General features: G+C 64.3%; 72 protein-coding genes and 12 pseudogenes (1 of these 84 cut by a window edge). 26 read left to right on the forward strand and 58 right to left on the reverse strand.

Translation table 11 applies throughout. The annotated features are described in order from the left end of the window. Positions 1–290: 290 nt before the first annotated feature. From AC0KTA_RS41345 to AC0KTA_RS41355, 3 genes and pseudogenes are all read right to left on the reverse strand, one after another. Positions 291–610 (reverse strand): annotated as a pseudogene (locus AC0KTA_RS41345) (ISAzo13-like element transposase-related protein); the annotation flags it as partial. A 640-nt stretch (positions 611–1,250) separates the two neighbouring features. Then, positions 1,251–1,637, reverse strand: a complete 387-nt coding sequence (locus AC0KTA_RS41350) for an SSI family serine proteinase inhibitor (protein ID WP_481057091.1) — start codon at positions 1,635–1,637, stop codon at positions 1,251–1,253. Between the two features lie 245 nt (positions 1,638–1,882). Beyond that, a complete protein-coding gene (locus AC0KTA_RS41355) occupies positions 1,883–3,121 on the reverse strand; it encodes an IS110 family RNA-guided transposase (RefSeq protein ID WP_481057092.1) in 1,239 nt (412 codons plus the stop codon). 741 nt (positions 3,122–3,862) lie between these two features. On the opposite strand from AC0KTA_RS41355, the pseudogene AC0KTA_RS41360 reads away from it, so the two are divergent. Together AC0KTA_RS41360 and AC0KTA_RS41365 are read left to right on the forward strand one after the other, a co-directional pair. Continuing rightward, positions 3,863–4,550, forward strand: a pseudogene (locus AC0KTA_RS41360) (transposase); the annotation flags it as partial. Between the two features lie 1,125 nt (positions 4,551–5,675). Then, positions 5,676–5,999, forward strand: a complete 324-nt coding sequence (locus AC0KTA_RS41365; RefSeq protein ID WP_481057093.1) for an STAS domain-containing protein — start codon at positions 5,676–5,678, stop codon at positions 5,997–5,999. A 130-nt stretch (positions 6,000–6,129) separates the two neighbouring features. On the opposite strand, the gene AC0KTA_RS41370 is transcribed toward AC0KTA_RS41365, so the two are convergent. The 5 genes from AC0KTA_RS41370 to melC1 all read right to left on the reverse strand — a co-directional run bounded on the left by AC0KTA_RS41370 (position 6,130) and on the right by melC1 (position 12,630). Then, positions 6,130–6,687 carry a hypothetical protein gene (locus AC0KTA_RS41370; RefSeq protein ID WP_481057094.1) on the reverse strand — a complete coding sequence of 186 codons (558 nt, stop codon included), beginning with the start codon at positions 6,685–6,687 and terminating at the stop codon, positions 6,130–6,132. Positions 6,688–8,064: 1,377 nt separating this feature from the next. Next, on the reverse strand, positions 8,065–8,970 hold the full coding sequence (locus AC0KTA_RS41375) for a ParA family protein (protein ID WP_481057095.1): 906 nt from the start codon (positions 8,968–8,970) through the stop codon (positions 8,065–8,067). Beyond that, a complete protein-coding gene (locus tag AC0KTA_RS41380; RefSeq protein WP_481057211.1) occupies positions 8,967–10,265 on the reverse strand; it encodes a ParB/RepB/Spo0J family partition protein in 1,299 nt (432 codons plus the stop codon). The genes AC0KTA_RS41375 and AC0KTA_RS41380 overlap by 4 nt, the downstream gene beginning before the upstream one ends. A 1,085-nt stretch (positions 10,266–11,350) precedes the next feature. Then, the gene (gene melC2 / locus AC0KTA_RS41385; RefSeq protein ID WP_481057096.1) at positions 11,351–12,178 is read right to left on the reverse strand and encodes a tyrosinase MelC2; all 828 of its coding nucleotides are present in this window, start codon (positions 12,176–12,178) and stop codon (positions 11,351–11,353) included. A gap of 17 nt (positions 12,179–12,195) precedes the next feature. Next, complete coding sequence (gene melC1 / locus AC0KTA_RS41390) at positions 12,196–12,630, reverse strand: apotyrosinase chaperone MelC1 (RefSeq protein ID WP_481057097.1); 435 nt, start codon at positions 12,628–12,630, stop codon at positions 12,196–12,198. A 412-nt stretch (positions 12,631–13,042) separates the two neighbouring features. Here melC1 and AC0KTA_RS41395 point away from each other — a divergent pair, with 412 nt between their 5' ends. Next, a complete protein-coding gene (locus AC0KTA_RS41395; RefSeq protein ID WP_481057098.1) occupies positions 13,043–13,171 on the forward strand; it encodes a hypothetical protein in 129 nt (42 codons plus the stop codon). A 416-nt stretch (positions 13,172–13,587) separates the two neighbouring features. Here AC0KTA_RS41395 and AC0KTA_RS41400 read toward each other — a convergent pair. From AC0KTA_RS41400 to AC0KTA_RS41420, 5 genes and pseudogenes are all read right to left on the reverse strand, one after another. Further along, positions 13,588–13,829 (reverse strand): annotated as a pseudogene (locus tag AC0KTA_RS41400) (fic family toxin-antitoxin system, toxin component); the annotation flags it as partial. Between the two features lie 902 nt (positions 13,830–14,731). Further along, positions 14,732–15,166, reverse strand: coding sequence for a hypothetical protein (locus AC0KTA_RS41405; protein ID WP_481057099.1), 435 nt, complete (start codon positions 15,164–15,166; stop codon positions 14,732–14,734). 3,143 nt (positions 15,167–18,309) lie between these two features. Beyond that, positions 18,310–20,892: a KH domain-containing protein gene (locus AC0KTA_RS41410; RefSeq protein WP_481057100.1), complete on the reverse strand. Its 2,583-nt coding sequence runs from the start codon at positions 20,890–20,892 to the stop codon at positions 18,310–18,312. A 562-nt stretch (positions 20,893–21,454) separates the two neighbouring features. Next, entirely contained in the window at positions 21,455–21,619 is a 165-nt protein-coding gene (locus tag AC0KTA_RS41415) for a hypothetical protein (protein ID WP_481057101.1), read from the reverse strand. A gap of 1,827 nt (positions 21,620–23,446) precedes the next feature. Beyond that, the gene (locus tag AC0KTA_RS41420; protein WP_481057221.1) at positions 23,447–23,578 is read right to left on the reverse strand and encodes a hypothetical protein; all 132 of its coding nucleotides are present in this window, start codon (positions 23,576–23,578) and stop codon (positions 23,447–23,449) included. A gap of 858 nt (positions 23,579–24,436) precedes the next feature. On the opposite strand from AC0KTA_RS41420, the gene AC0KTA_RS41425 reads away from it, so the two are divergent. The 4 genes and pseudogenes from AC0KTA_RS41425 to AC0KTA_RS41440 form a co-directional block, all read left to right on the forward strand. Then, positions 24,437–25,309 (forward strand): helix-turn-helix domain-containing protein, encoded by an 873-nt coding sequence (locus AC0KTA_RS41425; protein ID WP_481057102.1) that lies wholly within the window; start codon positions 24,437–24,439, stop codon positions 25,307–25,309. Further along, positions 25,306–25,557: a DUF397 domain-containing protein gene (locus tag AC0KTA_RS41430; RefSeq protein WP_481057103.1), complete on the forward strand. Its 252-nt coding sequence runs from the start codon at positions 25,306–25,308 to the stop codon at positions 25,555–25,557. Before AC0KTA_RS41425 ends, AC0KTA_RS41430 begins: the two co-directional genes overlap by 4 nt. A gap of 82 nt (positions 25,558–25,639) precedes the next feature. Then, the gene (locus AC0KTA_RS41435; protein WP_481057104.1) at positions 25,640–26,470 is read left to right on the forward strand and encodes an SAM-dependent methyltransferase; all 831 of its coding nucleotides are present in this window, start codon (positions 25,640–25,642) and stop codon (positions 26,468–26,470) included. 463 nt (positions 26,471–26,933) lie between these two features. After that, positions 26,934–27,059, forward strand: a pseudogene (locus tag AC0KTA_RS41440) (IS110 family transposase); the annotation flags it as partial. Between the two features lie 337 nt (positions 27,060–27,396). On the opposite strand, the gene AC0KTA_RS41445 reads toward AC0KTA_RS41440, so the two are convergent. The 3 genes from AC0KTA_RS41445 to AC0KTA_RS41455 form a co-directional block, all read right to left on the reverse strand. Then, the gene (locus AC0KTA_RS41445; RefSeq protein ID WP_481057105.1) at positions 27,397–27,597 is read right to left on the reverse strand and encodes a hypothetical protein; all 201 of its coding nucleotides are present in this window, start codon (positions 27,595–27,597) and stop codon (positions 27,397–27,399) included. A gap of 352 nt (positions 27,598–27,949) precedes the next feature. Then, entirely contained in the window at positions 27,950–28,714 is a 765-nt protein-coding gene (locus tag AC0KTA_RS41450) for a polysaccharide deacetylase family protein (protein WP_481057106.1), read from the reverse strand. Between the two features lie 246 nt (positions 28,715–28,960). After that, positions 28,961–29,794: a GNAT family N-acetyltransferase gene (locus AC0KTA_RS41455; RefSeq protein ID WP_481057107.1), complete on the reverse strand. Its 834-nt coding sequence runs from the start codon at positions 29,792–29,794 to the stop codon at positions 28,961–28,963. A gap of 1,786 nt (positions 29,795–31,580) precedes the next feature. Here AC0KTA_RS41455 and AC0KTA_RS41460 point away from each other — a divergent pair. Beyond that, positions 31,581–32,231, forward strand: coding sequence for a hypothetical protein (locus AC0KTA_RS41460; RefSeq protein WP_481057108.1), 651 nt, complete (start codon positions 31,581–31,583; stop codon positions 32,229–32,231). Positions 32,232–34,240: 2,009 nt separating this feature from the next. After that, positions 34,241–34,843, forward strand: coding sequence for a DivIVA domain-containing protein (locus tag AC0KTA_RS41465; protein ID WP_481057109.1), 603 nt, complete (start codon positions 34,241–34,243; stop codon positions 34,841–34,843). Positions 34,844–35,518: 675 nt separating this feature from the next. Here AC0KTA_RS41465 and AC0KTA_RS41470 read toward each other — a convergent pair. Both AC0KTA_RS41470 and AC0KTA_RS41475 read right to left on the reverse strand, forming a co-directional pair. Beyond that, on the reverse strand, positions 35,519–35,959 hold the full coding sequence (locus AC0KTA_RS41470) for a hypothetical protein (protein ID WP_481057110.1): 441 nt from the start codon (positions 35,957–35,959) through the stop codon (positions 35,519–35,521). 957 nt (positions 35,960–36,916) lie between these two features. After that, positions 36,917–37,537, reverse strand: a complete 621-nt coding sequence (locus tag AC0KTA_RS41475; protein WP_481057111.1) for a DUF2637 domain-containing protein — start codon at positions 37,535–37,537, stop codon at positions 36,917–36,919. A gap of 4,016 nt (positions 37,538–41,553) precedes the next feature. Here AC0KTA_RS41475 and AC0KTA_RS41480 point away from each other — a divergent pair. Beyond that, positions 41,554–41,958 (forward strand): hypothetical protein, encoded by a 405-nt coding sequence (locus AC0KTA_RS41480; RefSeq protein WP_481057112.1) that lies wholly within the window; start codon positions 41,554–41,556, stop codon positions 41,956–41,958. Between the two features lie 638 nt (positions 41,959–42,596). Here AC0KTA_RS41480 and AC0KTA_RS41485 read toward each other — a convergent pair. Further along, the gene (locus tag AC0KTA_RS41485) at positions 42,597–43,529 is read right to left on the reverse strand and encodes an ATP-binding protein (protein ID WP_481057113.1); all 933 of its coding nucleotides are present in this window, start codon (positions 43,527–43,529) and stop codon (positions 42,597–42,599) included. A 213-nt stretch (positions 43,530–43,742) separates the two neighbouring features. Further along, a pseudogene (locus AC0KTA_RS41490) lies at positions 43,743–44,468 on the reverse strand (transposase); the annotation flags it as partial. Positions 44,469–45,948: 1,480 nt separating this feature from the next. Between AC0KTA_RS41490 and AC0KTA_RS41495 the strand changes: the two are divergent. Then, positions 45,949–47,322, forward strand: coding sequence for an NsdA family TPR-like regulatory protein (locus tag AC0KTA_RS41495; RefSeq protein ID WP_481057114.1), 1,374 nt, complete (start codon positions 45,949–45,951; stop codon positions 47,320–47,322). A 2,240-nt stretch (positions 47,323–49,562) separates the two neighbouring features. On the opposite strand, the gene AC0KTA_RS41500 is transcribed toward AC0KTA_RS41495, so the two are convergent. The 9 genes and pseudogenes from AC0KTA_RS41500 to AC0KTA_RS41540 form a co-directional block, all read right to left on the reverse strand. Beyond that, positions 49,563–50,735, reverse strand: a complete 1,173-nt coding sequence (locus AC0KTA_RS41500; RefSeq protein WP_481057115.1) for an RCC1-like domain-containing protein — start codon at positions 50,733–50,735, stop codon at positions 49,563–49,565. A gap of 321 nt (positions 50,736–51,056) precedes the next feature. After that, entirely contained in the window at positions 51,057–52,226 is a 1,170-nt protein-coding gene (locus AC0KTA_RS41505) for an RCC1 domain-containing protein (RefSeq protein ID WP_481057116.1), read from the reverse strand. Positions 52,227–52,952: 726 nt separating this feature from the next. Continuing rightward, a complete protein-coding gene (locus AC0KTA_RS41510) occupies positions 52,953–54,953 on the reverse strand; it encodes an RNA-guided endonuclease TnpB family protein (protein ID WP_481057117.1) in 2,001 nt (666 codons plus the stop codon). Between the two features lie 164 nt (positions 54,954–55,117). Beyond that, positions 55,118–55,375: a hypothetical protein gene (locus AC0KTA_RS41515; RefSeq protein ID WP_481057118.1), complete on the reverse strand. Its 258-nt coding sequence runs from the start codon at positions 55,373–55,375 to the stop codon at positions 55,118–55,120. A 246-nt stretch (positions 55,376–55,621) separates the two neighbouring features. Beyond that, positions 55,622–56,424 (reverse strand): annotated as a pseudogene (locus tag AC0KTA_RS41520) (YcaO-like family protein); the annotation flags it as partial. A gap of 381 nt (positions 56,425–56,805) precedes the next feature. Beyond that, a complete protein-coding gene (locus AC0KTA_RS41525) occupies positions 56,806–57,366 on the reverse strand; it encodes a hypothetical protein (protein ID WP_481057119.1) in 561 nt (186 codons plus the stop codon). 585 nt (positions 57,367–57,951) lie between these two features. Next, positions 57,952–58,581, reverse strand: coding sequence for a transposase (locus AC0KTA_RS41530; RefSeq protein ID WP_481057120.1), 630 nt, complete (start codon positions 58,579–58,581; stop codon positions 57,952–57,954). Between the two features lie 234 nt (positions 58,582–58,815). Next, on the reverse strand, positions 58,816–59,172 hold the full coding sequence (locus AC0KTA_RS41535) for a hypothetical protein (protein ID WP_481057121.1): 357 nt from the start codon (positions 59,170–59,172) through the stop codon (positions 58,816–58,818). A gap of 69 nt (positions 59,173–59,241) precedes the next feature. Beyond that, the gene (locus tag AC0KTA_RS41540) at positions 59,242–59,514 is read right to left on the reverse strand and encodes a hypothetical protein (protein WP_481057122.1); all 273 of its coding nucleotides are present in this window, start codon (positions 59,512–59,514) and stop codon (positions 59,242–59,244) included. Positions 59,515–60,836: 1,322 nt separating this feature from the next. Here AC0KTA_RS41540 and AC0KTA_RS41545 point away from each other — a divergent pair. After that, positions 60,837–61,817, forward strand: a complete 981-nt coding sequence (locus tag AC0KTA_RS41545) for an urease accessory protein UreD (RefSeq protein WP_481057123.1) — start codon at positions 60,837–60,839, stop codon at positions 61,815–61,817. A gap of 311 nt (positions 61,818–62,128) precedes the next feature. Here AC0KTA_RS41545 and AC0KTA_RS41550 read toward each other — a convergent pair whose 3' ends face one another. Next, positions 62,129–62,509 carry a cytidine/deoxycytidylate deaminase family protein gene (locus tag AC0KTA_RS41550; protein WP_481057124.1) on the reverse strand — a complete coding sequence of 127 codons (381 nt, stop codon included), beginning with the start codon at positions 62,507–62,509 and terminating at the stop codon, positions 62,129–62,131. Between the two features lie 1,266 nt (positions 62,510–63,775). On the opposite strand from AC0KTA_RS41550, the gene AC0KTA_RS41555 reads away from it, so the two are divergent. Next, on the forward strand, positions 63,776–64,150 hold the full coding sequence (locus AC0KTA_RS41555) for a hypothetical protein (RefSeq protein WP_481057222.1): 375 nt from the start codon (positions 63,776–63,778) through the stop codon (positions 64,148–64,150). Between the two features lie 11 nt (positions 64,151–64,161). Here the strand turns inward: AC0KTA_RS41555 and AC0KTA_RS41560 are convergent. After that, positions 64,162–64,560, reverse strand: a pseudogene (locus AC0KTA_RS41560) (hypothetical protein); the annotation flags it as partial. A gap of 2,045 nt (positions 64,561–66,605) precedes the next feature. Between AC0KTA_RS41560 and ureA the strand changes: the two are divergent. Together ureA and AC0KTA_RS41570 are read left to right on the forward strand one after the other, a co-directional pair. Further along, positions 66,606–66,911, forward strand: a complete 306-nt coding sequence (ureA, locus tag AC0KTA_RS41565; RefSeq protein WP_481057125.1) for an urease subunit gamma — start codon at positions 66,606–66,608, stop codon at positions 66,909–66,911. 490 nt (positions 66,912–67,401) lie between these two features. Next, positions 67,402–68,085: an IS701 family transposase gene (locus AC0KTA_RS41570; protein ID WP_481057126.1), complete on the forward strand. Its 684-nt coding sequence runs from the start codon at positions 67,402–67,404 to the stop codon at positions 68,083–68,085. Positions 68,086–68,304: 219 nt separating this feature from the next. Here AC0KTA_RS41570 and AC0KTA_RS41575 read toward each other — a convergent pair whose 3' ends face one another. After that, complete coding sequence (locus AC0KTA_RS41575) at positions 68,305–68,724, reverse strand: hypothetical protein (protein WP_481057127.1); 420 nt, start codon at positions 68,722–68,724, stop codon at positions 68,305–68,307. A 1,596-nt stretch (positions 68,725–70,320) separates the two neighbouring features. On the opposite strand from AC0KTA_RS41575, the pseudogene AC0KTA_RS41580 reads away from it, so the two are divergent. Beyond that, positions 70,321–70,549: pseudogene (locus tag AC0KTA_RS41580) on the forward strand (ISKra4 family transposase); the annotation flags it as partial. Between the two features lie 22 nt (positions 70,550–70,571). Here AC0KTA_RS41580 and AC0KTA_RS41585 read toward each other — a convergent pair. The 7 genes from AC0KTA_RS41585 to AC0KTA_RS41615 form a co-directional block, all read right to left on the reverse strand. Next, complete coding sequence (locus AC0KTA_RS41585; RefSeq protein ID WP_481057128.1) at positions 70,572–71,636, reverse strand: glycosyltransferase family protein; 1,065 nt, start codon at positions 71,634–71,636, stop codon at positions 70,572–70,574. Next, positions 71,629–72,801 (reverse strand): glycosyltransferase family 4 protein, encoded by a 1,173-nt coding sequence (locus AC0KTA_RS41590; RefSeq protein ID WP_481057129.1) that lies wholly within the window; start codon positions 72,799–72,801, stop codon positions 71,629–71,631. The genes AC0KTA_RS41585 and AC0KTA_RS41590 overlap by 8 nt, the downstream gene beginning before the upstream one ends. Continuing rightward, positions 72,774–74,288 (reverse strand): oligosaccharide flippase family protein, encoded by a 1,515-nt coding sequence (locus tag AC0KTA_RS41595; protein WP_481057130.1) that lies wholly within the window; start codon positions 74,286–74,288, stop codon positions 72,774–72,776. Before AC0KTA_RS41595 ends, AC0KTA_RS41590 begins: the two co-directional genes overlap by 28 nt. Next, a complete protein-coding gene (locus AC0KTA_RS41600; protein WP_481057131.1) occupies positions 74,234–75,076 on the reverse strand; it encodes a glycosyltransferase family protein in 843 nt (280 codons plus the stop codon). The genes AC0KTA_RS41595 and AC0KTA_RS41600 overlap by 55 nt, the downstream gene beginning before the upstream one ends. Positions 75,077–75,321: 245 nt before the next feature. Beyond that, complete coding sequence (gmd, locus tag AC0KTA_RS41605) at positions 75,322–76,314, reverse strand: GDP-mannose 4,6-dehydratase (protein WP_481057132.1); 993 nt, start codon at positions 76,312–76,314, stop codon at positions 75,322–75,324. Between the two features lie 24 nt (positions 76,315–76,338). Beyond that, the gene (locus tag AC0KTA_RS41610; RefSeq protein WP_481057133.1) at positions 76,339–77,508 is read right to left on the reverse strand and encodes an O-antigen ligase family protein; all 1,170 of its coding nucleotides are present in this window, start codon (positions 77,506–77,508) and stop codon (positions 76,339–76,341) included. A gap of 161 nt (positions 77,509–77,669) precedes the next feature. After that, a complete protein-coding gene (locus AC0KTA_RS41615; RefSeq protein ID WP_481057134.1) occupies positions 77,670–78,512 on the reverse strand; it encodes a glycosyltransferase family 2 protein in 843 nt (280 codons plus the stop codon). Positions 78,513–78,607: 95 nt separating this feature from the next. On the opposite strand from AC0KTA_RS41615, the gene AC0KTA_RS41620 reads away from it, so the two are divergent. The 3 genes and pseudogenes from AC0KTA_RS41620 to AC0KTA_RS41630 all read left to right on the forward strand — a co-directional run. Further along, complete coding sequence (locus AC0KTA_RS41620) at positions 78,608–79,558, forward strand: GDP-L-fucose synthase family protein (protein WP_481057212.1); 951 nt, start codon at positions 78,608–78,610, stop codon at positions 79,556–79,558. 59 nt (positions 79,559–79,617) lie between these two features. Then, positions 79,618–81,132: a tyrosine-protein kinase domain-containing protein gene (locus tag AC0KTA_RS41625; protein ID WP_481057135.1), complete on the forward strand. Its 1,515-nt coding sequence runs from the start codon at positions 79,618–79,620 to the stop codon at positions 81,130–81,132. A 24-nt stretch (positions 81,133–81,156) separates the two neighbouring features. Further along, positions 81,157–81,404: pseudogene (locus tag AC0KTA_RS41630) on the forward strand (hypothetical protein); the annotation flags it as partial. Between the two features lie 909 nt (positions 81,405–82,313). Here AC0KTA_RS41630 and AC0KTA_RS41635 read toward each other — a convergent pair. The 5 genes and pseudogenes from AC0KTA_RS41635 to AC0KTA_RS41655 all read right to left on the reverse strand — a co-directional run bounded on the left by AC0KTA_RS41635 (position 82,314) and on the right by AC0KTA_RS41655 (position 89,703). Then, entirely contained in the window at positions 82,314–83,528 is a 1,215-nt protein-coding gene (locus AC0KTA_RS41635; protein ID WP_481057213.1) for a metallophosphoesterase family protein, read from the reverse strand. Between the two features lie 391 nt (positions 83,529–83,919). After that, positions 83,920–84,396: pseudogene (locus AC0KTA_RS41640) on the reverse strand (transposase); the annotation flags it as partial. A gap of 102 nt (positions 84,397–84,498) precedes the next feature. Then, on the reverse strand, positions 84,499–86,274 hold the full coding sequence (locus tag AC0KTA_RS41645; protein ID WP_481057136.1) for a YncE family protein: 1,776 nt from the start codon (positions 86,272–86,274) through the stop codon (positions 84,499–84,501). Between the two features lie 330 nt (positions 86,275–86,604). Then, a complete protein-coding gene (locus tag AC0KTA_RS41650; RefSeq protein ID WP_481057137.1) occupies positions 86,605–87,516 on the reverse strand; it encodes a YncE family protein in 912 nt (303 codons plus the stop codon). A 912-nt stretch (positions 87,517–88,428) separates the two neighbouring features. Then, entirely contained in the window at positions 88,429–89,703 is a 1,275-nt protein-coding gene (locus AC0KTA_RS41655; protein WP_481057138.1) for a nucleotide sugar dehydrogenase, read from the reverse strand. 138 nt (positions 89,704–89,841) lie between these two features. On the opposite strand from AC0KTA_RS41655, the gene AC0KTA_RS41660 reads away from it, so the two are divergent. The 6 genes from AC0KTA_RS41660 (at position 89,842) to AC0KTA_RS41685 (ending at position 100,087) form a co-directional block, all read left to right on the forward strand. After that, positions 89,842–90,921: an NAD-dependent epimerase/dehydratase family protein gene (locus tag AC0KTA_RS41660; RefSeq protein WP_481057139.1), complete on the forward strand. Its 1,080-nt coding sequence runs from the start codon at positions 89,842–89,844 to the stop codon at positions 90,919–90,921. A gap of 192 nt (positions 90,922–91,113) precedes the next feature. Continuing rightward, positions 91,114–93,018: a WecB/TagA/CpsF family glycosyltransferase gene (locus AC0KTA_RS41665; protein ID WP_481057214.1), complete on the forward strand. Its 1,905-nt coding sequence runs from the start codon at positions 91,114–91,116 to the stop codon at positions 93,016–93,018. Then, positions 93,015–93,773, forward strand: coding sequence for an FkbM family methyltransferase (locus tag AC0KTA_RS41670; protein ID WP_481057140.1), 759 nt, complete (start codon positions 93,015–93,017; stop codon positions 93,771–93,773). Before AC0KTA_RS41665 ends, AC0KTA_RS41670 begins: the two co-directional genes overlap by 4 nt. 713 nt (positions 93,774–94,486) lie before the next feature. Next, entirely contained in the window at positions 94,487–95,635 is a 1,149-nt protein-coding gene (locus tag AC0KTA_RS41675) for a glycosyltransferase (RefSeq protein ID WP_481057141.1), read from the forward strand. Next, complete coding sequence (locus AC0KTA_RS41680) at positions 95,622–96,689, forward strand: LCP family protein (RefSeq protein ID WP_481057142.1); 1,068 nt, start codon at positions 95,622–95,624, stop codon at positions 96,687–96,689. Before AC0KTA_RS41675 ends, AC0KTA_RS41680 begins: the two co-directional genes overlap by 14 nt. A gap of 2,864 nt (positions 96,690–99,553) precedes the next feature. Further along, positions 99,554–100,087, forward strand: a complete 534-nt coding sequence (locus AC0KTA_RS41685) for an ATP-binding protein (RefSeq protein WP_481057143.1) — start codon at positions 99,554–99,556, stop codon at positions 100,085–100,087. A gap of 1,602 nt (positions 100,088–101,689) precedes the next feature. Here the strand turns inward: AC0KTA_RS41685 and AC0KTA_RS41690 are convergent. From AC0KTA_RS41690 to AC0KTA_RS41750, 13 genes and pseudogenes are all read right to left on the reverse strand, one after another. Then, a complete protein-coding gene (locus AC0KTA_RS41690; protein WP_481057215.1) occupies positions 101,690–102,532 on the reverse strand; it encodes a DUF4389 domain-containing protein in 843 nt (280 codons plus the stop codon). Positions 102,533–103,027: 495 nt separating this feature from the next. Beyond that, a complete protein-coding gene (gene mpaP, locus AC0KTA_RS41695) occupies positions 103,028–104,668 on the reverse strand; it encodes a daptide biosynthesis intramembrane metalloprotease (RefSeq protein ID WP_481057216.1) in 1,641 nt (546 codons plus the stop codon). Continuing rightward, the gene (locus tag AC0KTA_RS41700) at positions 104,665–104,826 is read right to left on the reverse strand and encodes a hypothetical protein (protein ID WP_481057223.1); all 162 of its coding nucleotides are present in this window, start codon (positions 104,824–104,826) and stop codon (positions 104,665–104,667) included. The genes mpaP and AC0KTA_RS41700 overlap by 4 nt, the downstream gene beginning before the upstream one ends. A 181-nt stretch (positions 104,827–105,007) precedes the next feature. Next, a pseudogene (locus AC0KTA_RS41705) lies at positions 105,008–105,073 on the reverse strand (hypothetical protein); the annotation flags it as partial. Positions 105,074–106,289: 1,216 nt separating this feature from the next. Next, entirely contained in the window at positions 106,290–106,427 is a 138-nt protein-coding gene (locus AC0KTA_RS41710; RefSeq protein ID WP_481057144.1) for a daptide-type RiPP, read from the reverse strand. 764 nt (positions 106,428–107,191) lie between these two features. Then, on the reverse strand, positions 107,192–107,353 hold the full coding sequence (locus AC0KTA_RS41715; protein ID WP_481057145.1) for a hypothetical protein: 162 nt from the start codon (positions 107,351–107,353) through the stop codon (positions 107,192–107,194). Positions 107,354–107,437: 84 nt separating this feature from the next. Beyond that, entirely contained in the window at positions 107,438–107,593 is a 156-nt protein-coding gene (locus AC0KTA_RS41720) for a hypothetical protein (RefSeq protein WP_481057146.1), read from the reverse strand. A gap of 15 nt (positions 107,594–107,608) precedes the next feature. After that, the gene (gene mpaC, locus AC0KTA_RS41725) at positions 107,609–108,901 is read right to left on the reverse strand and encodes a daptide-type RiPP biosynthesis dehydogenase (protein ID WP_481057147.1); all 1,293 of its coding nucleotides are present in this window, start codon (positions 108,899–108,901) and stop codon (positions 107,609–107,611) included. After that, complete coding sequence (gene mpaD / locus AC0KTA_RS41730; RefSeq protein ID WP_481057148.1) at positions 108,898–110,184, reverse strand: daptide-type RiPP biosynthesis aminotransferase; 1,287 nt, start codon at positions 110,182–110,184, stop codon at positions 108,898–108,900. Before mpaD ends, mpaC begins: the two co-directional genes overlap by 4 nt. After that, the gene (mpaM, locus tag AC0KTA_RS41735; RefSeq protein WP_481057149.1) at positions 110,181–110,984 is read right to left on the reverse strand and encodes a daptide-type RiPP biosynthesis methyltransferase; all 804 of its coding nucleotides are present in this window, start codon (positions 110,982–110,984) and stop codon (positions 110,181–110,183) included. The genes mpaD and mpaM overlap by 4 nt, the downstream gene beginning before the upstream one ends. Positions 110,985–110,994: 10 nt before the next feature. Continuing rightward, positions 110,995–112,047, reverse strand: coding sequence for a daptide biosynthesis RiPP recognition protein (mpaB, locus tag AC0KTA_RS41740; protein WP_481057150.1), 1,053 nt, complete (start codon positions 112,045–112,047; stop codon positions 110,995–110,997). A gap of 369 nt (positions 112,048–112,416) precedes the next feature. Next, positions 112,417–112,680: a hypothetical protein gene (locus AC0KTA_RS41745; protein WP_481057151.1), complete on the reverse strand. Its 264-nt coding sequence runs from the start codon at positions 112,678–112,680 to the stop codon at positions 112,417–112,419. A gap of 9 nt (positions 112,681–112,689) precedes the next feature. Then, entirely contained in the window at positions 112,690–112,926 is a 237-nt protein-coding gene (locus AC0KTA_RS41750; protein WP_481057152.1) for a YcaO-like family protein, read from the reverse strand. Between the two features lie 1,074 nt (positions 112,927–114,000). Between AC0KTA_RS41750 and AC0KTA_RS41755 the strand changes: the two genes are divergently transcribed. Then, on the forward strand, positions 114,001–114,579 hold the full coding sequence (locus tag AC0KTA_RS41755; protein WP_481057153.1) for a transposase: 579 nt from the start codon (positions 114,001–114,003) through the stop codon (positions 114,577–114,579). A 208-nt stretch (positions 114,580–114,787) separates the two neighbouring features. Here AC0KTA_RS41755 and AC0KTA_RS41760 read toward each other — a convergent pair. After that, positions 114,788–115,343: pseudogene (locus AC0KTA_RS41760) on the reverse strand (IS110 family RNA-guided transposase); it runs 671 nt beyond the window's last position.

The following is a 115,343-nucleotide window of genomic DNA, read 5'->3' on the forward strand; positions in this document are numbered from 1 at the left end:
CCCCGGGATTGCAAGGGGAAAATGTGAAGGTAGAGTACCCTCCGGGCTCAATCACGCTGAAAAGCAAAGATGGAAAGTACACGGTTTCGGGAGAGGGGTCCATTAAGGAAGGCTCCCCCCTAGAGGGAATGACGGTCCGATCCACGGTTGATGGTCTTATCTCTGGCTGTGAGAGCCCCTTTAATCATGGCGCCGTTCTTGACTACACGGTAACAGAGGAATTCTCTAACCCGCCTAAGTGAGATTTGATTTTGTGGTCAGCGGGGGTAGCCGGACGGGCTGAACCTCTGTTGGCCGTCGTCAAGGAAGGCTGCGGCGGTGGCATTGTGGGTGAACCGGGCATCCCGCCCGGACACCCGATGTCTTCCACGGCCTTGGCGGTTCCCTGCCTGCAGGCCGTATCCCAGGGCGTGCAGCAGGCGTCCGACAGTCGCGGCGCTGACCGGGTGACGTTGAGCGGTCAGCGCCGAACGCAGAGACAGAGCCTGGCCCAGCGTAACGGCGAGACAGGATCACCCAGGGTGTGTGGCTTGATCAGCGCCTCCAGCGCGGGCAGCAGACCGGGGCGGTGACCGTCAGCGGCTCGCGGCCGGCCCTTAGCAGTACCCCGTTAGGTCTTCTCGTTCGGCCTGTTCAGAGGCATGTTGGATGTGCGGATGCGAAGCAACTCGGGGGCCTGCAGGCCGGCTTGGCGGAGCTCGGGCACCGGGAGAAGTGGCTGCTCGCCTTGGACATCCTCGACTCGCAGAGCGTCAAAGGAGCCGAGACCGTGGGCAGGGCGACCCGCGGCTACGATCCAGGGAAGAAGCTCGACGAGCGCAAGCGCCACCTGCCGTGGACACTCGCAGCTTGCCGTCGGCCGTCATGTTCACCCCCGCCTCGCCCCACGACAGCGTCCCAGCCCGTGACCTGCTCTTCCGCCTCTGCCTGGCCCACCCCGAAATCACCCTGGCCTGGGGCGACTCACACGACGGACCGCTCATCGACTTTGCCCACTCCCTCGACGTCACGGTGAAGACCGTGCACCACTCCAAAGATCAAATCGGGTCGTCCTGTTGCCCAAGACGTGTGGTGGAAGGGGCGATTAACTGGTTCATGAGGGCCAGAAGAAACGTACGGAACTACGACTCCCGGAGCACAGCGAGGCTCACCTCAACTGGACCATCATCACCCGCATGACCAGACGGCTGACCAAACCGGTGAAGCAACGGCCTCCGGCCCCAGCGCGGCCGCCTGCCGACCCGGCGCCTCTAAGCGTCGGCGCTGCACTTGTTGTCGTAGGTGCGGGCGAAACCGACGGGCTTGCCCTTCCAGGTGCCGTGCGCGACGACGGTGACCGGGCTGGACTCCGACGTACAGCTACGTGAGGACGGCTTCAGCTTGGAGAGGTCACCGTCTGCGTGGAACAACTCGCGGCACGCCGCGTACGGGTGGGGGTGGGTACTGCCGTGCATAGGGAAGCAGCGGAGCTGGGAGGTGGAAGCCACCTCACCGGTGGAGTTCATGCCCTCGTGGACGGTGATGGTCAGCTTGCCCGTGGGCTGAGGTGGACCAGCAGCGGCCGTCACGGTACCACACGGCAGGAGAGCGACAACAGCGGCGGCGACCAAGGCGGTCCGCAGGGCACAGGTGGACATCAGCAGCTCCTTGAGCCTGGTGAAGAGAGCAAAGCCAGGGCCCAGGAGTAGTGGACACAGCGTGCCATGTTTCTGATTGTCGCTCACCGGCGGCGTGTCGCGGAGTGGAGTGGACGGCCAAGGCCTGGTGACCACGCTTCTGCCAGCTCTTCCCAGAGAATCCGCTCAAGCCTGCCGGGCGATCAATCCCGGGTTCTCGCACAGCTGATACGAAAATTCTTCGTTGGCAAACATCGCCTGGCAGCTCAGGCCGCTTCGACGGGTTGGAGGCTGACCTGGTAGCCGAGCTGGTTGAGCTGGCTGACCAGCCGTCGGGTGGCGCGGGTCTTGCCGGTGCGTTCCAGGAAGTAGTCGCCGCCGAGGTCGGCGAGGGGGACGTCGTGGGTGAGCATGTGCCAGATGGCGATGAGGATCGAGTGCTCCAGGGCGACGACCGCGCGGTGTTTGCCGCGGCGGGCGACCAGGCGTCGGTAGCGGGCCGCGAGGTAGGTGTTCTTGGTGCGGGCAGCGGCCATGGCGCCTTGGCCGACGGCGGCCTTCAGCCAGGGATCGCCGTGCTGGGTCCGTCCGGTGGGCTGGCGGCCGGCGGACTCGTGGTTGCCCGGACAGCCCCCGGCCCAGGAGACAAGGTGTTCCGCTGAGGGGAAGCGGGAGATGTCCGCACCGATCTCGGCCAGGACCACCTCGGCGAGACGGGTGCTGACGCCGGGAATGGTGACCCGGAGCTCGACGCTGCGTCGCACCGGCTTGATCGCGACCCCGATACGCGCACTCAGCCGGATCTCCATGGCCGTGGCGGCGTCGATCCGGTCCAGCATGGCCCGGGCGAGGAAGGCGTGGTGGTCCCCGAAACAGCCGGTCAGGGCCTCGAACAGCACGGGGATCTTCAACCGCAGGCGGCGTTTGGCCAGTTCGGCGAGCACACGCGGATCACGTTCTCCGCCGATCATCGCCTCCAGCATGGCCCGGCCGGAGACGCCCAGGATGTCGGTGACCACGCTGGACAGCTTGATCCCGGCGTCTTCGAGGAGCTTCTCCAGCCGCTGGGCCTCGCGGGTGCGCTCGCGGATCACCTCGGTGCGATACCGGGTCAGGTCGCGTAGCTGCCGAATCGGCTCCGGCGGCACGAAGGAGGGGCGGACCAGCCCGTGCTCGACGAGCTTGGCGATCCACTCGGAGCCCCTCACGTCCGTCTTGCGGCCCGGGACCGCCTTCATGTGGCGGGCGTTGAGCAGCCAGCACTCCATGTCGTTCTCGAGCAGGTCGAAGATGGGCTTCCAGTAGATGCCTGTCGCCTCCATCCCCACCAGGGTGACGCCCTCGACGAGCAGCCAGTCCCGCATGGCCAGCAGGCCGGAGGTCATCGAGGTGAAGGTGCGCACCTCGGTGCGGCGCCGCTTGCCGGAACCGGGCACGCGGATACAGACCTTGACATCGACCTTGCTGATGTCGATCCCCGCGCACCGCTCGTAGACCACATCCACTCTTCCGGCACCTCCTCCGGCCGTTCGCCCCGAGCACGGCTGCCCGGGGGAGATCCGGAAGGCGAAAGATCCTGATACTCGTGCTCGAAGCAACACTTCCGGGTGCCTGTCGAGTGATCTCCAGTGTCTTGCTGATCCACGGGCTCGGACACGCCAAGGCTGAACGACGTCAACCAGACGGCCGCAGGCCCATTTTCGCGCCCTCTGGACGGCACGAGACCCGCTCTACCGATCAGGGCTCAGGGCCGCTGGTATCTGTGTGGGGCTTGATTCGTACCGTCCCTTCAATGCCCATTAGGGCAGCCGGGCGAGTGACGCCTCAACGTAGATCGATGCGTGGTCCAGTGCCTGAGGTGGTGGCGGTCTCGTGGGCGCCGGGCGGATGCCTAATTCACAGTCGGCAGAACGATGCCCTTCAGAAGATCGGCGGCGTTCGGCGCCCTCGTGGACGCCACCGGCTGGAGCCAGGAACAACTCGCCGAGGGCACACTCCTCATCACAGAGACGGGCAGCACGAGCCAGGCAGGCGCACCGAGTTCGGGCCGCACGAGGGCTCGCCGGAACTATGGGACTGGCGCGGCGACTTGCCCGGAGGAGCCCTGCTCTTCGCGAATCTTCTTCAGGTTCACCCTCAGGAGTCCTGGTTCAGCCGCCAGCGGCAACGTCGCGGGTGGCCTTCCAGTCAGGAGGGGGACAGGGAGTGCACCAGCTCGATCCACAGCAGTTGCCCAGGTGAGGTGCCTGCTGGACGCGGTCCGCCTCGGCCCCGACGACGATGTTGCCGAGGTCACCGCCCGGCAGGTCCGCCGCGTCGTGAACAACTTGATCTGCCAAGGCCAGTGGGAGGACGGCGACCTGGACATCCTGGTCGTCTTCGACGCTGGCTACGACGCCCCACGCATGACTTACCTCCTCGACGGCCTCCCGGTGGAGCTGCTGGGACGGATGCGTTCGTGCCGGGTGATGCGCAAGCCTGTCCCAAGTGCTGTGGACCTCGCCGCCCGAGGGCGGCCGACCCCCCGAAGCACAGCAAGGAGTTCCGCTTCGCCAGGACCGACACCTGGGGCGAGCCGGACGCCGAGATGGTGCAGGTCACCGACCGCTACGGCGCCGCGACCGCGATGGCCTGGGACCGTATCTACCCCCGGCTCACCTCCCGCAGTACGTGGATAGACCACGACGGCGAACTCCCCGTCATCGAGGGCACCCTGATCCGTCTCCAGGTCGACCACCTGCTTAGCGGCCAGGACCCGCTGCCCATCTGGCTGTGGTCCTCCAGGACTGGCATGACCGGCCAGGACGTCGACCTGCGCTGGCAGGCGTTCTTGAGGCGCTTCGACCTGGAACACACAAGACCACCCTCGGGTGGAACCGCCTCAAGGTGCGCAGTCCCGAGGCCGCGGACCGCTGGACGTGGCTGGTGATCGCCCAATGCCGCGAAGTCAAGGGCCCGGAGGCGGTGTCAAGAGGAGCGTGAACTGCTGCGGGCCTCTGCTATCCAGGGAGCGACCAAGATCTTCCCGAAAGCAGAGGCCCTATGGTCCAGTCTGTCATGGGCGACACCAGCGATGTATTCGCTCCCGGTCATCTCGGTGAGCTAGCGCAGCGCGCCTACCTGGCACTGCGTCAAACACTCCTCAAGGGCCGCGTCCTGCGCCCGAAGGATCCGGCCGGACTCACCCAGGAAGTATGGGTACTGCTCACCCTCTACCAGGCATTGCGGTCCGTCATGGTCACCGCCGTGGAGACCGGGCCTGACACCGACCCGGACCGCGCTGCCTTCATCATCGCCCTGGAGGCCGCCCGCGACACCGTCGCCCTCACCGCCCACCCGACAGCCCCCCGGACACGACGCCCAGGCGGACCTGGTCGGTCGCATCGGCACCCGTCTCCCGCCCGCCTTGCTCCCCAAACGCCGCCCGCGGACCTCCGCACCCATCGCGAAGCGCGGAATCTCGCGCTACCACACCTGGAACCGCGATCAACGCCTCCGCGGCAGCACTCCTACCGCTGCCATCGACATCACAGTCCAGGCACCCGCTCTCCCGACCGCACAGCATCCGGCGCGGAAGGCATCCAGCCCCTGGGACCGGCTCTGCCAGATCCTTGCCGCGCACGCCAACCAACCCATGCACACCCACGACCTCGCGACCACATGGGCTTACGGCATCCCAATCCCGCAAGAACCTCCTTCTCAACTCTGCCTCTGGACCCGCCACAGCCTGCTAACCCACACCGCGCCGAATACGTACAAGATCACCCTGCCCGACACATTCACACCGCCTCCGGGCCCTTAACTTCGCGGCATTGAGCGATCGCCGCCCACACCCAGCTCCGCCTCACCCCGCGAGGCCGCAGCCGATCTCCGCCACCCTTGGGAGAAGCCAGCCACACCCACCCGGCTCACCCCGGCTCGGGCCCGACGGGGACGTTGACGGAGAAGGTCGAGGCCATCCGCACAGTCCATCCGCCTCGCTCCCGCTGTCCTGCGCTGACCCCATAGAGGCCGTCACCACAACTGTCAGACCGCCTGCGCGCAGAGCACCATACGCACATGGAATTCTTGACGATTCGCCAGGCCTCTCCCCAGGGCGCCGGGTTCCTCACCTTCGTACTCGCCGGCGAGCTGGAAATCGTCAACATCGACAAGCTCAGCGACGCCGCTGTCCACGCCTTCGCACGTCGTCAGCGCCACCTATTGCTCGATCTCACCGATATCACCCGATGCGACAACGGCAGCCTCTACACCATCCTCGGTATCCGGCATGCCGCCAACCACATCGGCGGCAGCCTCGCCATCACCGCAGTGAGCCCACCCGTCCGCATCGCCCTCCACCGGACCGGGCTGCACGAACTCCTGCCCGTCACACCACGCTGATACCTCCCCCGACACACCGTGTCTCATGGAGCGTCACCAATCACCGGACATGACACAGCTAGCCGCCCGCGACCACGCCGTGTTGTGGCTTCGCACCACGGCCAGGACCCGGACGGGACGTCCTTTGAGGCTACGAGGCGATGTCGACCAGCACCCATACCTGCCGCCCGCTGTCTGTCATTTCGGTGCCGCAGCTTGAGGCACCGAGGTCGCGGAGCGTGGGCAGCACATCAGTGTCCAGCTCGCCGGGCGGGGCAGGCTGGTGGCTGAACGCCAGGATGAGGGCTTGGGCGTCGTGTTCGGCCAGGTGCACGCTGACGCGGTGGCGGCCGTCGTTGATGACCGTCCTCACCAGAAGGGACACCATCTCCTCGAGCGCTTTGGGCGCCGTGAAGCCCCACGTCCTGAGCCGCCCGGCGACGTGCCCGGCTGCTCTCCTCGGCATCGAGGCTTCGGCCTCCAGCATCCAGGCGGCGCCGCGCCGGTTCTTCATGACCGGGATGCCGGCGCGACCGACGCGCTGTGTCGCCGGCAGGCCGCGCAGGAGCTCGTGGGCGGGCGCGTCCGGCGGAGGAGGAGGGCTGGGCAGCCGCTTCGACGGCGGCGGACTCTTGGGCGGGTAGTTCGGCCTCGGCTTGATCGCCTCGGGTTTGGTGTTCGGCTTCTCCATGGCACCCTTCTTGGTCAATCACCCATCGTAGGGGTTCCTTCACCTGGGGTGAGCCCTTCGGCGGAGTGCTGAGAGTCGTCGCTCTGCGCTGCTTGTCAACGCTGGGCGCTCGGTGCGTTCTGGAGCGCAGGGCTGTGCACCTCGTTGCTGGGGGCTGCGCGGTGTGGTGGCCGCGCGCCGGCATCTGCGCCGGTCGGGGCACCGACGGCGACACTTGATTTTGGGTATGGCCCGGGCGAATCGGACCCACTCTTCTTCCGTGGTGCGATTCACGATCACCGCGCCGCCCCGCGAACGCGGCCTACCTGGCTGATGCAGGCGGGCCAGCACGTTGTACACGGCCGCGTCCATCGCCACAGACTTCCCCACCCCCAGCTCACCGATCTGAGCCATGCAGGCGGACGCGTTTTCACGCCGACTGCGGGCGGGGTCGAACGAACAGGACCGGACGGGCACACCGCCGGACGCCAGCTGCAACCCGAACAGCCCGCCGGGCCGCGCTCACCCCCAACGCGCTACCGCACCAGGGCATCGACATCGCCAAGTCCCGCGACAGCAGGTACCGCACGTAGCCGACCAAGACGCGAGGGCTGCGACAGCCGGGCAGCGCGGCGCTCAGCCGGGTCACCACGCGCATCGTCGGCGCTGCCAGGCACCGGCTGTGGTGCCTGCTCGGGCTGCGGCTTCGGAGCCGGAGATCGCTGAGGTGTGGTGCCAGGCGATGGCACGGCCTCGGTCACGAGAGGGCGTCGGCATCGATCGCACCCAGGACCAGCTCGAGCAACTCCAGGCCTGCACTACGCACTTCGGCCTCACCGATAAGACCGGCGTAGGTCAACGCGGCCGCCGTGGCGGCGGCACGGACCTCTCCTGCCTCGGCACCCGGGTGGTGGGCCTGGAGGGCGGTCTGTCAGGCCCTCGGAGGCGGCCAGATCTTCGGTGCGCTCTTCGTGATTCGCGGCCAGTTCGACGCAGACGTAACGCAGCATGTCCAGGGCCGGTTGGCGGTGGGCCGGCAGGGCCGGGTGTGGACGTGGCCGGAGGCCACTTCGAAGAGGCCGGCCACCGTCAGGGAGGCAACGTTGGTGAAGGAGCGGCCCCCGTACGGGCGGACCTGGCCGCGGACCATCCGCACGGCGGCGGGGGCGCAGGGCCCATGGCGAATGCAGTGCGCATGCTGGCGAGGACGTCTGGGGGGCGGCTGTAGAGCGTTCCGGAGGAACCCCGATGCTCGCCGCCCTTCCCGTAGGTGTCGTGTTTCCTAGATCGCCAGCGCTCTTCGACCGAGTTCGTTTGAGACGACGGCTCGGCTCGTTCGGACAGACAGGCTTGCAGAACGGATGGAGCCCGAACCCGTGAATCCGGGCCCCACCGTTTCCAATGAAAACGCCGTTGCTACGACGGCTGACGTTCCGTGAAGCCCAGCGCTGTCACGACCTTGCGATAGTCCACGGCCGGATATGAGTTCGGCAGAAGAATCGGCAGCGGGCAGGTGTCCTCGTACATCTTCTTCGCATCGGCGGAGTAGCGGACGAGCGGCAGGAGGATCTCACCGTGGTGCGCGTGAGCGGCCTGGGTGGCGCGCCTGGCCGGCGCTTCTCTATAGCTGGGCGTCGGCGTGCCTGTGAGGAGCAGGTGGTTCATGGACGGGCGCCCAGGTACAGATCGCTTGTTCCGGTTCTTGTCACGGATGCCCGCGAGCTCCATATCCAGCGCGGGGATGAGGTTTACGTCCTTGGGGTCGGCGCGCACAGAGGGGATGACGAAGTCATCTTCGTCAAGCATGCGCGCAACGGAATACACCATCTTCCCGTAGGCGGCTGGGAAGTCGAGGTGCCAGACCTCGTCGTCGCCAGTGTAGGAGTGAAGCATCTCCATGAACCAGTCGTTCCTGTCTGGGTCCAGTGCGATCAGAGTGTCTGTGCCGGACAGATCAGGGTGACTCGGGATGAGCCGCAGGTTGGGGATGGGTTCGTAGATGTTGTTGCCGTCATCGTCCGTGCCGACCCAGTATCGGGCGGGGAGCACGACCTCATCGAAGGTGGCCTTGCCCTCGATGAGGTCGATGACAGTCTTGTAGCCCTCCAGGTCCTCTGGGGTGTATCCGAGCACCTTGCTTCCGGACTGGTTAGCGTCCAGGTCCAGGAATGTGTTCGAGTAGCCGCGCAAGGCCATGGTCACGGCCAGCGAGGTGCTGGACGTCGTCTTCGTGGAGCCGCCGCAGGCGATCAGGTAGGCGAACAGCAGGGGCCAGTTCCGCCCGCGGGGACGGAAGCGTGTGTCGGTTGTCTTGGCGCTCATCGTCCGCCTCCACCGGTCAGTAGACCCATTTCCTTTTGCTCCCACTCGGTCTCGGAGACGTATTTGGCGTACTCCTGCAGAAACCGCACGTGGCCGATCTCTCGAGCGCTCCAGGACTGACGGCGGGCGGCAGTGCGGAGCTCACACGTAGCAAGGGCGCAGGCGAAGGCAGCGAGCCGACGGAGCTCTTCGTCATCTGACTCGGTGACAGCGTTGAAGTAGCCGCCAGCGCTCGATTCCTCCAGCTTCTGTCGGTTGACACGGCGGAGCCAGACGAGAGCACGCTGCTGAGCCGGACCTTGCTGGGGCGGAGTAAGCGTGGCGGCTGTATGCACCCGGATCAGCATCTCCGTGGAGGCGGGGTCTGAAAGGTCGACGTGCTCAACGAGGTACTGGCAGGCCACCTCGCGGTCGGCCGCTGCGGTTGCCCGGTCCTTCTCGAACTGGTCCGGTTCGGGCTTGGAGTCTTCCTTCTGCCGCTGCCGCGGCGGCGCTGCTCCGCCGTTTTCATTGGAAACGGTGGGCCTCGGGGGAGCCGTGGATGAGGAGCTGCTCTTGGCGTCGTCGCTCACTCGTTGCCGGGCGAGGACTTGCGATTGAGCTGCCGCAGCCAGCATCCCGTCCTTGATCAGGGCCACCGCGTCCCGCTGGTCCTGCGGGTCAGAGAACGTAAGCAGCTTCTCCGCCGCGCTGACCCCCAGCTTGCCCTCGTGCAGCTCCCGCAGAATGTCGGCGTCAAGCTGTAGAAGACGGACCCGCTTCCACACTGTCCCTTTGGAGATCGAGCCCTCGACGGTCTCCCCGACCTTCTCGGCGATCCGCTCGTAGGAGAGTCCGTCGGCCCGCAGCGCCTGATAATGCTCGGCCTCTTCGAGGACGCTGAGCTGTGCTCGGCGCAGGTTTTCGATCAGGGTGATGAGCCGCGCTTCCTCGACCTTGTCATCGCGTAGGACACTCGGGATCGTTGGCAACTCGAGCAACTTATACGCCCGCCAGCGATGCTCTCCGAAGAGGATCACGTTCTCGGTCGTGATCTTGTTTCGGGTTTCCGGGTAATGCTTGAGCCACACATCAGCCCGGATGTGGGCGATGCTCTGGAGCAGACCCACTTCCTTGATCGTGCCAGCGAGCTCAGCGACGCCCTTCATCTTCCGCTTGTTGTACGGGTTGGGGCACAGACTCTCCAGGGGGAGCTGGAACTCATCACCACTGCGCACCTTGTCCCCATACAGAGCGGACCGGGCACTGGGCTTCGTCTCGACAGGCTTCGTGCTGTTTCGCGCGGGCCTCTTCATGTTCACCGCTCCAGGGGACGTGGATTCTTACGCCTCGAGAGACTAGCGTTTCCATCCGTAACTGGACTTTCGTCCCTACGGATTCGCAGGCATTACGCCGCGGTAGGGCGGTGAGTCGGCCGTGTCGCGCGGCGGCGATGCGCCGGTGCAGCGTGACGGCGGGGATGATGGTTCAGCCCGTCAACGGCGCGGCGGCAGCGGTCAACAGCAGACGCGCTGCCTGAACCGAGCCTATACGTGCAGGGTAAGGCCCATACTGGGAGTGCCCTCCCGTCTGGAACGGGATGGGTTGCCCCGGGACGGCCGACAGAAACGGGCAGATGACGGCCGTCCCGGGGCGTAGCTATAGCTCGATGTCATCCTCATGACGTCGATCGTCTCCATACAGGTGCCGATCGCGTCTTCGTCGAGCTGCGACCGGCAAGGGAAGCAACTACGCTCGCCGCCGAGCTGGGGCCGAACGGCCAGAACCAGCAGGACGGCGGCGTCCAGGGCGAGAGCGGCCATCGAGCCGCACGCCTCGGCCGCGAGTGGCTAGGTTCGGGTCGGCGACGGACGCTCGACCATCCACCGTTTCGGAAGGGGGTAAATCCCCTGGTCTGGGGGTGCGTTGGACGGTTTCCATGTCGATGCCGAGGGCGGCGGCGTGTTCGACGAGCACTCCTTGGCCTCCTACTGGATCCGGCGAGCCGGCCTCCGCACGATCGTCTCCAGCCGGGTGCGGGGCTGCGTCGTCATGACGTCCACATCCCCTCCCAGGGCAGACAACCGCAGCGGCCGCCGAGACCGGTCCGTACACCCAGCCGCTGCAGACGGCCGCGGAATCCCTGGGACGGGACCGGCCCAGCTGTGTAGGCGATCCGGCGCTCTACCCCAACACGGCCGCGCCAACCAGCAAAGGGCGGCACATTCCTGGCCGCCGCCCCGACTTCCCGTCCCAGACCGCGTTGAGCGGCGGCTGGCTCGCCGCCTGAGGCGAGGCCAGAAGCCGTTGCCTCCGAGGCCGGAGGGGCCCTGGCTCGCGTTCGCGTCGGTTGTGGCGCGGTACGGTCAGCGGGGCCAGCCCACTTGGCGGGCACAAAGGCTCAGGCGGCCGTGTCGTAGGTGTAGTACCGGGTGTGGTCGAGCATGGCCGCGGGGGTGACGTTGTTCCAGGGGCGCATCGTGTCGTGGAGGTCGACGACGTTGGGGGTGCGGGAGGCGGGCAGGTAGGGCGAGTTGGGGTGGCGGGACTGCCACTGGGTCCACAGTTTGTCTATGTAGGCGTGGTGGAGCCAGAAGACGGGGTCGTTGGGCGAGGCGCCGGTGGCCATGTGTCCGCCGACCCAGACGTGGACGCGGTTGTGGAGGTTGACGCCGCGCCAGCCTTCGAGGTGGTTGCGGAAGCTGTCGGAGGCGCTGTTCCAGGGCGGTGCGTCGTAGGTGGGCATGGCGAGGACGGAGGCGACCTCGGCCTTGGTGGGCAGTTGGTACCCGTTCGTGCCCAGGCTGCGGCGCAGGAAGTCGCGGCCGTCGACACGTATGTTGATGCGCCAGCCGTTGGTGGCGGCGGCGAAGGCGCCGTCGGTGACCTGGCCGTCGCGGCTGCGTCCGGTGCCGCCGAGGAAGTCGGGGGCCCACAGGGAGGAGGCGGGAGTGCGGTCGGTGGTCCAGTCCCAGTAGGGGAGCGTGACGGACCGGTCGACGGACTGCAGCGCCTGCTCGAACTGTATGAGGAAGCGGCGGTGCCAGGGCAGGAAGGACGGCGAGCGGTGACCGACGCGGTCGCCGTTGTCGGTGTCGCTCATGATGAAGTCGTTGTGCGTGCTGACGAAGGAGTCGTAGCGGCCGTCGCGCTTGAGGGCGAGCAGTGCGTTGACGAAGCGCCGCTTTTCGCCGGCGGTGAGCTGGGCTTGGTTCTTGCGTACGGCCATGGCGGTGGTGCTCCGGATCAGACGGCGGACGGGGACGGGGCGAGCGGGACGAGGAGGGCACCCTGGAGGGCGGTGACGGCGGCGCGGGCGAGGGCGCGCGGGGAGGTCCGGGGCTCGTAGTGGTTGATGACGCTGATCCAGGTGCCGTCGGCATTGCGCATGATGTGCAGCTCGTCGCCGTCGATGCGGACGGAGTAGCCGCCGCCGTGGCCCCCGTGGTGTCCTCCGTGGCCCGAGACAGGTCCACCCTGGATGCGGCGGCCGAGGTACACCTCGTCGAAGGAGCCGGGCACGCTGCCTGGCCGGTTCTGGGTCTGCGGCGCGGCGACCGCGGCGGATTTGTGGCCCGCACCGTCGACGGTGAGACCGGTGGCGGCGCTCGCGGCGGCGGCGCTCGCGGCGGCGGCGCTCGCCGCGGCGCCGATGGCCCGGCGCCGAGTGAGTCCGGACATGTGTGAACCCCCAAGTGAACGTGGTGGAGAGGCAGTTCCGGTGGTCGGCCGGACTGCTGAGGCCATACGTACAGGAGGCAGGCGTGAGGTCGTAATCAGCAGGAGGGGTTGCCCAGAATTACGGACAACTATGTATAAATAGTGCAGACTTTAACGAATCTGATCTTGCTGTGGTGCGCGTACTGGCGGCTCGGCAGCAACAGATTCTGCGCCGCCAGTGAGGGTGGCGTGAAGGATCTTCACATTTAGTGAATGGATTGTGCCCCGGCTCACAGCAGGAAGCCGTCCGAAAACACACACCATGCCGCCGTGCTGCTGGATATCCCGGAGCAGGGCAGAGGCGTTGGTACAGCTGTCCAGCCCCCGGTGGTGCAGGTAGCGACGGTTGTCAGCGAGAACGCTCGGCCGGCGGATGGCTCGTGCTGAGGAGGTCCTCGACGTCGGCGGCCTTGGCGAAGCGGACTACGGTTTCGCGGCTGAGCTGGAGTTCGCGGGCGACGACGCACAGGCTGTCGCCGCGTCTGATCCGTTTGTGGACTAGCTGGCACTGCTCACGGGTCCGGACGATGAGCAACTCGGGTCGGCATTGAGCATCGAGCTCGCCTGCTCCGCATTGGTAGGGGGATCTGCCAGAGGCACACGCAGGTCGGCGCCGGGGCGGCTGACGATGTGTTCCACGGCTTCGGCGTGGTCGGTGAAGGCGGTGCGAATGAATTGCCAGGTGCGGCCGTTGGACGGGCTAGTGGGCGCACGGATCTCGGCCAGCTAGCTGCGGGGGAGAATCTAGACCTGGCAGGTGTCGTGGGGATTCTGGTGAACCTCCCCGGTGCCGCCGCGGGCAGGGCTGCCTGCGGTAGGGACCGAGGAGTCCAGGCGCAGAAGACCAAGGACCCCGGTGATCGGCTGACGTACGTCTTCGCGGTGCTGCGCTGTCCGTCGTGTACGCCGTCCTGGCGGTCAGGGGATGGTCCAGTCGGACAGTTGGCGGGCGATGCTCCCAGGGCGGCGTCGCGCACGAGCGCGAGGGCCGCCTTTGGCGGGTAGTCGAACTGCCGCCCGTTGAGGGCCAGGTAGGTCCCGGTGGCGTGCCACGCAAAGGCCTCGTTCGAGCGCTCCAGGCACGGCAACTGCGCCAGGGTCTGCAGCAGCGCGGCAGCCCTGAGAGTCAGGGAGCCATAGACATCGACCTCCATCGCCCGCCCCGCCCCGTGTTCTTCGGCAAGTACGGCTCAAGTCGGGCCCACTCCCGACCCGACAGATCACCTCGCCCCACGCTGGCCGGAACGACACCAGCGCGGCTCGGTTACTCGACCCGTCGGACACTCCTTAGCGGCTGGGCTACCGCTTGCGGCCCCGGCCGGTCGGGTTGGGGGGGCGAGCGTGGTGGGGTAGAGCCGTTCGGCGCCAGGCGGCCCGGCCAGTTCGGCGACGCCGCGTGCGATGGTTGCGGTGCTGACACCGGAGGCCGCCACCATGGCGATGCCACCATGGCCGATCGCGTTGACAGCCGACGACGGCGCTCATCAAGGTGCGGCAGGAACTGATCGAACTCTGGTGGCAGATTCGTGTCGGCTGTCCGCCACGGACCCGCGCCTGGACCGTGTGGCGCCCCGCCTGGGCGGCGCGGAGCGCCATCCTCCGGAGGGAAGCCTTCCGGCAACCTGGACCCAGCCGGTCACGGACACCGCACTAGAGACGCCGCAGTTTGTGCCCGGAAGCGCATCGTGTGCCGGCCTCCAATCTGTGAGTTCACACGAAATGCGCGACTTCGTGTCGCACCGATCAACGCCCACTGCGCGTCCGACAAGTCGCTCGGATACGGCTCTTGTTCCATGACTGCATCTCAGCATGTGCATGATCATCAGCGAACCTGTGCGGCGATCAGTACTTCGAACGAGCGATCGCGAACCAAGAGAGAAGGGACTTAACGTCCTCTGATACCTCACGGTTGGCACGTTGAGGTTGAGCGTTTGGGCGACCGGTCCGATCGCGGGGCTCCCGCTTCCCTGTTGTGCGTCGAACCGGCCGCCTGAGTGCCTGGCTCGGCCGTGGGCGAGTATGGTCACCTACGGCTCCGAGCCACGTACGGCCTCTCTGCTGATCAGACGGTCTGGAACCGCCAGTTCACCCAGTCAGCACGTGGGTCGGGGGACTTGAACTTGAAGGTGGTGGGCGAGCCGTAGCAGGAGCGGGCCTTCTTTGCGCCGACCCAGGTGCCCTGCTTGTACCAGTCGAAGCGTATTTCTACGCACCTGTTGTAGTAGCGCTCGTGGTACGTGTCGGCGATCCAGCCCTCGACGTGGGCGGGCTGCCAGCAATAGCTCCCCGACGTGGATCCCCAATAGGGCCTGTGGTCCCAGGTTCCGTTGCAGTAGGACGGCGAGCTGTTCTGCGGTGCCTGCGCGGAACCCGCATAGCTCGGCTCCGCCTGCGCGGAACCCGTGGTGTCCGACGCCGCCTGCGCGGTAACCGACGCCGCGCCTGTGGCCATCAGGGTGGCCGCACACACTGTTGCGAGTCTGAGTCTGTGTCTCATCAAACTGACCTCCATTGCTCGGAGTTGGGCCATGGATGTTCGTTTGGTGCGCGAGACATCACAGCACGTGATTTCGAATCCGCCCCAGCCCTCTATCCAGTCAACCGTGATCAGCTGTTGACGACGGCTCAATGCCAGCCTGATCGAACCGTGCCGACACACCAGGGGTGCACCCCAGCTCAGACGTGGGCACCGACAGCTATGTTCGGGTTCTGAGAACGGTGTGTAATCACCCCGTTGTGCTCACATGCTTCACCAACACCCCGGCCAGGTGCGGTAACACCACCTGCGACAACTCCTCACCCGGCGGCGGGCGCACGCGCCACCGTAACGGTGCGCAACCGGCAGGCTGGTCTCATGCACATGCTGGCCGCGCCACGGCTCAAGCGACGCCGATTGGCCTGGTCCTGGCCGAGATGGCCGTCTTATGGCGCTTCCCGCGGCCTGAGCTGCACGACTTTCGTGGCTTGTAACAGCGTTGAGCGAGCGTAGTGGGATGAAAATACTCCGATCTCTTGGCTCTCAAGGGTCAATTTTTTCTGTCAACTATCCTGATTACAGGAAGGTTGTGCGTTAAAGATGGCAGGCGCAGGATGGCGCCACGCTCCGCCGCGTTAGCGATCGTCGCGGCTGTGGCGTTGTCCGCAGTGGCAGCCATGCCGTCAGCCAGCGCACAAGAACCGGCCAAACACGCTGAGCGAGAGCGCCGTAGCTGCGGCTGGCGCTGACGCCCACACACAGAGGACAGACACCTGGCACCACCAAGCACTGGGCCACCGTGATTACCGGCGGGTCGCGGTGGACGGCAAGGGCCACCCGATCTCCGCACAGCAGGGAAAGGGCCGCGGACAGATCCCCATTGCGATCAGCCGGAGTGCGGGCCACACCCATGCGATACCGCTTATGCGCAACGGCTGGTCTGCTAGGGCAAGGTCGACCGGAGCTTGTTCGACCTCACGCTTCTCAGCCGCGCCGAGAACGGCAAGGCCAATGCCACCAGGCTGCAGTTGATCGTCGACTACAAGAGCGGCAGCAAGGACGCTTAACCGGCACCCGCCCGCACGCTCTAATCAGAGGCTTCACCAGCCCAGCTCGAAGAAGGTGTAACGGACCTCACGGCTCGGCAACCTCACCCGGGGACACCGGAGTGCTTAAGGAATTAGGAAGACGTGGATGCTCATGCTCTGCGTCGGCAGGGATGGACGATCTCGTCGATCGCCCGGCAATCTGGGCCGTGACCGCCAGACGATCCGGCACTACCTGAACAGCAAGCGTGTGCCGGGTGAGAGGCGGCAGGCTCCGGACGTGTTTGTGCCGTTCCTGGAGTACTGCCTGCAGCGACTCGCTGATGATCCGCACTTGTAGGCGACGACGCTGTTCGACGAGGTCTGCGAACTCGACTATGAGGGCGGGTACTCGACGTTCACCCGGGCTCTGCGCCCGTATTGAGTGCGACCGCACTGCGAACCATGCCGGGGATCGCGAGAGCGCGGTGATCGCCCACCCGCCGGGCCAGGAGATCCAGTCCGACTGGCTGGAGCTGCCAACACCGCCTGAGGAGTGGGTGTTGGCGAGCATGCCCATCTGCTACTCGGGGCCCTGACGCATTCCGGCCGGTGACGGGCTCAGCTTGCGGAGAGCGGAAAGTAGCAGGGCAGACGAGGGGCCCATCAGACGCACCCAGTACACATTCCGCTTGCGTGTGTCGTCCTCTGTGACCTCGGCTCCGACTACTACGACACCCGCATCGACCCGAACGCCGCAAACGCAAACAACATCCGTCAACTCGAAGCCCTCGGCTTCACCCACCCGTCGGCGCCTCGCCCACGGCCTGATGACGCGTGCCTTTCGGCCCTTCCAATCTCGGATGAGACGACCGTAGCGCGGTCAAATGCGGGAGCAGATAGGGCAGTTCGACAACACACAAGGGGAGGACAACCGGACCAGGTGCTCGCCCTCCGTCCCCGCGCCGACAACCAACACCGGGCTTACTATCTTTGCTGTCGAGGATACTTCCCCACGTTGTCCAGTTGAGGGGCATCCTCTTCGGGCGGCGTGATCCTCGTCTGGGGATCGCTGGAGAGACCGGTCGTGCACCTGCCTCATATGGCGATTGCCATTTTCTGCGGAAAGTCATCTCCGTGCGAGCTGCAGCACGGAAATCTCACCGCTCGTAGCCTGTCGCCTTCGAGGCAGGGCTATGAATTGTCATGCAAATTCGTCTGAGTCGTGAAGCAGGTCGCACTCAGCCTCGGCCGGATCAGCTACTTTGGCAGGTTACTGCCTATAACTCCTCGGAAAGCTCTTCGCACAGCGTTCAGGCCTATGCTGTCTGTCTGCCCCGCAGCTGAGCAAACACACAGAGAGCGGGGCGGGATCTACCGGCTCACTCAGGACCGATGGTCGTTCTCATAGTCGTCATCGTGGAGCGGGTCCGGCGCTTCAGTAGGAGTTCTCGCCCTGCGCCGCGTCTTCGATGGCAGCATTGACGTCACGCGTCAATGCGGGCTGCTCGCGTGATGGTCTGCTCCTGCCATGAAGCCAGTGCATGGAAACCGGCTGGTGACTGATGGCGTGTCAGTTACTAGCAGTCACCATGCGGGAATGCGACCGACAAGCTGTACGGTGAACTGCCCCGGGCTCGTTGGAGATGGCGGGGCGGTTCATCGGTGGTCACCCTCATGCCTGACGATGAGCTTTGTGGCTCCTCCACGAGCGCGCGAGAGTAGGAAGTTCATGAAGAACCTCGTGCAGGCTCGGCGAGGGTCTCGACTGCCTCGGTCAGGTGCCAGCCGGCAGTCGCGGTGGAGACGCCGAACCGTGCGGCGGCCCGAGGAGTGTCTCGTTCTTGCGTAGGTGGACCAGACGAGCAGGGGGCCTGCCGGACAGCCCAGCGTGCGCCAGCGGGAGTTCAACTCACGCCTTCGGGTATAGACCAGCCAGGAAACGTGCTCAACGACCTCGTGGAGGACATCGAGCATGGCAGGATACGGGACCAGCAGGGTTCCTGTGTCGAGACGTTGGCGAGCGAGGTCACCGGCGCAACGACCAGGAGCCCTGCCGCGTTACAGACCGGCAACCGCCCCCGCCATTACCCACGGACCCCAGAATGAGCAGCGTTCGCTCTACCTCAGCTCACGTACTCACGGTTCCCAAACGATATTGGACTTGATGAGGAGGAGCCGATAGTTGTCGGAGCCAATACGTACCCGGTGAGAGGCGACGCGGTCCTTTTGTGTGTTGTTGCGGTAGATTACTCCAGCCTGTAGAAGGGCTTCCGGAAGAGCACGGTCGGAGTAGTGATTGACCCGGGAGTCTCCACTCTCCTTGAAGAGCATGTTGAGATTACTTGTGGTGATTCCGATAGCAGGACCGCGATCGGGTAGCCAGTACAGCGCCGGTCCGTTGCCCTCCCATCCCGCCTTGCTGCGCTTCTGTGTGACTCCTTGGCCCTGTTCGTCAAAGCCAGGAACGAAGGGACCGGTAGTTCCTTTGTTGTCACGGATATGAGCGCGTCGGCGGGCCAACGCCTTGCGAAGTACCTCTCCCACCGCGACTGCTACACCATCTTGAGCCGTGTTCTGTTCGTCCATCCGCGTTGCCTGCCTGGCGATTGAGGCAGCTAGCGGTGTGGCGACCACATCGATCAGGTTGGCCATCTTGGTACCGGTGACAGCCGCCACTAGTCCGAGGCCCGAAAGCATCGCTGAAGCTGCGGTGACGACACCGTCCACTGTGCCGCTGCATTGGGCAAGTCGGGCTTCCGCATGCGGAGCAAACTGTTTGAGGGCCTGTGCTTCCAGGCCTTCAAGGTAGCTGTCGGGGTCTTCTTGAGCGTGCAGCAGGGCGATGATGCGGTCACCGATGGTGCGCAATGGGGCAGCGAGTTTCTGACCGCCAACTTCTTTGTACCAGCGCCAGTCGACGTCTTCGCCGTCGCGGGAGAGGTAGGCCACGACTGAGCGCCGGTAGAGGGACTCCTGCAGAGTGGGGGGCAGCATCTGAGCGGCAATTACTGGGATTGCGCGGATTCGATTGCTGGGTTTGGCTGTCAGGTCACGGTTGCGGCGTCCTTTGATCTCCGTGGCATTGCCAGCGGCACGGATGATGAGTTCCAGCTTCTTTTCCATCTCCCGTACTTCGACGCCAGATGATGCACGGGTCAGGGGGATGTCATCCAGAAGGAGGGGAGTATCACCTTCGAAGTCAATGGCGCATTCGATGTCGGTGATGGTGCTGTTCATGCCCTTGGTAGGCACTGGAGGCCAGGCGTGTGGCCGGGGCGTGAACAAAAGGCTGCGGCCATTATTGGCTGCTGAGGTCTTGCCTGAGTTGGGAGCGGCGTCCAGGATGAACGTCGCTGGTACGGGGCGCAGTGAATAACCGAGTGAGCGGGCTCCGACTGCCAGGCACATTAGTGCTGCCCAACCATGAGTGGCCACGTCGGTGACAGCTTGACGGCAGGCCTCGAGGGAAGAGGATTCGGGCGGAGGTTCAGCCGCTTTTCTCAGGGGTTCAGGGACATTGATAATGCGTACCCGTCGACCTTCGGGATAGGTTCGGCCGTCGGCGTAGACGTATGTCAGCCCGTTGTCGGGCAGTTGGTGCCAACCGGTGTGAGTGACTACAGGAGTGCGTGGCAGGCGCTTCCCCTGGTCGGTGATGGTGTTGATGAGGACTTCGCGGATACCTCGGGAAGCCCCGCCGGTGTCATCGCTGAAATCGTTCCATCCGTCCGCTGTACGAAGGTCAGCCAGGCTCTTGGTGAGGGTGTCGGAGCCGATAGTGATGGTGTAGTAGCGGCCCGCAGACTTTCCGTCGTCCCCCAGGAGAATGAGGCGCTCCGAGACATAGGGGGCCCAGTCCAAGACGACGTCCCACCCTTTGTCTTTGCCCCGTCGGGCCTTCCAAAGGGTGCCGGAGTCCGCAGTAGCTTCGTAGCGCCAGTCGGGAGATCCGATGACGGCAAGGCCTGGCGCCTCCTGTGAGTTGGAGTCTTGGCAAGACGTGGGCTGGTCGTAGCCAGGCACGGTGATTGGTAGGGCCGGAGGCTGGGAAACGATGGCACTGGCGATGCCAACGCCAGCCAACTGGCTGGGCGGAATGTCAGTGAGGTCGCTGATGATATCGCTGGAGGGACTCTCAGCCACGGGAAAGGTGTTGGGTGCAGAGCGGTAAGCCATCCGGACCGACGTCGCAGTGCCATACAGCAAGTTGGCGATGTCCCCCGCCTGCTGCATACCAGCGACGTCATGCGTGGTAATGACCACTGCCTGGGCCCCCCGCAACTGTTGAATATGGATGGGACGCCAGGAGCGATACGAGCCGCCGTTAGAGTCGTGTGGGGCACAGACCGCTGTGAAACCAGCGTCCTGGAGCTGGTCAACATCCCTTTCGTCCCCGCACACGTAGACGGTGCGTCCCGCGTCGATGGCGGAGGCCAGCCCCGGTGTTCCATAGAGCATCAGGTCTCTGGGGGGCTTGCCATTCGGGTATGCGGTGCGGAAGATCTCTTCCTCGCACCCGATCACGGTGCAGTAGCTGCGGCTCACCTCAGCAAGGATCAGATTGTCTTCATCTGTGTAGAGGTAGGTGGCCTCGTGGCGGAAGACATGCTGCTGGTTCCAGGCAGAGCAGCTGGCTGATTGTGGCGTAGGCGACTGCTGCTCCCCGATGGCAGTTGTGTCCAAATCAGGGGCACGAGTGGGAGCGAGGAACATTGTCATCGCACATCCTCCCGGAAGTAGATCCGGGACGGATTCTCTGCCTGACTTTGAACAATGCTGGTGAGGACAAAGCGGTGAAACAGGCAGTGCCACAGGCAGATGCCAGAGAACTGATCCCATCCCCTGCCCTGCGCAAGGTGCGTTTCAGCAAGTGCCGTTAGCCGGCGCCGGACCCGAACGGTGAAGTATGAGCTGAGGGAGTCACCACTTGAGTCGTGCGCTACAAGTAGAGCGAGGACCTCTGGGCACCAGGAACGAGTCTGCCTCAGGCGGCCCGCCGGCAGCTTCTGCCACACGCCCCCGGATCCCGCGCGTGAAGGGGAGCACATATCGGTAACACTCTGGACAACTACGCGGTGATGCGGGGAAAAAGCCACGCTCACTAGGTACTCTCTCCTTCAATCAGGTGGTGTCTTCCTCATAGATCCGGTGAAGAACGGCAGCCTTCATTGACCGCCGCAGCGGGCGGGCACGAAGGGGCCAGCTCCGGATGTTGAAGAGATCAACTGTGGGGTGGGCTCGGGGACTTCTTGGCGGAGTGGCCGAGCCCACCGTTATGAAATCAAGCCGCTATTACTCCATCAGCGCCTCCTTCGTATTTCGATTGCATGATCTCCCACACCAACGCTTGGAGCTCCTGCGCGGCCCGGATCACTTCTTGCGGATCAGCAGCAATGGCCCGAGCTGTACGATCCGTGAGCAATCCGACCGACATGGCTGCTGCCATGCGGGCACCGTTCTCTTGCGAGATACCTCTGCGTACCCGATGCCCAGGGACACCCGCAGTTGCCGCGACTGAGGCCACGGTGGGTCGAGTGACTCTGCCTGAGAGCTCGGCAATTTCCGCTGGTGTCATCCCCGGACGCCGATCCTGTCCTCTATATGTTGGGGTGCTCAATCCCTCCCCCTCGATCAGCAACGAGATTTGGTCAACTCTCAAGGTAGCGCTTTGGAGAGAACGGACCGACGACGGCCCTCCTGCAGCAAGGAAAACGACACCTTCGAGTGAAGGGCGATCCAAGCGTCGCATTTCACCCGATCGAGGGTGGCGAGCCCAGCTGAGCTGGTTATGTCACGCTGGGCGGCAGGGGCGACTTGACTTTACCTACTTCTAAGCTTGTCTTGTCATCGCCTTCGAACGCATCGCACACATGAGTGGAAGTTGCTCAGCGGTAAGATGTGGAAACGCGTTCCGCCGCTGCTCTGCCCGGCCAGAGACAAGTAGGACTGCGACCATGCTCCGTGTGTTCGGGGCCGTCTGTGATCGGCTGTGCTGGGCCTGGGGATTCCTCGGGCGGGAGGTAGTCGAGAGTGGAGTGCGGGCGCTTGGTGTTGTACCAGCCGACTCACTGGACGACGGTGGTGTTTGACCTGGTCAGCGTCATGCCAGGGGCCTTGATGTTGGATCAGCTCGGCCTTGAAGGAACCGTTGAGGGCCTGGGCATCGCGTTGTCACAGCTGTCGGTGATGGACCGACGGATGTGGTCGCGCCGGCCTCAATCAGCCGCTCACCGTAGCGAATTGACACGTATTTGCGAACCGAGGTCGCTGTGAGGAATCGGGTCGGACCCATCCCTTCTTGATGCCCCGCCGCTATAGGGCCATCTCCAGGGCGTTCGGTGGAAGATCGGTCCGCATGTGGGTGGCGAGCTGTCATCCGACGATCATTCTCGAGTGCACGTCCAGGACGAAGGCGACGTACACCCAGCCCGACCAGGTGCGGGCATACGTGAGGTCGGCGACCCATAGCCGGTTCGGCAGGCTCGCGATGAAGCGCCGGTTGACCAGATCAGGTGGCCTGAGTGCGGACGGTTCGGGATCGTGGTGTGGCGTCGCTGTCTGCGGATCACGCCTCGCCGGCTGTCGTCTTGTATGGGGCGTTCGATGGTGCGGCGGGCTGTGGTGATGCCCTCGCGTCGGCAGCCGGTGGGTGCGCCGGGCTCCATGGGTCTGGCCGGACGTGTCATGGATCCGGCAGGAATGCTCGATGAGCTTTTAGTCGTGCTGTCGCCGGGTGGACTTCGGACGTCGGTGGCGGGGCGTTGAATGCCGAGATCGACAGGCTGAGTTCCCGGCATGCGGGCTCGGCCCGGAAGTCGTCGCGGAGGTGGTGGATCGCCGCGTCAGCCTCGTGCGGGTTCCGGCCGAGCTCCTTCGCTAAGAACACCAGGGCGGCTCTGAGGATTTCGTTCGCCCGACGCAACCCGGCCTGTTCCTTGCGGAGTTGGGCAGCTCGGTCCGCTCGGCGGTGGTAAGCAGATCAGGCCGATTGCCCTTGTCCTGCCTCTGCCTGGCGAACCCATCCGCGCAGAGCTCCTGATGGATGCCCAGGCGCTTTTGCGACATGAGCGACCAGGCGGCCGCAGGCCTGGACTTCGAGGACGGCACGCTCACGACAGCGCCTCGGGATGCCTCCGCGGTACAGGACTCAGACCTGCGTTCTCCCACCCACCCAGGCAACCACGCCCGGCTTCAAGGCCACTACAAGAACCGGTTCAGCTCGGGTAACCCGAGGGCGCGGTGGCCGGTCGTCGACACCCCACCCACCCGAAGATCACGACGCGATCATGGCGAGTGCGACGATAGCGACCAGGAGGCCCTGCAGCGCCGGAAAGCGCGAGACGGGCAGGTCCTTGCTACGCCGCACGACCCGCTCGAAGCGCACCCAGTGCAGCCCCAGCTGCATCGCCGCGATCGTCCAAGCCGTCCTCGCCCTCCACCACGGATCAGCGTGAGGTTGGGAAAGGCTGCGTGTATTGCGCTGGGACGTCGAGGCAAGCGTCCAAATCGTGTGCCCACAGGGCGGGTAGTCAGGGTTGCCCACTCCACGTTGCCTCCGGTGAGCGTTGAGCGGTCGACTCCCCAGTTGTTTGCGATCAGCTGCACGAGGAGCGGTCCGTCGTCGCTCTCACTGTCGGGGGCCGGTACGCATATCGGCAGGTAGTGGGCAGTGTTGTCGTGGTTGTGGACCTCAAGGCGGACACGGTGGCGCGCAAGGAGCCCGACGCCGCACACGATACGGGTGCTGGGCGTGTGGAGGATGGCGTTAGTGGCCAGTTCGGAGACGAGCAGAACGGCGTCCTGGCGCAGCTCGCTGGGCAGACGCCACGCGCGGAGCCGCTCATCCATGACGGAGCGGGCGACGCTGACGCTGGATGGCTTGGCAGGGAGCTCGAGCCAGTGTGCTCGGTTCGGGATCGTGAGGTCTAGAAGTTGGAAGGAAGGATGCGTCTGAGGAGACACGGCGGTCGCCTTCCGTCAGGACGGGCACTGCAAGGCAGACAAATGAGCAAGGCCCCGTCTGGCGGGTGGGGGGGGCTAGAGCGCTGGAACGCTGTCAAAGCTCCGGCGCGCTTCAACTCCAGGGGTTGTGCGGAGGGTTGACGGTGGTGCGCCCGCGGTTGGCAGGAGCAGGCGTACAAGTAACTATGCTCGCTGGCGAGTTCGTGCTGCAACATGCTCTCTGATAATTTCAAAAGAGAGGTGAATCGAACTGGTGTAGCTCGGCATGTCCGTGTCAGAACAGTTCCAAAGGAGATAGGGCGTGAGCAAAGCTCGTTCGGGCACCGGCACGAGTGCACCCACTGTTCTCCGCATGATCCTCAGCAAACGGCTGCAGGAACGACGAGAGAGCGCGGGAGTCTCACGGGAGGACGCCGCCAGGGCCCTGCGCGTGACACCTCTGACCATCCGCCGCCTGGAGAAGGCGGAGGTCGCCCTGAAGCCCCTGTACGTGGAGAAGCTGCTGCAGACCTACGGGGCTGATCAGCGGGAGATCGACGAGTCCACCGCCCTCGCCGAGCAGGCCAACGTGCCCGGCTGGTGGCACGCATACCGCGATGTGCTGCCCAGCTGGTTCACCGGCTACGTCAGCCTGGAAACCGGCGCCAAGATCCTGCGAACCTACGAGCCTCACTACGTCACCGGACTGCTCCAGACATACGACTACGCGCGCGCTGTCCTGCGCGCAGGCTTCCCGAACGACAGCGAAGCGGACCTGGAACGGCGTGTCGATCTGCGGCTGCGCCGCCAGGGCCTGCTGGAGAAACCGGACGCGCCCACGCTGTGGGTGGTGATGGAAGAGGCCGTACTACACCGAGTGGTAGGCAGCACCACGGTGATGCGGGCGCAGATCGACCACCTCCTGGAAATGTTGGAGCTGGACCACGTCAGCCTCGACATCGTCCCATTCTCAGCAGGCGCCCACGTCGGGGCGTGCGCCCCCTTCACCTACTTCCGATTCGAGGAACCGGAACTGCCCGACATCGTCTACAGCGAGATTCTTACCGCCTCCATGTTCCTGGACCAGCGCTCGGACGTCGCCGCCCACCTCGAGGCCCACAACCGGATGGCCTTGCTGTCCTCATCCGCCGAGAGCAAAGCCCTGCTGTATCGCATGCGCAAGGAGTACTTATGACCAACGTCAGCGTTCACATCTACAACGGGATGCCCGCCGCGGACCTCGGCGGGCACGGCTGGGAGCGTCCGTGGAGCGGTCCTAACGGGGGGCAGTGTGTGGAGACCAAGCAACTCCCCGACGGCCGCGTGGCGGTGCGGCAGTCGACCGACCCCACCGGTCCCGCACTTATCTACACGCCGCAGGAAATCGCCGCCTTCGTCGCCGGGATTAAGAGGGGCCTCGCCGACCATCTGGCAGCCGGCTGAAGCAGGCCAGGAGCGGGATACCCCCGCGCGCCCTGGCGGCGACCTGCCCGGCACACCGACGCATACCGCTGAAGGGAACAACATGACCAACTCACATGCCGCGCGGGGCATCGACATCAGCAGACCACACTCCGCCCGCATGTACGATTATTACCTTGGCGGCAAAGACCACTTCGAGATCGACAAACAAGCTGCCGAGAAGGTCGTGGCGGCATATCCCGGCATCTTCGTATGCGCTCGCGAGAACCGGGCTTTCATGCACCGAGCCACCCGAGTCCTTGCGCAGGAACACGGCATCCGCCAGTGGCTGGACATCGGCACGGGTATCCCCACCGAACCGAACCTGCACCAGGTGGCCCAGTCCGTGGCTCCCGACGCCCGGGTGGTCTACGCCGATAACGACCCCCTCGTCCTCAAGTACGCCGAGCGTCTGATGCGCAGCACCCCCCAGGGCCGCACCGCGTACGTCGAGGCGGACATCAAGGACCCCCAAGCGCTCCTGGATGCCCCCGAGTTGGCTGAGGTCCTGGACCTGAACAGGCCCGTGGCACTGTCCCTGAACGCCCTCATGCACTTCGTCACCGACGCCGAGGACCCGTACGGGATCGTCGACCGGCTGCTGGGAGCCCTCCCCTCGGGTAGCGCCCTGGCCCTCAGCCACTGCACGCCCGACTTCGACCCCGTCACCTGGGAGAAGGTCACCGACATCTACACCCGCGCCGGGACACCCGTGCAGTTCCGCTCACACAAGGCTGTCGCCCGCTTCTTCGATGGGCTCGAGCTGCTGCATCCCGGCACCACGGTCGGCCATCGCTGGCGCCCCGACACCCCCAGCGGATTCGCCGCCACCACCACCGAGCCGCCTACGGATGCCAACGTCAGCCTGTGGACCGGCGTGGGTATCAAGCCCTAGCCCGCAGACCCAACGCCGTGGTCCGTCGTTGGAGAGGCATGGAGGTCCGTCCCGATGCCCCCCGGCTCCGGATCAGGAGACGAAGCATGCCGTGACGCGAGGCCGTTGAACCCAGCGCCCGCTGTACGGAGTATCAGCTAACAGGTTGACCGGTCGGCACCGGCTGGAACGCTTCATGGTGCGAGGCTTCGCCTGCACAACGTAGAACGTAGGGAGCCTTGACGAATTGCTGGTCAAGGTGACCAACCGGCAGGCGATCTTGGATGAGTACAGGCCCTACCTGCACAGGTGCTGGGGGTGAAGCTCCACGCCGAATACCCACGAACGCGGGCTTAGATCAGGAGCGGAGGTCGAAGAGCAGCCACGCGGCCGGGGCTGTGCCGAAGGACACCGTGGAACCGCCCGCCCTGTACGTCCCGTGGTTGACCGTCGCTCCGTCCATCTCGCTCAAGTCGTTCCCCGCCGGCGCCTGCCTGCCGATCCGGAGCTGGCGAAGGCCATCGCGGTCCTGGCCAGAGCCCAACAGGACACGATCTGGGATCGCACCCAGGCCCACAACAAGCTCCGCTCGCAACTACGCGAGTACTACCGCCGCCCTGGACGCCTTCCCCGCCCAGCAGTCATCGCCACCGACCGCTCTGGCAGTGCGCTCGCCTACAACCACACGATGCGCGGCACCGTGCAGTACCGCGCCGCTGCGAGGAGGCTGCGAGACCTCCGAGGTAAGCGAGATTGGCGACGTGGTGGGCTGTCACCTCGGCGATACGGCCGCATGATTCGCACCGTCCGGCGAGGAGCCTGCCCAGTTTCCTGGGCTTGAGCGTGACCGGGGCCATTCAGGCTGTGAGGAATAACGGGAACATGGCAGGTCAGGTGGCGTTTCGTGGGTCTGATTCATCGCAAGCGACCGCGGTTCGCGGTACGTGTCAATTCGCTACGGCGAGCGGCTGATTGAGGCCCGGCGTGACCACATCGGTCGGGCCATCACCGACAGCTGTGACAACGCGATGCCCGAGGCCCTCAACGGTTCCTTCAAGGCCGAGCTGATCCAACGTCAAGCCCTCTGGCATGACGCTGACCAGGTCAAACACCACCGTCGTCCAGTGAGCCGATCGGTACAACACCAAGCGCCCGCACTCCACTCTCGACTACCTCCCGCCCGAGAAATCCCCAGGCCCAGCACGACCGATCACAGACGGCCCCGAACACCACCCGAAACCACCACGGCAGCTCAGAGTGGCGTTCGACCTCTCGTGTTCCCGCTGCTCCCGTTGTTCCCGTTCCAGTATCGATGGTGGTGATCTGTGTGGATACTCGGCTCTGCGGGGCCCGGTCCGGACAGTCAGCCAGTGGCTGACAGGCAAGACACTCGGGACCCGCGCGGGCAGGGGTGTGCCCGTGTCGAGAGCGCGCCGCAGGGTGGTGAGATAGCCGGCCTACGCAGGCAGGCGTTGACGGCGGTCAGTGGCGGGCGGGGGCTCAGCGCACCGGGAAGCCGAAGGAGTAGCCCTGCTCCTTGAGCCGGGGGAGGAGTCGGCGCAGGGCCTCGAGGGTCTGGGTGCGGTCGCCGCCCGCGTCGTGGAAGAGGAGCGTCGGTCCGTTGGGTAGTTCCCGCTCGATGGTGGCGACGATGGCGTCGGTGCCCGGACGTTCGAAGTCCTTGCTGTCGACGTTCCAGCCCAGCGGGCGCATGCCCCGGGAAGCGGCGAGCTTGCGGCTGTACGGGGTGAAAGCCCCGCCGGGCGCCCGGTAGTACATCGGCCGTACGCCCCCGGACGCTTTGGTGATCATGCGTTCGGCGTCGAGTATCTGCCGCGACTGGTAGGCCTGGGAATCCTTGTCCATGGCGGTGTTGTGCGACACCGAGTGGTCGCACAGCCGGTGCCCGGCCGCGACCACCTTCTTCACGAGGTCCGGGTGGGCCTGCGCCTGCGTGCCCACCATGCAGAACGTGGCCTTCACCCCGTACTCCCGCAGCAGGTCGAGCACTTGAGGGGTCCACACGGGGTCGGGGCCGTCGTCGATGGTGATGTTGACGCCGCGCTTGCCCGCGTCCGAGGCGTGCGCGATGGTCGCCGCGACCGGCTTGACATCACTGCCCGGCGCGGTCGTCTTTGGTGAGGTGTCGCCCTCGGCACCGAGCTGCGCGGTCCACACCGAGGCGCCGGTGGCGAGCATCGTCACCCCGATCGCCGCCCCGAGCACCTTGCCGTACCAGCCCCGCCCGCCGCCATGCCGTGCCATGCCCGCCCCTTTTGCGCAGTCCTTCGCTGATCCCCGGTCACCTCGCCACCACCTGGCAGGATGAGGCCCGGCCGCGAAGGGATGCGTCTGTTACCGATCACGGACAATTCCGGGAGAGTTCGCGGACGAATCTCCGCGGAACAGCGGCCGGAACCACGCCGGTCGGCCCGATCAAGACGTCGACGCTCACGGGCGCCACGGCGCGCCAGAGCGTTCCGGGCGAAGACGACGGCTGGCGAGGACGCTTCAGGGGCGTCGGCGGTAGACACAGAGCAAGTCGACGGCCTGGAAACCGACTTTGGTGAGGAGATGAGCGGCGACCCTATGGTCCCTCGGAACCGTGGCACCAATCTGTGGGGCCCCGTGGACGGCAGCGTGGTGAGCACACTGCGCGAGTATGCGGGTAGCAATGCCCTGGCGGCGGTGCTGAGGGTGAACGGACAGACGCCGGAGGACCGCCAGGCCAGAAGTTTCAGGTGCGGGGGCGTACACCTTGGCAATGGCAAGAAGTGTGCCGCTGGCGTTAGTAAGTGACACTCGCCAATGGGGCGGATTGTCGAAAACGCTCACGTCCCCAAGCGGGTAGGCGGGAGGGACAGGCGGGCTATTGAGCGAGTGGAGGAAGTAGCGCTGTTCGACAATCGGTGTGAAACCTGCACGGATCAGGGCGCGGACGGTGGCCTGCCGGTGCTCCACCGGCAGGCCAGAGACACCTGGCGTGGCAGTCGGGGTCGTGAACGCATACAGAGTGCGTTTGCCCAGACGGTGCCTGGCCATATCGATGAGCCTGGCAACAATGTCGCAGTCCTCACGTCCGTAGAGCCACATGATCAGCCCGGCATCATCGAGAGCACGCACCGCACAGCCGACTGCCCCTACCACCTGATCGTCGCTGTCGCGGGCGACGAGGGTGTACGCCTCCAGTAGGTCCTCCCCAGTACTGAACATGATTTGTCGGGCCGGAAGCTGGCCGGGCAGCCAATCGGAGTTGATCAGGGCCTGCACCGCCGCGTGATCTCGTTCGGCCAAGGGGTGAACGGTCAGTCCACCCACTGCGTTCCGTCCGAGCAGCGCCTGCACTACTCACACTCCCTAACCACCCGAATCAGTAAGACCCTGCAGCGACGAGGCGGTGCCGCTGCAGGGTGAGGCGCATGCTACTGCGCTTGGACCTGTAGCGATTGACCGCCACGCCGCGACAGCTTGGCTAGTGGTCGAGTCACTGGCGAATATTTATTTAAGCCCGGACGGGGTCTTCTACTCAAGATGTTCGTAGATGGGCGCTGACCGCAGTGGGCGATGGGGGGGGGATTGGTTCGCCCACCTGCGCAGCTTGTTGTTGAGGTTTTGGCATTGTCGATGCTGATGGCCGTCGGAGAGCGAGTAGGATCTCTTGGCGGCGACGTGGCAGAAGTCTTCGAAATTTGTCGCTCGACCGCGAGGTGTGGGCGATTCCTCTGCCGGGCGAGTTCCAGCCAAGGCGGCCTGGGCTCGGCGCCACGATGACTTGAATTGTGGAAATGAGGGGTCGATAGGTCTTACGCCGATTTACACGCGGGCTGGCAGTTGCTTCTCACGTCGCCAACATCTGCCGCGACGCTTGTGCCGCTATGAGGTCGGCAGGGGCCAAGCTCAATCGGTGTTGGGTGCCTCGGAGTGCGCAAGGTCCTTCACGTGACTCGGCTGGGTATTAGCGGTACCAGGTTCAGCAAGCCTTCTGACTCCGCCGACGCACACTAGAAACCTATGTCCCTGGTGACCCTTGCGACGCGCCGATGACAGCCGTGCACCGTTCGCTATATCCCCATCGATAAACAGCGTAGGGAATTTCGCCACTTGGATGTCCGTGGTGACCGGAGGCTTACGCACCAACGATGGGCGCCAGTTCTAGAGTTGAACAACTTGCAAATACAGAATGGCGTCTTGGGAGAGTGCCGCTCGGGTCGACGCCCCCTCGCGTAGATTACCGTGTGCAGCTTATTGATGGGGCAGCACCCAGGAGCTGGGCCTGGAAGTTGAAAAGTTCCCAGCAGCGAGCGGCGGAATAGACTTGCACTCCTCTTGCGGGGCTAAAGTGTCCCGCCGCACAATTGTGTGCATGGCGTGCAGAGCCGCTCATACACTCCAGTGTGCTTGCTGGCGTACTACACAGTGCCGTTTGGAACTGTCCCGACTGGGTGCATACTAGGCGGGCACCAGGAATCCATACGCGGCTGATCTTGAATTCCGTACAGTCGGGACACGGCCGTGCTTGAGTGGGGCGCGGTCAGCTCTCCATTGGATTGGTAATCCGGAAATAGGAGAATACTTCATCGGTCTTGGAGTGCGGCAACCTTGCTGCCGCAGAAACAAGGTGCTGACGGATCACCGGGCATGACCGACACAAATCCGGACGACGCCAGCTGCCGGGGCAACCCTCGGTTCGCCGAGGCCCGCCACAGCAGATGCGCCCCGGTGGCGGTGAATGCCCGCCATAGAGCAACACACCGAGGAACTCGCGGTCTGCCAATACGAGCATGTCCGGGCTGGTGGGGTGGACCAGTTGGGCGGCGAGAGTACACCGTTGCGGTAGCCCTGCAGTTCCGCATCCAGCACGACACAGATGGCCGCGTTCGACCAGCGTGGCCATCCGTGTGTGGAAGGCGGCTTGGGGTCCGCACTGCGGTGGCAGCGGTCGTCGACGACGGGACGCCGTGGGGCAACAATGCCCGTTGGTGTCTGACGTACCGTCAACCACGCGGCAGGCAACCGGCGTGTCCAGCATTCACGTTCTGTCAATGCGCGGCATGCTCGGCCTGTATATGAGGCTTAATGCCTGGAATGTGGCGATTACGGCCGTGGAAGATGTTGCGAAAGGTGTGGACGAATGAAGACGACTCGCATCCGTGCATCCGTGGTGTCCGCCGCGCTGCTGGCCACCGTAGGTGGCGGCACCGCGCAGGCCCAAGTCTTAGCGGAGGCCCCTGGACAACCCGCGCTGCTGGGCGCAGCCCCCGCGCACACCGATTGTGTGGACCCCTACGGGACCAATCTCAACGAGTCTCTTTCGATCCAGGAACAGATCATCGGCCATCCCGATCCCGCATGTCCCAGGACGGTGCTCGCAGGCGAGAAGTGGGTCCTGTCCTTCCCCTCGTGGGGCACGGCGGCCATCTCCGAGGGTGCCGACTACCCGGTGCATTACAAGCCTTCACTGGCCAATCCGATGGAAGACTTCAAGCTCAAATTCCTCGGAGTCCGGATCGTCCTGGACGCTGGCACGCCCCAGGAGCAGACCTACCACTACGGCCCGGGGGCCCTGCATCTCATCCAGCCCGGTGGCGTCACCCTGAGTAGAATTCCGCGCACCGTCTTCGCCACACCCCCAATGCCTCCCCTACCCACCGGTCCGCACACCAGTAACGTCTACCTACGACTGATGTCACCGCACTGCGACGGCGTCGGGACCAACCCTGGGATGAACTGTCTCCCCGCAGGCGAGCTGCCACTCCCCACGTTCAAGTTCAACGTCATCTAGTGACCTGAGTCGGAGATTCGTCGGCGTGAGCGGCGACTCCGTCGAGGACTCGGCGGTCTTCGTGCGGAGCGGTGGACACCGCGCTTGAGCTTCTTCTGCGTTGAGTTCGGCGAACCATCGTTCCACCAGGTTCAGCCGCGGCGATCCCGTGGGTTTACCCCGACCGGCTACCAGCCCTCACACGCCCTCCTGCCGTGGTAGCGCGCATCGTCGCACTGTGGTCGGCTTGCGAACAGCTCACCAGGGAACCGCACTTGATCACAGACGTGCACGACACCCGGCTGCGCTCGGCTCGCCTAACCCCGTCAGCGATAGGGGAGCGGCCGTCGAGTGGGCGGTTCAGAGGCGCCGCTAGCGTCCCCGGTCAGATGAGCCAACGAAACCGCTCAGGTGTGCAGATAACGGCTATGAGTATGAGGGAGGCACGCCGTCCAGGACACTGATGTTCCCCGTGGATGACGCAACGGGAACAATGAGGGGAACCGAGGAGAACATCCACGGGGAGTCTATGACCAGCGTAGTTCATACTCCATGCGTCGGCCCGTGAGATGCTGAACCCGTTGTTCCCCTTGTTCCCTTTGCTCATTGAGGTTGACTGAGGGGGCGGGTTCATCTCGTCGGGAATCGGTAAGCACGAACCTTGTGCTCCGAAAGTCACTTCTTCACCGTGAGCGTCGCCGGCCCGAAGGGCTGGATCAAGGCTGTTCCGGCTACCCAGCCTCCAGGGCCTGGAGGGCCTTCCGCGCTCCGGCGTGCCACGGGTATCGCTGAGACCCTGCGTCCGCTCCTCCTGGTACGGAGGGTTGCGTGTCAGCCTCGGAGGTGGGGCAGTTGGGGAGAAAGAAGGAGCCCGCAGGGCAGATGGCGCACGGCAGACTGGCCGTCGGAGTGGCAGTGCGCGGCGAAATAGAGGGCAGCAAGGCGCACCCCTGACGGGGTCTTGCGGAGCCGGTGGTATCGCTTCACGCTGAGGGCCCAGTGGGAGTGCCGGCCTGGGGCCTCTCGCCCAGATGGAAGGACTTGGGGGTTTGGGTGAAGGCTGGCCACGCTGATGGGTGCCGGGCGCGAGATACCGGCAGCCAAGACGTCCTCAATACGCAAGACGTCCTCAATACGGGCGTGCAGCCATCCGGCGTCGATGAGTTCGGCAAGGGTGGGTGGGGCGTCCACTAGGCGTAACGCGCGCAGGTCCTCAGCGCTATAGGTGGCGGGGCTGCGCCGCGCTGCGTCAGCATCAAGGCGAGCAGTGAAGCATCTGGGGTGGAACCGCGCCGCGCACGGCTAACTGCACCGCGTGCACCGAATCCGGCATCGACGCTGCCTGCGAGGGGCGTAGTTGGCGACGGCGGCTACCGGAAACAACACCCCATGCCGAAGCCGCATGGCTGGTCAGGACCTTCTCGAAAGACGGAAAGACGATCATAACTTCTCCCATCGCCGCGTGCGATCCCGTGTCAAGCACACCGTCACACGGAGGAGGAACTGGATGCTGCGGGACTGCCTTCGCCGCTGCGGCGGCGTCTACTAGGTCGCCAGAGGCATCACCAGCATGCACAACCTCGCACTTGCCGATAACGAACCCGACGACCGAGCAGCCCGAACTCTTTCCAACAACCAGTTGCGACCGAGCCTATAGCGCCGGGCCCTCGTCATGGCCATCTCGCAACCCGCAACGAGCCTGGAAGGAGGGCAGTGACAAACCGTGACGGCAAGTTGTGTTCACTGCCTATCGTGAAGTCGCTACAGTGCACGCGGTGTCGAGTTGCAGTCGATCGAGGAAGCCCTCGGTGATCAACTTGTGCTTGTACAGGGCAAGTCGGGGTGTAGGCATTCTCTGGCTAGGCTAGCGGATCGGAAGCTCTGTATTCGGGTCAGCATGACCTTGGAGCCTCTCAGGCGCTATCCATTTAGATCTGGTGCAGGAAATATGCTGCTCCAGCCCAATGAAGGGGCAGCGGAACCTTTCGGATCGCTGAACCTAGTAAAGCAAACTATTTCGAGGGGAACTAATGTCATTGACTCCGGATGATATCCGCCAGAGGAAGTTTAAAACCGTACTGTTTCGGCAGGGGTACGACGAGAGTGAGGTGGATTCTTTTCTGGAGGAGGTCGAGTGGGAGATGACCAGGATGCTAGAGAAAGTTAAAAGGTTGGAGGATGAACTTGCGAATATGGGGAAGCGAGATCTCAGTATGGGGCAGCTGACCCTGCCTCAGGGGCATCAGATCACATCACTGGTTCCCGCTCAGTCGCCTCGTCCGGGTTCTGCGGTGCGAGATAGAGAAGCACAGGCAATGGTTGACGCCAGCAGGAGCAGTGCCAGTATTCTTCGGCTCGCTCAACAGACTGCGGACCGAGCGATCGCAGAAGCCCGCTCGGATGCTAGGAAGATCCTTGAAGACGCGCGGAAGGACGCCGATAGACTTAAGCGAGATTCGGATACCCATGCTCGCATCGCAGAGGGTAAAGTCAGCGAACTGCTCGATTTTGAGCGTGAGTGCCGAAGTCGGTTGAGAGCTTATCTGCAGAGTCAACTGCGGCAGCTGGATTATCGAGCTGAAGATATTTCCACTATCGAGTCCTATACACCTCCCCCGTTTCAGCCCACGTGAGCCTGGATCGTCTGAACGTGTACCGCGAGCTTGTTGAAGTGCGTAAGTCAGGTGCCTGGTACGAGTCGGTGTTCCTTCGATAGGTCACCCAGCAGATTCCGTTAAAGGCTCACGGGGCACCTCCCGTCGGTGAGGATGAGTGCCGTCCGGAAGCCACCCAATGCTCTGTGTCTAAGTGAACTTACATCAGGAAGGAATCTCTACCTTCGTTCATGGCAGAGTTGTAGACGGTGAATGATGTCCACCCGCGAGATGGCCTTGAAGGATGTTCGCTAGGTCGCAAACAGGCAGCACTCTTTCGTGTCGGCGGGGTCCTATCGATATGCATGGCGCAGTGGCGCTGGTTTCCTTGTGCGCTGCAGCTGATCTTCGCAGGCTAATGGAGTTCGAAGTCACAGTGAAACTGGACGGCGAAAGCGGGACGTCAGTATGGAGTCCCGAGCCGGATCGAGAGCTTCATCAGCTTGTGCATGTTCGAGTGCGAGGCGCTCGACCCCGCGATCGTGAAGGCTTGCCAGATGGAAGGTCGAGACATGGTCTGCTGTAATGCAGTCCGCGCGTGCCGTTGGGTGGTTCTTTCCAAATATTGTGGGCACCAGAAGCGGGCCCGGCAAAATGCCGGACCCGCTAACTCTGTTATGCCACCGGTCGGGGCGACACTTGAAGAGGGGTGAATTAGCTCGCGGGCGCAGTGGGCCCAGTAATCGGGGTGTTCGGCGCAGTCGGAGTCGGAGACGGGATGACCGGACCAGGTCCCGTGTGGATGGGGTGGTGGGGCTTGATGGAGCCCTGTTCGATGTGGTAGTGGTGCCGCGGCTTGCAGACGTCCTTGAGCTTGAAGGTGTTGTTTTCCTGAACCTCGGAATCGTTATGGACGTCTTCCACACCGTGCGCGGGAGGTGTCGGAATCGTCGGCCCCGGCGTCGTCGGCGCCGGCGTCGGCGTGCCGGGGGCAGTCGGGCCGTGCTGCAGGCAATATTCAAGCACGAGGGCGTTGTTTTCCTGGACGATCGACCCGGCATGAACGTCACTTACTTCGTCGGCGAGGGCGGGCGTGGCCATACCCAGAGCCAGCACGGAACCGACAGCGATGGTGGCAGCCTTCATGTAGTTCACTTCAGCATCCCTTCTACAGCAGCGTCTAATGCGTCCACGACTTTCGTGGCGCCCGAGCAGCTCGCTGCTCGCCCGGGACCCTGCTTCCGCTATTTGTAGCGTTGATCCACCCAGTCTGGAAACCCTGACCCAGGAGCAAACTCTGCAATCACCCGATCACCGTAGCCGTCTTGAAATGAGATGTATCATGCGTATGCCACACTCGACATCAACCCCGGCCGTCGGCCTTGCTCGGGTTATGACTGCTGTGATGAGGCATGCTGACGTGGCCTCTCGTCTGGCGCAAGGTTGCTCATGGGCCCCGTGCCTTGCCGTCTCTCGATAGACATCCCGAAGGTCATGTCGCCTTCATTTGCCCGGACGCACCGATTTTGGTGGGCAACACCCCGGGAAGACGCATGCAGGTCGTGTGACTAGGACGACGGGCGCGAAGGGCGAAGCGAGCCCATGGTGCGACGGGTACCGTGTCGGCGGCAGAAGTCAGCGAAGCAGCTGAGGTTGCCGGATATTCTTGGCCGTCGGAGCACTATGCCCACCCAGATCCTGTGCCGGAATGGAAGGGCAGGAGTACGGACATCGAGGGTCAGCCGATGAAACTGGCGCACTGAAGGTTGATCCGAATGGCCGCTACTCCCGGCTGACCGAGCCATGGGGGCATGTGGGAGTGGTTCGCATCGATTGGCCCGAGAGGGGTGAGGGGCGGCCCTCGTGGGCGGGCGAGAGGTAGGTGGCGTGCACGACATGCTCGGCCAGAGCCAAGTGGCTGGCAGTGAGGTCATTGTGCGTCAATGCGGTACCCGCCGATCTACAAGATGCTCGCCAGCCCTCACATGCGAAGTGGTAGGGGAGGGACAGCCGCCGACCGGATACCAGTCGGCGAATTCCTCGTCCTCGAACAGACAGCTCGTCCCCAGCGCCTCCGATTTTCTTGACTGGGACTCGGCTGCCAGTGAGATCCTATGCAGAGCGTGATCTTCGGGTTCGCAATGGCTTGGGGATGAGCTGATCCACGAACTGATGGAAACAGGCCAGTGCAGCGATGGGTGGGAGGATGGCCAGAGCGGCAGTAATCACACTTCCCAGGGTGTGCGCTGCGCACAGGGCGGCGGTGGCCAGAGAAAAGAAAGTAATAACGATCCAAGAGGACGTTCCGACCACCCGTTCACGCAGAACTGATTGCAGAATACATAGGCAGGCCATCAGCCAGGGGCCATAGATCAAGAGCGGCCACCAGCACGCAATATCTTGAGGCATCCTAGAAGCCGCAAGGTTATGCAGCGTCTGGTACGAGATTCTACCCCCCAGCGCGCTTACAGTAAGGGCCATAAGGCCCATAAGAGTCTTAGCGATAAGGCTGAAGTATTTCGGCCATCCAGTTTTTGCTCGACGGGCGCGGTGGCGCTTTCTGTGTCGGCGGTCAGAAGTAGGCCTGTTGGCCTTCGCAGATTGAATTGTGGTATCCCCCTGAGGAGAATTCATATTCCGCAGAAAGAGTTCCCAGTCTGCCCCGATGTCCCATTCTTCAGTGAGGGACTCCAGGGTTGGAGTGTCATGTACAGGTTGCCCAAATTCACGCATTAATTGCCTAGAGTAGAGAGATTGCGGTAAGGGTTATATTTCATCTAGGTCACAGCCGTTTTGCCTAGTGAGTCTGGAAGAGGCAGATCCGGTGGCGGTGAGGCGACGATGAGAGCGGAGCGGTACTGGATCTCGTGCAGGCTCTCCACACCCATAAGCTCAGTAACGAGAATCCGGCCGAGCTTGATGTCCGCCAGTCGAGTGATGTCCCGTATATCTGACCAGTGAGGCGTGAACAGCTGTCATGGTATGGCTGATGCGATTGGTCGAGCGTCGTGCTCGCCAGGGGATGTACCGCTACCTGAGGTGGGCAGACGGGTCCGTTGGGTATGCGGGAGCCGACGCGGCCACGGTTGAACCACCCGCCTACTTCTCCGGCAGCCAGCAGCCACAGTAGAAGTGCGGACGGCGGCGCCCGGCTCCTCAAGAGAGGCCGCGCGGTCGGCCGGCGGGGGATCTACCGGGTCAGGCAGGCTTCGTGAGGCCCGGCATTAACCTCGAGGATCTGGGTATGTGTCGCCTCCTTGATCCAGGCAAGTGCAGGTTGAGGCAGGGATGGGCCAGCAGTCGCCCGCGGATCGGCTCGGTCTTGTGCGTGGTGTAGCTGTCCACAATCAGGCGCACGCAGAGACCCGGGGGAGGGGGGGACTTCTCGGTCGAGCTTGGCGAGGAACTTCTTGAACTCCGTGGTCCGGTGCCGACCATGGAGAGAGCCAGTCGTTGTCCCACTCGTTGTGTCCAAACCCGCTTACTGCGCCGGGCGGCCAACGCCGCCAGCGCAATGCCCGCTTCACCGCGGAACAGTGCACCGCCTGCCCGCTCAAGGCCTAGTGCACTACCGTCGCAGAGGTCCGGAGCGTCATCCAGCAACAGGATGCAGTCCACCGCCAAGCCGCCTCTTCTCCCATCTAGCAGGTCGACTACCGACGTTGGCTTCAAGTCATCGAGCGGTTCATTGCTCCCGAGCTAATCGACATTCGGCGTAATTATTATCTCCCTGTGTGGCCATGCCAATGTCATTTGCCCGCACTCAGTGAGGGCAGGCGGCGTTGGCGACAACACGGGCTCGCATACGCGTTCGTCAACGTGGCGCCTATCGGCAGGATTCTCCAGGGATTCAGCCTCGAGCAGTTGGACTATGCCCATCGACTGCCAGAGATGTGAGCCGTTCTCCCAGCTCAGGCGGCACCTGTATCTCACAGCCGGCTCGGTTCCTGGGCTGCCTTGCAAGACTCTCGCCCACTCGGAGTTTTCAGCCTCTATCTGGCAGGCGAGCGTCGTATAGTTTGCTGCGGTTAGCGGGCGAGGGTAGTGCGCTAGTCTCCTCGCGTGACGTCGGCAATGCCGGGAGGCGTGTTGACCGGTTACTTGCTGCGCCATTAACTTCGTGCAGCTGTGCGCGCCCCGAAAGGAAGAGCGAATGCCGAAGCAAACGCCAGTGCGAAATGACGGCACTGTTTCGCAGCGATGGGTATCTATGCGGTCTGGTGTAAGCACCGGAACTCTGAGGAACCTCACACGCATCGGTCTGCTTCCGGATGCAGTGCGGCTTCGGCCAGGGGACGTAATCATCGCGAGGGTCGCGTCAGCGCTTGGAGCCACTCGATCGACAAATCGTGACGTGCGAACCGGTCAGCGGACTGAAGTCGCGCTGCAGCGTGATCGCCGAGCCATCGCACTAGTCCGCGACGTGATCAGTCGTCAGGCAATTGGGTCGCGGACGCTACTGCTTGCAGGTACAGCAACCGCCTGGATCGTGTCCGAAGACCATGAGCTGCTGCGCCTGAAAGAACAGGCACGGGAAGCCCATGCCCCACTGACCATTTTGCCGATTGGCCAGTGGGGTCTTGAGCTGAGTGAGTTCGTGAGGGAGATCACGTCTACTGAGACTGCTGAAAGTGAGGCGATAGCAGCATAAGGAAAACCGGCACTCTCAGCCCTCTGCCGCAAACAGAGGATGAAAATGCCGGATGTTTCAGCAAACTGATATTCCCTCGCGTATCGCCATTAGAGAATATCAGCTCGCCTATCCTATTTCGCGTGAAGCCTCTCACCCTGTCTCGAAACGCGAGTAAGAGGATCAAGTCATTTGCCCTCGAGGCAACGCGAGGGTACGAGAAAACGACAGAGTCAACCCTGGGTGGGTGTCCGGCCGACTCCCACCGGACCTACTGCTGTGCCTTGAGTGGCCTGAGCACCGCTCCTCTATAGGCCCCCTTCCGTTGTTGCCTCACTCCGCGACCAACTGCAGCAGACCTTCTTCAACCGCCGAGCCGCGCTAGGAGATCACTGACAGGCCTTGACCGCTCCGCCCCCGCCAGAGGAATCGAGCGGTCAAGATCCACGAACCTTTCTGCAACTAGCCAGGAGTAAACCATATTCGCTACACCGAGGGCTGGCATTTCATTGCCTCAAGCCCCTCGCCAGTCGTACGCCAGTGTAACGGCAGGAATGGATCATCAAGTTCCTGCAGCTGCGGACGCAGCACACACTTTCGATGCGAGCAACACCCAACATGTACCCCGTCTCCCCGCGGACGGAACCCATAGACCTGAGGATCTCCGAAGGCGCTACCGCGTCGATCGACACCGAACCCAGCTGCGACTTGCTCGCGTTGTCGATCCTGACGGGCCGCGGTTGGCCGCCGATCCAGGGGAATGGCGACACGCATTCGAATCTCATGGCGCATTCAGCTCGCTGCGATCGGACTGGCGATGTGTGGTGGGTGCTGTGGTGCGCGCGATTGCGACCGTGTGTCACTTCGAGGCATGCGTCGTACGGTCGAGCCGGAAGGCCATGATGACCAAGGCATCCCTTCTAGCTGACCGACCCGTTTCCATGCACCAAGTAAAGCGAGCTGTACGGGCGTTGAGGGAGGCTGATCTTCTAATCACGTTACAGGAGGGGAGGGCGCCATCTCAACCGAATTCCACCGGAACGGTGCCACTGTATGCCCTGACCGTGCCGCAGCAAGTGGACGAGGAACTACCGGTACGAACCCCTCAGGGGCGAGGCCGTTCAGCGGAGGAACGATCAGCTGCTCGAGGGCGGGCTGTACGGCTTGCTCTAGGGCTCGCGGCAGGTGAGAGCCTCGCAACGATAACTCCACAGCATGACGGGTGCTATCCGGGGGAGTTGAACAACCGAGCTGGGGACGAATCTGCACCCCAAAACCTCGGTTTTACCGAGGTGGGTGGTTGTTCCCCCCTACCCCCCGATGGCTCGAACTCACCCCCGATCTCGTCGGCATCAGCATCGGCACCGTTGCGTACTTCGAGTGACGCTCGTTGGAGGCCCGTACGCCCTCGGCGCGGAACCATCAGCACGTCCAGACAGATCCGCTTCACGGCGCAGCTATTGGTGAACGATCTTGGACATCACCTGGTCCTCTCCCGTATCGCTCCAGGACGACTGGCTAAGCTCCTGGAACCTTTTGCATCGGCCAACTGGTCCGCTGCTGACGTCAGGTGGGCCCTAGAACAGCGACCCGACGGTTCACTCCACCGCTACGGAGACCGCGTTCGCCACCCTTGGTCCTGGGCGAAATGGCGGCTCAAGTGGTGGCTGAACGAAGCGGGCACTCCTGTCGCATCACGGTGGGAGCAGTTGGCCGGGCAATCCCGGAGCGGACGCCCTGACACTCCAAGAATCCGTGCCCAGCGCGCACTTGCCGGCGATAGAGAAAGCATGCGTGTTGCCCTACGGCCGAAGGCCGAACAGCATGTGGAGAGACCAGCGAATTCTACTCCTAATAGATTCTATTGTGCCGTACGTGCCAGGCTAACGGGGCAGTCTAGAAGCACCCAGCGTCTGTGAATTCGAAATCCGTAGGAGCCGGAAATCCACTCAGCAGCTGGAGCATGGTGAGTTCGATCATCTGTGGAGCTTCCAGGTCCGGCTCCTCCCGGAATCATGTCTCATTTAGCCTCGTTAATTCTTGGTATTCGCAGGTGAGGGTGGTGCTGGGAGCCGTCCTGATTCGCCCTGGCCCTCCAGGAACGGTGCGCTGTCTGGCTGTGAGTGACGATAGAGGGAGGTCCCTGCTCGAGGCCTTTCGCCGAGATCGTGATCCGCAACTCCTCGCGGAGCTAGCCAAGCGCAGGCTTCACAACAAGATTCCCGAGCCAACCGTGGCGGTGACGGGACAGTTCCGGGAGCACTACGCGTTCCTAGGCCGGTGGGATCTGGATCAGTACGACCAACTCACCGCTATGACCAGGCAACTGAATGAGTGGATCGAGGAGGTGATGGTCCTCCTTCGCCCTGCCTTTGACCTGCTCGACACCGTCTCTGGGATCAACTGGCACATCGCGGAAATGATCGTCGCGGGAAACCGGCAGAGACATGAGCCGATGGGCCGCTTGGACGCAGGCCGCGCGGGCGACTACCTCCGCGTCGACGGCATCGCCTCGTTCAGATAGTTGACCTCGGTTATCGGCATCCCGGCTGCCCTCAGAATCCGGATAAGGCCGGCCCCGTAACAACCGGTGCCTTCCACCCGGCCCGCGTGATACGGCCCATGCCCGCAAGTCCCGGTAGCCGTTGTCGGGAACGACCAGCTGCCCAGCGTCACCCCGAGAAGGCTCAGGACGACGACTACATGGCAGTCCTGTGCGTGGCGACATCAATGGCGATCTCCGTCTGATCGGACACCGTCGAGAGAGAAATCAGGGCTTGTCTCGCCACAGTCCCAGTCGACTGCACTCCGGGCAGAAGTGAGGTCAGATCTGTGACGATGCCGGAGCGAGGATCCTATGCGGACACGGCCCCCGCCCGGAGGCAATAGCACCATCCTCTGGCACGGCCAGGGGATCATACTCAAGGCATCCTCGGACAGGCCCCTATCGGAGCACGCTCGCCGGTCCGGCGCAGCATGCATCGCTGGAGTCCACAGGCCGAAAGTTCCTGAACAAAGCAGCCTGGGCCTGTTGTCCCACAGGTATTCCCATCGACGGAGGCTGAGGCCGGGGTCGGCAGGAGGAGGCTCTGAAGGTACGGTTCTGCTGAATGACGAAGTTCTTGTATGGGTGATCGCCATATAAGTTCGGGGACAGCAGTTTCACGTGGTGGGGAAGGACACGAAGATAGTTTTCCCCTGGCCGACATCTGCGGGCTTAACGCTGACAGTGCCGGAATATCGGGTAGCTAGTTCTGTAATAACTCGAAGGCCGGACCCCATGGCGTGTAGGGAAAGACTAGGAAAGCTCGGATGGGTGTCGGTTACAGCAACTGTGAGACATTCGGCGGTGAGAGTCAGTTTGATGCCAATGGTTGGAGAGTGATCAGCGGCATGGTTCACTGCATTCGCGACGAGTTCGCTTACGCTCAATAGAGTTGCGTCCGTGATCGGACTCTCGCAAGTGACCCCGAAAGAGACCAAGGCGAGGGCTGCCGTATAACGAACCAGCCTGACGGATTCTGGTACAGCTGGCACTACTTGGCTGTGCCATTGTTGGGATGCACACACGTTCATACGAGTTCCTCCAGAAGCTGCGGTGAGAGCGAGACTCGTCGGGAGTCTTTTGGGCTGCATTGATTCATCCGTGCGTCCTGACACCTCGCGCGAGGTGGTCCAAGTGGCGGACTGACAGCACCAGTTCAGCATAATTGAATCACAATAAGATAGGGCTGGTGGCGAGGCGGATCTGCGTCGGATGTTCGAGCAAGTGCGCCTGAATCGCTCCGAGTTTCGAGAGGCCCCGGGGTGTGTCCGTGACCTGGAGATCTTCCCCGTATCTGATGATGGCTGACTTCGTATCCGATGAGCAGAGAAATGGATCTTTCCGACATGGAGTCGTTGACGGCAGAACCCGTCGACCCGCCTGGCCTTAACGAGTCCGACACAGGGAGATTGAGCATCTCGGCCCGATGGCAGAGCGACATGCTGGATCGGATTGGCCGGAGACGGGATTGCGCAAAGGCTGGCCTTCCCCAACATCGCGAGATGTGGCTGCGGCCTGGTTGGAGCCAGCGGGTGCCTGATGAGTCCCATTCAGGGCACTGATCGTCCCGCGGCACCATTACGGTCGTCGCGGACTGAAGCACACGGCCAGGGCCAGGGCCCGCGTGTCGATCAGGAGATGCCGCTTGAGGCCCAATATCCTCATGCGTCGCACTCGTGTTCAGCCACCCCGCTCGGTGGCCTTGACGCTCTCGCTGTCCAACTCCCCTGAACTCGGGGTAGACGCCTAATGGGCGGTGAAGGGGCGGCAGCGAGTGGGGAGGAGAAGGCCGTCTGCTCGTCGAACAGCTTGTGGTGCTGGAGACAGTGATAGAGCCGGCCGAGAAGCTGGTTGAAGTTGAAGAGGTTGCGGTGCGCGTCCGCGTGCCAGTCTCCGTGTGCGTCGCGGCGCCGTGGGTGGTGCGCTCTGGCGGCCGGGGAGCCGTTGAGGGCGGCGAAGCGCTCATTCATTCCCATTAGGTAGCCGGCGTGGTTGAGGCGGTCGTTCTTCACGCGACGACGGGTGATGCTGGACTTCTTGCCGGAGGCCCTGGTGATGGGCGAGGAGCTCGCATACGCCTTCAGGCCGCAGGCGTCGACGAAGCGGGTATGGTCATCTCCGATCTCGGCCAGCACCCGGGCGCCGAGCTGGACGCCGAGACCCGGGAAACTCAAGAGCACGTCAGCGTCCGGGTACTGAGGGAAAGCCTCTTCCACCTGACAAGATCGCTCGGCAGCGGTGCAGGCGGCCTCCAACCGGACGAGGAGGGCGAGCATCTGTCGGCCGAGCGCGTCCTCGACGAGGAGTGGCTGGTGTGCGTTCTGGGCGTGGAAGTCCCCGCGCAGCCGCTCGGCGTCGGCGTCGATGCCCCGCTTGCGGCCTGCCCAGTTAAGCGCCGCGCTGATCTGCGTGCGGCTGAGCCGCGCGGCCCTGGCCGGGGTTGGCGCCACGCGAAGGAGTTCGCGGGCTTCGGGGCGGCACAGGCCGTTGGAACGCCTCACTAGCCGCGTTCGTGGCACCAGTGCACCCCACGGGCCTCGATCTGTACGGGAGCTCACGCGGCTCGGGTGCATTAAGAGGTCACCGTGCGATGGGCTCGTCCCACCAACACCAACGAGGGATCAAGCCGAGGGGTGTTGACTTGGTGTCGGCCGCGAAGGCGCCGGACACTGCCCGATCTACCGCGAGGCATCAAGGTCCGGCCGACAGCAGGCATCCGCCCGGCGCCCACGCCACCGCCGGACGGTGAGAGCCTCGTCCTGACGACTCTCAATCCGCCCCTGGCGCCGGTGATGGATAGACGCTCTGAATTATGGCGGGAAGCCGTGCGGGAGCAGCAGCCGTCAGGCATGGCCCGCCCGCAGCCACTAAGCCAGCGCGTTGACGAGTTCGCACCGAGGGCCTTGGGGCTGGTGGCCACCCGGCTTCGGCGGCGGCCCCAGCGGTTCGAGCACACTCCACTCGCCATCGGAAGGATCCGTCCCATCGGAAAGATCCGTCGGATCGTTGACGAGCCATCCCGCCTGCCCGAAGTCGCAAGAACTCTCAACTCTCCTGCTGTGAACGGAGCTTCTCAGCACCCACGAGCTGCTTGGCTTGGCAGGACCAAACATGAGGCTGCGGAAATCAGAGCGTATCCGGACATTCCAACGTGACGAACTCAGGCTGGAGCTGCCGGAGTCCAAAGGTCTGTTCGTGCTCAGCACAGTAATCCAGTAATCCGTGCGTCTACGCGTGTCCCTTGCGATGATGAAGACCTTCGCTTGCGCTCGGATGGAGAGAAAATCGCTCTGGACTTCGGCGCATGGGGTTGCGTTCTAAGCCGTCCCCAGAGTCTGGGGAATTCTTGCGTGTTTCAGTAAGTTCGCGCGTGATGCCTGGGAAGGCACGGCGAAAGCTCGTGTTAGGTAGGCCAAATTTGCGGGCGAGGGCCAGTGTGCTGGGGCGTCGGCCGGCGATGTGTGCCTGGCGCTGCATTTGACGGAGCGTTTCGCGCACCTGCTGCTCGGTAGGATATTTGGATTTTCTTGCCATGATGCCTCCAGAGGATGGAGCGGTTGTGGTCGAAGCCTGGACCCTTATCAATAAGCGAGTATCGAAAGCGAATATGTGCGCGCTAGATTCGGCACTTAAGGCGAATGAGTTGCGCAAAGAAGAGCGCCGACCGTGATCGGTTCCAGCGTAAGCGGGACAGGGGGAACTCCTGAGATAGTGAATTCTTTGACTTGATGGTCTTGCTTAATATTCGACGCACGAACATTTCTTCGAATTCGGGTTTCTCGCCGCTACGCGTATGCCGAGGAGTGGGGATAAAGGTCTGAACCTGCCGGACGAGGCTTCGAGGAGGGTGGCTCGCCCCTTCTGCCTCAACTTGATCGAAGGGTGAGTGAAGCCTCGTCTGCTTGTGTAGCCTCTGGGGTCGAGCGACTCGTTTAATCCGTTTAACTGATGTGGATTTGGGGTGCGTGCATGACAAATAGTTCGCTTCGCTGCGTCATTCGTGAGGCTGGCTGTACGTATGCGGAGTTGGCGAAAGAAGTCCGAACTGTGGCAGCCGAGAACGGCGATGCTCGGCTGCGAACCAATGCCTCGGCGGTGGCGCACTGGGTGGCGGGCAAGCGCCCGGCCAGTACCACAGCACGCTGGCTAGCTGAAGCTCTCTCGCGAAAACTAGGGCGCCCAGTCTCCCCTGGACAGCTCGGGCTGATCACGCTCGAAGATGTCCCTGATCCAGAATCAGGTCTCGGTGGAGACGCCGTGGACGCCCTTGTGCAGCTGGGGCGAGCTGACAGCGAACGCCGTACGTCGGTGACTTCCGCCCCCTATTCTGTCGCTGCATCTCGCGCGATCAGCCGTGCAGGGAACGGGGCTGTTGACCTCTCTCACAGTCGTGACTTGTCCACTCCAGGAGAAGTGGGAGAGGGCGAGATCCGCGCAGTCAAGGACCTGACTGGAACGTTTATCGCCATCGGTAAACAGCACGACGGCCAGTATGGTCGCGCCGCTGTTGTGCAATATCTGGTTTCGGAAGTAGCCCCCTTGTGCCGGGCAGGAGTCCTGGGCGAGGTGCAGAAGAGAAGGATGCTGTCGACAGCGGCTTGTGTGGCATCTCTGGCCGGCTGGAAGGCGTATGACGGCCGTGAGCAGGGGCTGGCCCAGCGGTACTACATGCTTGCGCTTGAGCTCACGAAAGAAGCAGGCGATGAGAGGCACGGAGGGTTCCTTCTCTCAGTACTAGCCAACCACGGCTTGGAACTGGGCTGTCCAAAGCACACCCTGGCATTGACTGACACTTCGCTGAGCCGGATGAAGGGTGTCGATGCTGCTACCGAGTCCATGATGGTCGCCACCCGTGCTCGTGCCCTCGCTATGGCCGGAATGCGTCGAGAGGCCATCGTCGAGGCAGCGAAAGCAGCGCAGCTGGCAGAGAAGGGTGATCATGCTGACATGCCTTACTGGGCGGCGCTCTGGGGGCCGGCTGCCCCTGGTGTCAACGGTCAGATCGCCAAGACCGCCGCATACCTCGGCAATTTCAGCGTGGCCGAACATCATTTTGCGCAAGTTGTCAGGTGCTGGCAAGGGGCTGCGTACCCGGCTGCTTTGGCCAGAGTAAATCTGGGTTCCATGCAATGGCGCCAAGGCAATATCGAGCAAGCATGCGATACTTGGGGTCAAGTGTTGCACTCGGTGAGTGCTGCCCCGTCGCCTCGCCTTGTCGACTGCGTGATCGGGATACGAAGCTCGCTGGGCCCCTTGAAGCGGCGTGGATCACGTGCAGCCTTGGAGCTCGACGAGCAAGCCGCGGCATGGCTGCAACGCCGGGGAAAATTGCCACAGACATGATCCTCACCCTGCACGCGCCAGAGGTCACTTCCGTATCGATGTGGTGAGCCGCCCGGCGTGGACGTCTTTGAGCTGTCGGTGCGCCACCTGTTCTGCGACAACTCGACGTTTGCCAGGCGACGTTCGCCGAGCAGATCGAGGGCCTGACTTTCTCCGGAAGGACCGGTCGGTGCTGCTGCGGCTGGTGAGGGCATTGCCCGACCCTGCACGACAATACCCCGGTCTCTAGCGTGGGCGATTTCGCGACCCGCAAGGGCCATATCTACGGAACACCGCTGCTCGAAGCAGAGACGTACGCTGCCCCACTGTCTCCGGTGGTGGGGCCACACGACTACCTGGGTACGAAGTGGAGGGGAGACGCGCGTCTTGCAGGCTGAAGGGGATTGGTCTGGCCTGCAAGACGCACGTGGCCACTCCTGCTATCGGGTAGTGGTCCTCGCCCTTGCGGTGGCCTCACTAGTGCTAGGGCGCCCCTCGGTTGGTGCCGGACCGGTAGGAGGGAGCGATACCGGCTACGTCACCACCGTGCGGAGGTTCTCGATCACAGGCGTAGGTAACTCATCCTATGCCTTGCCAGAGAGAACAAGTGCAGCAGGAAATGAGCATGTCGGTTGTCATTCCGTAACGGCGTTGAGTATTTGCACGTAAAGACGTTCAAATACTCCCTGACGAGGAAGAGGGTAGCATCGAATTATCTCTAAAGGGTTCGGTTGATCTATCCTCACGGACTCCAGTCCGAAGCTTACGCGAGGAACTGCAGGCCGTGAACCTACTGTGCTCCCATACGTCGTGTCATAGCATCGGCCCTCATCGCATGGCGCTGACTTGCTCTTGCTGCTTTCCCTGGGATTAAACGCTGCATCCTAATCGTACGTCAAGCCCGATCGGCGACGCGCGTACCGGTTGCCGTGACGGCTCATTTCTGTCGGTGCAACAGGTGATGTTATATTTTCTATGTCGACAACTATGACTCACCGAGTGTGGCTTTGTAGTCCTTGCGGATAAGCTCAGGGTGAGTGAATGTGCGGTAATCGGCGAGATAGCGGATGGGGTATGCGTACTGAATATGAGGTGGCTGCGCATGGTCGCGGCCGGCAGTATGCTGCCGACTGTGTCACCGAAATGAGTCTTTGCTGTATATCGTCATGGATTCCCCTTCTTTGTCATTAGGTACGTGGAACCGACGGCGAACGCCACTTGCAAGACAAGGCATTGATGGCCCCTGAAGGCGGGCGTGGTCGCCTGGGTGGGTGGTAGAAATCAGGTCCGTGATGCCTGTACTACGGACACCGACGGGCTGTGCGCGTGCCTTCCGTGGAAGTCCGGGCGTGCGGCCGTCCGTCGCTCATGTCACAAAAGGGCCTGGGCATGCATAAGAGGGCGCTGCGCGGATGGGTTCGCCAGGCAGAGGCAGACAAGGGCGATCGGCCTGATCTGCTCACCACCACCGAGCAGACCGAGCTTGCCCAACTCCGCAAGAAGACAGGATGAGTTGCGTCGGGCGAACGAGATCCTCAAAGCCGCCTCAGTGTTCTTCGCGAAGGAGCCCGACCAGACCCGCACGAAGCTCAAGCGGTGTTCCACCACCTCCGCGACGGCTTCCGGGTCAAGCCCGTGTGCCGGGAACTCGGCCTGTCGATCTCGGCTTCAACGCCCGCCGCAGGCGCCCGAAGCCCACCCGGCGAACAGCACGACGAACCCCTCATCGAGCACATCCGCCGGATCCATGACACATCCGGCCAGACCCATCGAGCCCGGCGCACCCACCGCCAGCAGCCGGGCGCGAGGCCAACACCACGGCCCGCCACACCATCGAACGCCTCATATGCGAAGACGGCCGGCAAGGCGTGATCCGCGGACAACGGCGCCGCACCACGATCCCCGAGCCGCCCGCCCAGGCCACCCAATCTGGACAACCAGCACTTCACCGCAAGCCTGGAAGGCCACTGGTGAGCCCCAGAAATTAGTTCAGAGAAGGCGTGCTGTTGATCCTGTGGACGACGATCACCTTCATGGCCCGACGTCCCATTGGCGGCAGGCGCAAGCCCGGCCGCAGCGGGCGCCAGCCGTGTCGCCGAGGGAATGACGCGCCGCATGACCAGGGCGCGTACATTGCGCTGTCTCCGGGCTGCAAGGACCACGCCCCCGACCAGGGAACACATGCTCAGCGCACGAAGGCCGTGGGATATAACGGCGCTGCATCGTCGTCGGGTGCAGCGCCGTTATGTCCCGTGCGCTGGTCAGCCTGCGAGGCTGAAGTCGGCGCCGGCGGCGATGCGCGAGATGCTGCGGAGCCCCTTCACAGGGGTGGTGACCGTCGGGCGGTTGGTGGTGGTGCCATCACCGAGCTGGCCGTTGTTGTTGGAGCCGAAGGTGCAGACGCGGCCGTCGTGGCTCAGGAGCATGGAGTGGTTGGTACCGGCGCTGATAGCGCGCACATTGGATACCCCGGTCAGGGCGATGGGTGTCCCGCGGGTGGTGGCGGTGCCATCGCCAAGCTGACCGTAGGCGTTGTAGCCCCAGGTCTTGACGGTGCCGTCGGCCAGCAACGCCAGGCTGTGGTTGCGGCCTGCGGAGATGTTGTGCACGTTGGTCAGGCCGGGGACGGTGACTGGACTGGTGCGGTTGGTGGTGGTGCCGTCGCCGAGCTCGGAGTGGGCGTTGTAGCCCCAGGCCTTGACGGTGCCGTCGGACAGCACCGCCAGGCTGTGGTTGCTGCCTCCGGCGACGCCCCGGACGTTGGTCAGGCCGGGGACGGTGACCGGAGTGGTGCGGTTGGTGGTGGTGCCGTCGCCGAGCTCGGAGTGGGCGTTGTAGCCCCAGGCCTTGACGGTGCCGTCGGACAGCACCGCCAGGCTGTGGTTGCTGCCTGCTGCGATGGCCTCGACTTCGGTCAGACCGGAGACGGTGACCGGAGTGCTGCGGTTGGTGATGGTGTTGTCGCCGAGCTGGCCGTAGCTGTTGAGGCCCCAGGCCTTGACGGTGCCGTCGGACAGCAAAGCCAGGTTGTGCTCGCCGCCCACCGCGATGGCTACCACATCGCTCAGGCCGGTCACGGTGCTGGGGATGGCTGTGGAAGTGTTGGTGCCGTTACCGAGCTGACCGTTGACGTTGTAGCCAAAGCTTTCCACGGTGCCGTTGGAGAGCAGTGCCAGGCTGTGGCCGCCGGCGGAACTGGCAGCGAGGGCGGAGACGTCTGCGCCGGTCAGTCCGGGCACCGTGGCAGGTGTCAGCCTGTTGTGGTCCTCGGCGTCGCCGAGCTGCGAGTGGTAGTTGCTGCCCCATCCTTTGATGCGGCCCTCCTGGGCGGTGGCGGTGGGAGCGGAAAGCCCCCACGCCAGTAACGACAGCAATGCCAAGAGCCCGGCCAGCAGGGATACCTTCGGCCGTCGGCCCTTCGTTAACAAGTGCATGAGTTACCTCACGGTCCATGGGGCGCGAGGGCTCGAAGAGTAGGCCCAGTTCGCCCAGCGTGATCATCCTTGAACGATTAGTAACAGCACCTGTCCGGTCAGGCACGGATGACGCGCGGGGCGAGCTGGTGACCGTTGTCCTCCACACTCGAAGCCATCGACAGCCTGAGTGGGACACCACGCCGTCGTGATGCGGGGGGCGTGTTGGCGTACACCCCAACTCTGGCTGTACAGGGAACACATGCTTAGCGCACGAAGGCCATGGGACATAACGGCGCTGCATCGTCGTCGGATGCAGCGCCGTTATGTCCCGTGTGCTGGTCAGGCTGCGAGGCTGAAGTCGAAGCCGGCAGCGATGCGCGAGATGCTGCCGAGCCCCTCCACCGGGGTGGTGACCGTCGAGCGGCTAGTGGTGGTGCCATCACCGAGCTGACCGCTGCTGTTGTAGCCGACGGTACTGACGTTGCCGTCGCGGGTCAGGAACATGGAGTGGTTGCCACCACCGCTGATAGCGCGCACGTCGGACATCCCGCTGACGGTGACTGGAGTGGTGCGGGTGGTGGTGGTGCCGTCGCCGAGCTGACCGTAGGCGTTGTAGCCCCAGGTCTTGACGCCGTTGGCCAGCCGGGCCAGATTGTGGTTGCGGCCTGCGGAGATTTCACGCACGTTGGTCAGGCCGGTGACGGTGACCGGAGTGGTGCGATTGGTGGTCGTGCCGTCGCCGAGCTCGCCGTTGCCGTTGTAGCCCCAGGCCTTGACGGTGCCGTCGGACAGCCGGGCCAAGCTGTGGTTGACGCCTCCGGCGACTCCCCGGACGTTGGTCAGGCCGGTGACAGTGACCGGAGCGGTGCGGCTGGTGACGGTGTTGTCGCCGAGCTGGCCGTAGTAGTTGTAGCCCCAGGCCTTGACAGTGCCGTCGGACAGCACCGCCAGGCTGTGGTTGACGCCCGCCGCGATGGCCACGACGTCGGTCAGACCGGTGACGGTGACCGGAGTGGTGCGGGTGGTGGTGGTGCCGTCGCCGAGCTCGCCCTCGGCGTTGTGGCCCCAGGCCTTGACGGTGCCGTCAGACAGCAACGCCAGGCTGTGGGCGCCGCCCGCCGCGATGGCCCGCACACCGCGCAGGCCGGTCACGGCGCCGGGGACGGCTTGAACGGCGGTGGTGCCGTTACCGAGCTGGCCGTAGTTGTTGAAGCCCCAGCTTTCCACGGTGCCGTTGGAGAGCAGTGCCAGGCCGTGGCCGCCGTCGAGACTGGCAGCGAGGGCGGAGACCTTTGCGCCGGTGAGTCCGGCCACCGTGGCAGGTGTCAGCCTGCCGCCGCCCTGGGTGTCGCCGAGCTGCAGGTGGTAGTTGCTGCCCCATCCTTTGATGCGGCCCTCCTGGGCGGTGGCGGTGGGAGCGGAAAGCCCCCACGCCAGTAACGACAGCAATGCCAAGAGCCCGGCCAGCAGGGATACCTTGGGGCCTCGGCCGTTCGCAAGCAGGTGCATGAGTTACCTCACGGTCCATGGGGCGCGAGGGCTCGAAGAGTAGGCCCAGTTCGCCCAGCGTGATCATCCTTGAACGATTAGTAACAGCACCTGTCCGGTCAGGCACGGATGACGCGCGGGGCGAGCTGGTGACCGTTGTCCTCCACACTCGAAGCCATCGACAGCCTGAGTGGGACACCACGCCGTCGTGATGCGGGGTGCACACGGTCGCGTGTGAACCCACGTATAAAAAACCATCAATAGGGCGTCCCAGGCGTGCGGAAAACCAACACTCCGGCAGGCAGGGGGAATTCCCATGCGTCGGATCGTCCCGCGCGCGGGAGACCAACTTGCCCTGCATGGAGTTCTCGGCGCACTGCTGGGATCGTCCCGCGGGTGTGGGGAACCACCGCGGCAGGCGTGAGCTTGCCAGTGCGCTTCCAGGACCGTCCCGCGGGTGCGGGGAACGAACACCCACCACGCCTGTGCACTTGTTCTGCACCAGGATCGTCCCGCGGGTGCGGGGAACCGACTGCGGCCGGGTGCCCCCGACGGTCACTACTACATAGGGCGTCCCGCGTGCGCGGGGAACCAACGTGCCGGTGAGACCCTTGCTCCAAATGCGAATGGATCGTCCCGACGAGCGCAGGGAACTAATCCGGCGTGGAGTGGGTTCGTGCACACGCTTGTCTGTTAGCACTCTATGGAGTTAGGGGTGTAGCAGGTGGGGTGCGGGACGCCAGCGGATTACCCGCTGGAGGGCCTCCGGTCAGATTCCTGGCCGGGGTCTTCTCGCTTCAACGCCCTATGCCCGACTTCCCGTAGGCCGTCAAGACTTACAAGAGCTCCACGAGCGTTTTGAGTGTCCCCCCTACCGGAGGCCACTACCGCGATCTGCTCTTTCGCCAGCCTGCGGATCGCAGCGGCGCTGTTGTGCGCACGGTCAGCGGCATGACCACACGCGGAGCAGTTGAAACGCGCGTGAAGAGGCGCAGAGCTTGGGTTTCGCTCTCCGCACTTTCCACACGTCCGGTTCGGCGCCGATCCCTTGTCGAGAACGACGAGTTCACAGCCGTACCAGAAACTCTTATAAGTGAGCTGGCGGCGCAGTTCACCGAGTGCCGAGTCCAGCAGGTGACGGTTGAAGGCCGATTTTACCTTCACGTTCTTGCCGGGCTGTTCCAGCGTGCCCTTGGCGGACGCGGTCAGCTTGACCAGGTCCAAATCCTCGATCGCGACATGCGTGAAGCCGATCGCAAGGCGCTTGGAGACGTCGTGCAGTGCTGTCGCGCGGCGCAGCGCCACCTGGTGGTGGAGGCGGGCGACGCGGCGGGCGGCTTTCGCCCGTCGGCGGGAGGGATTCGCCTTGCGCGACAGGTTCCGTTGAGCGCGTGCGAGCTTGTCCAACGACGCGTTGAGGCTCTTGGGTGCGGCCACGGTCATGGATTGGGGGTCGGACTGGTCAAGGCGCGCAGTGAGCGTGGCCAGTTTCTTCGAGCCCAGGTCCGCACCGATGAGTCCGCCCACTCGCTGGGTGGGCGTGTGCTTCCCGATGCGCTGAACCCGGCCGCCGTGGGCCTGGGCGACTTTCCACGCCCCTGCGCGTTCGGCAGTAGTGGCGGACTTCCTGGGCGAGCACGCTCCCAGGCCCTGGGTAAGTGTGGTGACTTTCGTGACGCCCTTGTCATCGCCGCGTTTGCGCAGCTGCTCCGCCTGCCGGGACAATGTGTCTTTCGCGCAGGTGGCGGCGGCCTCGATCGCTTCGGTGTGAGTGAGGTACAGGACGCTGGTGCCATCGGGGGCGGTGTGTTCCCACGCTACGGGGACGTCTTGCTGGATACGGCACACCACGGAGGCGTACCAGCGGTCGGCGGCGCGGGTGACCGTCACCGACGAGATTACCGCGCGCTTGTTCTTGAGGAGCTTGACCAGGGGGCGGGCGTCGTTCCAGATTCGTACGCGGCCGATCCGGGGGAGCTGAAGGTAGTGATAGGCGCCGGTGCCCTTGTGCTGCTCCACACGGATCGTGGGGTTCTTCAGGTCATGGCACAGCCGGAAACTCTCAACCGACCTGCCCTTCTTCTTGAACCGAGGGAAACCAACGGCGCGCCCGGAACGCGAGCCGGACAGCGAATTGGTCCAGTTCTTCCACGCCCGTTCAGCACGCCCGAACCCGCCAGAGAAGGCGTAGCTGCTGACCTGGTCGTACCAGATACCTTCCTCGCCCCGGCAGACCTCGTCACGCTCGCTGCGCCACAACGCGTCGATATCCATGCCGGAAGGGAAAGCATCCCCGCAAGCGAACTGGCCGGCCTTCGCGGCATTGCACGTCCGGCGCGCCTCGGCAAGGAGCACCTTGTGCTCCTCACTGCCCGGCGTGATTTCGTGGCGCCGCCGTTCCAGCCGGCCAAGGGTTTGAGGGCATGCGTTCTTCGGTTCACGGACCGGCTGGGGATCCCTGCGCGTCCAGGACACGAGGACCTTGCGGTGGTACTCCCACGCTGCGGCCTCACGCCCCCTCTCAGCAGCCTCGGCCCTGATCTGCTTCGTCGCATCCGTTTTGGCAAGGCCCGCATCGACCAGGGCGTTGCGGCGCTGCGCCCACGCACGGTAGGAGTCGACCTTCTTCGCCAGCGCATAGTTATAGGCCCACCGCGCCGCCCCCGCATGACGCGCGAACTCCTCATGGAGCCGGGGACCGACATCGAGAGCGAAACGGAACCCTCTGGTCAACTCAACTACAGGCATCCCGACTTCACCCCAAACACAGTGTGCCGAACTAGCTACGCCCCGTAGCCTGCCACAATACAGTTCATGATCACGCACCGGATCATCAACCCACAAACACCAAATACGCGGCCAAACGAACACAAGCAACACCCCAAGCGAGGCGCTGATCACCTGGGCCGCGATCACCCTGATGCCCCGTTCCGCCCTCCGAGCCCCGACTTCCGCAGCCGGTCCCGTATCCACGTCATCCCGCCCTCGATCTGCGACGCGGTCAGCCCCGTCACCCGCTCCAGATCCTGCGGGCTGAGCCCGCTGGGATGCGCCCACACCGCACGGGCCAGTCTGTCCGCCCAGGATTCCTCGTCCCGGAACGGCCGTTCGCCGGAACCGCTGCTGGAGTCGTCCAGGCACTCGGCGCCGACCTTAGCCAGCGGGAACATGTGAATCCCGATCCCCGGCCGCAAGATCACACCGGCGAGTGAAGATCACCTGACTGTTCCTGGTCAGGAACGGCATCTTTGGGAAGAAGTCGCAGGTGAAGGCACCTTCTCAGAGCGCTATGTATTTTGCCCAAGAAGCGGACGAGCGTGCCGAGGCGGTAGGAAACCCTTCCGCGGATGGCGGTCCCTACCTATTCCTGGAATCAACATGCTGACATTGCAGGTGAGTTGCAGGTTGAGGGTGAGTCAGATCAGAGGGTGAGGGAAGCGATCCCATGTGGTCCCACCCGCCGGGGCCTGGGAAGCAGGCGATGTCAGGCGTGAGACAGCCCAGTTGAAGTCGTGCTCCTCGTTCATGCGCAACGCTTGGTAGCCAGGGGCGACGACTTTGGCGGCCGCCCAGCCGAGGTTCTGAATCGGGTGTGGGAGACGGGACGTGAGATCGATCGCGATCGGATTCGCACCGTGCGCGGCCAGCAGCTCGACGATGCGATCGGTGGAGAGGTCGCAAACCGGCGGCAGAGTCTGGTCCCGGCTGGTGAACGTGCTGACCCAGCAGCGGAGTTTGCGTACGGCTTCGGGAGTGGTCCATGCCTGGGCGCGGTCGAGGTCGCCGCGGACAGGGATGGGCAAGGGCACGTCGCCGTACTGTTCGCGGATGCCGATGAGCAGGGTGCGGACCTGCAGGGCCTCCTGTAGGGCGCCCAGCAAGCTGCGGCCGGGATCGGGGGCGAGGTTGCAGCCGACGGCGCCGACGCCGTGTTCGTGTCGATGACGATGCCGATGACACAGGGCATGTCCGGTACATCGGTGTCGATGGTGGCCAGCACCGGTGTCAGCCCGTGTTCGAGGGCGGTCGCGTGGAGGGAGGCGAGGTCGCGCCAGGCCAGGCCCGGGCGGCTGGCGGCGAGAAGAGCGGGAACGTCCACGCGCTGTAGCGGCTTTTGCGTGGCCCAGGCCACGCACACCGCGTCCCGTTCGATGATCTCCAGCAGTGCGTTGCGCACCGCGTGGTCGAAGCCGTGGCCGGAGGCCGCCCCAGAGGGCGAGGGGTCGAAGAGTGCAGCGGCTGCGGCGTCGGCGGCTGGGTAGTCGACGAGCGGGGGCGGGCAGAAGGACCGGGGCTCCGTTGGTCATGTAGGTCCCTTGGTGCCAGTCGAGTTCACTTTCTGCGGCGACCGGGTGCCCGAGACCGGCGGCCACGAAGTCCAGGGAAGGACGTGACGCGGAGGACAGTGTCCCTGTGCGGGCCGGGGGAAGCAGATGTTTGTTCCTGAAGAGCGCATAGCGTTCCACTGCCTCACCGGCTGCCCTGATCATCGTGTCCGAGCGCGTGATGCCGCAGGCGCCGATTGGGCTCCGGTCATCATGCGTGGGACGGGACGGTGAGTGCCTGCCGGAGCAGGTCGTGAAGGTCCTGCCGGGAGAGGCTAGCCAGTCTTGGCAGCCCGGCTCGTCGCTCTGCCGTGATCGTAATCATGCCGAATTTCTTGCGCCGCTGAGCTGCTGATCTTGTGGAAGATGATGCTCGTCTCCGTCCCGCCGGCCGTGGTGAGGGTCTCCTCAATCTGGTTGGGCTCGGTCAGGTGGTACCGGGCGCGCACGTTGACGGGGGTGACGGTGTTGTCTTCGTTGAAGCAGCTGATGAGGAAATTGTCAGTGGCCACCGTGGAGCCTGCGACTAAGCCATCGGTGAAGGTAAAAACGGCGCGGTCGGGACGGTCGGGGTTATTACACAACGTTACGACAGTGTCGCGCCCTGTCATCGAGATCGTGTCGTCGGCATTGCGGGTGAAGTCTCGTCGTGAGTCGCCACCGTCGCGGGGATCCACGCCTGCCCAGTAGCCGACCCAGTCCTGAGGGTTGGGTTTCGATTTCGCTGCGGCCAGTGTCGATGCTGGCGAGTCACTAGCGCTTGCCAACGCTGGGCTAACCGGCGCAAGCCCCAGCGTGCCGGCCAATCCTGCCGCAATGATGCACAGTCGTCGCATGATGGAACCTTTCGCTCTCACATTTATGTGCGATGGAGCGTAGCGACCGAGGTCCAGTGGTTCGGGATGACCCGCCAGGGCGGTATGACGTTTGATTCCTTTGGCTGTCAACAGACATCCCGATTTCTGTCTGTGGTCACGACGGCATCGATGCCTCCGATGGTTGAGCCGTGCTTATCAAGTTGCTTGTTTGATCGTGTGAGTTGGTGTGTTCCAGAAGGTTGGCGGTGGGTCAGGCTGCCGGTGCCATGGAGTAATTGGGAGATCCGGCTGAAACAGAAGGAACCGTCGCACGGTGCCGGTGCCCGCAAGGAACCGCCACAGTGAGACGTGCCGGACGGTGCTGACCACATCGGGCCAGGCCACCTAAGTGAAGTGCCGGGAGTGCGGTGCGAGCTGGAGGTCGGGATCGACCATCCCGCCTCGGCAACGTACTGCTCTCCCTGCTGCCGCAAACGGGCCTGGCATCGGTGGCGCAAGCAATCCGGTGAGGTGTGAGGCCGGCGTCCCGCCTGCCGCAGGCCCGCTTTGCGGCACGGAAAGGACGTCTCGTATTCCGGGCCGTGGATCCTGGCGACGCCGAGGTCAACGGCTGACGGCTCGACAGGACTTCAGCCGAGGGAGTCCGTGCTGGTCCAGGAAGTCCTGGAATGCGTTCGGCGGCCGGGACAGGCGTGCTTCGCCGGTCGATGGCAGACCGCTGAGGCGGTCGATGTTCACAGCGATGGCAGCGAACACGTGCTGCAAGTGGGCCTTCGGCTGGCCTCGGTAGCGGCAGCGGCGCATGCCGTGTCCATGGGGCGAACTCATTGACGGTGCCCCCACTCCGGAGCGAACCGCATACCGGGCCTGCCAGTCGGGCGTTTGCTGCTCGGTGCGGATGCGGACTTGCAGGTCGCGGAGTTCCCGCCGGGGGAAAGCCGACGTTCCGGCGCTTTCGCTCGAGCTGGTGCGCCGGGTGCCGACCAGGTAGGGCTGACACTGCCCCTTCGTGAATCGCGCCCCGATCAGCGGCACCGCGGTGGTCGAGGAGATCGGGTAGGGGCCATGCCATCCCTTGCCGACCTGGCCCAGAGGGCAGGTCACCTGTCGGCGGTCGAAGCCGATGAGGAAGTCGTGCCGGTCGAATCCCTCGTTATGGCGATGCTGCCGGGTGGGGTTGCCCGGCAGCGGCCCGGTGAGCGTGACCTGGTGCTCCCGGGCTCCCTGCTCCACGTGGACCAGGGAGGTGTAGCCGCCGCCGACGAAGTGCTCGGCGGGCAGCAGCTCGCGGCGCCGCAGCCGCGTGTGGATGCCGGGCAGGCCTGGGCATCATAGGTGGTGGCCACATCCGTGATCACGTTGGCTCCACCGGCAGTGCAGGTCTCGGTGAGGTGCGTGACAAACCCCCTCCAGCGGGGTAACCGACGAGGACGGCGGGCTGCCGTTTCTCGTGTCGGTGGAGGTGCTTCAGCAGCCGGACGGCGTTGTCGCTGATGGTGGTGTTGATCCTGGTCTTGGGCTGGTTGGGTTCTTGCTCGGGTGGACCGGATGGCCGTAGCGGTGTCCCCGCTTCTCGTCGACCAGGCCGGCCAGCAGGTGGGGGGCGGTGCCGGTGAGCTCTTCCGGCGTGGTCCGCGCCGCCTCGGTGATCAGCTCCAGCTGGGGCAGGTCGCGCACCGCGCGGCCAGGACATGGGTGGAATCGGTGCGCTGTGTGGTGCGTTCGCGCACCGGCCCGGCATCCCTTGAGCCGGGCCAGTGTGAGATCCAGGAGCCGGTCGGCGCGGTCGTCCTGGGTGAGGCGCTCGCGGAAGTCGGCCAGCACGCTGAATGGAAAGTTCCCCCGGGTCGCGGGCATGCTGATGCGTTCGTTGGCCGGAGCTTGAGGTGGCGGTCAGTTTGCGGGGGTGAGGGTGGCATTGTGGCCAAGCGCGTTGAGTTGGCGGACAAGGTCGCGGGTGCGGCGTTTCGGGTCGATCAGGCGTTGGTGGTAGTCGGAGCCGAGGTCATGGTAGGTGGTGTCGGGATCGTTGATCAGGTGCCAGGCGGTGATCAGGGTTGAGCGGGCGATGGTGACCGGGGCCTTCTTGCGCTCGCGGCGTTTGACGATGCGTCTGGCGTGCGCCGAGGTAGGTGTCGGTTCGGGCGGCGGCGCTGGCCGCTTCACCGAGGGCGCGCTCTTGAGCCGGGGGTTGCCTCGGCCGGTCGGGCTGGAGCCGGATCTGGTGCCGGACTGCGTGGTCTTCGGGGTGAGCTTGGCCTAGCTGGCCAGGTGATCTGCGGTGGGAACACGGCCATATCCGGGCCGAGTTCGGCCAGCAGGATGTGGCGATGAGCGAGGGCCGGGGCGTGTGTGTTCCTCCGGTTCCGGCAGGTCTTGAACGGCGGCGGTGGTCTGCTCGTCCCGCGCGATCTGCCCGGTGAGGTGGTCGACCTGTTGAGCAGTGTCTGGCAGAGGAAGCTGTGGTGGGTCCTCGAACTGCCCGGTCAGAGCGTCGGCCAGAGCGGTCTTCTGAGGTACGGCCTCCCATACGCGCCGCTGGCCTCCGTCAGCGAAATCCTCGTCGTCCAGAGTCCGTCAAGACGGTCACGTACCCATATCGCCGTCGTGCCGTCCGGGTTGCTCGCCCGTGCGACCTGCGCGGTCATTGACGGGACCTGTTCACCGGAACGGGGACGGAGAGACAACGAGCACCCTACAGCGGCATCGGTCTTCGAAACAGCCGAGCATGCCTGCTGATCCCGCTGCCGCACCGGAAAACTTCAAGATCCCCGACAGAGTCAAGCTCAGGCGCTTGAGGGGCATGGCTCGGGTACTCTTCCGCCGGGCCCGGCAGACGGGCCGTCACCTGAAGCCGACCGGGGCGCCGGCCCAATTGGCGGTCACCAGCAACCTGTTTGCCCTAACGACCACTTTCACCGCCTCCACGTGCGGGTCGCGCGGAACAACTCAATGCTTCCTGCCGCCCTACCACTCAGGATGCGGCCGCCACCGCAGAACTCACTGCCAGTTGCGGACATCAGCCGAGTGTGTACACAGCGCCAACTCCTCCGGCGAGCCGACACGAGCAAACGGGTGCCCGCTGCTCGACACTTGGGCCCCTGTTCTCTCTTTGAGCTCTTTTTTGCACCAGAGGTGAAGCCCATGAACAATGACGTACGCCAGGTTGGAGCCAGCAGCTCTGTCAGGGCCGACAAAGTGCCCTGGTCGAAGCCCTAACCTCTGGGTTGATTGCGTACAGACACTCGCCTGTAAATATCACCGACGACTTCTGCACCCAGGAGGACGCTCATCACATGTGTCGTTCTCCGGTCGATGTCGTGGTCTGGGGTGTGTCGTCTGCGTGCTGGCTGGCACCTTCCCGCACACCGGGTCCGCGACAACAACAATGTGCACATGAGCCACCATGCCATGCTAAGCAACTTCCTTACCAGGCAAGCCCTCAAACGATTCGCCAGTTTCCTGGAGCCCTACCGGAAGGTGTCGGTGTGAAAACCGAGGTTACATGGAGCGCGGCACACGCCTCCGCTCCGGACCGACTAGACCCCGCACACTATGAGCCGCTGCAGATCCCAGCCGAAGTATTGCGTTATGCAGCCATCCCCGAGCACTCCAGCGTAGGAGGGCCCAGCGAAGTTGGCATCCTGGAACTCGGCTTTGAGAAGGTCGGCAACCGCACCGAACTCACTCGGCATTTCCAGAAGTCGCCGCTGCAACTCATGCCACTACTCTACTTCGATGCGCACCGCCCAGACCTACCCCTGGCCTGCTTGCTGTCAACCGATCGCGGCATCACCCAGGCTGATCGACTGCGCGTAGACCTCGACTTCGGCCCGAATACCGCCGCACATTTCACCACGCAGGCAGCCACCAAGATCTACCCCATGGAGTTCGACTACGCGACGCAACAGGTATTTGTCAACGCGAAGGAGCACTCCTATGTAGAGTACTTGCCCGAGCCTACGATCCTCTACGTAGGATCTCGCTTTTACCAGCGCACGGTGGTCACCGCACACCCTACTGCGACTGTTCTAGCGGGTGGGATTGTCGCAGTCAGAAGCCCCGCAAACCGTAAACGATACGTGTACGAGGTCTTCGCCTCAGACTTCGAACTGCACCGCCCTGACGGCGAGGTGGTGGCTATAGATTCCGTATGCTTTGAGCCGTATAGATCTAAAGTCATCGATCCAGTAGCGCTTGGCGGACACGCTGTTGCGTCCAGTCTCTTCGTTATCTCGCCCTTTGTTCCAGCCGATGACCTCGTCGACGCGCTGCATGACACACTCGCCCGTGCTGGCGTGTCGTATGGCGTCAGTGTCCTACCGCAGGACTGCGGAGCTTGGGCATGTATTGTCGGCAATCACACCGAAGTTGTGAGCCACGCTCTCACCGCTACCTGGGATGCAATGCGCCGCTGCCTCATCGACGTCCCTGCCCCGGTCATGCATAAAGCTGCCCAAACATTCTAATCGGGCATGGCTGTCTGCAGTGCTTCTGGCGCTTCCTGCGTGCGGTCGAATGTTCGCCGTGCTGGTGGCGAATGAGGGGCCGGTCGTGCGTGAGGTCGGTTCGGCATGCCCTCCGGGTGCCGACCACAGCCGAACCGCCGTGGCGCAGACAGCGAACGCCGTTACCACGTCCTGAGAAAGGTGCTGGTTTGTCGCTCACGGGACACACCCTCTCCAGCGCTGTGCGGCCCAGCGTCCCGGCGAGGACCAGCCGCTTGGCCGAGCTGCTCTCTCCCTGTTCCGGCCCTGCTGGCCGGAGGGTGAAGAAGATGCTACGTCGCCCTAGTTGACTGGTCGGGGTGCAGTGTAATGCGCATAGTGTCCCACCCAGTGGCGGTGGTGTAGTACGCACGGGTCACTCCGAACGCCGCGAGAGCACGCTGACACCTCGTGCATGGGCGAGCCATCAGCGGTCTGCCGTGGTTGTCGACTCGTGCGACGTACACGACTGCGCCCTGGGGTCTGCGTGTGCGACGTAGAAGCACTTCTTCGGCGTGAAACGAGGCGTGGCGGAAATCAATGCATGGGTGATTTCGGTATTGGTTACAGGCCCGGCCTAGGATTCTCCCACCTCTTACTAAGACAGCGCCAACACGGCATCGACACTGAGAGTTGGCTGCTTGCTTTACGGCGAGTGCAAGGTAACGGGTCATTTTGGGACGGAAGTGTATCGAAGAGCTGCTCACGGCGAGCTGCTTGGTACTGGCCACAACGACGCTATCCGGATTCTTCTAGCCGCTGCTTGAACGGGCGAGTTCGGCGTTGGAAGCTTTGAATCGGTAGCCAGGCCGTTGTGTGGCCCTTACGTTGCCATGCGACTCAAGCAATGGTGACAGCACTATAACGGCGCAGTACGCCAGCTACGAACACAGCGAAGCTTCTATGGAGGTCGATGTTGCAGTACACGGTCCCGATCCCGGCCTTGATGCGAGCGGTGGAGGTGTGCCAGTGGACGTGCCGATCTGGATGACCGCTACAGACCTTTGAGTTCGTGATGTCACGTGGCCTGACCGCGGAATAGCGGGAGTTTCTGAGCGCGTCTGTCTGGCAGCTGTCGAGCGGCTTGCCCAGGGGGCGAGGACAGTGGACTGATCGCGAGGGGGCTGCGGATCAGTGTGCGGTCGGCGCAGCGGTAGCGCCGAGCATGGTAGAAGGGACCGCACAAGCGTCTTGCGCTCATCGGTCTGGCCTCGCTGCCGTATCTTAGCGAGGCCCAGTTTGCCGTGCTGGCGTGGGAGTTGGCGAGGGCTCCAGTGGCACACACACGGCCGACGACGTCAACGGTGGACACCGGCGGCGATCGACGCCGTTCCCCCCGGTTGGCACGAGGTATATGGCGCAGTAGGGAACCCATCCCTCCATTTCCCGGACCGCCCATCCCGTTCGCTCAGGAATCCTCCGGCCGCATGCGGCGCATGCAGCCGACTGCAGATTGGGGACTGCGAGGCCATAACGGGTCCACATCGTCACGGCACGGGAACTGCGATGACGGGCATCCCCGCCAGTAGAGACATGCACCTGAGATATTGTGCAGGTGCCAGGGCATAAGTAAAGGATGTTCCAACTTGGATGTTAGATGACGGTCAATGACCTCAGTGCAGTGTGGTATGGTCAGACGTTTTGCCCTGCGTGTGTGAGTCCGCAGAATAACCCTGGACATCCCTCAAGGTGATCGTCTCGACAGTGAAGGCGAAGCACATTCTTTCGAATATGACATCGACGATCAGTTACGAATCCGGCCCGCACGAAGAATCCATCTTTAAGCCGGCCGGACGAAGCTGCGCGGCGCGTGGCTCGTTGTAAGGGGCATGGAGACGAGGACATGCGAGAGGGACGGGGCTCACCGGTTGCCGGAAGGTGAGCACTCGTGGGATTCCGAGCGCTGCGACACGTTGGTTGCGGCGGGGCTGGACCGGTGCATGCCGTGCCAGAACCGGCTCATCGGTGAGGTGGGCGAGACACTTACCGACGACTTCGGGAAGTTGTTCACCGCATGGGTAATCACGACCCTCAACCGGCACGTCCTGCTGGGTGCGACGTTGCCGGACACCGCCGTGGAGATGTTCGGTCCTGTCAGCCGGGCCGTCCTCAGCTCGCCCTCACGCAAGGCCCTGCGCGGCGTCAAGCTGCCGAAGCCGCCCGTCCCGGCGGCCGTGGTCGGGCTCTCCTTCGACACCAAGACGGCGATGTCCGCGCTCACCGCGATGAAGCCGGGCGAACGCGAGGCGGTCCTCAGCGACGCGATGGACGCCATTATCGCGTCCATCGCGATGCCGTCCCCGCCGACTCCGTGACAGGTGGCCCTGACACGGTCGATGTTGCCGTGCACCGGGTCACGTTCGTCCTCGAAGGAGGGGCGCTCGCGCAGTGACGGCACGATCCGTCCCGTGGCTGCGACGAGTCTCTGGTCGGCGTTGACCGGACTGCCGGACGACACTCCGAAGCATTGGGTGAGTCGGACTGGGGCTGACCGATAGATCTCAGGCAGCAAAGTGCAGGAGAGCTGCGTGAGGTCGTTGGCTGAGGTGGAACGGAATCTCAGGTCGATCCGTCTGCCGAGGTGAGGCAAGGTCGTGCCGTCGGACGGCATGGTGCCCTGGTTCGTTCGATCCTGAGGGGCAGCCGGTCGAGCCGGTTCGGCGGTTCCTGCGGGACTTCGCCGCCCGGAACCGGCCCGGCTCTGTACGCAGTTACGCGTACGCATTGCTGCGATGGTGGCGGTGGCTGCACGTTGTTCAGGTCGAATGGGACAGGGCCATCTCGGCGGAAGTCCGGGACCTGGTGCTCTGGCTGGAGCTTACGAATTCTGGATCGGGACCGGGCACGGCCCGCTGGTCAATCCGGTGCCGCTCGATCGCAGGGGCAGCCGCCCGCACGGTCACCACAATCCACTGGACCCATTCCGGTCCGAGGGCCGGATCCGGATCCGCTACAACCCGAGATTCCCAAGGCCAGACCGCGAGATCCCCGACGGGCGGTGAAACGACCCCTTCTGCGCACTGCCAACGGAATGCCTCTGGTTGTGGGCGCCTCGGGCACTAGCGCAAATGACAGCAAAGGACTGAAGCGCATGGTGGCGGATCACTGAACGGGGCACGGCCGCACCACGGCCGGCACTTCAATCTCAACATTTGCACGCCGACGAGACGCACTACTAACCCTGCCTGCGCAGAGGGACGTTCGGGCCCACTGTTCTTCGACGATTCTTCGTCGACAATGCCGCCGACTTAATCCACTTCACCAGCCACGTCCTGTCCACACGGTTGACAACATCGCCTGCAATCCCTGATCACTGCGTTAGCCCATGATAAGAGCGATGAATGGAGATGCTGTCTTCCGAAGATTCAGTCATACATATTGGATCAGTATCTATCGATGCTGCGCATCGAAGACCGGTTATCGACGTCCCACGCCATCCACTTGAACACTGCCGCGACAATCAGGAGTGTGCCGACAATGAGCCATGCGATCATGAGTGCGATTCCTACCAATTTCTCTGACGTCAATTCAGGTCCATTCTTACATCGTGGAGGCGAAAGGGTAGTGTGATTCGGGGCTATCGTTGCTGCTCGACCAGCCTTCGTATCCGCGCAACGCCTGTCGGCCGCAGGGGCATGTCAGAACCATGGACCCAGGACCTTCTCCTGCCCAGAGTTGGATAGCCGCGCTAGAGGAAATGGCAGGGGCCTACCGCGGGCGGGCGGTGTAAGACGCTTCTAGCTGCTGCGTCATCCCTTCTTCCTGCTCGACGTTCGGATCACCAGGAACACAGCGGCGGCTGCCACGACGATCGCAATAGCTTCCCAGATCTTCATATAAACTCATTTGCGCCGTGAGCTAGCAGACTGTCGCTCGCCACTGGGATCATTTCTGTCGTGAGTCATAAGCTTCCCTTCGTTGCAGTCTTCATTGCGGGCCAGCATATGTGAATGCGCGCGATTATGTGAGTGTGCGCGGTGTCGGCCCCGGAGGAAGCGCTACACGTAGTGCGTTCGGCTGATGCCCGTCATGCGGGCGTAGCGCGGCTCCTGCGCCCTCATGACCTTCTTGAGGGCGCAGCCCGATGGCTGACCTGCGCGACACGATCGAGGCGAGGGCGAGGATCCATCCTTCAACGCCTGCGAAGACGGCCTGGTTACGGGCCACGACGTCGGACAATGACTTGGAGTCGATGACCCTTGGGTGCCGAGCAGCTCCAGGTCGACCTGCAGGGTTTACGCCTTCGCGGCGAAGACGTAAAGGCGACAAGCCGCTCGATCGTGTCATTCACGTAGCGCCACGTCGTGGCCATACCGACGCCGGATCCGGCAGCGAGTCATTCGCAGGTGCCGTGTTTGTGCAGGCAGTTAAGGTGCCACTCCCGGTCAGCGGACCGGGCTTGCACGTCTGATCTCTCCTCGGCGCGATGAGGACCATCGTCACCATTTTGAGAAGTGCCAACTCAACATCCGCTTGACAATATCCTTGAGTGCCGCAAGGCCATATGGTGCGCAGTCCTGCACGCGTCGATGCCGTCCCGGAACGGGCCGCTCAGCCGCAGCAGTGTCCACTTGATCATCTCGACTCTCCCGAAGTTTCGGTAGGGGCAGAGGATGCCCGTGAGCTACTCCGCCGTCAGTTCCTTAACCAGAGACAGTCCGCAGATCTTAATGAGCGGTCGGAGATCCCAGGAGAGCCGCGAGGCCACGCCCGGTTCCCGCGGTGCCCAGAACCTCTCCCCAGACCATCCTTGATCCTAAGGAAGAAGTGATGAAGCTTGTTCCCCGCGAGGCCGAGAGGCTGTGGATCGTCATCCTGGCGGACCTTGCTAACGAGCAGCGCAGTCGTGGTCTCAAGCTCAACTACAGTGAAGCGCGTGCCCTGATCAGCAAGCACATCCTGGAGGCCGCTCGAGACGGCAGGACCGTCGCGGAGTGTGTGAAGATCGGCGAGCAGGTGCTGTCCCCGAACGATGTGCTGCCTGGTGTACGCGACATGCTGCCGCTGCTCCAGTTAGAGGTTGCCTTCGCGGACGGCACCAAACTGGTGTCCTGCCATGACCCGGTGGGCGCCTGAGCGCGTCTGAGCTATATCCACATCGCGGCTGCGGGTCGTTTTCGCATCGGATGTCCATTCACGAACGTTGCTCCGGCGTCCTCAATGCGGCAGAGCCGGATGGTGAGTTGATGACGGAGATCGCAGCGCTGGTCGCATGACAGGTATGTACGCGTGCGGCTTCCTGCCTAGCCTTGGCCGGTTCACCCTTCCTCAACCTTACGGTGCAACTCCTGCTCGGCACAGGCGAGCTCTACCCAGCGACCCGTCACGCCGACTCCTCAGCCTTCCGCTACACCGTGAGCAAGCCCCAGACGCCCGTCCCCGCTCCGCCTCACAAGAGGTGGACATCCACGTACTACAGCCGGAGATCTTGTGAGGTTGCCCGGGAGTCGTCGTTAACCGGGCATGATGCGGGATGTAACGGCTGAGCTGATAGCGGAGTGCCGTGACGAACTGACCGAGCTGACCGGCTCGTTGGAGCGCCTGTTCAACCCGGCCGGAGCCGCGGGTGGTGTTCGCGCACTTCATCGAGGGCTTGCTGGCGGAGCTGCCGAAGAAGAACGGTTGGACGCTGTCGGAGCGGGCCGGGCATGCGACGGCGGACCGGATGCAGTGGTTGTTGAACGGGTCGGTGTGGGACGCCGGCCTGCTGCGGGACGCGGTGCGTAACTACGCCGTGGATCACCTGGGCGATGTGGACGCGTCGCTGGTCATCGACGACACCCAGGCCCAGAAGAAGGGTACGAAGTCGGTCGGGGTGGCCCTCCAGCACTGCGGACTGACTGGGGACGTGTGCAACAACTGCCAGGTCATGGTGATGCTCACCTACGCGGCCGCAGCCGGACATGCATTCATCGATCGGCGCCTGTACCTGCCCGAGGAGTGGGCGTCCGACCGTGAGCGGTGCCGGGCGGTCGGCGTCCCCGACGAGGTCGGTTTCGCGACCACGCCCGAGCTGGCCATCGCCAAGCTGGGGGACGCTTTGGCCGTCGAGGTCGCCTTCTCCTGGGTGCTGGCCGATGCCGGCTATGGACGCAAACCCGCAGCTGCGGGCCTTCTGCCACGATCGGGCCCCGCACAACGTGCTCGGTGTCCCGGTCGATCTCCCGTTGGACGGCCCGCCGGTCAAGCCCTGCCACCCGGCGGTGAAACGCGCGCTGATGGACCTCCTGTACTGCGCCTGTGTCCGTGACCAGTGGGAGCGCCGCTCCGGCGGCTCCGGCGCCAAAGGCGAACCGCTCTACGACTGGAACGCGTTCGCCGTAGAGGCCAGGAAAGAGAGACCGGCCGAGCGCTTCTGCCACTGGCTGGTCCTGCGCAGATCCCTGCACCCCGACCGGCGCGGCAAGGACGGACAACTCCACAGCGATATCGCCTACTTCCTCATCCAGCGCTCGGCGACACCACCGTCTCAGCGATCACCGCCCGGGCCGGCGGCCGCTGGCAGATCGAGGAAGACAACGAAATCAACAAGCAACTCGCCGGCCTCGCGCAGTACCAGGTACGCAAGTGGACACCCTGGCACCGGCACGTCACCGCCTGCATGCTGGCCACCGCCTTCCTCGCCGTCTATCCCGAACCCGAGCCGGAAAAGGATCCTGCCCCGGGAAAGGACCCCGGCCGCGGCCGGGAGCGAGGCCACCAGCTGATTCCCGGACCGCTGCTGCGACCCTCCGTCCACACCATCCGGCACTGCCTGGCCGCCACCCACCTCAACCCCCACCACCCCATCGAGACCATCCTGACCTGCGAGTTCTGGAGCCGTCTCCATCAGACCCGAGCCCAAGTCAGCCACTACGCCGCCGCGGCGACCCCCTCCCACCCAGCCCATGAGCCTGGGCTCACCACCAGCCGATCCCGCCGATCACCAACCCTCAAGATCTCCGGTTGTAGTACACAGGATGAGCTCGGAGTCGATCCGGACGCAGAACACGGTGGAGTCGAGACGGTCACGCGTACGTCGCCGGTCTTGGCGACGCGCTTTGGAACAGGTGCGCCGTGCCGGCCACGCTGTGCCGTCGCCTGGATCAAAGACAGGTGCCCGGGACAACCGATGCTGGGGAGGGTACGCGGCAGCGCGGCTGTGAGCGTCACCCCAGGGCGCCCCTTAGCCGACGCAGTGCGTACGGCACTCACCTCCTCGCCCTCGTCGGTCTGCGTCATCCCGATAACACTGGGCCGCGACAGGGCTCTAGTCGCCGACGCGGCCCGCACGCTGTGCTGGCTCACCGAATCGGCGGGCCATGGATGCATGACGCTGTCCCGGAGGCTGGGTGCTGGTTCACGGCGCGCGCTCATTGGTTGAGCACGGGCGTGGTGGAGCTGCCACCCAAGATCACGTGGTGGGCAGACAATTCGCGGAAACCGAGGCGTCGGCATAATGGCCTGCTGGCACATAGAACCTGCCAGTGAAACTATTCGACGCCGGGTTGGTCTCCGTCTGAACGACGGTGGCGTAACCACCATGCGGTGCAAAGAAGTCACCCCCGATGACCACAGTGCCGGCGGGGCACGTCGCGGTGACTGGTGTTGCTTGCCCGGCCGGGAGTCTCGCGTGGTGCTTTGTCTCAACCCTCACGTGTCGAATCTGCGCATTCTGCCCGGGGTCGCCCTTCGCTCCAGCAGGCCCAGCGGGTCCAGCGTCGCCCTTCGGTCCGGGGTCGCCCTTCGGTCCAGCAGGGCCCGGGATGCCGTTTCCAGCCGGCGGGAAACAGGCGCAGACGCCGCTACCGACCTGGATGCCCCCCGTCGTCCCCGGGGGACAGCAGGTGGCTCGGAAATCCACGGCCTTACGCGCTTGCGTCTTCACGTCGGCGTGCACGTACTTACGCTCGGGATCGGGCTTCGTTGCCGCGGACGCGGCAGGCGCCGTGACACCCGCAGCTAACGACACGCCCGCCGCGAGCGTGAGAAGCTTCTTCAGCATGACTGGCTTCCTTTACATGGGCTGGAAATCCGCAAGAGCAGCACTCCGTGCGAATATCGTGATCACTAAGCTGACAAACAGCACGTCGACACGCAGGGCTGTTTCCCTCAGCACTCAAATAGCCGGATCACACCAACGGGCCTAGTCTCCAAATCGAATGCCGACCAGAGGTTGGTCAACCAGTCTCAAACGGTCCAGGACGACCGGTGGCGCCTCCACATTGCGGTGAACAAGACATGGCCATCCCAAGATCAGTCGCATTCGCGCGATCTGCACCCGCAGATCCGCCGCGATATACGCGGTCTTCTCCCGCGCTCGGTGGCGGCGGGGCGCCGGGAGCGCGATGATGCGGAGAACAGCGAGGAGTTCGCGGGAGCTGGTGGAGGCGAGCTTGAGTGCGGCTCGTCCTGAGTGAGGGCATAGGGGCCGATGCGAGTGGGCGGCAACGGCTGCTGGGGATACACGAGGTGTCAGTGCTGTCTCCGGAGAAGCAGCTACTGACCGATCGCCACCGGAGTGACCGAGGGCGCCTGCCGCCACCTCATCGGTGACCGGCTCGACATCGCCGGCGCCCGCTGGGGACTTGCCGTCGCCGAAGCCGTCCTCAAACAAACTCCGGGCACTGATCAGCAACGGCGATTTCGACACCCACTGGCGCTACCACCTCGCGCGTGAACATCACCGAATCTACGGATCCGTCGAGCACGGGCAGTACACACTCGCAGCTTGATCACCAGCGTTCTCAGGAAGATCTACACCCTACTGACTTTGACAGACTCACTGTTCTGAGGCGCTGCGAAGCTGGTCCAGGGACCGTCGTCGGGTGCCAGAAGCGGCAGGAAGGGCGCCAGCATGTAGCGCAGTGCATGGGATTCGGTGAGATGAGCCAGGACCCAGGCACGGCCGCGGGCGGCCCGGTCAAGAAGGTCCGCAGGGTCGGCGGCGAGTAGCTCTCGCACCCTCTCCACTGCTTCGTCAGGGGTGTCCGTCAGGTACAGGCCGTGGTCGTGTCCCACTAGCCAGTCCAGTCCCGGCTGGCGTGAGGTGACATGGACGCGCCCCGCCCCCAGCGCGATGGATAGCCTGTCGGAGCAGTACCCCGAGTAGGTGCGGTAGCGGTCCCAGCCCACAGTGATCAACGCTCGCTGCATCACCGTATGTTGCTCGAAGAAGGGGACGGGGCCACGGGCGTACGGGCCCCGCCAGCCTCTTCCGTAAACGGACAGGCTGCATCCCGGAAGCTCGGCCAAACGGCGAACCAGTTCCACACGTTGGCGATCGTCACGGATCAACTCGATGCCACAGTATGTGAGCCGTTTGCCGAGCAGGACCACCCCGAACGGTTCTGTGGGTTCTGGCGCCTCAGGAGCGAAGACCAGAGGCATGACGTGAGGGACATACCGCACGGGCCGCCCCGACGCCCGCTGCAGCCGTGCGGCCTGCTCGCCGGCTGCCACGCTGAACACCGTGGTGGCGTGTTGCATCCACACCAGATTGCGGGCGCGCAAGGGCTTGGTCCGACCACCCCAGGCGTCACCTTCCCAAACCACCACCGGCGGTGAGCCAAGCGATCGCAGGAGCCCAGCGACTTGCCGCTTTGTCCAGGCCACCGGCTGCGGCGACTGTACGAACACCAGGTCAGGCCGCGGCCCCTGGGCGAGCTTGGCGAGCTTTTCAGGTTCGGCGGCAGGTACCACGCACAGGTGCCGCAGATTTCCGTGGTCTGCCAGCTGGGCGAAGCCACGGGCGAAACGGTTTTCGGGTCCGTGATCCGCGCACTCGTTACTGATGTGCAGTACGAGCGGAGCATCAGGCACCGGAGCCTCCTTCACCGGAGGGGGTGGATGCGCTGAACCAGCGTGTGTACAAACAGGCGATATCGTCCAGTGAGAAGTGCCTACGGACCCGTTCGCTGCCCGCCGCTCCGAGGGCCGCGCGCAGTGCGTCATCCCGGCCAAGTTTGAGCATCGCGTTGGCGACCTGGTCCGGTCGGCCGATGTCCACCAGCAGCCCGGCGTCGTTGACCACCCAGGGCACCGCCCCGCTGCGCCGCCCGGCGACAACGGGCAGTCCTATGCCCATGGCCTCCGCACAGATCATAGAGAAGCCTTCTACCCGAGAGGGATGGACCAAGGCGTGAGCCTCAGCGGCGATCCTTGTTAAGGCCTCGGCCCGCGGCAGCGGACCGAGGAACTCCACGCCCAGAGTGAGGCGATGCGCCCTGGCCCAGGTATAGGCGGGGCCGCCGGGTCCGTGGTCGTCACCGAGCAGCAGCAGGCGGGCGCGGGGCATACTTGTGCGCACGATAGCGAAGGCACGTAGGACAGCAGGGGTGTTCTTGTGCGGGGACCAGCCACGGGCGGCGGTGGCGAAGACCGGCGCTGCACCGGGCAGGGGTGCGGACGTGGCAGGCAGAGCATCCAGACGTACGCCGTTGGGGATCACGGTGATGGGCCGGTGCGCACCGAGGCAGTTCCGCAAGTGGCGGGCCACATAGGGGCTGATGGCGCTGAGAAAGTCTGCGCGATGTACCGCAGGGATGGCCAGAGAATGCCGTAACCAACGGAAGGTGCTGCGCATTTCCCAGGCGTAACGCAACGGAGTGTCTCTGGCAGTGACGTAGGCGGGGCGGCCGCTGGCGATGGCGGCGAGCGCGAACTCATACGTCCAGTGGGCGCTCACCACGTCGACGGGGTGTTCGCGCAGGGCGGCCGCCAGCTGTTGTCGCTCGAGGCGGAAGAGGTCACTGGCCCGGCCGCGGGAGCGCTGCGGTACAACGACCAGGCGCAGTCGCCCGGTGCCGTACTCCTGGCGAGCGGTCACCTGGTCGCTGAGAGCGAAGATGGTGACCTGATGACCCTGGTCCCACCAGGTGCGAGCCAGCCAGCCGGTGGAGGGACCGGAGTAGACCGCAGGGGGGTCGCCGCCCAGGACGCAGCGCAGAGGGGCCAGGTCTACCGGGCCGGCGAGACCGATGTGCATGCGTTCTCCTGGCGGCGGGAGGTGAACAGCCTTCGGCGCACCGCCACTTGGTGCACCGGGAGGTAGTGGCGCAGTGGCCAGAAGGCCAACGCTGTGAGCAGCACCGCAGCCGTTGAGCAGACCACCGCCATGACGGGCGGGCGGCCCGCTGCAGCCAACCATCCTGCGGTGAACAGGATGGCACCCAGCGCGGCGTGGACGGCGTGGGCGCGCAGCAGCGGACGGGCGGCAATGATGCCGCCTCGCTGCCAGCGGCTCAACTGCAGGATGTGGCCCAAGATGGGTGAGACTGAGGCCAGGGCAAGTACGGTCAGGCTGTGGGCGAGGGAAGCGACAGCGAGAGTGCCGCAGGTGCCCGCGATCACCGCGGCTTGGCAGGCGACGGAGGCCCTCGGAGCGCGCCGGATCTGATCCAGGGAATTTCCGGTCGTGCACAGCAGTGCGCAGGCCGCGCCGAGGGCGCACGCAGGAACGAGTGCTGTAGCTGTTTCCCAACCTGGTCCCAGGAGAAGTCCCAGCCAACCAGGCCCCGCTCCGGCGACTGCCCCGAAACCGATGAAGCCGGCGGCCGATGTCACGCACAACAGGTCGTGGACCCCTTGCCGGGGCAGCGTGCCGCCGCTCGTGGAGCGGGCGTCGGCAAGGACCGGGGCAGCGGCGTGCTGCAGGCCGTGGGCCACAGAGGTGAGGAGAACACCGGTGCTGAGGGAAGCCCGGGAGAGATACCCGGTGGCAGCAGGACCGATCCATGCGGCGGAGCACCACAGAGGGGCGTTGTTGGTGGCGGACTGAACGAGTCCATACCCGGCGAAGAACCCGGAGTGGCCCAGGAGCTCACGTGTGGGGACGGGGGGGCCGTGCGGAAGGGACTGTGGTCGAAGAAGTGGCAGCGCACTGGCAATGGTGGTCAGGGCGCCGGTGGGCGCCACTAGGGCGAGCCCCCATGGGTTCCAGCCTTCAGCAAGCAGAGCGAGCCCTGCCGCACACCCCATGACGTGGGAACTGGTCTCCAGCAGTGTCGCCGCGCGCGGCCGGTCGGTCCGGCGCAAGGCGGCCACACTGGCCGACGCGGCGGGTTGGAAGAGCAGCTGGAAGGCGAGCAACTGCAGCAGCGCCCGGGTTTCCGCATCTGCTGGGATCACCAATGCGGTTAGTTGAGCGGCGGTGCAGCAGCTCAGACCGGTGAGCGCGGCGACAGTCAGGGCACTGTGTAACAGCGGCCGAGTCAATCGGTCGGCACGCAGCAGACACGTGGTCAGGCCCGCGTTGGCGATATGCCCGAAGAGCGTGATGACGGTTGTAGCGAGCGCATACCGGCCGAAGGAGCTGGGGGAGACGAGCCGCGTCGTAACGCCGGCGTATCCGAGCGTGATGATGACGGAGGCCACGGAACCTGCGGATGACCACCCGAATCCGCGCAGAGCTCGACGGCTCACGGCACTGCCGGAGTGTGCGTGCGCAAGTGAGCGGACGCGAGCTCCGGCCACGGGTGGACGTCGGGCGGGGGGACGTTCAGATGTGAACTGAGCATGTGACGCAGGGCATTGAGGGTGGACAGCCGATCACGTACCCACGCGTGTCCGGCGAGCCCCGCCGCGTGTAGCGCGTCGGGATCGGACCGAAGCAGCGCGGCCACGAGATCGACGGCCTCGTGCGGTGAGTCCGCCAGGTGCAGCCCGCACTCGGGTCCCGGCAGCCAGTGAGCATGCAGCGGGCGTGTGGTGACATGCGGTCGGCCCGCGTAGAGGCTGATGGGCAGCCGGTTGGAGAAGTAGCCGTCGCGGCCGGGGAAGTGGTCCCAGTTGGCGCTGATCCGAGCGGTGCGGAGAGCGTGAACCTGCTGGTCGAAGGGGATGGGCCCTAGGGTGCCAGGGCCACGCCAGCCGTTGCCGTACACCGCGAATCGGCAGTTGGGCAATCGCTGCAGCGCCTTGACGAACCGCTTGCGAGCCCGCGCCCCGTCGACGCGCTCAAGGAGGCCGAATCGCACAAAGCAGTTGCCGATGTGCAGCACGTCGTATGTCGTGTCGGTGGCTGACGGCACCGGACGGGCATCACACAGGCGTTGAGGAACGGTCTGCGGGACATAGCGCACGGGGCTATGAGTGTGCTGCCCGAGTACCCGGGCCTGTTCTCCGAGCCCAGTGGTGAAGACTGTGTTGGCCAGTCTCAGCCAGGCTTTCATGGCCGGGAGGACCCGCTTGCGTCCGCCCCAGGCGTCGCCTTCCCACAGGACGATCGGTGGGGTGCCGAGCCGTCGGATGAGCTCGGCCACGTCCGTGTCCGTCCAGGGAAAATTTCCGGGCGACTGCACGAACAGAAGGTCTGGGCCGGCTTGGTCAGCGGCTCGGTAGATCTCGGTGAGCGCAGCCACACGACCTGCACCAATGAGCGTGTCAGGAACAAGTGGAACATGAGCGAGTACGCCGTCAGTGGCGAGAGAACGGAACGCCGCTCCAAAGCTCAGCCGAGGTCCGGGCGGTTCGCGGCCATTCGCTAGATGCAGGACCGTGGGCGCGCTCACAACACCTCCAGTACCCGCTCATCCAACTCCGCGTCTGTCATGATGCGTGCCAACTCCGGTGCACGCACCCGCGGCCGCCACCCCAGCTCCCGTTCTGCCTTTGACGCGTCGCCGACCAGATCCGGCACCTCGGACGGCCGTAAGTACCGCTCGTCGAAGCGAACATGCCGCTTCCAGTCCAGGCCCGCGTGCTGGAAGCAGAAGCCGACGAAGTCGCGGACGCTGTGACTGGTTCCGGTGGCGACGACGTAGTCGTCCGGCTCGTCGCGCTGGAGCATCCGCCACATGGCGTCCACGTACTCGGGCGCATACCCCCAGTCGCGCCGCGCCTCCAGATTGCCCAGGTGCAAGAACTTCTGCTCGCCACATGCGATCCGGGCAGCCGCGCGGGCGATCTTGCGGGTCACGAAGGTATCGCCACGGCGCGGTGACTCGTGATTGAACAGGATGCCGTTTACGGCGTGGATGCCGTACGCCTCACGGTAGTTGCGCGTGACCCAGTAGGCGTACGCCTTGGCCGCAGCGTACGGAGAACGGGGGTGGAAGGGGGTGGTCTCGGACTGCGGCGGTGGCGTGGCACCGTACATCTCGGAGCTTGAGGCCTGGTAGAAGCGGCAGGGCAGCCTAGTCATATGGATGGCTTCGAGGAGCCGGGTGGTGCCGAGGCCAGTAGTGGCGCCGGTGAACTCGGGCTCGTCGAAGGAGACGCGGACGTGTGACTGGGCGGCGAGATGGTAGACCTCGTCCGGTTGGATGCGCTCCAGCAAGGTGACGATGCGGGAGCCGTCGGCGATGTCGCCGTAGTGGAGGCGCAGCCGGGCATCAGGCTCGTGCGGATCTTGGTAGAGGTGCTCGATCCGCTGGGTGCCGAAAGTGGACGAGCGGCGGATCAGCCCGTGCACTAAGTAGCCCTTAGACAGCAGGAGTTCGGCCAAATAGGAGCCGTCCTGTCCGGTAATGCCCGTAATCAGGGCGGTTTTCCTAGCCATAGCGCGAGAGTAGGGCAAACGGCATCAAATATGGGCAAGGTTGAGGTCGTCCTTAGGGCGTACTCTTTGCCTCTCCTCCGCATGGCTCAGCACGATCCATACCGGTAATACCAGGAGTAGTTGGCCGGACAGACCGCCAAGGTTGCGCAGTGGTGACTCCGTGACGCCGTCCAGGACGAGGACCGCCACCAGCGCGCAGGACAGACCATGGCTATCGGAGCGTGTGCGCCAGGCGCGAACGATCAGAGTGATCGTCAGAAACAGCAGTCCGGTGAGGCCGATGAGTCCGGCCTCACCGAGCGTCTGGAACAGTTGGTTGTGTGCTTGCCCGATCCAGGAGTCTGTGGTCCCGAAGGCCTGCTGTCGATACTCGGGGGCGAAGAGGCTCGGGCCGTAGCCGAGAAGGGGGTTTTGGAGGAATTCCGCATACGCCAGTTCCCACGCGCTTCCCCTGGTTGTGAACAGGTCGCGGTGCAGCTTGTCCAGGGTGCCGGACAGCCCTGACTGCGCCGATGGGAAGAGAAGTATGGCCGAGGTGGCGCAGGCCCCGCTGAGAACGAGCAGCTGTCGTCGCACCGGGGTGCGGTTCCAGAATCCGTTGACCAGAAGGACAGCACCCGCGCACATCCAGCTGGTGCGTGACTGGGTGAGTGTCACAGAGGCGAGCGCTGCGAGGGCATGTAGCTGCCAACCCCGGCGCCGCGCGATCGGCGTCACCTCGACCACCAGGGCCGCCGCAGCGATTGGACCCAGCAGATTGGGGTTGGGAGCCAGGCCCATGAACTGGCCAATGGCGAGCCCCAGATAGTTGCGTCCGTCCTCTTCCCAGAGGGTGAATGCTGCCCAGGAAGGGGCGATAAGCAGTGCCGCGAGGCCGCCCCACAGATAGCAGCGCAACACGAGACGTAGTGAGGGCAGCATTTCCGCGAGGGGGCGGCGCAGCACTCGGAGGAACGCGCCGAGGACGAGGAGAGGGAAGAGGGCGAGCGGCTCCAGGCCACCGTGGCCGCCGAGGGATGCGGAGAGACAGCTGGCTGCGATGAAGCAGGCGGCGGCAAGTGCCAGCGCCCGCAGGGAGGGAGGGATGGGGGCCCGCCCTGTGTGGCGGATCACGACCACGGTGGCCGCAGCGATGGTGAGTGCGACCAGACCCTGGGAGACCAGCGGCGACCACCGTGAATCGAGGAAGTACACAGGGTGAGTCGAACTGGTATGCGAACTGTGTGGGATGAACAGCGCCGAGATGGTGCAGCCGAACCCAATGACTGCGAGAAGGAAGGACCCGTCGGCAGGCACAGCGCGATTTGGCCGCAGGGGCGCTGCCGGGCTTGTGATGGCGGGATTCGTGATGGTACTCATCGTGCGGCCGCCGCGCGCAGCACCGTTTTCACATAGGGCGAGATCAGCAGTGCTGGTGCCCACGGCCACGTGTGCCGCAGGCAATACAGCCACCACTGACGCGGCGGCAATTCACGCTGTGAGGTGACCCGACGCAGTGCCTCGCGCACTCCGATGCCCGGCTCACGCGAGCCGGTGAGCGAGGGCTTCGCCTCGCACACGCCGACGTGGTGGGAGGCGATGAACGCTCCGAGGCCCGCGCGACGCACCCGGTGGCCGTGGTCGTAGTCGCCCATCCCGTGGCGAAACACGCGGTCGATGTCCCCGACGCGTTCGTACACATGACGAGGGATCAGCACGACATTGCCGTTGTACGTGTCGCAAGGCTCGGGACGGCCCGTGGGCTCAACCAATGACAACGCTCGGAAGGCACGCCGTCGCCCCGAGTACGTGGTGCGCGTCCCATCGGCGGAGCGCACTGCACCGACCACCACCACTTGATCGCTCATCTTTCGGGCGGTGTCCAGAAGCAGCGATAGGGCGTCGTCGGCGAGTTTGACGTCGTCGTTGAGCCAGAGCTGGTGGGTCCAGGGCACGGCGTCCCTGTGGCTGGCGCGGCTGGCGATACGCATGCCGTGACCCCAGTAGACATCGGCGCTCGTCCTCGTCACCTGCACGCCGGGGTGCCTGCGGTGTACGGCAGCCGGGGTGCCGTCTGTACTGCCCGCGTCCACTAGATAGGTGGTGACCGTGACGCCCTCGGGTAGATCCCGTTGCCGTGCGAGCGCATCGAGCGCGGACAGTGTCGTCTCGCGCCGATTGTGACTGGTCATCAAAACAGCAATGTGAACTGCTGCCACGTGGGGACTCCTCGGTTCGGGCATCCAGAAAACTGCATCATTTCCGGCTAATGTCGCTGCTCGAACATAACGGAACTTATTGTGCAAACGAACGCATGGAGGTGCGGGCAGTGACTCTCAGCCGCACGGCACGTGTCCACATCGCCGGACACCGGGGCCTCGTCGGCTCTGCGTTAGTACGGCACTTCACCCAGGAAGGCTTCGGTGACCTGCTGCTCAGCACCTCCGCCGAGACCGACCTCCGCGATCGCGAAGCAGTACTGCGGCTCTATGCGGCGCGACGCCCGGACGTCGTCGTGCTGGCCGCCGCCCGGGTCGGCGGCATCGCGGCCAATGCAGCTCGCCCTGTCGACTTTCTCTCCGACAACCTCCGCATCCAGCTGAACGTCCTCGACGCCGCTCGTGAACACGGCGTACCGCGGCTGCTGTTCCTCGGCTCCAGCTGCGTCTACCCCAAGCATGCCGCCCAGCCGATCCCCGAGTCGGCCCTGCTGACTGGGGCCCTCGAGCCCACCAACAAGAGCTACGCCATCGCCAAGATCTGCGGCATCCTCCAAGTCCAGGCGCTGCGCAGACAGGACAGACTCCCGTATATCTCGGCAATGCCCACGAACCTCTACGGCCCCGGCGACACCTACGACTACGGCAAATCCCACGCCCTGCCCGCCATGCTGCGCCGCACCCACGAGGCGCACATCAGACGGGCCTCGAGGATCACGCACTGGGGGACCGGAACCCCGCGTCGCGAATTTCTGCATGTTGACGACTTCGCCAGGGCCTGCCTGTTCCTGCTGGAGCACTACGACGACGACACCCCGGTGAACGTCGGCACGGGCGAGGACATTGCGCTGAGCGACCTCGCGGACCTCATCGCAAGCACAGTCGGCTACCGCGGCGTGATCGACTGGGAGACCTTGCACCCCGACGGCACTCCACGCAAGCTCCTCGACACTGGCCGACTCCAGGCCATGGGCTGGAAGCCTGAAATCACCCTGCGCGAGGGGATCGCGCGCACCTATGCCGACTATCGCGCCCGTACCCCCTGACCGCACGCACCCCTAAGCCCTTGTTCACGCACCCCTAAGCCCTTGTTAAGGAGCGTACGTTGGACCTCCGCGGATTCCTGCAGGCCATGGCCAGGCAGTGGCTCGTTGTCGCCATCTGCCTGCTGCTCGGTGCCATCGCTGCCTTGGGGGTGAACGCGTCCAGCACACCCGTGTACGAGGCCCGCACCCAGCTCTTCGTCGCTACCCGGGCCGGCGCCGACAACGGTCAGCTCAACCAGGGGCAGAGCTTCTCGCAGGCCCGCGTCCAGTCGTATGCCGCCATCGTCGCTACCCGCCAGGTCACTCAACCGGTGGTCCGGAAGCTGAAGTTGCCCACCACACCGGAGCACCTCGCCTCGCGGATCACTGCGACGGTGCCGCTCGATACCGTTCTCATCGACATTGTGGTCAGCGACACCAACGCACATCGTGTGGCCGAGACCGCCAACGCCGTCGCCCGGCGCTTCCGTGACGTCGTCGAAAGGCTGGAGAGCCCGCGAGGCAGGGCCATGGCAGGCCAATTGCCCTCCCCCAAGAGGACCGGAAGTTTCGAGAACGCACCGGTCTCGCTCAGCATTACCGAGGAGGCGGTCACTCCCGCCAAGCCGGTCACGCCTAAGCCCCTTCTGAACTATGGGGCAGGGATCCTCGGCGGACTCTTACTCGGCGCGGGTCTGGCCGTGCTGAGGGAGGCGCTCGATACCACGCTGAAGACCCAGGATGCGCTGGGCGAGCTCACCGCTGTGCCAGTGCTGGCTGCCATCCCCTATGACAGAGCAGCCCTCGAAAAGCCGCTCGCCATCGGGGACGCTGCATACTCGCCGCGTGCAGAGGCCTTCCGCAGGCTACGCACCAATCTGCAGTTCGCCCAGGTCGACGACCGACCCCGGGTGATCGCTGTGACCAGCTCGATGGTGAGTGAGGGCAAGACGAGCACCGCTGCCAACCTCGCTCTGTCGCTCACCGAGGCCGGGGTGAACACCTGCCTGGTTGACGCCGATCTGCACAGGCCGTGCGTGGCCCGCTTCTTTGGGCTCGTCCCGGACGTCGGGTTGACCACCGTACTTATCGGCGAAGTGGGCATCGCTGATGTGATGCAGCAGACCGCGGGCGGGCTCGCCGTCCTCACCAGCGGTGCGATCCCACCCAACCCGACCGAGTTGCTCGCCTCCAATCGCATGGGCGAGGTGCTGCACGAACTTGCTGGCCGCTACGACATGGTTATCGTAGACACCGCTCCGCTGCTCCCGGTCGCCTACACCGTGGGCCTCGCCCCTCTCACAGACGGCACACTGTTGGTCGTACGGGCCGGCAAGACCTCGCGGGATCAGGTCCGTACCGCCGCCGACGCTCTGCACACGGTGGGTGTGCGCACCCTCGGCACCGTCTTCAGCATGGCCCCTGCCGGCAAGGGCACGGGATACGGCTACGGCAGCTATGAAACTTACGATGCAGTACTGGCAGGTGAGGCTACGGACGGCTGCCGCACATGGCCACCAGGCCCCCGTGGCGTCAGGGCCTCGCTCGCCCGCTTGGTGGGTGACGTCAACTGGCCCAGGAAACCTTCTACCTGATCGGCCCCGCGAAAGAGCGCCATGAGCGTGAACACCCGCACCCGCCAGGCCGTTCGCGCTCGAAGCCATTCCTTCAGCTCCTTCAGCGAGACCACCGCGTTGAAGTGTGTTCACATGGCGCTGACGCAGCTCCGCTCGACTGGCAATGGTCGCAGGCGGTGAACCATGCGCTGGAAGACGTCGCTGAACGGAACGCCTTCCAGATCGCTTTTGAAGGCCGACTCGTCTCGAGCCGACAAGTAGCCATCCGAACCTGGCAGATCAGCCGTTAAGTTGACACATCGGTGTTGAGGACCACGGGAACGTGGTAAGTCAGAGCGTCATTTGTGGTGATCGGGTGGATGGGGGAGATCTCACATGCTCCCGTTGTTCCCACCGTTCCCGTTGTTCCCGTCCCGATGGTGCGTAAGCGTTGTGCCGCTCGGCGGGATCATCTCGGGGGAGCGCACTGTGGAATGTTGAGGGTTGTTAAGGGCAGAGAGCATTTGTGGGTGAGTCACCGTCGCGGTGACGGGGGCTCTCAACGAGGGCCGGGGGCTTTAGCTTCGATCTTTCATGGTGAGTCGCCGGATTCTCCGGCGGCCCGTTTCGGCTTGTCGGACCGCTGCTGCAAGCTCCGTCGCAGCGGTCCCTGGTGGCTCTGATCCACCTGCGCGGGCACACACCCTCGCGAAGCTCGCAGCCGGGTTCGACATGAGCGAGGCCACCGCCCACACCTACGTACGCGGCGTCACCGAACACCTCGCCGCCAAGGCCCCGTCCCTGACCGCGCTCTACGCCGGGCGAAGTCCGAGTACGTGCTCGTGGACGGCGCGATCGCCGAGTGCGGCGCGGTCGGCGATCGTGCCGGGCCGACTACTCCGGCAAGGCTTGCCGGCACGGGGGTGAGCATCCAGGCCGTCACCGACCCCGACGGAACTTGCTGTGCCCCATTCAAACGGCATTGCGGGCGCGACCTCACTGCCTGCGAGGCGGACATCAACAAGGCGCACTCCCGACTGCGAAGCCCAGTCGAGCGTGCTCTCGCCCGGCTCCAGCAGCGGGGCATCTTCCGTCACGCTGCAGTCCCATCGGCTCAAGCCACTCGTCAAAGCCGTCCTCACCCCGGAGCGGCACCACTGAAGAAGCTCATTGAGATCACCACACCAACGATGAGGAGCTTCGTCACGTCACCCACCTGATTAGCGCATTCCACCCCGCGATACAGGAGAGCACGCGAACGATTTCTTTGACAGACTATGGCTCAACATGCAGGAATTGCCCTTTACTTTACCGCGCTGGTCACGGAAGGCGAGGGCCCAGGTGCCGTCGATGTACTGAAGGTCCGCGTATCCGAACACGGCATGCGTGGCGGACTGGTGAATGCGCTGTGGCGGCGTGCCAACTTGCATGTTGTGGATTTTGCTGTCGTCCAGGCTGTGGTGCAGTGACGTGCCGGAGGAACCAACAGTTACCTGGGGCGGGCGGGAGGAGTTGAAATCGAGCATCTGGTACAGGTGGCGATGACCCGATAGCACCAGTCGCACGTTGCGCGCCAGACGTCCCAGATCGCTTTGGTCAACGGCTGCGTCAAGGACGGGAGTCAGCCATTTCGTCGGACTGGTGCTGCTGACCGTCCACAGTGGCTTGTGTGTGAACACGAAGTAGTCGTAGGCGGGATGCTGCTGTGCGTACCGATTCACGGCGTTGAACTGCTCTTTATAGGTCTGCACCTCGCTCTGATTTGTGTCTCCTGCGTCGCCTGGATCAGCGTGTGCGGAGTCTACCGAGGCGAGGTGCAGCCTCCCGGCTCGGATCAGCACGGGCTCGGTGTACGGCTTGCACGACCCGTCACTGCGGAGCCGGTCGGCGAGGTAGCGAAACCAAGTTCTGCCCGTGTCACCTTGCCACTCGCTTGTTTCATCACAGTCCTCGTGGTTCCCTCGGGCCAACGCGATCGGTGCCTGAGCTAATAGCTTTTCGGCAGGCCGGAAGAACTCGGCCACGAGACAGTCCCAACTGGCTGCATCGGCGATCGTCCTGCAACCGCGTGTCTTGTCATTTGCCTTGCTCGGGTCCTTTCGGTAGAAATAGTCACCGACGTGCACTACGAGATCCGGTCTTGTCACGGTGGCAACGCTGGTCGCGACCTTCGAGAAAGGCCAGCCGTTGTCGTGGTCCGCGCAGTCTTGAATGAGTTCCGGTTCGCCTTGGACACGGCAGCCGGTATCCCCGATGACGGCGATCTTGCCTGGACGCGTGCTGGAAGTCCAGTTTGGCAACGGGAGCTGACCGCCTGCGGGATGCAGTGTGGCTACCTGGCCCTTGGGCTGGTCAAGCACCGCACGCGAGGCCTTGGGATGTACCCCTACCTCGCAGACAATCGGAACCTGCTTGGGCTTGCTCACGCGACGCATCGCTTCGCTCAGATATCCCGTCTGTCGCAACCTGAAGCGTACAGTGGGACATTTCAACTTCTTGCTGGCCTTCGTATTGGTGGATACGTAACGGATCTCAGGGCCGCGGCTGGTCAACTGGGTCCACGCCCAAGCTTCAGAAGTGCGTGCCGTCCTGGATGGCGATGAAGTTCCGGATGGTCGTGTGTCCGCTTTGTTGGGTTCCCATGCGGGCGTCGAGGAAGCCGCCGTTGTGGCCAACACCACAAGCGTGGCGAGTGTGACGACTTTAGGAACCATGTCTATTTCCCTGGTTGCAAAGATGTGCTGGCAGTACAGCGAGGAAGCGGTTACGACCTAGGTCGCATTGGCCACGTGCCGACATTCACGGACGGGGCTGGCGGACCGGCGGTGGCGCCAGGTGGGCGCAGGCGGACTCGCCCGCCCCACCGCGGCCATGATCGACGAACCCATCAGCGGATGGTGCCCGAAGAGCTTCTGCCAGGTCGCGGTCGCATCCTGCTTGTCGGAATGCGCGAGCAGCAGTATCCCGTTCAGGTCCACGACCACCGAGCCGCAGGTATAGGGCGCAGCCTTGCCAGCCAACGTCCAGACGTATTCAAGAACTTGAACACGGGCAGCCGGATCGCGGCCAGAGCCCGCTGCCCGCCCGACACCAGCGTATCGAGCGACCAGGACACCGTTGGTCCGGAGGCCACCGACCCATACACCGACGGCTTGGCCCGCAACATGCCCACATCCGCCAGGCAGTCACCGCCCAGCACGACGGCCAGAACCACACATCGAGCAGGATCTTGCCTGGATCAGGCACTGCACCGGCCTTGCGCCACAGCGCCAAGGCCGCCGATATCGCCTGATCCATGGGGGTGTATCCGAAACTCCAGGCGGAAGGGAGCGGCGGAGCCGGGTGCGACCGAGAGGCCTCGCCGCCGGGATCCGGACCCAGTTGTGCGCGAGCGAGCACCTGCGCCTAATTTGTGGGCCTATCCATCACCTGCACGCTGACGGTGCCCCGGTCATTGCTCTGGTTGGGATCCCGCACAAAGGGGTCGGTGCCCTTCGTGGGGTTCATCTTGTAATCGAAGACCGGAATGGGGTCGCCTACCGCGGCCGTGTCGGCCACCTTCACAGGGATCTCGAGGGTGAAGGGCTGAGGTGCCTTGGTCAGCTCCTCCGCGTCCCAGTCACACACGGCGATCGTCTCACTCCTTACCACACAACCACTGTCGGTGGACCCGGCCCGCTTGATCTTCTCGCCCAGCGTGAACCCAGCCTGTGGCTTCGCGGTGAAAGTGATCACCGCCCCGTTGGGCTGGCCCCGCCGATAGCCTCCCTGCATTTTCACCCACTCCGTCTCCCCACGCTGCGCGGGGGGCTCCACGTCGGCCGGGCGCAGATAGACATCGGATTCATCAGTAGGTGTCACTGACCAGTCCGCCTTGTTGTTGTCGGCATTGAGATCACGTTCGCCCGCAACCGGTGAAATCTCCATGTGCAGTGCCGGCTTCGGCACGCCCAGCGGCTTCGTTCCGTGATACTTCAGCACCCCCGACAGCTTCCCCGACGCCGGCACCGATGCCAGTTCACAGCGCGCATGCTCGGGCGCCACCTCCACGCATCCGTCCGGGACGCGGTCGAACTCGCTGTCGTTGATCGCGTGCAGCTCCACCACCGCTCCCGATGGCGCCTGCCCCGCATTCCCGAACCCGTACGGCACCTCGAACGGTGCCGAAGCCCCCGGCAAAACCTCTCGATCCTTAGGTGCTTCGATAAACAAATCCACCCCCTTGATATCCGGGGCAGGAGTGGATGCGATTCCGTCCAGCTTAAGAAGTCCCTTTTCTGTCGCTACATATGCAGTGCCGGACTCGGTCAGTGTAATTTGGCTGGCACCGGGGATGTCTGCCGCCTTGACCGATGAGATTTCTTGCAGGCCTACGCGCCACACCCCACCATCAGAAGCCGCCTCATCAAGTTGGGTCACATACGCGTATTTACCGTCACTGTCCAGCGCCACCCCTCGGGCGTGCGGAATGGAAGCAATTAGTTCCCATGCTCCTTCCGCGCCGGGAGAAAGATCGATCCGGTAGAGGCCGGCTCCGTGTCCCTCCATTGCTGCAAAATTAGTTACATATGCGTATTTCCCTGTGCGATCCAGCGCTACCCCGGCGCCGTGAATCGGAGGACCTAGTCGGGTGTTTTCCCCCGAAGTCTTGTCTACTCGGTAAAGCCCGCCCTCTGCCGCCACGTAGGCGTTTTCGCCACTCTTGTCGAAAACTACGCCCCTTGAGAGCGCGCGGAACAGGGGAAGCTGTGTGAAGCTGCCGACAGTCGAACCTGCTACAGGTGCCGCCCAAAGTCCACCGTAACCGGCCGCATAGAGGTTGTCGTCATTCAGGGCAATGTGCTCAGTAGAATCAACGCGGCTTTTGTATGGAGGATTCGGGTGAGGGGCTTCTAGGTTCTCCACCCAAGAAACTCCGCCGTTATTCCCCTGGCCGTTTTGGTTCTGGTAGGCATTTCCCTTCCCGTCCAGTGCCACTCCCTGGCCCATTTTGTAGTTCATCCATTGTGGGAGGCACTTCGACACACCTTCATCGCCGCACATCTTTGGTTCCGCGTTCAGTGCGCGAGCCTTCGAGCCCGTAGCCAGTGTCGATGCCTGAGCTTCGGGCATAAATCCCGGATGCAATAGGAGTCCGCTGGAGATACTCAGCGTTGCCAGCATTCCGACCGCGATCTGCACTGATCGCGTGTTGACGCTACGAGAAATCACTGGAACCAAAAACCTTTCATGCGTTACGGGGCGGGATAAGATACACGCGTTGAGAAGTAGATACTCATCGAATGGAAAGGACATCGCAGTGCATGCCAGAAGATTACGGGCGGCACCAACGCTGCGGGTTCCCGGTTACCAGTGCCAGTCTCATCGGGGAAGTGCCTTAGGGACGCAACTGCGCTGACGGCTGATCGCGCCCCGCTGTCGATTCTTAGGCTATGGAAGGACTCCCCCGGGATCCGGTCCAGTCCCGACTGGTCGAACGACTGTCCGGCCACGTCTCCGCAGGGAAGCTCCCTAAGGGGTCGGCTTGTGCAGGCCCTTTAGCCTGAAGAGCCCGTTCTGTGTTCCCACGTACCCAGCGCCTGATACGGGGTCCAGGTGAATCTCGCCAGCAGTTGGGATATCTGCGGCCTTACTTGATGAACGGTCCATCAGATCCACTCGCCACACCCCGCCCTCAGTGGCCAGCTGACCATTCGGAGTTTGCCAGGAATAGTGGACATCATCTGCTACGCCGCTGGCCTGGGTGACGTAGGCATGCTTTCCGTCGGGGGCCAGCGCCACACCCCAGGCATTCGGAATTTCGTGAATCAGGAGCGGCGGCGCACTGTTCGGGCTTTTGAGGTCGATTCGGTAAAGGCCGGTCCCGTAATCGCCCGAAACTGCAAAGTTGGTTACGTATGCATAGCGTCCCGTGCTGTCCAGGGCCAGCCCCCGGGCCTTAAAGGCAGGGCCGATCTTGGCATTGTCCCCAGTCAGCCGGTTAATTCGATAAACGCCCGAATCTGTGGTCACGTATGCATTGACGTTATCGTCTCCCAGTCCTAGGGTTACGCTGAAGGAAGGGAGATTGAACTTTTCCTGGTGTACCTGGCTGAAACTGCCTACCTTCTCGCCATCTACCGTTGCCATCCACAGCCCGGGGTCGATCCTCACCGTATACAGGTGATTTCCGAGCAGAGCGCCACCGTTGATCCAAGCATCTTTCAGCACATGGGGTGGGTCAACTTCAGGGTCTGCCAGATTCCCCACCCACCAAAGGCCACCGGTCGATGGATTGTTGGTCTGCTGGACTGTATATGCGCCCCCCTTTCCATCCAGAACTACGCCCTCGGCCGGCTGGAAGTTTACCGACTCGGGGAGGCACTTGGCGACCCCGCCCTCGCCGCACGTTCCCGGTGCCGGTGGGGCGAGCTGCGTGTGCATTTCGGCGGCATTCCTGTTTACCGCTACCGCGTGGGACTGCATGAGCCCCCACGGCAACCCCAGCGTCGCTAAGACACCCACGGCCACCCTCATCAACCGGCCGCGCGGACGCCGACTACGTACGCTACGAGAAAACACCAGCACCACGAACCCTTCATCACCGATTCACAGAAAGTGCTACACGTTAAACACCGAAAAGCTCCCTTCAATCACACAGGCTCGCCGCATCCCAAAGAATCTTCACCCGTAGGGCCTCGCGCGTCTGCAGGAGTGATGGTGGCGCAGACCATGGCAGAGGGGCTCCGAGGTGGTGGCTTCTAGCTCGGCCGCATCGCATCACCTGCGCCACCGTGGAGCGCCTTAATTCCCTCGTAGCGGCTCCGGGCTGGATCCTGTCCCTCCCGGAGTAGTCCGAGTAGTAAGCCATGAGGCGCTTGATCACCTCCCGGCGTCTGATGCCCTGACCGAAAGTGGCGCACTGTCGCGACAATCAGGTGGGTGTTGAACGATGCCTTTACCTCTCCTTGCCGTTGGAGGCCTCACGAGAAGCGGGCACCGTCCTGACACCGGTTTAGCCTCCGGGCGGTGGTAGTCCGTAGGCACCGAGATCAGTAAGTGTGTCCAGCGCGCTGAAGTCTCTGAGCAGACCGGTCGCTCTCGGCGCCCACGAATTGCAGCCGCCCAAGGCGCCCTCGCCAGGTGGCGCTGGTGGTTCGAGCCCGCTGCACGGCGATCTCTCGCCAGGCCCAGGCCGTTGAGCCCCGGGTAAGACCGAGTCCTGTGCGGCGTGCTCGTGCCGCGAACGGTGTGCTCTTGGTCCTAGCCCAACAGAAGCAACAGCTGAGGCCACGCCCGTCGCACGTCAGCTAACGCCACGCCCGGGCTGAGAAACGCGTGAACCCAAAGAGCGTCTTAGAGCCGGTCGAGCTGCTTTGCCCGGCCGCATCGGCCGCGTGTATCGAAAACATACGGCGCGCATCGCTCGACCAGCGCGTAGTCGAAGGCGTCGTGGTCGGTCAACACCACCACGGCATCTGCCGTTGCAACCTCTTCCTCCGTCAGCTCGACGCACAGTACCTGGCCCGGCAGCTGCCGGGGATCGGCATACGGTTCAACGGCGCGCACCCGCGCCCCGCGTGCGAGAAGTAGTTCGGTGACCGCAACGGCAGGAGATTCACGTACGTCCCCGGTGTTCTTCTTGTACGCGAGCCCAAGCACCAGTACCTGCACACCTGCGAGGCTGCGCTGGATACCCGCCTCGATCCGTTCAACCACGTGCTCAGGCATGTGCGCGTTGATCTCCTGAGCCAGCGAGACGAACCGCACGTCGTGCTGCAGCTGTTGCCGCACTTGCCAGGACAGATACGCCGGGTCGACGGGCAGGCAGTGTCCGCCGACACCGGGTCCTGGGTAGAAGGGCATGAACCCGAACGGTTTGGTGGCTGCGGCCGACACCGCTTCCCAGATGTCCACGCCGAGGGGGCGTGCGCACATCGCGAGCTCGTTGATGAGGGCGATGTTGACCTGCCGGAAAGTGTTCTCCAGGAGCTTGGTCAGCTCGGCGGTGCGCGGCGAGGAAACCGGAACGGTGTGTTCCACGATCCGGTTGTAGAAGTCGACGATGGCAGTACGCGAGTCGTCATCGATGCCAGAGACGACTTTCGGCGTGTTCTCCAGACGCCAGCGCGTGTTGCCCGGGTCGATCCTTTCCGGGCTGTAGCCGAGGTGGAAGTCCTGCCCGGCGCGCAACCCACTGCCTTCCTCGAGCAGCGGACGCAGGACGTCGTTGGTGGTGCCAGGGTAGGTCGTCGACTCCAGGATCACGGTTGATCCGGGACACAGCAAGGGGGCCACCAAAGTGCCCGCAGTCTCAATGTGCGAGAGGTCAGGTGCCCCGCCGCGCAGCGGTGTGGGGACGGTGATCACGCAAACGTCGAGTGCCATGGCATCGCGGTAGTCGCTGCTCACCCGGAGCCGGCCGCTTTCGAGGGCCGCGAGAAGCCGCTGCGGAGAAATGTCGTTCACATACGAGTCGCCCGCGCACAGGCGCTTGATCCGTTGTCTGTCGGTGTCCAGACCAGTGACCCGGAAGCCGACCTCAGCTGCACGGACGGCCAGTGGTAACCCGACGTAGCCGAGACCGATCACCACGGTGTGCTCTGCGGTGGTAGGAGTAGCTGATGCCATGTGGCTGTCACCAATCAAACGAAGACGGCGTTGATCGTGTCTTTCGCTAGACATTGGTGCATAGAGTCCTAATTTGGTGGTGGCTCGAACCCTGGCGCGTCTCACTTCACTCTGATACCGGAATAGAACAGGCAGTTCATGGAACCCATTGGGCCTGCTGCGCCCGCTGTCTCCGCCACCTACTTGGTCACGGGGGGTGCCGGGTTCATCGGTTCGCATCTCACTGAGGCACTCCTGGCCCAGGGCAATAGAGTCGTTGTACTCGACGATCTCTCCACCGGTGACGGGGCAAATCTCGCGGCCGTCCAATCGCACACCTGCTTCCGCTTCGTCCACGGCTCCGTGCTTGATGCGGCTCTGGTCGACGAACTGACCGCGCACTGCGATGCCGTCGTCCACCTCGCGGCCGCAGTCGGTGTCCGGCTCATCGTTGAGCAGCCCTTGCAGTCCTTCACGACGAATGTGCGCGGCACTGAGAACGTCATTGCCGCGGCCCACCGCCACAGGTGCCGGATGCTGCTCGCCTCCACATCGGAGATCTATGGAAAGAACTCGGGCCTGCTCACCGAGGACTCCGACCGGGTGTTGGGGGCGACGAGCGTGGCCCGCTGGTCGTACTCCACCGCCAAGGCGGTTGACGAGGTCCTGGCGCTCGCCCATCACCGTGAACACAACCTTCCGGTGACCGTGGTGCGGCTCTTCAACACGGTCGGGCCGCGGCAGAGCCCGGAGCACGGCATGGTTGTCCCGCGCCTGGTCCGGCAGGCCGTCGCGGGTGAACCACTCACCGTGTACGGCGATGGAAGTCAGCGTCGGTGCTTCGCTCACATCGCCGATGTCGTCGACGCGCTGCTGCAGCTACTCGTACACCCCGACGCCAACGGCGGGGTGTACAACGTCGGTACTAGGCAGGAGACATCGATCGCTGAGCTCGCCGCCCGGATCGTGGAACGTGCTCAGAGCAGATCACCTGTTGTGCTGGTCCCCTACGAGCAGGTGTACGGCCGCGATTTTGAGGAAGTGGAGCGCAGACTCCCCGACACTACCCGGCTGCGAGAACTCACCGGCTGGCGGCCACGGTACGGACTCGACGACATCCTTGACGACACCATCGAAGAGGCGCGGACCGTCGGTGCGGCCAACGGCGGGTGGAACCTACCCGGTGCCCGCAAAGGTGTGTGGAACCCGGCTTCGACCGCAGGCCACTCCCAAAGCTGACGGGACATCACCGTGCTCCATGGGACCGCAGCAGCCGCGATCGCTGCACTGCTGCTTACCGCGGTACTGACTGCGCTTGTGCGCACGCTCGCCCATCGCACTGGCCTCCTCGATCGTCCGGCCGACCGCAAGGCGCACACCAGACCGACTCCACATCTCGGTGGTATAGCGGTTGGCGCCGGAACGCTCCTCATGTGTGCCTTTGGAGATGCGCCGCTGCCACCCGGGACTCGGGTACTGCTCGTGGCAGCGGCCCTGGTAACCCTGCTGGGTCTGGTGGACGACCTGCGGCCACTGGGCCCCTGGACACGGCTGGGCGTCGAGGCAGGAGCGGCATGTGCCGTGGTGTACAGCAGCGGCCTCTCCCTGTCCGCTGGTGTACTGGCCGTTATCTGGATCGTCTTCATCACCAACGCTTTCAACCTGCTGGACAATTCAGATGGTGTGCTGGGCCTAGTCGGGGCGGTTGTCGCACTCGGGCTGCTTCTCTGTGCCATCGGCGCGGGTCGCGCGGACCTTGCCTTGGTTATGTGCTCGCTGGCCGCCGCTCTCACCGGTTTCCTGATCCACAACTGGCATCCGGCAAAGATCTTTCTCGGCGACTGCGGCTCCCTCTTCACCGGCTTCCTGCTCGCCTCGGCTGCGGTGCTGGTACACGCTGGGCACGACGTGTTGCCCAGCGCCGCGGGGCTGTTCGCGCTGACTGTTGTCGTCACTGCAGACACCACCGTGGTGCTTCTCTCCCGGTGGCGCGCCGGACGGCCGCTCCTCATCGGCGGTACCGACCACATCGCCCACCGTCTGCACCGACTCGGCTTCACGGTTCCAGGCGCGGCGCTCGTCCTCGCTGCGATCGCCCTCGTCGGCTCCGTCACGGGCTCGCTCATCCACCGGGGCGTGTTCGGTGCCGAAGCGGTACTGCCCATGGTGGCCGGGGTGTCCTTGATGACCTGGACACTGCTCAAGATCCAGGTGTATGGCGCAGCAGCGCCCCGGGTATCCAGAAGAGTCCCGTGCCCGGCAACCTCACTTTCCCGCCCGGGCACAGAGTCCCAGGCAACCAGCAGCCTGACGAGGAGAACAATGACCATGGACTCCGAAGCGGAGGGAACGAACCTGCCACACCCCAGCCGCACGTCCAACTACCCGCCGCTATTCGTTCCGCCGCACATCGGCGCTGCCGGCGCTGGGCCGAGCAGTAATGAGGGTGCAGCCGGCGTGCCCACCGAAGTCGATGTGGTGACCTGCCTGCCGGATCTCCCAGCGACCGCAGTTGCGCCGACCGTGCGGTGCGCTGGAGTGCCGGTGGCCGCCGTAACGCTTGCCGAGGCCAGCGCAACCGTGGTGCGACTCGCCATCAGCGGTGTCGCAGCCGACGTGCACCTCTGCAATGCGTACACTCTCGCGCTCGCCGACACCGACCCGCTCCTGAAGCAGCAGCTGGCCACGGCCGTGCTCAATCTGCCCGACGGGCAGGGGGTGGTGTGGGCCAACCGGATTGTCCACCGCGGGCAGCGCCTACCGAAGGAACGCGTTTACGGGCCCGACCTGTTCCTCAATGTGGTCAACGTCGGGCAGGCAGTTGGTCTGAGGCACTATTTGCTCGGCGCTACCCGCGAAGTACTCAACCGGCTCACCGCTGAGCTGGCGGACCGATACCCGAAGGCCCACATCGTCGGGGCCGAGGCGCCGCCGTTCCGTGAACTCACCTACGAGGAACGGCAATCGCAGACTGCACGTATCCGAGACAGCGGCGCCGAGATCGTCTGGCTCGGCCTCGGCACCCCCAAGCAGGATTACGAGGCCAGCCGGATGGCCGCGGAGTATCCTGCCGTACACATCGCGGTGGGAGCCGCTTTCGACTTCGTATCGGGAAACAAGCCGCAGGCCCCGCCATGGATACAGCGCAGCGGCCTGGAGTGGCTGTTCCGGCTCTGCAGTGAGCCGCGTCGCCTTTGGCGCCGGGTTCTGTGGGGGCATCCGTGCTTCGTCCGGGCCGTGCTCAGGTCTGCGGTCCCGTCCACCGCGGGTTCTGGCCTGGTCAAGTACTTCGTATCAGCCGCTCTAACGACCTCATCGGGAGGATCCCACCGATGACTCTCCTCCACCGGGTACGCAGCGCCGTCCAGCGCCTTGGTATCGACATCAGCCGCTATCCGGCCTCCTGGCAAGGACCCCAACTCGTGCAGATACTGCGTCGGTTCGAGATTGACACCGTCCTCGACGTCGGCGCGCACGAGGGTGGCTACGGCACCATGTTGCGCCGCAACGGTTTCCCCGGCCGTATCGTCTCCTTCGAACCGCTCACCGGGCCGCGCACCGAACTCCACCGCACCACTGCGGCCGACCCCTCTTGGACGGTCCTGCCTTATGCCCTCGGCGACACCTCGGGCACCAACGTCCTGCACGTCGCAGCCAACGCGGGCGCCAGCAGCTCCCTTCTCCCGATACTGCCCCGCCATCGTAAGGCGGCACCGCACGCCATGTACATCGGGCGGCAGGCAACCGAAGTGCGGCGCTTGGACGAGCTGTGGGAGCAGGTCACCCGACCAGGCGAACGGGTCTTCCTGAAGCTGGACGTGCAGGGTTACGAGGCCCATGTTCTGCGCGGGGCCGGCAAGTTCAGCTCCAAGATCGCTGGGCTGCAGGCCGAGACTTCCTTCGTTCCTCTGTATGAGGGCGGGCTACTGTTCAACGAGGCACTCGAACTGGCCCAGGCGCAGCTCGAGCTCAGCCTGATGGCAATTGTGCCAGGCTTCGTCGAACCGAGTACGGGCCAGATGCTCCAGTGCGACCTGGTGCTCTTCAAGGAGGCCAGGAAGCTGGGAAACCAGAGGCCTCCAGGAAAGTAGGAGGCAGCTCTTGCAGGAGGCGGGCTGATAACCCGACACAACGCCCTTTCCTGGTACGATCTTCGCGCCGCCTTCGGTCTCCTCAGCGCGCCTTGCGGTTCGCGGTGGTGCCGAGCTTTTACCACGGGTCCGCGCCGGCCGGCGAGAATATGGTCTCAATCGACCGGGTGGAAGCGGTGCGGCGGGGGGCCACGAAGCGCACCTCGACTCCGTCAGCGCTGACAAACCGCAGCGCCGCCCGATGCACGCTGCACGCACGGCGCTGCAGCGGTTGCCACCGGATGCGGCCGCTCTCCCCTCTGCGCCAACTGCGCGCCCTCACACCGGACATCGTGCATGTACACAACTCTTTCCCCCTACTTCGGCCGCGCCTGGATCAGATACTGGCCGGGCCCACTCGTGACGACCCTGTACAATTTCCGTCCCCTGCGCGCGGGAACAGTGCCTACCGCGACAGTGAGATCTGCACCCGCTGCCTCGATGGCGAGAGTAGGTGGGGCTGCGCCACAGCTGCTGCGGGGGCAAGGGCGACCGCCCTGGCGCTCACATGGGCCGGTCGCCACGGTTCCGCGGCGGATGCGCTGCCGAGGGGCGTATGAGCGCGCGTACACCGAGGCGGTCTGGGCCCGCCGAATGGAGCGTGTGCACATGTCCCGCTGCCGGGGCAGCATGCCCACTCCGGCCGAGGCGGCCGAGGTGTCAGGAGCGGTGCCATGAGCGGCACGGGCACGCATTTCACCCGCCACGTCACCCTCGTGCTGCCCTATCTCACCGCATACCGCGTCCCCTTCCTCCGCCTTCTCCGCAGTGAGCTCCTTGCCCGCGACATCCTTTTGACCGTCGCTCACGGGAGCCCGATCAGGCGCTCCGCTGGGCGCGGTGACGCCGTGCACCTGCCCGAGGCGGTGGAACTGCCGCAGCGATCAGTACGGTTCGCAGGGCGCGAGCTCGTCTGGCAGAGGCTGGGTGAACTCGCCCACGTCAGCGACGCGTTGGTTTTACCGCAGTCCCTACACCACCTACACCTCTACCCCCTCCTCGCCCGGCGCCCCACCAGGATCGCGTTGTGGGGGCACGGCAGGACTCATGTCTCGGCGCACGGCCGTGCCGAACAGTGGGCCAAGGCAGCGCTGACCCGCCAGGCCGACTGGTTCTTCGCGTACACAGAGGCCGGAGGCACGTACGCGATCAGAGCCGGCCTTCCCCCGGAGCGTGTCACCGTCGTGCAGAACGCATTGGACACCACGGCGCTGGCCACTGCCAGGAATGCGGTCACGGGGCAGGAGGTCGAGGAACTGCGCGCGCGGTACGGGCTGACGCCCGGACGAACCGGTCTGTACATCGGCGGGATCGACGAACTCAAGCGGATTCCCTTCCTTCTGGCTGCCGCTGTATGCCTCGCCCGCCGTGTCTCTGGGTTCCGGCTGCTGATCGCGGGCGATGGCAGTCAGCGGGACCTGGTACGGGCCGCCGAGCGGGAGACCGGGGCCGTCGTCTACACCGGGCCCGCTGACGACCAGGACAAGGCGCAGCTGGGTGCGGTGTCCGATGTGATGCTCGTGCCGGGTGCGGTGGGGCTGTGCGCGGTGGACTCGTTCGCGCTCAGGACGCCACTGGTCACGACCGACTGGCCCTTCCACGGGCCGGAGTTCGACTACTTGGAGGACGGTCGTAACGCCGTGGTGACGACGGCCGACGAGCCCGATGCGTACGCCGCGGCTGTCGCCGCACTGCTCGCCCGTCCTCGAGTACTTGCCTGCCTACGCCGCGCGTGCAGGAACGACGTGATGCGCTACACGGTGGAGTCGATGGCCGCCAGATTCGCCCAGGGAACGGAGGAACTCGTCCATGACCACGGATGACAGACCCACCGAAGAACGCGCGGCAGCCGAACAGCGGGTACGTGCCGGACGCGGCCGCACCCTGTTGCGCCTGGCCGGTCTTGGCGCGGCGCTGTTCCTGGTCCTCACGGTCGGTGCCGGTGTGCTCCTCTATGCACGGCTCGACAGCATCCGTACCGACGAGGAAACCGACCGCGCCCTGGGCGCCGACCACGGCTCCCGCCCTCACAAGGTGGCGAGCCAGGCGAAGAACATCCTGCTGCTCGGCACCGACAGCGAGGCGAACTGGGGCTCCACGCGGGCTGACACAGCGATGCTGCTGCATGTGTCCGCCGACCGCCGCAGCGCTTCGATGACCAGCGTGCCGCGCGACCTCATGGTGGACATCCCCAGATGCCTGAGGCCCGACGGCACGCGGAGCCGTGCCCAGTATGCGCAATTCAACTGGGCATACCAATTTGGCGGGGCAGCCTGCTCGATCCGCGCCTTCGAGCTCCTGAGTGGTGTCCATGTCGATCACCATGTCGTCATTGACTTCACCGGCTTCAAGAAAGTCGTGAACGCTGTCGGTGGTGTGGTGGTGGATGTGCCGATGCGGGTCTACGACCCGGAAACCCGCATCACGATCGAGCCCGGTGAGAAGCGGCTCGACGGCCCTGAGTCGCTGGCGTTCGTCCGCACACGCCTGGGCGTCCGTGACGGCAGTGATCTGCAGCGGGTCGAGCGGCAGAAGCAGTTTGTAAGAGATCTGATCGCCAGCGTTCGGGAGGCGGGCACACTGAGAAGTCCACCTCGGCTGTATCAGCTCCTGGAGGGGATTACCGCCTCGCTTACCACGGACAGCGGGCTCGACTCGCTCAGTGAGCTGTACGCGGTGACAAGCGCATGGAACATCCCGGAGGACGCAATGCGCCTGGTGACGGTACCCAGCGTGGAGCATCCCGACTACCGGGGGCGATACCGGATGGTGGCGAGGCAGGGCAAGGCGCTCTTCAAGGCCCTGCGCGAGGACAAGCCACTGCCGGACCGGCTCTACAACGCCTATACGCCGGACGGTAGATGGGCAGAGCCGTAGGCGGCCGCATCGCCCTTGGCATCATCTGAGGTGGATGTCGGGCGGGGTGGGGCGGGAGCACGGGGTTGGATCGCTGGACGGGCTGTGAAAGCGCCAAGCCGCTGTTCCCACAGCAACGGGTGCGGGCACAGGGCGTCGGGACAGCGAGTGCGCTTGATGAGACGCTGTTCGCCGCGGTCATCAACATGCTGGTGATGGCGGTTCGTGGTGGGCGCTGCCGCGCTGTTTCAACGTGTCTGAGTCGGCTGCCCGCCTCCGGTGTCTCCCTCAGCCCAGGACCGGGGAGGCGGGCACACGGGTCCAGGCCTCATGGACCGGTGCATGGCGCGTCCGAACGGAGCCAGTTGTTGACGTCGACGGCCAAGACAAGGCGGCCTCTGCAGCCTGTGGCAGCGCGGCCGGCAGACGTGGCAGCGCCCCTCGTCGACGTTCCCAGCGCCTCATGCGCGAAGACAGCCTGCAAGGTGTCATCCGCGGACAGCGACGCCGCACCACGATCCCCGAGCCGTCCGTACCCAGGCCACCCGATTGGTCGGCTGGCGCTTCACCGCGAGCCTGCCGAACCGGCTATGGGTCGCCGACCTCACGTGTACCGCACTTGCCCGAGGAATTCCAGGCCTCGCCCTGCACTACCGATCACAGGCGGCCCCGAACATCACCCGAAACTACAGACTGGACGCTACGAAACTCGCGGCAGTTCAGTGCTGGCGGCTGGATAACGGGCAGGTGATCGATGCGATTTCCTAGAGGACTGAGCCCGACTTCCAGGTTGGTCGACTGGCTGGGACGCGGCAGCAGCACGGCACCTGCAGAGTGGAAGAAGAGACTGTCCCGGCCGGCTGACGGCAACCGCCAAGCATGACCGTAGTGACGGCCAGCGCGTGTGACCAACGGGGGGGAGCCACGTGGATGACGATCGACAATCCTCCGGCCGGGACAGGTCCATATAGGAACGGGCGCCACCGCCTCTATGGACAACACCATGCAACCAGAGAATCAGGCACAGCTCACGGTCACTGGACGGTGTGTCGCTTGGATTTCATCATGCATCCCCCGAGCTCGTTAAAGCGCGCAGAGGAACAAAGTGTTGCTTCCCGCCTTCCGGCTCAAGGTAATGCCATAAGGAACCTACAACACGGCGGCCAAATCAGCAGGTTCAGCGTCGGCGTTGAACACGACACCGTCGAGTTTTGCAGTGGCCTCCATCCGTGCCGCGCCTGGCAGACCGTGCTCGCTGCCCTAGCCGCCGAGGCTCGCTTGGACATCGCCGTGTGCTATTTGGCGTTCGGCACATCAAATGGGTGCAGCCCGGCGCCCGTTGCCACCACACTCGCGGAGCTTGTCTGCGAACTAGGGCCTGCAGGAGGTTCAGGTCGGGGCACCGGGTGCTGGGGGCCTTGGGCAGGGGCCCCTCTTGCTCGGAGAGCGCTTCGGGGCGGGTGAGGATCAGGTTGGCTCCCGTCCGTGGTTTGGGGCGAAGTTGTTGGATGGCGGGGCCCGAGCTCGCGCATGCGCTGGACGAAACGGCGGACAGTTTGCGTGTCGCCTGTGTCGCCTGTGTCGCCTGTGTCGCCTGTGTCGCCTGTGTCGCCGCGGGCGACCAGTTCGGCGTGCAGGACGTGGGCACCAGGTGCATCCTTCGGCATGAACGTGGGCCAGGTAGTCGGCGCGCTCGTCGAGGATGCCGCTGTGGCTGGTCGCCGCGGTTCAGGAGTTCGTCGGCGTTGGCGGCCTGCATAAACCTGCATGAACCTGCGGACCGACTTCGGGGCCCCAGGCGCAGCTTGCACATGATTCCGGTGGGGTTGAACGTCCTGGCCCATGCGGGCATGCATGGGGCATGCCACTCCCGGATACCTCAGGCCAGCGGGTGGTAGCGGTTGGCGCATTGCCGGGCCTGCGGAGTACCCCGACGGCCCTCGTCTCCGGAGGAGTTGGTGAGGCCACGGCAGATGATCTCGGCTCCGATGACGACCGGTCTGTCGCGACTCCGGCATCCGCGAGGCGCCGTTAGTAACAACTGTGGACCCGAGCAGAATCCGCCCCGCATCCGGCCATGGCAACACGATCTCGTCACGGGTATGTGCCGCGATGCGCAACACCCCGTTGTCCACACTCACTTGCTCGGCCAGCACCTGCTTTAGGGGCGGGCACACCAGCCCGATACACACCGCGGTCACGGCAATCTTGCAAGACCCACAGAATGTGTACATCGGCTCGGATATCCGTCTTCCACCCCACTTGAAAATCTCAAAAGCTGTTGGCAGCAGGGCACCCCGCCTTCCTTCTCCCGGGCTCGGCGCCGCCGCTGCACCGACCGTACAATCATCCGCAGCTCCCTCGCGATTAGTGCCCTGGGCCAACCGCCCGACGGCTGCCATACAGACGTCCTCACGAAGCTCCCGCCCATTCCCCGGTCAGGCCACCACCTTGTCAGTCCACACGACAACACGAGTTCAAGGTTCGTAGATCTCGCATCGTCTCGTCATCGGTGGTCCGATGGCGTCGTTCTCATCTGCCTCTAGGTAATTGGCGCAATCATGAGGGTCTTGCCAGTTCGGAAGCCATTGGCTTCCTCGCTGTGATGGGGCTCGGAGTTCCATCGCGGGATGAAGGTGCGTTCCGCTGATGTGAGGATCCTCCACGTGAGCACCGAAGAATGATGCTTTTCCGTGAATATTCGCCACTTCCTTCCTGTGGACTAGAGTTCGAAGCGAACTCTAGTCAGAAACCAGCGGTTATTGCTTCCTTGGCAACTGGTGGAGTGGCATCCTGTGGGGACACTCACAGTTTGTGGTCGCGGCGTAACTGTAGGTGATTTTGTGTCGTACGCGCTGCGTCATGCCGACCGGGAGGGAACCCGGATGCCTAGCAAGATGGTGCCGCAGGACGTATCGATCTGCGCCAGGGATGATGTGGTCCGGGTCTTGGACAGTTGTCACCTTGAGGCGACGGTGCTCCCACTTACTGCCCCAGAGGATCGGGAGCAGACGGATCCATTACGGCAGGTGCACGTACTCGGCGGAGACATCACCACGCCAGCTCTAGCCCGCCGTTACGTCCGACACGGCCTGGAATCCTGGCGGATGCCTCCTGAGTGCATCGAAAACGCGGTGCAGGTGGTCTCCGAGTTAACGGCAAATGCAGTGCAGCACACCCGCTCGATGTGCATCCATCTCGAGATCGAATCGTCCCTCCACGAGGTTTACATCGCGGTACGCGACTGTGGCCCTCGGCCGGACGTTTCGCTCGGTGAACTCCTGCGCAACGACGAGGATCTGTGCGAGGGCGGTCGCGGACTGAGCATCGTGAGCACACTCGCCTTGAGGTGGGGCGCCGACCCTATCTCCAGCACTGGTCTTCGGGTCTGGGCGGTGATTGGGACGGGTGATGCTTGATTGATTTCCGCTCTAGCTGTTGATGTTGACGCATTCGTCCGCTAGATCGTTTGTTTCGGATCAGATCGTCGGTCTGCTGCGTTGTTGGCTGATGCCGGAGGGATCGAGCCACTGCTTCCGAGGCAGACCCCGAAGAGCGATGACCGGTGGCGGAAGCCATTCGATTCGATTGGTCGGCGCAATCGTGTGGAAGCGCGCCGCCGAGTCACCCTGGCAGGGCCTGCCCCGGTGGCGTTCGACTCCTCAAGGACTGCAACCAGTTGCAGCACGGGGCGATTTCAGTGGCAGATGGCGCCGGATGTTCACCGTGGCCAGCCCAGTTGATGTCGGGTGATGTGGCGTGAGCTGCCGACGGGCCGTCAGTTGCCCTCGGGTCGTCCCGTGGTGGGCTGGGTATCACCCTCGACGTGTGGCGGACCTGGGTATCACCCTCGACGTGTGGCGGACCTGGTGCCCAGGGACGTCAACCCTGCGGGTCCACTTCAAGACCTTCGGCGAACTCGAGGCGGCCCTGCCGGGCGTTCTGCCATGAGGTCAACTCCCGGATGCAGCCGCCTTCCTGGCCCTCGGTGCCGGCGCCGCGTCCTGGCTGGTGGAACCGGCATCGACTGGCGCCGGCCACGAGCACACGAGCCCCGTTCTTCGCAGCGAGGGCCACTCCCTACCGCCCGGCACCTCCGCCTGGCCTTCCTTCGTTATTCCCACCCCGACTGCGGACGCTGCTGAGTACGACGGAAGTGATCTCGCCTGATAGCCACCCCATGTCGAACTGTTCCCGGCTCCGGCAGCGACCCGCTCGCGGAGCCACCGAGCTGACCAAGCGGCACGACAAGGGCGTCGCGATCCAGGTGATCGCCATCGTCAGAGAGACAACGGCGTTACGTTCGGACCGTTCGAACACCGTCTGCATATATGCGCTGATCCAGCCCGATGACGCAAGCAGCCGAACCGACCCACAGAAGGGAACGACCATGTGGAAGACACGCCGAGCAGTCATGCTCGCAGCAATCGCCGCCGCGTTCGCCGGGACACTGGCGCCCCCGTGCGTTCTTCGAGGGGCTTGCAACAGGGCCGCTGGCCTCCGGGTCCGGCATGACTGTGTCCCCATGTCGAACCGAATGGCCTGGGGGTTGTGTCACCGGGCCTGAGAGGTGCTGCTAGAGACGCTGATGAGAAGTCCGGTCACCGTTCGGCCTGCCCGGGGCAACGCCGGGCAGTTCGCGGACGGCAGGTCTGCAACAGCGAACCGAGGCCGCGGGCCGTCTTCGACAAGCTAGTCTCGAAGTTCAGCACCGTACTGGTGATCGTGGACCAGCATGTCCAGGCCGTCCGCAGCGGCGGCGTGCGCCCCACCTCATCGACGGCTGCCTCGCTGGTGCCGGCCTCCAGTCACCACGACATGACACCCCGACAACTCTTTGGAAATGTCAGTAGGGACAGCCAGACCACGCTGCTCTGCGGGACGTCATCCAACGCCGCGGTGTCAGATCTTAGCGACGCCCCGCGTCGCTTCCCTTAGATCACTTCGTTAACCGAGTGCCCGCCAAGATTGGATGGGTGAGATCAGCACACCTACGACAGATGCTTCGCCACATCCCGACGCTACCCTGGCGTTTTGGTCCTCAAAGACAAGATGAAAGAGTCCCAGCACTTTGGCGCCAGAGCGTGGACGGTCTGAGCGGTGGTGTCCCGCTCGTCATCGGAGCTATAGCCCACGATAGCGTTGACGACGTGCCCCGCCAGGCCGAGCAACACGAACAGCACTACGAAAGCCTTGGCTACTGTGTCGAGTTGTAGTGGCCGAGTGCCGGAACTGACCTGCTCTACCGGTACTGGCTCGTCGCCGAACAGCCGCTTGGGGTAGGCAGGGGTGAGCATGTGACCATATGCGGTTAGACGCATGGTGTACCGGGCCACGGCAGCCGTTGCGGCATACAGTGGATCGGGCAGACGCCCGAGGATTAGGGTGACAGTCCAGAACACCCAGCTGATCGCGAGCCAGCCGACCTGGACGAAGTTTCCGACAACCGTCGCAGGGATCATTAGGATCAGCCGGAAGAACACCGCGAGACGATTGAGTGAGGTTGCCCGAACCTCGATCTGTACCGGATACTGCGGGGCCGAGAACGCGAAGGGCGGATAACGGTCGACCAAGAGCATGAAACTCGCGCTGACCCGGGTCTCGTAAGCAAGGACGGACCTGAGCAACGAGAAGATTCCGCCGGGTAGCCGCCCCGTGAACAAGGCAGCGAACCAGCCGACGATCGTGACAAAGAACGCCATGACAGCAAGACCACAGAGCACCACTAACTGAGGAAGCAGCAACAACGACCGCAGCAGCACAGTCCAGCGTCTTTGCCGCCCGGGAGCGGGGATGTCGAGGACAGGCAGCCACTCACCGCCCTCAGGGCTTGTCGCGGGGCGATGGTCCCAACCTGCCGCCATGAGCACTCCCGACAATTCCGGTTCAGCCGACACCATCATGCTGCGCCCTCGCAGCCGCGCTCGCACGGCCAAAGAGCCAATGGAGGCTGCAAGGGTGACGGCTAGTGGGGAGGCAGGAGGTTCGCCTTTGAAGCTGCCGCCGTCCGGGGCGACGCCGCGGCCAGCATGCTTGTCCCTCCCGAAAGGGCGAAATGGACATCAACTCGCGTACCGCCCTCTAAGAGGCGAGGTGGGCCGAAGCCTCGGCAGCTCGCTGAGACGGAGTAAGGCTGACACGGTTACAGATCGGGCGGGAGACTGAGGTCAAGGTCCTCGCCGAACCGACCCGGAAACGACGCCGGAGACCGGAATGACGACGGGGCGCCGATGAGACCGGGGCTCAGCATCCGCTGCCCGGAACGGCTTACACGATCGGTGAATTGGGCGCTGCCGGGCCGGTGGAAGTTGAAAGCACTGGAAGTCCATGCGCATTTTCCTCGCTGTTCTCTTGCCCTGCTACCAACGCCACGCCGGAGCGATGAACTTGTCGTACAGCCACACCCCGATCGTCTTGGTCCCGGCATCCACCTGGGCCACGCCCACCTGGTTCTCGGGAGCCTCGCTCGTCGTCAGCGGATAGCTGACGGCAGGCACGGACAGTACGTCGGTCCGCACAGGCAGGAAAACTGAAAGGGGCGCGGTCGTGTCGCGGGCAAGGTCTGTGGTGACGACGGCCTGTCCGGCCTTAGCTCGGATAGCCACACTCGCCCGGTACAGACGCACTGGGCTGTTCTCACGGATCACCGAACGATCGACCGAAGGGGCAAGGAGAAGCTCAACACGCCCGCCATCCCGTACGAGGTAGCCACCGCTGACGGTGTACGGCACTTTGATGAGGGTCAGCGCTGCTCCGACCATGGCGAGGGCCAGCGCCACCACTGTGCCGATCCGCAGGACGCCAGCTCCCCCGGTCCGGGCCTCGCGGATGAAGCGAAGCAGGCCGCGACCCAGGTAATACGCGAGACAGCCGATGCCGCACACCACCAGCAATGCGCCCACGTTCCCGAACCGCTGCAGCCAGGACGCCCACAGCAACACGCCCGTGGCGACCAAGAAGAGGGGGAAGATCATGCAGGCGAGGCCGAAGGGAACCGCCCATCGCAGATCCGGCAGCCTCCGATCGTAGCGTCCGCCGAACAGGATCCGAGCAGTGAAGCACTTTGCGTCGTGGAGCGCGCGGTCACGCAGGTGCGGAATGTCGAAGTGACTCATCAACGCGAGGTATCCGTCCAGCCTGACGAACGGAGTCAGGTTGAGTAGTCCGCCGATGTAGCCGACAACAGCGAAGACGATGAGGCCGTCCCGAAGCTGTGCCTCGGCAAACAGCGAAGCCATGGCCGACCCGCCGGCGATGACCCACTGCGTCGCGATTCCTGCCAGGGCCACCGCAACGCGCTGCTGCTTGCGGGGCAGCCGCCAGCCGTCGGAGACGTCGCAAAAGAAGGCGGGCGACAGGTAGAACAGCATCACGCCCATCCGCGCGGGCCGACCACCGTAGTGGCCGAGGACGGCACCGTGGCCAAACTCGTGGACCACGATGGTGGCCAGCAACCCGACGACGATGGCCAGGTACGTGGACAACGGCAGCGGCTGCCCCAGAGCCGTACTCAGCCACCGTGCCTGGCAGGCGAGAGCCAGTAGGCCGCACAGCGCGAGAGCGCCGAGCGCGGATAGCCCCGCGCGACTCATCAGGAGGCCGACGAGTGGTGAGAACCGACGCAGGATATGTTCGGGGTTGAGCACGGTGAACTGCACGGTCAGCGGCGGCACAAACTTGACCCGCCGACCGTAGCGGCTGGGTCGTCTGACCGGCTCACCGTTGTCGAGCAATTGGCCCGTGGCGAGTTTGCCGACTGCGGTGCCGACTGCCTCCGCAGTCCATGGCGGCCCAAGGACGTCCGCCAAGTGGGCGTGGTCCCGTATTCCGTTCACGGTGAGCGCCAGCTTGGCCAGGTCGGGCTGGACACGGAAGTACTGGTCTGTGCCACGTTGGATGACCCAGGGAGCCCCTTCTTCTGCAGGCTCGTGCACCGATACGTCGGCGGCGAGCTTGGGCCGGTCCAAAAACTCAGAGGCGATCTCTACCGGCGTGGTCATAGAGGGCATGCGGCTACGTCTTCCGTGATGTGGCGGGAGCGGAGCAGCCCGCGCAGCGAGCGGATGCGGTCCGGGGCGAGGCCGTTGACCGGACCGCCGAGTATCATCGGCTCGGGGGCGGTGAGCAGGGCAGTGGCCAGGGCGAACCACTGTTTCATGCCGGTCTAGTAGCCCCCTGGCGATCGGCACCGCTGGCAAGTCCGACCAGATCCAGCACTTCATACACCACCGGAGCGGACGGCAGACCCAACGTTCTGGCCCAGACCTTGAGATCGCGACGAACGCTCCCGCGGTGGGGCACGCAAGCCCGAGGAGCATCCGCAGCGAGGTGGTCTTGCCGACGCCGTTACGGCCGAGCAAGCCCACGACTCGTTCGGACCGGACCGTGAAGGAGAGGTCCTCCACGGCCCAGACCGCTCACGAAAGCCATGGCCAAGGCACGCTGGCTCCGCCAATACCTGCTCCCCATCCACCGCCAGCACTACCTTCTCCGTGGGGCCGAGATGCCGTGGCGGATGCTGCCCGCCACCACAGGACCCCGGTATCAGACCCCATCACCCATCAGCAAGGGCCGATCCAGCACATACGAGGCACAAGGCGTGGCCACATCGACCCAAAGAGACCGCCCCGCCCAAAAAAGGGGGCCTCCAGGGTCTCAAGCTTCTCCATGCCCAGATCTAGTACTGGCTGGATATTCTCGTTTGCTTGCATTGATGACACCTCCTCTCGCAATTCAGATACCGACATTCGTCACGGTCGCATCCACCATGGCCACCCGACCCCACGGCATCCACGCCCAAAGCTGGCGAGGCCGTTGATCGGATCGCCGAATACCAGCGGCTCGGGGGCGTGGCTAGGGAGAAGCCAGCCCGAGGAGCATCCGCAGCGAGGTGGTCTTGCTGACGCCGTTACGGTCGAGCAAGCCCACGACTCGTTCGGACCGGACCGTGAAGGAGAGGTCCTCCACGGCCCAGACCGTTTACGAAAGCCATGGCCAAGGCACACTGGCACCGCCAGCACTACTTTCTCCGTGGGGCCGAGATGCCGTGCGGATGCTGCCTGCTACCACAGAACCCCGACATCAGACCCCATCACCATCCGCAACCAAAAAGGCACTGGTGGATGGGTGGGAAGAATGGGGGGGTCTGCCCCCACATACCGCGAGGCCCCCACATAGGGGCTTCCAGGGTCTCAAGCTTCTCCATGCCCAGATCTAGTACTGGCTGGATATTCTCGTTTGCTTGCATTGATGACACCTCCTCTCGCAATTCAGATACCGACATTCGTCACGGTCGCATCCACCATGGCCACCCCAGTACCCCGTAAGCAACCGAAATCAGGCCAGTAGCATGCCACCCGAAATAACACAGCCGACCCCACGGCATCCACGCCCAAAGCTAATGGAACCGCCGAAGTCCGACTAGGAAGCAGCCCTAGGGGGCCGGGACTCCGCGGTAGCACAAACTGCCACCACCACGGAACCCCGACGTCAGCCCCTATGGGTGCCAGACCCCGTTCACGAAATTTCCCCACCACTTGCCGAAATTAGACCAAAAGGTTGGGGCCTCCAGGGTCTCAAGCTTCTCCATGCTCAGATCTAGTGCTGGCTGGATATTCTCGTTCAAAAGACCCAACGGATGGCTTGGACGGCGCTCGTCACCCACTTAAAGGCATTCCCAAGCCAGTTGGGGGCCTCCAGAGCCTCCAGCTCCTGCATGCCCAGATCCAGCACCGGCTGGATATTCTCTTTCGCGTGCATTAAACAACTCCTCTCGCGGTTCAGGCATCAACATTCGTCACGCCTGCACCCACCATCGGCTGCCCCAGTAACCCGTAAGCAACCGGAATCAGGCCAGTAGCATGCCACCCGAAATGGCACATCCGGCCCCACGGCATCCACGCCCAAAGCTAATGGAACCGCCGAAGTCCGACTAGGAAATAGCTTAGGGTGGCCGGGACTCCGCGGTAGCAGAAACTCCCCACCACCACGGAACCCCGACATCAGCCCCTATCAGTGTAGGACCCCATGCCAGAAACGACCCCACCATGCGCCGAAATTAAACCAAGTGGGGGCCTCCAGGGCCTCTAGCTTCTCCATGCCCAGATCTAGTACTGGCTGGATATTCTCGTTCGCTTGCATTGATGACACCTCCTCTCGCGGCTCAGACGCCGATATTCGTCACGGTCGCATCCTTTATCGGCCGCTCCAGTAACCCGTAAGTAATCGGAATCAGGCCAAGTAGCATGCCACCCGAAATAAAGCTCAATGGAACCGTCGAAGTCTGACTAGGGAACAGCCCTAGGGCGGCCGGGACTCCGCGGTAGCAGAAACTTCCCACCACCACGGAATCCCGACATCAGGCACCATAGATGGCCCGCTCGAACGATCCGCGCGCCGAGGACCACACGATCAGTAACAGCGCCCAGGAGCGCGTCGACTGAATCGTTCCTGGAGGAGCCGGGGAGCGGGCCCGCCCTTCCCGGTACGACGGTGTACGTGACACTCAGTTCGTACGAACGGCCTCAGCCGTGGTTCGTGTAGCCATATCCGAACCCGTGATACATGCTGTTCCAGGCATTCCTGAACCAGTTACCGACATTCCCAAGCCAGTTGGGGGCCTCCAGGGCCTCCAGCTTCTCCATGCCTAGATCTAGTACTGGCTGGATATTCTTGTCCACTTGCATTGATGACACCTCCTCTCACGGTTCAGGCACCTACGTTTGCGGTTGCGTCCACCACCGACCGCCCGATGCTTGGAGGCACCGGGATCAGGTGATGAACCACCCGGCGACCCCCATGCCGATGGGGACGGCCCATTTCACAAACTGTCCGGCGAAATGGGCAAAATTCCAGGGGGCTACGATAGCCTCCAGCTCCTGCATGCCCAGATCCTGTACTGGCTGGATATTCTCGTTCGTTTGCATTGATGACACCTCCTCTCATGTCTGTGGTCGAAGTGCTTCTCTTTTCCCGCCTTGCTGCACCGAATGGTGGGCCAAAGCGGAAATCCTTGATGCGTCCGCGCGTGGCGGGCGTTGAGGCGCACGCTCGGTGGCCTCTCGCAGCAGGCTCAGAACGTCATCGCCGTCGAGCCCGCCGAGCATGGGCAGCCCGGCTCCCCAGGCCCGTACGATCCGCCTGGCGACGGCCTCAGCCTGGCTGGGTGTTATGTCGATGCAACGCCCGATCAGCCAGGAATCGATGAGCGCAGCCACTCCGGAAGCCGGGTTCGCAGGAAGTTGTTCCGGACTTTCCGACCGGAGGAGAGACCACAGCCGTCGTAGCCGCCGGTCCGACCCCAGCCGCCCCTCACCGGCGTCGATCGCCCGCCATAGCGGCGGCAACAGGGCAGCCACCGCTGTCATCTTGCGTACCGCGAGCGCCGAGGAGAGCTCGTTGGCGATGAGCCACCCCTTGACCGCGCACGGATCGCGGCCCGCGAGGAACCACTCACCATGGCTGCTGCCGCTCAGCTCTGCGATCTCATGGCGAAGCCGATCGCAACACCGCTGTTCAGCCCGAGCCGCGTCACGCACTTCGTACCCGAGCCGCACCAGTCGCCCGGCGGCACTCTCCACGCGCGCGTCCTGGGACGGAGCGTCTGCGTGATCACCGACATACGGGCTCACCAGTCGGAATAGCACTTCAAGCACACCTTCGGCGACCAGCTCCTGGGGCAGGGTGGCCGTGGCTTCAGGGGCGATCACGGCGACCTCGGGCCGCAGCGATCTGCCCATGATCAGCCGCTTCCCCTGCGGGTAGGTGAGGCATGCGACAGCGCTGGACTCCGAGCCTGTGCCAATGGTCGTGGGTACGGCGATCAGTGGCATGGGCCGGGTCGGCGCGGGGGGGAGCATGATCGCTCCGCTGCGTTGGGGCACCGTCAGCCGGGCAGGGACCTCTGGGTCCGCTGTCACCAGCGTGGCCAACTTGGCCTGGTCGAGCAGCGAGCCGCCACCCAGGCCGACGACCAGCTCTGTATCGGCCAGCCGGTCCGCGAGAGCAAGCACACTGCTCAGATCGCCGCTTCCGTGCAGCGCGAGGGCTTCGGTCAGGCCATACGCCCCGTCCAGTGCGGCTCTTACGCGCTGGTGGATCACTGTGTCACGGACCGGGCCGTCGACGAGGACGGTGACTCTTCGCCCACGGATGTCGAAGTCGTTCCTCAGTAGCCGCGCCAGCTCGCCCGTCCCGCTCAAGGGCTGCCGCAGGTTGTTACCGGTGCTCTTCATACTCGGGCCTCCTGCACGGCGGCTCGGCCGGCGTACAGGTCGAGGCCCACCCGAATGCACGCGAACAGTTCGTCGAGTTCGGCGTCGGTGTAGGTCAGCGCGGGAAGGAGCTGCATGCCGTGCGGACCAGGGTGCACGATGGCGCCTGCCTCCCGGACCGCGGCGACGAGCGAAGCCACCTCGGACTGCGGCAGGGGCGTCCCGCTGCCGTCGGCCGCCGCAACTCGAACCGACCGGAAGCAGCCAACGCCCGTCGTGCCGGTCACGAGGGAGTGTTCGGCGATGAGCGCGGCCAGCCCCTTCTCCAATCGGTTGGCCAGCCTCCGCCCCCGAGTGACCGCATCGAGCCTGCGCATCTCCGAGATGGTGGCGAGGATGGTCGCGCAGGTGACCGGGGTTCCGGCCTGCGTCTCGCCGTGGACGAGGACAGCGCCCGTCTCATCGAAAACCTTCGCCACCGACCGTGCAGCCAGTACGGCGGCGGCGGCGCTGGTGCCGTTGGTCAAGCCCTTGGAGGTGATGAGAAGGTCGGGCCGGGTCGGCCATCGCTGGGAGGCGAAGAAGTCCCCGGTGCGGCCGAACCCGCTGGCCACCTCGTCGGCCACCAGCAGGAATCCGTACTCCTCGCGCAGTCGCAGCAGCTCGGCGACGTACTCCTCGCTGAGAGGCAGGGCTCCTGTGCCCATTACCGGCTCGACCACCACAGCCGCGACTTGAGCACCCTGGCGGGACATGAGTGCGACCAGTTCCCCAGGCTCGTTCGGGGTGATGTGCCGGACGAGCCGCTGGTCGACCCCGTAGATCTGCTGTCCCAGGTCCTCCCCGGTCATCGCGAAGCCGCCGAACGTCAGACCGTGGTAACTGCCGCGCAGGCCGACCACGACCTGGCGTCGGCTCCTACCGCGCAGTAGCTGGTACTGCCGGGCGAGTTTCATCACGAGATCGTTGGCCGCGCCGCCCGAAGTGGAGAACAGCACCCGCCTGTAGTGCTCAGCACCCGCAAGCTCCACCAGTGCGTCCGCCGCGCGTCGAGCGTATTCGTTCTCTTCGCGGAAGACGCTCAGATAGGAGGCCGTGCGCAGTGCTTCGGCAGCAGCCTCAGCGATAGCCCGGTTGCCGTATCCGAGGTTGGTGTTCCACAGGCCGCTTCTGCCGCAGAGCAGTTCCCGCCCGTCGGCGAACTTGACACGCGCGCCTTCCGCGGACACCGCGCACAGGTCGTCCCTGCCGTGCAGGTCGGGCGTTAGCAGCGAGGGCCACAGCGTGTATCGGGTGGACTTCACGCGGCCGCCTCCGCCTCGAGGAGCACGCTGTGATAGCGCGGGGTGACGTCGGGCAGCTCATGCCGGGAACGTACGGCGAATCCGGCGTGGCGCAGCTCCTCTTCTAGCTGATCGGCCGACAAGACACGGATGCTGGTGGTGCAGACCTCGATCCGGCCCTCTCCGATCACTGCCGGGAACACCGTGACGATGCGGGACTCCGCTCCGGGGGGCCAGTAGTCGAACATCCGGTAGCTCCGGCCGCTGCCGGAAGTGAACTCCAACTCCATCTCGTCCGGCGCCGTGTCACATGACTCCAAGTCCACGGTGGACAGCAGGAAGCGGCCACCGGGTGCGAGGTGGGCCCGTACCGAGTCGTACAGGCCCTTGCGGCCAGAGGCGTCCAGCAGTGAGACGGAGGACGTGCCCAGAACGATCGCACCGAACTCACGATCGAGGGCGAAATCACCCATATCGGCCTGAATTATCGTGCACCGGTTCCGCAGCGCCGCGGGAGCCGCCTCGAGCCGTGCGGCCAGCAGCTTCAGCATGCTGCCGGCGAGTTCCAGCGCGGTGACGTCCCGCCCCGACGCCAGCAGGGGCATGGTCAGCCGACCGGAACCGGCCGCCAGCTCGAGTACAGGTCCAGGTGTGGCCTGCAGCAGGGTGAGCAGTTCACGTACTTCGCTGGTTTCCTTCCCGGCCAAATCGTGGTAGACGGGGGCGCCTACCTCGTCGTAGAGGTCACAGCACACCGTCCTGTCGCCGAGCTCTGCCAGGAGCACGCCGGCCCGACCGGGGATCGCGGGCTCGTTCGGCATCAGCCCACCTTCACTTTCCCTCACTGATGAGAACGCCGGAGGGCAGTTTTACGCCCGCTCCATCGAACAGCGCCTGCACTCGTTCGAGGTTCTCTCGGTCGGCAAACCGAGCCGCTGCCTCCACCGAACCGCACACCAGCAGGATCTCTGCCAACTCGGCTGCCTTGTGCCCCAGTTGGAAGCTTCGCCCCTCCCGTGAGCTGTGCGCGTACACAGCGTCGGCCGTCCACAGCAGGAGCGGCAGCGCGGGATCAGTGGCGTCCGCCGCACCAGGCAGCTCGCTCAGGGCAACCACAAGACGGCCGCCAAAACCGGATACTCCGGTGACGTTCAAGCCGCGGGCCCGCAGGTCACGAATGCCGTGCAGAGCAGCGAGATACCGTCCGAGCCAGGGGCGTTCGGCCAACGCTGGCTCGCGGCTCGACTCCGGCAGCCATTCGCCAAGGCACACAGCGCAGGGCTGCAGGCTTTCGCTGTTGATACGCGCCCACTCGGCGGTAATCTGCTCGAGGCTGTCGCCCGCGATGCCCAGTCGCTTGCCGCCCGGAGAAGTCGACAGTTCCCCGGAGCGCCCCACATACAGTCGGAACGAGGGACCGTCCCCCTCAGGCCCCGCTCCCAGGGCAGGAAGATCCGCGAGCTGAATCACCGGACTGGTGATGAAATTGGCGAAGACACCTTCATGGCGTGCCCGGTCGGCATCTCCGAGGTATGCCTCAAAGTCCGTGCTGTCGGCTACTCGGACCAGAGTGGGGCCGACCACCGACATGTACTTGCTAATGCTGTAAGCCTGGATCTCCAGGTAAAAGCCGGGATCGTGGGAGAATTCCGCCTCCGGCTGGCTGAGCGAGCCCTCGTAGCCGACGATCAACGGACCGTCTGTGCTGCCCGGATGCCCGGGAACGAAGACCGTCGTCGTGGCGTCCACCACGTCGGAGGCAAGCAGGGCAGACAGGTGTGCGGGGTTCTCAAGGACTGCCGTCAGAGCAGGTCCTCGTCGGCGAGGGAGGCGCCCGGCGCGGCCGGTCGCCCAGTTCATCAGGTGCTCTTGTGACTTAGACATCAGTTCCCTTGTTCATACCCTTTTCTCCGACCCAGGCGTCGCCATCGGGGATGGCATGCAACGCATCCGCCAGTGCGGTCAATTCGGTGCCGAACTGGCGTTCCTCGGGAGTGGTTCGCTCCGTCAGGAGGGCGGCAAGCCCGTTTAGGGCCTTCTCTGGGGGCAGAGCCATCCAGGTCGAGCAGCAGCCCGCTGTGCAGACAGCGGGCCCACTCGTCCCACTGGGAGTTCCCGGCGCGCGCGAGACGCCGCACGCTCCGGCGGCAAGCGGGCCGACGAGGTCGCGGCGTTCGCGGTCGTCCACGGTCTCGTCGTCGGGCCAGTCAAAGCCCTCGCCCAGGTGAACTCCTGTGGGCCATCGGGCATGGACTACCGGGTTTGTAGGACGGTCCGGGAGGAGGTGACCTCTCGGTAAATCTTGCAAACCACGTTCATCGGGTCCAGGCTGCTGGTGCCCATCACCAGCTGGCTCAGGGCCTCGCTGTGGTCGCTCAGCACGGCCGCGTACACGACGGGCACTTCGATATCCGAGGTGGCGTCGTGGAATCGGTACTCCATGAAGTCGTCCCACCGTCGGCACTGCTGTTCGCACAGGGCGGGCTCCCGGCTCCCGTCGATTTCGGGGAGGGCCAAGCACTGGAGTCAGGCCAGAGCGATCAAGTCGCGTTCGACGACCTCGCACATGCCGTTCACCAGCATCTGCTTGAGATCGGCATGGATGGCGCAATCGATGGAGATCGGGTTGATGATGCCCTCGCCGGCAGCCTCGGGGGTGGTGAACAGCCATGCGTAGCCGACTGGTGCCCACACCGGGCGGCGCAGGCTGAGCGACCAACCGCGCACCCAGCCCTGCGACAGGCTCTTGTTCGCGGGGATCATCAGCCACGCGTCGTCGTTGGCGAGTTCGGTCTTCTGGGCAGCGTGGGAGTGTGACCCGGTCGACCGCCTCGTCGCCTAGCTCGTCGGCGGTGGCCCAGCGCACCAGCCCGTGCTGGCAGGGAGGGGTGGAGTAGCGCTCAACTGTCTCGGCCACGCTGATCAGGCGGGCACGCTCGGAGTCGATGCCGCAGCCCGCGCCGCCCACCTCGTCGAGTCGGTAGTCGAGTTCGCCGGGCAACGGGGGAGGCCGAAAGCAGCCCTTGATGGGCCGTACTGCGGGTCCGGCCAGGCGCTTTACGCGACATAGGGCAGCAGAGCCGCCGTCCCCGGACGGGAACCGAGCACCAGGTCCGGCTGACGGGGCGTCGCTCACATGTGTACCCACTTGGTCGCTGCCTCTCTCGAAAAACGGCCCGCACAGGCGGGCCATAGCCGTCGTTCGCCATGTAGCTGTGATCAAGGAAGGTTGCGGCATCATACATTACGGGCAAACCATACACATTCGGGAAACTCGGGCAGTTGACCGCGCTGTGGATAGTGACAGCGGCGTGTCGGTCCGCTGATCCTGGGGTGGCTGCAGCCGGCGCCGTCCCGAGGGTCCCGTACAACGAGCCGCCCAGGTGCTTCGCATCGCCGGTGAACTGCAGAATTCCTCTGCGCATGCTGCGTGTCTGTTGAGACGGTCGGTGTAGCTCCTGCCAGCAGTACGCATCCCGAGACCGAGTGCAAAGCCCCAGATCCTGCCACGCGTTGAGCTCGTAGAAGTGGAACCTGGAGGGCGGACTCTCCCATTCCTTACTACCGTGAGGCAGCACAGCTCCGGCGTCCTCATCAGCAGGCGCGCTGTCAACAGCCATTCTGACCTGGCTCTCGCGAGATTTATGGGCTCTGTCGCTGATTTGGGGGTAGCGGCCAGCGGGCGGCCCTGGGGAATCACCTGAGTGTGGACGGGCCTGTGCCTGTTACTGATCTCCTCTTCCCCGGTGCAGACGTTGATGTAGATCGACTGTTGATCACGGCGAGCGTGGTGTTCCTGGGGGCACAAGCCGGGGAGGTGAGGCCTGTTCATCTCGGGTGCACTGCTACTACGAACGGTGTCTTGCCGACCGTCCCGTTGCCGGCCGCCGCATCGAAATTCGTCTGCGGGCACGGCGGTTCACCTGCCTGAACGCAGCGTGCTCGCATCGGACGTTCGCCGAGCAGACACCGACGCTTACGCGTCGGCACGCACGGCGGCGGACCGAGTTCCTGACGGCGATGCTCACGGGTGTGGCCCTGTTCTTGGGCGGCCGACCGGGTGCCCGGCTCGCACGCCGGATGTCGGTAACCACGTGCAAAGACACGATGCTACGGCTGATCAGGGCGCCGCCCGAGCCGGGTATCGGCCCCGTCCGAGTCCCCGGCGTCGACGAGCTCGCGCTGCGCCGCGGGTGGAAGCACGCGACCATCCTGATCGACATGTCCACCCACCAGCCCGTCGACCTTCTTGCCTGCCGGACCGCCGAGACGTTCGCGGCCTGGCTGCGCCAGCACCCGGCAGTCCAGATGATCTGCCGCGACCGCGCCGGAACCTTCCGTGACGGCGCCTGCGCCGGAGCACCCCAGGCCCCGACAGGTAGCCGACATCTGGCACGTGCTCCACGTGCGCCGTGAGGCTCTGATTGATCGAGTGGAGGTGGGAGACCTTCGCCGCCGTCCTGTCGCAGCAGGGCGGTGAAGCTGGGGGCAGCCTGACCCTGGAGGTGCCGGGAAGGGTGGCACGCGGCCCGACAACGTCGGGACGTGTCAGTACTGCCAGATGATGCGGGTTCGGCAATCGAGACGGAGAGGTATACGAGAGACATCGCACGGAGCCAAGTAGTCAAGCCGCAGACGCGAGGAGGGAGGGGAACGCTACGTGTTCGTCGAACAGTTCGCCTGCGTGGATGCAGTGGTAGAGCTGGCCGATCATGCGGTTGAACAGATGCCGCTGGGCCTGTGCGTGTCAGTCTCCCTTCTCGCGGCGGCGTCCGTAGTGGGTCTTGGCTCCGGGCGAGGCTGTGATCGCGGAGAACGCCCACAGGTAGCCCGCGTGGTTGAGGCGGTCGTTCTTGACCATGCGGCGGCCCACGTGGTGTTTCTTGCCCGAGGCCCGGGTGATGGGTGCCGATCCTGCGTACGACTTCAGGCCGCGGGCGTCGGCGAACCGTTGGCGGTCGTCGCCGATCTCGGCGAGGATCCGGGCGCCGAGCTGGATGGCGAGCCCGGGGAAGCTCATGATCACTCTGGCGTCCGGATGGTTAGGGAAAGCCTCCTCGACCGCCTTCGCCAGGTCGTCGGTGGCGGTGCAGGCGGCTTCCAGCTGGCCGAGGAGGGCGAGCATCTGCTGGCCCAATGCCTCCTCGACGAGGGGTGGCTGGTGGGCGTAGTCACCGCGA

It is taken from the genome of Streptomyces sp. Y309 (assembly GCF_056712025.1).

Excerpts from the sequence above, each read along its gene's own strand:
- AC0KTA_RS41350 (WP_481057091.1), bottom strand. The coding sequence starts at position 1,637 with ATGTCCACCTGTGCCCTGCGGACCGCCTTGGTCGCCGCCGCTGTTGTC.
- AC0KTA_RS41365 (WP_481057093.1), top strand. The coding sequence starts at position 5,676 with ATGGAATTCTTGACGATTCGCCAGGCCTCTCCCCAGGGCGCCGGGTTC.
- AC0KTA_RS41375 (WP_481057095.1), bottom strand. The coding sequence starts at position 8,970 with ATGAGCGCCAAGACAACCGACACACGCTTCCGTCCCCGCGGGCGGAAC.
- AC0KTA_RS41380 (WP_481057211.1), bottom strand. The coding sequence starts at position 10,265 with ATGAAGAGGCCCGCGCGAAACAGCACGAAGCCTGTCGAGACGAAGCCC.
- melC2 (WP_481057096.1), bottom strand. The coding sequence starts at position 12,178 with ATGGCCGTACGCAAGAACCAAGCCCAGCTCACCGCCGGCGAAAAGCGG.
- melC1 (WP_481057097.1), bottom strand. The coding sequence starts at position 12,630 with ATGTCCGGACTCACTCGGCGCCGGGCCATCGGCGCCGCGGCGAGCGCC.
- AC0KTA_RS41395 (WP_481057098.1), top strand. The coding sequence starts at position 13,043 with ATGGCTCGTGCTGAGGAGGTCCTCGACGTCGGCGGCCTTGGCGAAGCG.
- AC0KTA_RS41405 (WP_481057099.1), bottom strand. The coding sequence starts at position 15,166 with ATGAGACACAGACTCAGACTCGCAACAGTGTGTGCGGCCACCCTGATG.
- AC0KTA_RS41410 (WP_481057100.1), bottom strand. The coding sequence starts at position 20,892 with ATGACAATGTTCCTCGCTCCCACTCGTGCCCCTGATTTGGACACAACT.
- AC0KTA_RS41415 (WP_481057101.1), bottom strand. The coding sequence starts at position 21,619 with ATGGCAGCAGCCATGTCGGTCGGATTGCTCACGGATCGTACAGCTCGG.
- AC0KTA_RS41420 (WP_481057221.1), bottom strand. The coding sequence starts at position 23,578 with ATGCAGCTGGGGCTGCACTGGGTGCGCTTCGAGCGGGTCGTGCGGCGT.
- AC0KTA_RS41430 (WP_481057103.1), top strand. The coding sequence starts at position 25,306 with ATGACCAACGTCAGCGTTCACATCTACAACGGGATGCCCGCCGCGGAC.
- AC0KTA_RS41435 (WP_481057104.1), top strand. The coding sequence starts at position 25,640 with ATGACCAACTCACATGCCGCGCGGGGCATCGACATCAGCAGACCACAC.
- AC0KTA_RS41450 (WP_481057106.1), bottom strand. The coding sequence starts at position 28,714 with ATGGCACGGCATGGCGGCGGGCGGGGCTGGTACGGCAAGGTGCTCGGG.
- AC0KTA_RS41460 (WP_481057108.1), top strand. The coding sequence starts at position 31,581 with ATGAAGACGACTCGCATCCGTGCATCCGTGGTGTCCGCCGCGCTGCTG.
- AC0KTA_RS41465 (WP_481057109.1), top strand. The coding sequence starts at position 34,241 with ATGTCATTGACTCCGGATGATATCCGCCAGAGGAAGTTTAAAACCGTA.
- AC0KTA_RS41475 (WP_481057111.1), bottom strand. The coding sequence starts at position 37,537 with ATGCGTGAATTTGGGCAACCTGTACATGACACTCCAACCCTGGAGTCC.
- AC0KTA_RS41485 (WP_481057113.1), bottom strand. The coding sequence starts at position 43,529 with ATGGGACTCATCAGGCACCCGCTGGCTCCAACCAGGCCGCAGCCACAT.
- AC0KTA_RS41495 (WP_481057114.1), top strand. The coding sequence starts at position 45,949 with ATGACAAATAGTTCGCTTCGCTGCGTCATTCGTGAGGCTGGCTGTACG.
- AC0KTA_RS41500 (WP_481057115.1), bottom strand. The coding sequence starts at position 50,735 with ATGCACTTGTTAACGAAGGGCCGACGGCCGAAGGTATCCCTGCTGGCC.
- AC0KTA_RS41505 (WP_481057116.1), bottom strand. The coding sequence starts at position 52,226 with ATGCACCTGCTTGCGAACGGCCGAGGCCCCAAGGTATCCCTGCTGGCC.
- AC0KTA_RS41510 (WP_481057117.1), bottom strand. The coding sequence starts at position 54,953 with ATGCCTGTAGTTGAGTTGACCAGAGGGTTCCGTTTCGCTCTCGATGTC.
- AC0KTA_RS41515 (WP_481057118.1), bottom strand. The coding sequence starts at position 55,375 with ATGTTCCCGCTGGCTAAGGTCGGCGCCGAGTGCCTGGACGACTCCAGC.
- AC0KTA_RS41525 (WP_481057119.1), bottom strand. The coding sequence starts at position 57,366 with ATGCGACGACTGTGCATCATTGCGGCAGGATTGGCCGGCACGCTGGGG.
- AC0KTA_RS41550 (WP_481057124.1), bottom strand. The coding sequence starts at position 62,509 with ATGACCCGTTACCTTGCACTCGCCGTAAAGCAAGCAGCCAACTCTCAG.
- AC0KTA_RS41555 (WP_481057222.1), top strand. The coding sequence starts at position 63,776 with ATGCCGTGCCAGAACCGGCTCATCGGTGAGGTGGGCGAGACACTTACC.
- ureA (WP_481057125.1), top strand. The coding sequence starts at position 66,606 with ATGAAGCTTGTTCCCCGCGAGGCCGAGAGGCTGTGGATCGTCATCCTG.
- AC0KTA_RS41575 (WP_481057127.1), bottom strand. The coding sequence starts at position 68,724 with ATGGGCTGGGTGGGAGGGGGTCGCCGCGGCGGCGTAGTGGCTGACTTG.
- AC0KTA_RS41590 (WP_481057129.1), bottom strand. The coding sequence starts at position 72,801 with ATGCACATCGGTCTCGCCGGCCCGGTAGACCTGGCCCCTCTGCGCTGC.
- gmd (WP_481057132.1), bottom strand. The coding sequence starts at position 76,314 with ATGGCTAGGAAAACCGCCCTGATTACGGGCATTACCGGACAGGACGGC.
- AC0KTA_RS41620 (WP_481057212.1), top strand. The coding sequence starts at position 78,608 with ATGGAGGTGCGGGCAGTGACTCTCAGCCGCACGGCACGTGTCCACATC.
- AC0KTA_RS41635 (WP_481057213.1), bottom strand. The coding sequence starts at position 83,528 with ATGCGTCGCGTGAGCAAGCCCAAGCAGGTTCCGATTGTCTGCGAGGTA.
- AC0KTA_RS41650 (WP_481057137.1), bottom strand. The coding sequence starts at position 87,516 with ATGCACACGCAGCTCGCCCCACCGGCACCGGGAACGTGCGGCGAGGGC.
- AC0KTA_RS41655 (WP_481057138.1), bottom strand. The coding sequence starts at position 89,703 with ATGGCATCAGCTACTCCTACCACCGCAGAGCACACCGTGGTGATCGGT.
- AC0KTA_RS41660 (WP_481057139.1), top strand. The coding sequence starts at position 89,842 with ATGGAACCCATTGGGCCTGCTGCGCCCGCTGTCTCCGCCACCTACTTG.
- AC0KTA_RS41665 (WP_481057214.1), top strand. The coding sequence starts at position 91,114 with ATGTGTGCCTTTGGAGATGCGCCGCTGCCACCCGGGACTCGGGTACTG.
- AC0KTA_RS41670 (WP_481057140.1), top strand. The coding sequence starts at position 93,015 with ATGACTCTCCTCCACCGGGTACGCAGCGCCGTCCAGCGCCTTGGTATC.
- AC0KTA_RS41675 (WP_481057141.1), top strand. The coding sequence starts at position 94,487 with ATGAGCGGCACGGGCACGCATTTCACCCGCCACGTCACCCTCGTGCTG.
- AC0KTA_RS41680 (WP_481057142.1), top strand. The coding sequence starts at position 95,622 with ATGACCACGGATGACAGACCCACCGAAGAACGCGCGGCAGCCGAACAG.
- AC0KTA_RS41685 (WP_481057143.1), top strand. The coding sequence starts at position 99,554 with ATGCCTAGCAAGATGGTGCCGCAGGACGTATCGATCTGCGCCAGGGAT.
- AC0KTA_RS41690 (WP_481057215.1), bottom strand. The coding sequence starts at position 102,532 with ATGGCGGCAGGTTGGGACCATCGCCCCGCGACAAGCCCTGAGGGCGGT.
- mpaP (WP_481057216.1), bottom strand. The coding sequence starts at position 104,668 with ATGACCACGCCGGTAGAGATCGCCTCTGAGTTTTTGGACCGGCCCAAG.
- AC0KTA_RS41700 (WP_481057223.1), bottom strand. The coding sequence starts at position 104,826 with ATGAAACAGTGGTTCGCCCTGGCCACTGCCCTGCTCACCGCCCCCGAG.
- AC0KTA_RS41710 (WP_481057144.1), bottom strand. The coding sequence starts at position 106,427 with ATGCACGCGAAAGAGAATATCCAGCCGGTGCTGGATCTGGGCATGCAG.
- AC0KTA_RS41715 (WP_481057145.1), bottom strand. The coding sequence starts at position 107,353 with ATGCAAGTGGACAAGAATATCCAGCCAGTACTAGATCTAGGCATGGAG.
- AC0KTA_RS41720 (WP_481057146.1), bottom strand. The coding sequence starts at position 107,593 with ATGCAAACGAACGAGAATATCCAGCCAGTACAGGATCTGGGCATGCAG.
- mpaC (WP_481057147.1), bottom strand. The coding sequence starts at position 108,901 with ATGAAGAGCACCGGTAACAACCTGCGGCAGCCCTTGAGCGGGACGGGC.
- mpaM (WP_481057149.1), bottom strand. The coding sequence starts at position 110,984 with ATGCCGAACGAGCCCGCGATCCCCGGTCGGGCCGGCGTGCTCCTGGCA.
- mpaB (WP_481057150.1), bottom strand. The coding sequence starts at position 112,047 with ATGTCTAAGTCACAAGAGCACCTGATGAACTGGGCGACCGGCCGCGCC.
- AC0KTA_RS41750 (WP_481057152.1), bottom strand. The coding sequence starts at position 112,926 with ATGATCCCCGCGAACAAGAGCCTGTCGCAGGGCTGGGTGCGCGGTTGG.